The following is an 83,300-nucleotide window of genomic DNA, read 5'->3' as shown; positions in this document are numbered from 1 at the left end:
AGTGAAACGATGCATCGCCGATGGTAGTGTGGGGTTTCCCCATGTGAGAGTAGGTCATCGTCAAGATCAAATTCCGAAACCCCTATCTGCGTACGCAGGTAGGGGTTTTGTTTTTGTCCGCAGAAAAGCCACGGATACTGGATTTCTATGCAATAGCTCGGCGCGTGGCTATCATGCGGGCCTCATTGTGAGGCGAGACCTGCATGCTGACGTTGTTAAAGCTTCTTAAAGATGGCCGGTTCCATTCGGGTCAAGCGTTGGGTGCTGCCCTGGGCGTCAGCCGCAGCGCCGTGTGGAAGCAGCTTCAGCATCTAGAGGCTGAGCTGGGTTTGTCTATTCATAAAGTTCGTGGGCGCGGCTATCAATTGTCCGCACCATTAGCGCTGCTCGATCCTTCCGAGATAAGTGCGCAGGCGCTTTCCTGCGACTGGCCCGTCCAGGTCTATGACTCGATCGACTCCACGAACGCCGAGGCACTGCGTGCCATAGAGCGGGGCCAAGCGGCGCCATTCCTTGTGCTTGCGGAGCGGCAGACGGCCGGGCGCGGGAGACGTGGTCGCAAGTGGGTCAGTCCGTTCGCAGAAAACGTCTATTACAGCCTGGTACTGCGCATTGATGGTGGGATGCGTCAGTTGGAGGGTTTGAGTCTCGTCGTTGGGCTTGCTGTTTTGCAGACGCTGCGTGAGCTCGGTATTGCAGCTGCTGGATTGAAGTGGCCAAACGATGTTCTTGTGGGCCAGAAAAAGATAGCGGGAATATTGCTCGAGTTGGTCGGTGATCCTGCTGATGTGTGCCATGTGGTTCTCGGGGTGGGAATCAATGTGAACATGCAGTCTGCTGACGAGGTGGACCAGCAATGGACATCCATGCGGCTCGAGTCAGGCAAATTGTTTGATCGCAACCAATTGGCCGCCAGGTTGGGGGAGATGCTGCAGCGATACCTGGAGCGTCATCAGGCGGGCGGCTTTTTGGCCATCCAGTCCGAGTGGGAGCAGAATCACCTGTGGCAGGGGCGAAGCGTGTCGTTGATTGCCGGTGTCAATCAAATTGATGGTGAGGTGCTTGGTATTGATGGTCAGGGTGCCTTGCGCCTGAAGGTGGATGGTGTGGAGAAAGTCTTCAGTGGTGGTGAATTGAGCCTGAGGTTGCGTGATGATTCTTGAGCTCGATTGTGGGAATAGTTTCATCAAGTGGCGCGTGCTTGCCGTAAATGCCGGGCGGGTGCTTGGTGAGGGGGTTGTCGACTCCAATCTCGCATTGCTTGAGGGGGTGGGGGCACTCAAGGGGCTTGCCCTCACGTTTTGCCGGCTGGTGAGCGTCAGGACTGCGGAAGAGACCGGTGCGCTGACATCTTTGCTGAGGGAAACCTATGATGTGCCGGTTGTGTGCGCAACGCCTGCGCGCGAAATGTCAGGCGTGCGCAATGGGTACGAGGAGTTTGAGCGCCTGGGTCTGGATCGGTGGCTTGCAATGCTTGGGGGCTTTCATCTCGCTTCAGGTGCGTGCCTGGTTCTCGACTTCGGTACGGCCGTGACTGCTGACTTTATCGCAGCGGATGGAGAGCACCTGGGTGGTTTCATCTGTCCGGGTATGCCGTTGATGCGCAACCAGCTGCGCACCCACACTCGCAAGATTCGTTATGGGGACCTGGCGGCTGAGCAAGCCCTGGAGAGTCTTGTTCCGGGTCGCGCGACTGTTGAGGCTGTAGAGCGTGGTTGTTTGTTGATGTTGCGCGGCTTCGTGCTGACTCAGCTCGAGTTGGCGAGCAGCTACTGGGGTGAGGACTTTGTCGTATTCCTCACTGGGGGGGATGCAAACCTGGTTTCCGAGGTCGTGCCTCAGGCCAGGGTGGTTCCGGACTTGGTGTTTGTCGGATTGGCCATGGCCTGTCCCTTGTCCTGAGGTTTTTATGCGTTGGTTGTTTCTGCTGCTGCTTGTCCTCAATGGTTTCTACTACATCTGGCATCAACAAGAGGCCCCGCTGCGCGCAAAGGATGTCACGCCTTTGAGTTTGTATCGCGGGTCTCAGCAGGATATCCGTCTGTTGAGTGAGGCGGGGGAGGCGGCCAAGGACAAGGGCAAGGCAGCCCAGCCGGATTCCGGCTGTCTTTATCTGGGCGGTTTTACCCGTCAGGACGTGGCCCAGGGGCTTGAGCGCAGATTGGCTGGTATGGATGTGAAGTTTCAGGCGTTGCCCCGGGGTGGCTCCGAAACTGCTGGTTATTGGCTACGTGTGGCCCCGGAAAGCCGGCGCTGGCTGGACGATCTTCAGCTGATAAACCTTTCTAAAGAATTCAATGAGTTAAAACATAAAATAATGCCGTGCGAGGGGGTTGCACCCATCGAATAGTTTGCATAGAATGGCGCCCGCTCCACAGCGAACACCGGAAACGGTTGGCGGTGTGAAGCGAGGTCAACGCAGCTAAGCTCAGGTTTTTAATGAGAAAAATGCTTGACAGAAGGCTGGCATGATGTAGAATGCCGGCTCGCTTAGGAGGGGTTCCCGAGCGGCCAAAGGGATCAGACTGTAAATCTGACGTCTACGACTTCGAAGGTTCGAATCCTTCCCCCTCCACCATTTTTAGCGAGAGCTGTAAGCCTCGCGGGTATAGTTTAGTGGTAGAACCTCAGCCTTCCAAGCTGATGATGCGGGTTCGATTCCCGCTACCCGCTCCAAGTTTACAGGTTTTGCACAGTGTTACGCTCTTGTAGCTCAGTTGGTAGAGCACACCCTTGGTAAGGGTGAGGTCAGCGGTTCAAATCCGCTCAAGAGCTCCATATAACAAGGCAGATATGAAAATATCTGCCTTTGTTTTAAGTGGTTCAGGTTGCCTTTGGTGGTTCGCGGTGATGGTGGTTGTATCGTCGGTGCGGATGTCGTAACCAGGGATCCAGAGTAAATTGTTGTAAAGTCTCCTTCAGGCCGGCATAATGGTCGGCCTGATTTTGTTTTAGGTCAGTAGCTCAATTGGCAGAGCGACGGTCTCCAAAACCGTAGGTTGGGGGTTCGATTCCCTCCTGACCTGCCAGATTCACTTGGTGTGTCTGGCTTTCTTTTCACAGGATCTTCATAGATGACTCCTAAAGCTGAAGCTCAAGGCTCTCGCTTCGATCTCCTCAAGTGGCTGGTAGTAGTCGCTCTGGTGATTGTTGGCGTTGTTGGAAATCAGTATTTCTCTGCTTCGCCGATCCTGTACCGTGTACTCGCATTGCTCGCCATTGCTGCTGTAGCTGCCTTTGTAGGCCTGCAGACTGCGAAGGGCAAGTCTTTCTTTGTACTGGTTAAGGAAGCTCGCACCGAGATTCGTAAAGTCGTGTGGCCAACTCGCCAAGAAACCACGCAGACCACCCTGATTGTGGTGGCTGTTGTTCTGGTTATGGCGTTGCTGTTGTGGGGGCTTGATTCCCTGCTCGGCTGGCTTGTTTCCTTGATCGTCGGCTAAGGGTGTCCCGTGGCTAAGCGTTGGTATGTTGTGCATGCTTACTCCGGTTACGAGAAGCATGTAATGCGCTCGCTGATCGAGCGCGTAAAGCTGGCCGGTATGGAAGATGGCTTCGGCGAGATTCTGGTTCCCACTGAAGAAGTGGTTGAAATGCGCAATGGCCAGAAGCGCAAAAGCGAACGCAAATTCTTCCCAGGCTACGTGCTGGTGCAGATGGATATGAATGAGGGTACCTGGCACTTGGTCAAGGATACTCCTCGGGTGATGGGTTTTATCGGCGGTACCGCCGACAAGCCTGCGCCGATCACCGACAAAGAGGCAGAAGCGATTCTGCGCCGCGTTGCTGATGGTAGCGACAAGCCGAAGCCGAAGACGTTGTTCGAGCCGGGTGAGTCGGTACGAGTCAACGATGGTCCGTTCGCGGACTTTACCGGTGTTGTTGAAGAAGTTAACTACGAAAAGAGCCGGATCCAGGTCGCAGTGCTCATTTTCGGTCGCTCTACTCCGGTGGAGCTCGAGTTCAGTCAGGTCGAAAAGGTCTAACTGAGCAAAAATCCCAACCCCGCAGCCGTAGGCTGTGGGGTTTTGTCGTCACTGGGATAAACGCGCAAGTAACCGGGGAGCCTCTCGAGGCGTTCGAACCCGTAATTGGAGTGCCTCATGGCCAAGAAGATTACCGCTTACATCAAGCTGCAAGTGAAGGCCGCTCAGGCTAACCCAAGCCCACCTGTTGGTCCTGCTCTGGGTCAGCACGGCGTGAACATCATGGAATTCTGCAAGGCTTTCAACGCCCGTACTCAGGGTCTTGAGCCAGGTCTGCCGACTCCAGTGATCATCACTGTCTACAGCGACCGTAGCTTCACTTTCGAAACCAAATCCACCCCTGCTTCGGTTCTGCTGAAGAAGGCGGCCGGTCTGACCAGCGGTTCCGCTCGTCCGAACACCGTTAAGGTTGGCACCGTGACTCGTGCTCAGCTGGAAGAAATCGCGAAAACCAAAAACGCGGATCTGACTGCAGCTGATATGGAAGCAGCCGTGCGTACTATCGCCGGTTCTGCTCGTAGCATGGGCCTTAACGTGGAGGGTGTGTAATGGCTAAGCTGACCAAGCGTCAAAAGGCTATCGCCGGCAAAATCGAAGCAGGCAAGGCCTACAACTTTGTAGACGCCGCTGCTCTGCTGGCCGAGCTGTCGACTGTCAAGTTCAGCGAGTCGTTCGACGTAGCTGTGAACCTGGGTGTTGACCCGCGTAAATCCGACCAGGTCGTTCGTAGCGCTACTGTGCTGCCACACGGCACTGGCAAGACTGTTCGCGTTGCTGTGTTCACCCAGGGTCCAGCTGCTGAAGCCGCTCTGGCTGCCGGCGCTGACCGCGTAGGTATGGATGACCTGGCTGCCGAAATGAAAGGCGGCGACCTGAACTATGACGTAGTGATTGCATCCCCGGATGCAATGCGCGTTGTAGGTCAGTTGGGTCAGATCCTCGGTCCACGTGGCCTGATGCCTAACCCTAAAGTCGGCACCGTAACCCCAGACGTAGCTACCGCGGTTAAAAACGCCAAGGCTGGTCAGGTTCGTTATCGCACCGACAAAAACGGCATCATCCACACTTCCGTTGGCAAGATCGGCTTCGATGCCGTCAAGCTGAAGGAAAACGTTGAAGCCCTGATCGCTGACCTGAAGCGTATCAAGCCAGCTTCCTCGAAAGGTATCTACGTCAAGCGCGTTACCCTGAGCACCACTATGGGCCCAGGTCTGGTCATCGACCAGAGCTCGCTGGACGCGTAAGACAAAAATTGGCGCAGTTGACTGCGCCAATTGAAAGATTGGGGTCCCTGCCTGGCGGGGGCTATCCAAGACCGTAGGCGACGCAAGTCTTAAACCTCAAGCCTACGCAGATGGTGCTCCCGGTTCCTTACCGAATCAGACACCAAAACGACATCCGGTTTCGACCAGATGAAACGGTAACAAGCAGGAGTTAAACCCGTGGCAATTAAACTCGAAGACAAGAAGGCCATCGTCGCTGAAGTCAACGAGGCTGCCAAAGTCGCTCTGTCCGCTGTCGTGGCTGATGCCCGTGGCGTAACAGTAGGCGCGATGACCGGACTCCGTAAAGAGGCTCGTGAAGCTGGCGTTTACGTACGTGTCGTACGTAACACCCTGCTCAAGCGCGCTGTTGCTGACACTGAATTCAGTGTCCTCAACGACGTGTTCACCGGCCCTACCCTGATTGCGTTCTCCAAAGAACATCCAGGCGCTGCTGCCCGGATCTTCAAGGAATTCGCAAAGGGTCAGGACAAGTTCGAGATCAAGGCAGCTGCGTTCGAGGGCAAGTTCCTCGCAGCTAACCAAATCGACGTGCTGGCAACTCTGCCGACCCGTGACGAAGCAATTTCTCAGCTGATGAGCGTGATTCAAGGCGCTACCAGCAAATTGGCTCGTACTCTGGCGGCAATTCGCGACCAGAAAGAAGCTGCTGCAGCCTAAGGCTCGTCAACTTCTCGCGTTTTTTGTTTTTTTCGATGGTCGCGTAGGCCGTCCCCAATATCAGGAATTAGATTCATGTCTATCTCTCAGAACGATATCCTTGAAGCAGTTGGCAACATGTCCGTAATGGAAGTTGTTGAGCTGATCAAAGCTTTCGAAGAAAAATTCGGTGTTACCGCTGCTGCTGCATCGGCTGGTCCAGCTGTTGCTGCTGCCGCTGTTGAAGAGCAAACCGAATTCAACGTCATGCTGACCGAAGCTGGCGAGAAGAAAGTTAACGTGATCAAGGCTGTACGTGAACTGACCGGTCTGGGCTTGAAAGAAGCCAAGGCTGTAGTTGACGGCGCTCCTGCCATGGTTCTGGAAGCTGTTGCCAAAGACGCAGCTGACAAAGCCAAAGCAGCTCTGGAAGAAGCAGGCGCTAAAGTCGAGCTGAAGTAAGCATCGACTTTGCTCCTCCAGCCCGAGCGTTAAGCGACAGGCTGATGGCTGGTGGCTCTTGCCACCGGCCTTTTTCCGTTATTGGCAGCCGACTGGGTCGGTGCCGATAACGTGCTGTAACCACCCGATGCGGTGGCGCAAACCATGGGGTTTGCACGATTTTCTGGCTGCTCCCGTCGGGAGGGGCCAAACAAGCAGGTGACCAAGCTGGGGAACGCTGATGGCTTACTCATATACTGAGAAAAAACGTATCCGCAAGGACTTTAGCAAGTTGCCGGACGTCATGGATGTGCCGTACCTCCTGGCCATCCAGCTGGATTCGTATCGTGAATTCTTGCAAGCGGGAGCGACTAAAGATCAGTTCCGCGACGTGGGCCTGCATGCGGCCTTCAAATCCGTTTTCCCGATCATCAGCTACTCCGGCAATGCTGCGCTGGAGTACGTCGGTTATCGCCTGGGCGAACCGGCATTTGATGTCAAAGAATGCGTATTGCGCGGTGTAACTTACGCCGTACCTTTGCGGGTAAAAGTGCGCCTGATCATTTTCGACAAAGAATCGTCGAACAAAGCGATCAAGGACATCAAAGAGCAAGAAGTCTACATGGGTGAAATCCCCCTGATGACTGAGAACGGTACCTTCGTAATCAACGGTACCGAGCGTGTAATCGTTTCCCAGCTGCACCGTTCCCCGGGCGTGTTCTTCGACCACGACCGTGGCAAGACGCACAGCTCCGGTAAACTGCTGTACTCCGCGCGCATCATTCCTTACCGCGGTTCGTGGCTGGACTTCGAGTTCGACCCGAAAGACTGCGTATTCGTGCGTATCGACCGTCGTCGCAAGCTGCCTGCCTCGGTACTGCTGCGCGCACTGGGCTATACCACTGAAGAAGTGCTGGACGCGTTCTATACCACCAACGTATTCCACGTGAAGGGCGAGACCCTGAGCCTGGAGCTGGTGCCTCAGCGCCTGCGCGGTGAAATCGCTGTCCTCGATATTCAGGATGACAAAGGCAAGGTTATTGTCGAGCAAGGTCGCCGTATCACCGCTCGCCACATCAACCAGCTGGAAAAAGCCGGGATCAAAGAGCTGGATGTGCCGCTGGACTACGTCCTGGGTCGCACAACCGCCAAGGTCATCGTGCATCCGGCAACCGGCGAAATCCTGGCAGAGTGCAACACCGAGCTGAACACCGAGATCCTGGCGAAAATCGCCAAGGCCGGCGTTGTTCGCATCGAAACTCTGTACACCAACGATATCGACTGCGGTCCGTTCGTCTCCGACACCTTGAAGATCGACTCCACCAGCAACCAACTGGAAGCGCTGGTCGAGATCTATCGCATGATGCGTCCTGGCGAGCCGCCAACCAAAGACGCAGCCGAGACCCTGTTCAACAACCTGTTCTTCAGCCCTGAGCGCTATGACCTGTCTGCGGTCGGCCGGATGAAGTTCAACCGTCGTATCGGTCGTACCGAGATCGAAGGTTCGGGCGTGCTGTGCAAGGAAGACATCGTCGCGGTACTGAAGACCCTGGTCGACATCCGTAACGGTAAAGGCATCGTCGATGACATCGACCACCTGGGTAACCGTCGTGTTCGCTGCGTAGGCGAAATGGCCGAGAACCAGTTCCGCGTTGGCCTGGTACGTGTTGAGCGTGCGGTCAAAGAGCGTCTGTCGATGGCTGAAAGCGAAGGCCTGATGCCGCAAGACCTGATCAACGCCAAGCCAGTGGCTGCGGCGGTGAAAGAGTTCTTCGGTTCCAGCCAGCTGTCCCAGTTCATGGACCAGAACAACCCGCTGTCCGAGATCACCCACAAGCGTCGTGTCTCTGCACTCGGCCCTGGCGGTCTGACTCGTGAGCGTGCCGGATTTGAAGTTCGTGACGTACACCCGACTCACTACGGTCGCGTATGCCCGATCGAAACACCGGAAGGTCCGAACATTGGTCTGATCAACTCCCTGGCCGCCTATGCGCGCACCAACCAGTACGGCTTCCTCGAGAGCCCGTACCGTGTGGTGAAAGACGCTCTGGTCACCGACGAGATCGTGTTCCTGTCTGCCATCGAAGAAGCCGATCACGTGATCGCTCAGGCTTCGGCCACGATGAACGACAAGAAAGTCCTGATCGACGAGCTGGTAGCTGTTCGTCACTTGAACGAGTTCACCGTCAAGGCGCCGGAAGACGTCACCTTGATGGACGTATCGCCGAAGCAGGTAGTTTCGGTTGCTGCGTCGCTGATTCCGTTCCTCGAGCACGACGACGCCAACCGTGCGTTGATGGGTTCGAACATGCAGCGTCAAGCTGTACCAACCCTGCGCGCTGACAAGCCGCTGGTAGGTACCGGCATGGAGCGTAACGTAGCCCGTGACTCCGGCGTTTGCGTCGTGGCTCGTCGTGGCGGCGTGATCGACTCCGTCGACGCCAGCCGTATCGTGGTTCGTGTTGCCGATGACGAAGTTGAAACCGGTGAAGCCGGTGTCGACATCTACAACCTGACCAAATACACCCGCTCCAACCAGAACACCTGCATCAACCAGCGTCCGCTGGTGCGTAAGGGTGATCGGGTTCAGCGTAGCGACATCATGGCCGACGGTCCGTCCACCGACATGGGTGAACTGGCACTGGGTCAGAACATGCGCATCGCCTTCATGGCATGGAACGGCTTCAACTTCGAAGACTCCATCTGCCTGTCGGAGCGCGTTGTTCAAGAAGACCGTTTCACCACGATCCACATCCAGGAACTGACCTGTGTGGCCCGTGACACCAAGCTTGGCCCAGAGGAAATCACTGCGGACATCCCGAACGTGGGTGAAGCTGCACTGAACAAGCTGGACGAAGCCGGTATCGTTTACGTAGGTGCTGAAGTTGGCGCAGGCGACATCCTGGTCGGTAAGGTCACTCCGAAAGGCGAGACTCAACTGACTCCGGAAGAAAAACTGCTGCGTGCGATCTTCGGTGAAAAAGCCAGCGACGTTAAAGACACCTCCCTGCGCGTACCTACCGGTACCAAAGGTACTGTCATCGACGTACAGGTCTTCACCCGCGACGGCGTTGAGCGTGATGCTCGTGCCCTGTCGATCGAGAAGTCCCAGCTGGACGAGATCCGCAAGGATCTGAACGAAGAGTTCCGCATCGTTGAAGGTGCTACTTTCGAACGTCTGCGCTCCGCTCTGGTCGGCCACAAAGCCGAAGGCGGCGCCGGTCTGAAGAAAGGTCAGGACATCACCGACGAAGTACTCGACGGTCTTGAGCACGGCCAGTGGTTCAAACTGCGCATGGCTGAAGATGCTCTGAACGAGCAGCTCGAGAAGGCCCAGGCCTACATCGTTGATCGTCGCCGCCTGCTGGACGACAAGTTCGAAGACAAGAAGCGCAAACTGCAGCAGGGCGATGACCTGGCTCCGGGCGTGCTGAAAATCGTCAAGGTTTACCTGGCAATCCGTCGTCGCATCCAGCCGGGCGACAAGATGGCCGGTCGTCACGGTAACAAAGGTGTGGTCTCCGTGATCATGCCGGTTGAAGACATGCCGCACGATGCCAATGGCACCCCGGTCGACGTCGTCCTCAACCCGTTGGGCGTACCTTCGCGTATGAACGTCGGTCAGATCCTTGAAACCCACCTGGGCCTCGCGGCCAAAGGTCTGGGCGAGAAGATCAACCGCATGGTTGAAGAGCAGCGCAAGGTTGCCGAGCTGCGTAAGTTCCTGCACGAGATCTACAACGAGATCGGCGGTCGTCAGGAAAGCCTCGATGACTTCTCCGACCAGGAAATCCTGGATCTGGCTCAAAACCTGCGTGGCGGCGTTCCAATGGCCACTCCAGTGTTCGACGGCGCCAAGGAAAGCGAAATCAAGGCCATGCTGAAACTGGCAGACCTGCCAGAAAGCGGCCAGATGCAGCTGACCGACGGCCGTACCGGCAACAAGTTCGAGCGCCCGGTTACCGTTGGCTACATGTACATGCTGAAGCTGAACCACTTGGTAGACGACAAGATGCACGCTCGTTCTACCGGTTCGTACAGCCTGGTTACCCAGCAGCCGCTGGGTGGTAAGGCGCAGTTCGGTGGTCAGCGTTTCGGGGAGATGGAGGTCTGGGCACTGGAAGCATACGGTGCTGCTTACACTCTGCAAGAAATGCTCACAGTGAAGTCGGACGATGTGAACGGCCGGACCAAGATGTACAAAAACATCGTGGACGGCGATCACCGTATGGAGCCGGGCATGCCCGAGTCCTTCAACGTGTTGATCAAGGAAATTCGTTCCCTCGGCATCGATATCGATCTGGAAACCGAATAACACGTGACGCGAATCGAGAGCGGGGCAGGATTGCCCGCTCTCTGCTCCGCCAGGAGGAAAGGCCTTGAAAGACCTACTGAATTTGCTGAAAAACCAGGGTCAAGTCGAAGAGTTCGACGCCATCCGTATCGGATTGGCATCGCCTGAGATGATCCGTTCGTGGTCGTTCGGTGAAGTTAAAAAGCCGGAAACCATCAACTACCGTACGTTCAAACCTGAGCGTGACGGCCTGTTTTGCGCCAAGATCTTTGGCCCGGTAAAGGATTACGAGTGCCTGTGCGGTAAGTACAAGCGCTTGAAGCACCGTGGCGTAATCTGCGAGAAGTGCGGCGTTGAAGTCGCGCTGGCAAAAGTTCGTCGTGAGCGCATGGCGCACATCGAACTGGCCTCGCCGGTTGCTCACATCTGGTTCCTGAAATCGCTGCCGTCCCGTATCGGCTTGCTGATGGACATGACCCTGCGTGATATCGAGCGCGTTCTCTACTTCGAGAGCTACGTCGTTATCGATCCAGGCATGACCACCCTTGAGAAAGGTCAGCTGCTGAACGATGAGCAGTACTTCGAAGCGCTGGAAGAGTTCGGCGACGATTTCGATGCCCGCATGGGTGCCGAAGCTGTCCGCGAACTGCTGCACGCTATCGACCTGGAGCACGAGATTGGCCGTCTGCGTGAAGAGATTCCGCAAACCAACTCCGAAACCAAGATCAAGAAGCTGTCCAAGCGTCTGAAGTTGATGGAAGCCTTCCAGGGTTCCGGCAACCTGCCAGAGTGGATGGTGCTGACCGTTCTGCCGGTTCTGCCGCCAGATCTGCGTCCACTGGTCCCGCTGGATGGCGGTCGCTTCGCGACTTCCGACCTCAACGATCTGTATCGTCGAGTGATCAACCGTAACAACCGTTTGAAGCGCCTGCTGGATCTGTCCGCTCCGGACATCATCGTGCGCAACGAAAAGCGTATGTTGCAGGAAGCCGTCGACGCACTGCTCGACAACGGTCGTCGCGGCCGCGCTATCACCGGTTCGAACAAGCGTCCTCTGAAATCCCTGGCTGACATGATCAAGGGTAAGCAGGGTCGTTTCCGTCAGAACTTGCTCGGTAAGCGTGTTGACTACTCCGGCCGTTCGGTAATTACCGTAGGTCCGACCCTGCGTCTGCACCAGTGCGGTCTGCCGAAGAAGATGGCTCTCGAGCTGTTCAAGCCGTTCATTTTCGGCAAGCTGGAAATGCGTGGTCTCGCGACCACCATCAAGGCTGCCAAGAAGATGGTCGAGCGCGAACTGCCAGAGGTTTGGGATGTTCTCGCTGAAGTGATTCGCGAACACCCGGTTCTTCTCAACCGTGCACCGACCCTTCACCGTCTGGGTATCCAGGCGTTTGAACCGGTTCTGATCGAAGGCAAGGCTATCCAGCTGCACCCTCTGGTCTGCGCCGCGTACAACGCCGACTTCGACGGCGACCAAATGGCCGTGCACGTACCGCTGACGCTGGAAGCCCAGCTGGAAGCGCGTGCGTTGATGATGTCGACCAACAACATTCTGTCGCCAGCCAACGGTGAGCCAATCATCGTTCCGTCGCAGGACGTTGTATTGGGTCTGTACTACATGACGCGTGAAGCGATCAACGCCAAGGGCGAAGGTCGTGTGTTCGCGGATCTGCAGGAAGTTGACCGTGTGTTCCGTGCCGGCGAAGCCGCACTGCACGCCAAGGTTAAAGTCCGGATCAACGAAACCGTCAACGACCGTGATGGCGGCAGCGTGACCAACACCCGTATCGTCGACACCACTGTCGGCCGTGCGCTGTTGTTCCAGGTTGTGCCAAAAGGTCTGTCGTACGACGTCGTCAACCTGCCGATGAAGAAAAAGGCGATCTCCAAGCTGATCAACCAGTGCTATCGCGTGGTTGGTCTGAAAGAGACCGTGATCTTCGCTGACCAGTTGATGTACACCGGTTTTGCCTATTCGACCATTTCCGGCGTTTCCATCGGTGTTAACGACTTCGTTATCCCGGATGAAAAAGCCCGCATCATCGGTGCAGCCACCGACGAAGTGAAAGAGATCGAAAGTCAGTACGCCTCCGGCCTGGTAACCCAGGGCGAGAAGTACAACAAAGTGATCGACCTTTGGTCCAAGGCGAACGACGAAGTCTCCAAGGCGATGATGGCCAACCTCTCGAAAGAGAAAGTCATCGACCGTCATGGCGTCGAAGTCGACCAGGAATCTTTCAACTCGATGTACATGATGGCCGACTCGGGTGCGCGGGGTTCCGCAGCACAGATTCGTCAGCTGGCCGGTATGCGTGGCCTGATGGCCAAGCCGGACGGTTCCATCATTGAAACGCCGATTACTGCGAACTTCCGTGAAGGTTTGAGCGTACTCCAGTACTTCATCTCCACTCACGGTGCTCGTAAAGGTCTGGCGGATACCGCGTTGAAAACCGCTAACTCCGGTTACCTGACTCGTCGTCTGGTAGACGTGGCGCAGGATCTGGTTGTAACCGAGATCGATTGCGGCACCGAACACGGTCTGCTGATGACGCCGCACATTGAAGGCGGTGACGTTGTAGAGCCGTTGGGTGAGCGCGTATTGGGTCGTGTTATCGCCCGTGACGTATTCAAGCCAGGTACCGAGGACGTCATCGTTCCTGCCGGCACCCTGGTAGACGAGAAGTGGGTCGAGTTCATCGAGCTGAACAGCATCGACGAAGTGATCGTGCGTTCGCCGATCAGCTGCGAAACCCGCTACGGCATTTGCGCCAAGTGCTACGGCCGTGATCTGGCTCGTGGTCACCAGGTGAACATCGGTGAAGCGGTCGGCGTTATCGCTGCCCAGTCCATCGGTGAGCCGGGTACCCAGCTGACGATGCGTACGTTCCACATCGGTGGTGCGGCAAGCCGGACCTCCGCAGCCGACAGCGTTCAGGTGAAGAATGGCGGTACCGTCCGTCTGCACAACCTGAAACACGTTGAACGAGTGGATGGTCACCTGGTTGCTGTGTCCCGTTCCGGTGAGCTGGCCATCGCTGATGACTTCGGTCGTGAGCGTGAGCGTTACAAGCTGCCGTACGGTGCTGTGATTTCGGTTAAAGAAGGTGACAAGGTCGACGCTGGCGCAATCGTGGCCAAGTGGGATCCGCACACTCACCCGATCGTTACCGAAATGAAAGGTACCGTGACCTACGTGGGCATGGAAGAAGGCATCACGATCAAACGTCAGACTGACGAATTGACCGGTATGACCAACATTGAAGTACTCGACGCCAAAGATCGTCCAGCTGCCGGTAAGGATATCCGTCCTGCCGTGAAGATGGTCGACGACAACGGCAAGGATCTGTTGCTGCCAGGCACTGACGTTATCGCTCAGTACTTCCTGCCAGCCAACGCCCTGGTCGGTGTAGCGGACGGTGCGAAGATCGCGATCGGTGATGTTATCGCTCGTATCCCGCAAGAAACTTCGAAGACCCGTGACATCACCGGTGGTCTGCCGCGTGTTGCCGACCTGTTCGAAGCCCGTCGTCCGAAAGAAGCGTCGATTCTGGCTGAAGTCAGCGGCACCATCGCGTTCGGTAAAGAGACCAAAGGCAAGCGCCGTCTGGTCATTACCCCGAACGACGGTAGCGATCCGTACGAAGAGCTGATTCCGAAGTGGCGTCACCTGAACGTGTTCGAAGGCGAACAGGTAAACCGCGGCGAAGTTATCTCCGACGGTCCGAGCGATCCACACGACATCCTGCGTCTGCTGGGTGTGAGTGCGCTGGCCAAGTACATTGTTAACGAGATCCAGGACGTTTACCGTCTGCAAGGCGTGAAGATCAACGACAAGCACATCGAGACCATCCTGCGTCAGATGCTGCGTAAAGTTGAAATCGCAGAATCCGGCGATTCCAGTTTCATCAAGGGCGACCAGATGGAATTGACTCACGTTCTGGTAGAGAACGAGCGTTTGAGCAACGAAGACAAATTTGTCTCCAAGTTCACTCGCGTTCTGCTGGGTATCACCAAGGCGTCGTTGTCCACCGAATCGTTCATCTCGGCGGCTTCCTTCCAGGAAACCACTCGCGTACTGACCGAAGCGGCGGTAACCGGCAAGCGCGATTACCTGCGCGGCCTGAAAGAAAACGTTGTCGTGGGTCGTCTGATCCCGGCGGGTACCGGTCTGGCTTATCACAGCGAGCGTAAGCGTCGCCGTGATGCAGACAAACCGTTGCGCGTAAGCGCCAGTGAAGTGGAAGCTGCACTGACCGAAGCGCTGAACTTGAGCGGTAACTGAGTTCTGCGGTAAATGAATGTGAGGCCCTGGTCGCTCCGTTCATCGAATCGAGACAAATTGTCGAGATTGGATGAGCGGGGAGGGCGGGGCCTTGCCTTGACTGGGGGCAAGATCCTCTTTAGACTCTTGTACCCCTAAATTTGGCGGGAATTCGTTCCTGCCATTTTGCTTTTCTTGCAAGACAATAGCGTCGCAAGACAACAGTGGAGCTAGTAGATGGCAACTATCAACCAGCTGGTACGTCAGCCGCGTAAGCGTATCGTCGAGAAATCCGACGTGCCTGCGCTGCAGAACTGCCCGCAACGCCGTGGCGTGTGCACCCGTGTGTACACCACCACGCCGAAAAAACCTAACTCGGCACTGCGTAAAGTATGCCGTGTGCGTCTGACCAACGGTTTCGAGGTTTCCTCGTACATCGGTGGTGAAGGCCACAACCTGCAAGAGCACAGCGTGGTACTGATCCGCGGCGGTCGTGTAAAAGACTTGCCAGGTGTTCGTTATCACACCGTTCGCGGTTCGTTGGATACTTCCGGTGTTAAAGGTCGTAACCAGGGTCGTTCGAAGTACGGTACCAAGCGTCCGAAGTAATCGGCCGTTTTGCAGTTTTTAATTTTATTGAGTCGATAAGAGTAAGGTCGGGCACGTATCCACAGGATCTGTCCCGGGCTAACCTGAAGACCGTTTGAGGGCTTATCAATGCCAAGACGTCGCGTAGCAGCCAAGCGTGAGATTCTGGACGATCCGAAATACGGAAGCCAAATCCTCGCCAAATTCATGAACCACGTAATGGAAAGCGGCAAGAAAGCCGTTGCCGAGCGTATCGTTTATGGTGCCCTGGATACCGTGAAGGCTCGTAAGGCCGGCACCGATCCCCTGGAACTCTTCGAAAAAGCACTCGACGCCATCGCTCCGCTGGTCGAAGTGAAGTCGCGCCGCGTTGGTGGTGCTACTTACCAGGTTCCGGTCGAGGTTCGTCCTTCCCGTCGTAACGCTCTGGCAATGCGCTGGCTGGTAGACTTCGCCCGTAAGCGTGGCGAGAAGTCCATGGCTCTGCGTTTGGCTGGCGAACTGTTGGACGCCGCCGAAGGTAAAGGTGCTGCAGTTAAGAAGCGTGAAGACGTGCACCGTATGGCTGAAGCCAACAAGGCTTTCTCGCACTACCGCTTCTAATTCTAGCGTCACTCATTTTGCGAGGGCTTTATGGCTCGTACTACACCGATTAATCGCTACCGTAACATCGGTATCGTTGCTCACGTGGATGCTGGTAAAACCACCACCACCGAGCGCGTCCTTTTTTACACTGGCAAAAGCCACAAGATGGGCGAAGTGCATGACGGCGCTGCGACCACTGACTGGATGGTTCAGGAGCAGGAGCGTGGTATTACCATTACTTCTGCTGCCATTACCGCCTTCTGGCAGGGTTCCGCCAAGCAGCACAAGGACCAGTACCGCTTCAACGTCATCGATACCCCGGGTCACGTAGACTTCACTATTGAGGTTGAGCGTTCCCTGCGTGTACTCGACGGCGCGGTCGTTGTGTTCTGCGGCACTTCCGGCGTTGAGCCTCAGTCCGAAACCGTATGGCGTCAAGCCAACAAGTACGGCGTTCCACGTATCGTTTACGTGAACAAGATGGACCGTGCCGGTGCGAACTTCCTGCGTGTGATCGCTCAGATCAAGCAGCGTCTGGGTCACACTCCGGTGCCGATCCAGTTGGCTATCGGTTCCGAAGACAACTTCCAGGGTCAGATCGATCTGATGACCATGGAAGCGGTTTACTGGAACGACGCTGACAAGGGCATGACTCCACGTCGCGAAGCCATCCCTGCTGAGCTGCAGGAACTGGCTGAAGAGTGGCGCAACAACATGGTAGAGGCTGCGGCCGAAGCCAGCGAAGAGCTGATGAACAAGTACCTCGAGGGTGAAGAACTCTCCATCGAGGAAATCAAGGCCGCTCTGCGTCAGCGTACTATCGCTGGTGAGATCGTTCTGGCTGTTTGCGGTTCTTCCTTCAAGAACAAGGGTGTTCCCCTGGTTCTCGACGCCGTTATCGACTACCTGCCGGCTCCGACCGACATTCCTGCCATCAAGGGTACCGACCCGGATGACGAGGAAAAGCAAATGGAGCGTCATGCAGACGACAACGAGCCGTTCTCGGCTCTGGCGTTCAAGATCGCTACCGACCCATTCGTGGGTACCTTGACCTTCGTTCGCGTTTACTCGGGCGTGTTGGCCTCCGGCGACGGCGTGATCAACTCGGTCAAAGGCAAGAAAGAGCGCGTGGGTCGTATGGTGCAAATGCACGCAAACGCCCGTGAAGAGATCAAGGAAGTACGCGCTGGTGACATCGCGGCCCTGATCGGCATGAAGGACGTCACCACTGGTGAAACCTTGTGCAACGCTGACAAGCCAATCATCCTGGTTCGCATGGACTTCCCGGAGCCGGTTATTTCGGTTGCCGTAGAGCCTAAGACCAAGGATGACCAGGAAAAAATGGGTATCGCTCTGGGCAAACTTGCTCAGGAAGACCCGTCTTTCCGCGTCAAGACTGATGAAGAGACTGGTCAAACGATCATCTCCGGCATGGGCGAGCTGCACCTGGACATCCTGGTTGACCGGATGCGCCGTGAGTTCAACGTCGAAGCCAACATCGGTAAGCCTCAGGTTTCGTATCGTGAGCGCATCACGAAGAACTGCGAAATCGAAGGCAAGTTCGTTCGTCAGTCCGGCGGTCGTGGCCAGTTCGGTCATTGCTGGATTCGCTTTGCTCCTGCTGACGAAGGTCAGGAAGGTCTGCAATTCCTGAACGAAGTAGTGGGTGGTGTGGTTCCTAAGGAATACATCCCGGCTATCCAGAAGGGTATCGAAGAGCAGATGAAGAACGGCGTTGTTGCCGGCTATCCGCTGATCGGCCTGAAGGCTACCGTGTTTGATGGTTCTTACCACGACGTCGACTCGAACGAGATGGCGTTTAAGGTGGCTGCTTCCATGGCGACCAAGCAACTGGCCCAGAAGGGCGGCGGTGAGTTGCTTGAACCGATCATGGCGGTAGAGGTTGTTACGCCTGAAGACTATATGGGTGACGTGATGGGCGATCTTAACCGTCGTCGCGGCATGATCTTGGGTATGGAAGACACGGTCTCCGGCAAAGTAATTCGTGCCGAAGTTCCGCTGGGCGAGATGTTCGGTTATGCGACCGACGTTCGTTCCATGTCCCAGGGTCGCGCAAGCTACTCTATGGAATTCAAAAAATACAATACGGCTCCGTCGCACATCGTCGAAACCGTTACCAAAAAACAAGGCTGATTCAGTCCTTTAGGCAAGGAGTTAATTGTCGTGGCTAAAGAAAAATTTGATCGTTCCCTACCGCACGTCAACGTTGGCACCATCGGTCACGTTGACCACGGTAAAACCACTCTGACCGCAGCTCTGACTCGCGTCTGCTCCGAAGTTTTCGGTTCGGCCGTAGTTGAATTCGATAAGATCGATAGCGCGCCAGAAGAAAAAGCTCGCGGTATCACCATCAACACCGCGCACGTCGAGTACAACTCGAACATTCGTCACTACGCTCACGTTGACTGCCCAGGTCACGCTGACTACGTGAAGAACATGATCACTGGTGCTGCCCAGATGGACGGCGCGATCCTGGTTTGCTCGGCCGCTGATGGTCCGATGCCACAAACCCGTGAGCACATCCTGCTGTCCCGTCAGGTAGGCGTTCCGTACATCGTGGTCTTCCTGAACAAGGCTGACCTGGTAGACGACGCTGAGCTGCTGGAACTGGTTGAGATGGAAGTTCGCGACCTGCTGTCCACCTACGACTTCCCAGGCGACGACACTCCGATCATCATCGGTTCGGCTCGTATGGCGCTGGAAGGCAAAGACGATAACGAAATGGGCACCAGCGCTGTTCGCAAGCTGGTTGAAACTCTGGATACCTACATCCCAGAGCCAGAGCGTGCTATCGACAAGCCATTCCTGATGCCAATCGAAGACGTATTCTCGATCTCCGGTCGCGGTACTGTTGTGACTGGTCGTATCGAGCGCGGTATCGTTCGCGTTCAAGATGCACTGGAAATCGTTGGTCTGCGTGACACCACCACCACCACCTGCACCGGTGTTGAAATGTTCCGCAAACTGCTCGACGAAGGTCGTGCTGGCGAGAACTGCGGCGTTCTGCTGCGTGGTACCAAGCGTGACGACGTTGAGCGTGGCCAGGTTCTGGTTAAGCCAGGTTCGGTTAAGCCGCACACCAAGTTCACCGCAGAAGTTTACGTTCTGAGCAAGGAAGAAGGCGGCCGTCACACTCCGTTCTTCAAAGGCTACCGTCCACAGTTCTACTTCCGTACTACTGACGTGACTGGTAACTGCGAGCTGCCAGAAGGCGTTGAAATGGTAATGCCAGGTGACAACATTCAGATGACTGTTACCCTGATCAAAACCATCGCGATGGAAGACGGTCTGCGTTTCGCTATCCGTGAAGGCGGTCGTACCGTCGGCGCTGGCGTCGTAGCCAAAATCATCGAGTAAGCATCTCTTTTGAGATAGCTTCGATGCTTTGAAAAAGCCCCCGCTCAGCGGGGGCTTTTTTATTGGGTTGACACCTATCTGGGGCGTCTATAGAATTGCGCCTCCTTTTAACGGGCGTATTGCGCCCGGTGGGAATAGCAGCCGGAGTCTGAAATCCAATGCAAAATCAGCAAATCCGTATCAGGTTGAAGGCTTTCGACCATCGCCTGATCGACCAATCCACCCAGGAAATCGTGGAAACCGCGAAACGTACTGGTGCTCAAGTGCGTGGTCCAATTCCACTGCCTACCCGTAAAGAGCGGTTCACCGTTCTGGTCTCCCCGCACGTCAACAAAGACGCGCGTGACCAGTACGAGATCCGTACTCATAAGCGCGTTCTGGACATCGTCCAGCCAACGGATAAAACCGTTGATGCTCTTATGAAGCTTGATCTTGCGGCCGGTGTGGAAGTGCAGATCAGCCTCGGCTAAGACTCGGTCTTAGTCGTGTAACGCTCTGAAATGGGCGGCCATAGCGGGTGAAAGCCCCGTACACTCATGAGGTTTACAACATGACTATTGGTGTAGTCGGTCGTAAAGCGGGTATGACCCGTATTTTCACCGAAGAAGGTGTCTCCATTCCGGTCACGGTCATTGAGATCGAGCCGAATCGCGTCACCCAGTTCAAAACTGAAGAAACCGATGGCTATCGTGCAGTGCAAGTCACTGTCGGCGAGCGTCGCGCTTCGCGTGTAACAGCAGCTCAGGCTGGCCACTTCGCTAAAGCGAACGTTGCCGCTGGTCGTACCGTAATGGAATTCCGCCTTGAAGAAGGCGAGTACCAGGCCGGCGATCTGATCAACGCTGAAATCTTCGCCGCTGGTCAACTGGTTGATGTAACCGGTCAGTCCAAGGGTAAAGGCTTCCAGGGTACGATCAAGCGTTGGAATTTCCGCGGGCAAGATAACACCCACGGTAACTCCGTATCCCACCGCGTTCCAGGCTCTATCGGCCAGTGCCAGACTCCTGGTCGTGTATTCAAGGGCAAAAAAATGTCCGGTCATATGGGCGCTGAGCGCGTGACCGTGCAGTCCCTCGAAGTAGTGCGCGTGGACGCTGAACGCAATCTGTTGTTGGTCAAGGGCGCTGTTCCTGGCGCTACTGGCGGCAACTTGGTTGTACGTCCAGCAGCCAAGGCTCGCGGTTAAGGGGAAGCTGACATGCAATTAAATGTAAATGACGCTCAAGCGATCGAAGTTTCCGAACTGACATTTGGCGGCGAGTTCAACGAGACGCTGGTTCACCAAGCAGTCGTGGCCTACATGGCTGGCGGCCGTCAAGGTAGCAAGCAGCAAAAGACCCGTTCCGACGTTCGTGGTGGCGGTAAGCGCCCATGGCGTCAGAAAGGTACTGGCCGTGCTCGTGCCGGTACTATCCGTAGCCCAATCTGGCGTGGCGGTGGTACCACTTTCGCAGCTCGTCCACAGGATCACTCCCAGAAGCTGAACAAGAAGATGTATCGCGCAGCAATGCGTTCCATCCTTGCTGAGCTGGTGCGTACTGATCGTCTGGTCGTGGTTCAGGATTTCGCCGTTGAAACGCCGAAAACCAAAGACCTGCTGGGCAAACTGAACAACATGAGCCTGACCGACGTTCTGATCGTGTCGGACGCTGTTGATCAGAACCTGTACCTGGCTGCTCGTAACCTGCCACACGTAGATGTACGTGACGTGCAAGGTTCCGATCCAGTTAGTCTGATCGCATACGACAAGGTGTTGATCACCGTGTCGGCCGTGAAGAAATTCGAGGAGCTGCTGGGATGAACCAGGAACGCGTATTTAAAGTTCTGCTTGGCCCGCACGTTTCCGAGAAGGCTACGGTTCTGGCAGACAAGAAAGGCCAGTTCGTTTTCAAGGTTGCTACTGACGCAACCAAGCTGGAAATCAAGAAGGCCGTCGAAAGCCTGTTCAGCGTGAAAGTAGAGCGTGTTACTACCCTGAACGTTCTGGGTAAGAGCAAGCGCACTGCTCGCGGTCTGGGCAAGCGTAATGACTGGAAGAAGGCAGTTATCTCCCTTCAGCCAGGCCAAGATCTCGATTTCAGCAGCAGTGCTGAGTAAGGAAGGGGTGCATCATGGCAATCGTTAAATGCAAACCGACTTCCCCTGGCCGCCGTTTTGTGGTCAAGGTGGTCAACCAGGAGCTGCATAAAGGCGCTCCTCACGCACCGCTGCTCGAGAAGAAATCGAAGACTGGTGGTCGTAACAACAATGGCCGTATTACCACTCGTCACATCGGTGGTGGTCATAAGCAGCATTACCGTATGGTCGATTTCCGTCGCAACGACAAAGATGGCATCGTCGCCACTGTCGAGCGTATCGAATACGATCCAAACCGTACTGCTCACATCGCACTGCTCTGCTACGCAGACGGCGAGCGCCGCTACATCATCGCCCCTAAAGGCGTGAGTGCTGGCGACACGCTGATCGCAGGTGCCCTGGCTCCAATCAAGCCAGGCAACGCTCTGCAACTGCGCAACATTCCAGTCGGTTCTACCGTACACGGCATCGAACTGAAGCCAGGTAAAGGCGCACAGATCGCTCGTTCCGCTGGTGCTTCGGCTCAGCTGATCGCTCGTGAAGGCGTGTACGTTACCCTGCGTCTGCGTTCCGGTGAAATGCGTAAAGTCCTGGCTGAATGCCGTGCGACCCTGGGCGAAGTCTCGAACTCCGAGCACAGCCTGCGTTCGCTGGGTAAAGCTGGTGCCAAGCGCTGGCGTGGCGTTCGCCCAACCGTTCGTGGTGTTGCCATGAACCCGGTTGACCACCCACATGGTGGTGGTGAAGGTCGTACCTCTGGTGGTCGTCATCCGGTATCGCCATGGGGCTTCCCGACTAAGGGCGCGAAGACTCGTGGTAATAAGCGTACCGACAAAATGATCGTCCGTCGTCGCAAGTAAATAGAGGGATACGACAGTGCCACGTTCTCTGAAAAAAGGTCCTTTTATCGATCTTCACCTACTGAAGAAGATCGAAGTGGCGGCGGAAAAGAACGATCGCAAACCAGTGAAAACCTGGTCGCGTCGTTCGATGATCCTGCCACAAATGGTCGGTCTGACCATCGCAGTACACAACGGTCGTCAGCACGTCCCAGTTCTCGTGAACGAAGACATGGTCGGCCACAAACTGGGCGAGTTCGCCGGTACCCGCACTTATCGCGGGCACGTGGCAGACAAGAAAGCCAAGCGTTAAGGGGTTAGGAAATGGAAGTAGCCGCTAAGTTGTCGGGCGCTCGAATCTCCGCCCAGAAAGCCCGCTTGGTCGCCGACCAGATCCGCGGGAAGAAGGTGGGCGAAGCGCTCAACCTGTTGGCTTTCAGCAGTAAGAAAGCCGCCGAGATCATGAAGAAAGTGCTGGAGTCGGCCGTAGCCAACGCCGAGCATAACGAAGGCGCAGACGTTGATGACCTGAAGGTCAGCACTGTTTTCGTCAACGAAGGGCGTTCGCTGAAGCGCATCATGCCACGTGCCAAAGGCCGTGCTGATCGCATCGTCAAGCGGTCTTGCCATATCACTGTCAAGGTTGCTGACAAGTAACGGAGTCGAAGAGATGGGTCAGAAAGTACATCCCATTGGCATTCGCCTGGGAATCGTCAAGGAGCACACCTCCGTCTGGTACGCAGACGGTCGGACTTATGCGGACTATTTGCTCGCAGATCTGAATGTGCGTGAGTACCTCCAAGACAAACTAAAAAGCGCGTCCGTAAGCCGTATCGATATCCATCGTCCGGCCCAAACTGCACGCATCACCATCCACACCGCTCGTCCAGGTATCGTTATCGGGAAGAAAGGTGAAGATGTTGAGAAACTGCGTCAGGACCTGACCAAGCAAATGGGTGTGCCTGTGCACATCAATATCGAAGAGATCCGCAAGCCGGAGCTCGACGGTATGCTGGTTGCGCAGAGCGTAGCTCAGCAGCTGGAGCGTCGCGTAATGTTCCGTCGTGCCATGAAGCGCGCCGTACAGAACGCCATGCGCATTGGTGCCAAAGGCATCAAAATCCAAGTGAGCGGTCGTCTCGGCGGTGCTGAAATCGCACGTACTGAATGGTATCGCGAAGGTCGTGTGCCATTGCACACCCTGCGTGCCGACATCGACTATGCCAACTACGAAGCTCACACCACTTACGGTGTGATCGGTGTAAAGGTTTGGATCTTCAAAGGCGAAGTAATTGGTGGTCGCCAAGAAGAACTGAAACCACAAGCACCAGCGCCTCGTAAAAAAGCTGCTAAGTAAGGGGTACGCCAAATGTTGCAACCAAAGCGTACGAAGTTCCGCAAGCAAATGACTGGTCACAACCGTGGCCTGGCATTGCGCGGTAGCAAAGTCAGCTTCGGCGAGTTCGCGCTGAAGTCTGTTGCTCGTGGTCGTCTCACCGCTCGTCAGATCGAGTCAGCGCGTCGTGCTCTGACCCGTCACGTAAAACGTGGCGGCAAGATCTGGATCCGTGTATTCCCGGACAAGCCGATCTCCAAAAAACCTCTCGAGGTTCGGATGGGTAAAGGTAAGGGTAACGTGGAATACTGGGTAGCCCAGATTCAGCCAGGCAAAGTCCTGTATGAAATCGAGGGTGTTTCTGAAGAGCTGGCGCGTGAGGCTTTCGCCCTGGCTGCTGCAAAGCTGCCGCTCGCCACCTCCTTTGTTAAACGGACGGTGATGTGATGAAAGCGAATGAACTTCGTGAAAAATCCGCACAGCAGCTGAACGAGCAACTGCTCGGCCTGCTGCGCGACCAGTTCAATCTGCGTATGCAGAAAGCAACTGGCCAGTTGGGGCAGTCTCATCTGCTCTCGCAAGTTAAGCGTGACATCGCTCGCGTGAAGACTGTGCTCAACCAGCAGGCAGGTAAGTGATCATGGCTGAAGCCGAAAAGACTGTCCGTACGCTGACTGGCCGTGTTGTCAGCGACAAGATGGACAAAACCATCACCGTTCTGATCGAGCGTCGCGTTAAGCACCCGATCTACGGTAAATACGTTAAGCGTTCGACTAAGCTGCACGCGCACGACGAAACCAATCAGTGCCACATCGGCGACAAAGTCACTATTCGTGAAACTCGTCCTTTGGCCAAGACCAAGTCTTGGGCGCTGGTTGATGTTCTCGAACGCGCTGTGGAAGTCTAAGGACTAGGGGTCGGAGAAATTATATGATTCAGACTCAATCCATGCTCGATGTGGCCGATAACAGCGGCGCTCGCCGCGTTATGTGCATCAAGGTGCTGGGTGGCTCCCATCGTCGTTACGCTGGTATCGGTGACATCATCAAAGTTACCGTCAAGGAAGCAATTCCTCGCGGTAAAGTGAAAAAAGGCCAAGTGATGACTGCTGTTGTAGTCCGCACTCGTCACGGCGTACGTCGTGCTGATGGCTCCATTATCCGCTTTGATGGCAACGCTGCTGTTCTGTTGAACAACAAGCAAGAGCCGATCGGCACCCGTATCTTTGGGCCAGTGACCCGTGAACTTCGTACTGAGAAGTTCATGAAGATCGTCTCGCTCGCCCCAGAAGTGCTGTAAGGAGATCCGACATGCAAAAGATTCGTCGTGACGACGAGATCATCGTGATCGCCGGCAAAGACAAAGGTAAGCGCGGTAAGGTGCTTAAGGTTCTCGCTAACAACCGTTTGGTTATTGGTGGTCTGAACCTGGTCAAGCGTCATACCAAGCCTAACCCGATGTCGGGCGTGCAGGGCGGTATCGTCGAAAAAGAAGCTCCACTGGATGCTTCTAACGTCGCCATTTTCAACGGCGAAACCAACAAGGCTGACCGCGTTGGTTTCAAAGTAGAAGACGGCAAGAAAATTCGTGTCTTCAAGTCGACCCAAAAAGCGGTTGATGCTTGAACACTGCTAGGTAGATGAGACCATGGCACGACTAAAAGAGATTTACCGGAAGGAAATTGCTCCGAAACTTAAGGAAGAACTTAAGCTTTCGAACGTGATGGAAGTTCCGCGCGTTACCAAAATCACCCTGAACATGGGTCTTGGCGAAGCGATCGGCGACAAAAAAGTCATCGAGCACGCTGTTGCCGACCTGGAAAAGATCACCGGCCAGAAAGTCGTTGTGACCTACGCTCGCAAATCCATCGCTGGCTTTAAAGTCCGTGAAGGTTGGCCGATCGGCGTCAAAGTGACCCTGCGCCGTGAGCGTATGTACGAGTTCCTGGATCGTCTGCTGTCGATCTCCCTGCCTCGGGTTCGCGACTTCCGCGGCCTGAATGCCAAGTCCTTCGATGGTCGTGGCAACTACAGCATGGGCGTGAAAGAGCAGATCATCTTCCCGGAAATTGACTACGACAAGATCGATGCTCTCCGCGGTCTGGACATCACCCTGACCACCACTGCCAAGAACGATGATGAAGGCCGCGCTCTGCTGCGTGCATTCAAATTCCCGTTCCGCAACTGATTGGAGTAGGACCATGGCCAAGATGAGCATGAAAAACCGCGAGCTGAAGCGTCAGCTCACGGTTGCCAAGTACGCCAAGAAGCGTGCAGCACTGAAAGCTATCATCGTTGATCTGAACGCAAGTCCAGAAGCGCGTTGGGAAGCTACAGTTGCTCTGCAGAAGCAGCCACGTGACGCAAGCGCTTCGCGCATGCGTAACCGCTGCCGCCTGACCGGTCGTCCACACGGCGTTTACCGCAAGTTCGGCCTCGGCCGTAACAAACTGCGTGAAGCGGCAATGCGTGGTGACGTACCAGGTCTGGTTAAAGCCAGCTGGTAAGTACTGTCAAAGTCTCGGCGTCCAGGTTCGCAAGATCCTGACCGCCGGTGGCCTTGAATCTGGATCAAGCCCCTTTTGGGGCTTGATTCATTTCTGGGGTGTGTCTAGAATACCCGGCTCGCCTGAGCCCGTGTTTTTCATGCCCGGAGATTCTCGGCGACACGTAATAGCCGCAAGGCTAATTTTTTTGTATTAGGAGCGTCTAGCCCATGAGTATGCAGGACCCGTTAGCGGACATGCTAACTCGTATCCGTAATGCCCAGATGGCTGAAAAGTCCGTCGTAAGCATGCCATCTTCCACGTTGAAGGTAGCTGTTGCCAAAGTCCTGAAGGACGAAGGTTACATTGCGGGTTATCAGATCAGCAGCGAAATCAAACCTCTGCTGTCCATCGAGCTGAAGTACTTCGAAGGCCGTCCGGTTATCGAAGAAGTGAAGCGCGTTAGCCGTCCAGGCCTGCGTCAGTACAAGTCCGTCGATGATCTGCCAAAAGTTCGTGGCGGTCTCGGTGTGTCTATCGTCTCCACCAACAAGGGTGTGATGACTGATCGTGCTGCGCGCGCTGCCGGTGTCGGCGGCGAAGTTCTTTGCACTGTGTTCTAAGGGGGGATAAGCATGTCTCGCGTCGCTAAGAACCCCGTTAAGCTGCCAGCCGGTGTCGAAGTAAAATTCGCAGGCCAACAGCTTTCGGTGAAGGGTGCCAAGGGCACTCTCGAACTGAACATCCACTCGTCCGTTGAGATCGTTGAAGAAGCCGGTGAGCTGCGTTTCGCTGCTCGCAATGGCGATCAACAGACTCGCGCGATGGCTGGTACCACTCGTGCGTTGGTAAACAACATGGTCCAGGGCGTAAGCCAAGGCTTCGAGCGCAAGCTCCAGCTGGTCGGTGTTGGTTACAAAGCGCAAGCAAAAGGCACAGTGCTGAACCTGGCTCTTGGCTTCTCGCACCCAGTGGATTACGAACTGCCGGAAGGCATCACCGCTGAGACTCCTAGCCAGACCGATATCCTGATCAAGGGCATCGACAAGCAGCTGGTAGGTCAAGTGGCCGCCGAGATCCGCGACTTCCGTCCACCAGAGCCGTACAAAGGCAAAGGTGTGCGCTACGCGGACGAAGTCGTCCGTCGTAAAGAAGCCAAGAAGAAGTAGGGCATAGCAAATGACCGACAAAAAAGTTACTCGACTGCGTCGCGCTCGCAAAGCACGCCTGAAAATGCACGAACTCGAAGTCGTGCGTCTCTGCGTGTTCCGCTCTTCGCAGCACATCTACGCCCAGGTCATTTCGGCCGACGGCAACAAAGTCCTGGCAAGCGCCTCGACTTTGGATAAAGAACTGCGTGATGGTGCCACCGGCAACATCGACGCGGCCACTAAGGTTGGCCAGCTGGTCGCTACGCGTGCTAAAGCCGCTGGCGTCTCGCAGGTGGCTTTCGACCGCTCTGGCTTCAAGTACCACGGCCGCGTCAAGGCGCTGGCTGATGCTGCTCGTGAAGCTGGGCTGGAGTTCTAAGTTATGTCAAATAACGACCAAAAGCGCGACGAAGGCTACATCGAGAAGCTGGTTCAAGTTAACCGCGTAGCCAAAACCGTTAAAGGCGGCCGTATCTTCACTTTCACCGCGTTGACCGTGGTTGGTGATGGTAAAGGGCGTGTTGGCTTCGGCCGTGGCAAGTCGCGTGAAGTGCCTGCTGCGATCCAGAAGGCAATGGAAGCTGCTCGCCGCAACATGATCCAGGTTGATCTGAACGGCACCACTCTGCAGTACGCAATGAAGTCCGCTCACGGCGCTTCGAAGGTGTACATGCAGCCTGCTTCTGAAGGTACCGGTATCATCGCTGGCGGCGCTATGCGTGCTGTCCTCGAAGTTGCTGGCGTTCAGAACGTTCTGGCCAAGTGCTACGGCTCGACTAACCCGGTAAACGTGGTTCACGCCACTTTCAAGGGTTTGAAAGCAATGCAGTCTCCTGAATCCATTGCCGCCAAGCGTGGCAAAAGCGTCAAGGAGATCTTCTGATCATGGCTACCGTAAAAGTTACGCTGATCAAAAGCATGACCGGCCGCATCCCTAACCACAAACTGTGCGTTAAGGGTCTGGGTCTGCGTCGCATCGGTCACACTGTAGAAGTCCAGGATACTCCCGAGAATCGCGGGATGATCAACAAGGCTTACTACATGCTGCGTGTCGAGGGTTAATCGATGAAACTCAATGATCTGAGTCCAGCGCCGGGTTCCCGTCGCGAAAAGCATCGTCCGGGCCGTGGTATCGGTAGCGGTTTGGGTAAGACTGGTGGCCGTGGTCACAAAGGTCAGACCTCTCGCTCCGGTGGCACCATTGCTCCAGGCTTTGAAGGCGGTCAACAGCCGCTGCATCGTCGCCTGCCGAAGTTCGGTTTCGTTTCCCTGAAAGCCATGGACCGCGCAGAAGTGCGTCTGTCCGAGCTGGCTAAAGTGGAAGGCGACATCGTCACCGTGCAGTCCCTGAAAGATGCCAACGTGATCAACGTCAACGTACAGCGTGTGAAAATCATGCTGTCCGGTGAAGTGACTCGCGCTGTCACTATCGGCAAGGGAATCGGCGCCACCAAAGGTGCGCGTGCGGCTATCGAAGCAGCTGGCGGCAAGTTCGAGGAATAAATGGCTAAGCAAGGTGCTCTCTCTGCGCTCGGCAAAGGCGGTATGTCTGAACTCTGGGCTCGTCTGCGTTTTCTGTTCCTGGCGATTATCGTCTACCGAATAGGCGCACACATCCCGGTTCCAGGTATCAACCCGGACCGACTCGCGGACCTGTTTCGACAGAATGAGGGGACCATTCTTAGCTTGTTCAACATGTTTTCCGGCGGCGCGCTGGAACGGATGAGCATCTTTGCACTGGGGATCATGCCGTACATCTCGGCATCGATCATCATGCAACTGATGACCGCCGTGAGCCCGCAGCTGGAGCAGTTGAAGAAGGAAGGTGAAGCTGGCCGTCGCAAGATCAGCCAGTACACCCGCTACGGCACTGTCGTCCTCGCTCTCGTCCAGGCCATTGGCATGTCCATTGGTCTGGCAGGGCAGGGCGTTGCGTTCACTGGTGACTTTGGCTTCCATTTCGTCGCGGTATCCACGTTTGTGGCTGGTGCGATGTTCATGATGTGGCTGGGTGAGCAGATTACTGAGCGTGGTGTTGGCAACGGTATCTCGATGTTGATTTTTTCGGGTATCGTCGCCGGTCTTCCGAGAGCGATCGGGCAGTCTTTCGAGTCTGCGCGTCAGGGTGATATCAACATCTTTGCCCTGGTTGCCATCGGTTTGCTGGCAGTAGCGATTATCGGTTTCGTGGTGTTCATTGAGCGTGGTCAGCGTCGTATCGCTGTTCACTACGCCAAGCGTCAGCAGGGCCGCAAGGTCTTTGCCGCGCAGACTAGCCACTTGCCGCTGAAGGTGAACATGGCCGGTGTTATTCCGGCTATTTTCGCGAGCAGCATTTTGCTGTTCCCGGCTTCGTTGGGTGCCTGGTTCGGTCAGTCTGAAGGTATGGGCTGGTTGCAGGACATCTCGCAGTCGATCGCTCCTGGTCAGCCGTTGAATATTCTGCTGTTTAGTGCAGGGATTATTTTCTTCTGCTTCTTCTATACGGCGTTGATGTTCAATCCGAAAGACGTAGCGGAAAACCTGAAGAAGTCCGGTGCCTTTATTCCGGGCATCCGTCCAGGTGAGCAGTCTGCGCGCTACATTGATGGCGTACTGACTCGCTTGACCATGTTCGGTGCTCTTTACATGACGGCCGTGTGCTTGTTGCCCCAGTTCCTGGTGGTTGCAGCCAACGTACCGTTCTACCTTGGCGGGACCTCGTTGCTGATCGTGGTCGTGGTTGTGATGGACTTCATGTCCCAAGTACAATCGCACCTCGTTTCGCACCAGTACGAATCCCTGATGAAGAAAGCCAACCTGAAGGGTTACGGCAGCGGCATGCTGCGCTGACCCATAAGGTTCGAGGAGTTGGTGATGAAAGTTCGTGCATCGGTGAAAAAGCTGTGCCGTAACTGCAAGATTATTCGCCGCGAAGGTGTTGTTCGAGTAATTTGCAGCGCGGAACCGCGTCACAAACAGCGCCAAGGCTGAGTGTGATTGTGCTTCAAGCCCGGCAGCTAGTGCGCTGCCGGGTTGATTATTTGTTATTACAGCGATATTATCTCGCGCCCTATTTCTTGGCTTCCGGGGCGTAGGTAGCTGTCAATTGGAGTCCCACTGAATGGCCCGTATTGCAGGCGTTAACATTCCAGATAACAAGCATACTGTTATCTCGCTGACCTACATCTATGGTGTTGGTCGCACTACTGCACAGAAAATTTGTGCAGAGACTGGGGTAAACCCAGCGGCAAAGATCAAGGATCTGAGCGACGAGCAAATTGAACAGCTGCGTGGCGAAGTGGCGAAGTTCACCACTGAAGGTGACCTGCGTCGCGAAATCAACATGAAAATCAAGCGCTTGATGGACCTCGGTTGCTATCGCGGTCTGCGTCATCGTCGTGGTCTGCCAGTACGCGGTCAGCGTACCAAGACCAACGCGCGTACCCGTAAAGGTCCGCGTAAGCCGATCCGCAAGTAATCGCCCCAGCGAATCGACAGGAATTTAATCATGGCAAAACCTGCTGCTCGTCCTCGTAAAAAAGTTAAAAAGACAGTGGTTGATGGCATCGCCCACATCCATGCATCTTTTAACAACACCATCGTGACCATTACCGACCGTCAAGGTAACGCTCTTTCCTGGGCTACCTCCGGTGGTTCGGGTTTCCGCGGTTCCCGCAAGTCCACCCCGTTCGCTGCTCAGGTAGCTGCTGAACGTGCTGGTCAAGCTGCGCTGGAATACGGCCTGAAAAACCTCGACGTCAACGTCAAAGGTCCAGGTCCAGGTCGTGAATCCGCAGTCCGCGCTTTGAACGGCTGTGGCTACAAGATCGCCAGCATCACCGACGTGACGCCAATCCCGCACAACGGGTGCCGTCCGCCGAAGAAGCGCCGCGTGTAATCCAGGAGATTGTAAAGAATGGCTCGTTACATTGGTCCAAAATGCAAACTCGCTCGTCGCGAAGGCACCGATCTCTTCCTGAAGAGCGGCGTGCGCGCGATCGAATCGAAGTGCAACATTGAAGCAGCACCTGGTATCCACGGCCAACGCCGCGGTCGCCAGTCCGACTACGGCACCCAACTGCGTGAAAAGCAGAAGGTCCGTCGTATCTACGGCGTTCTCGAGCGTCAATTCAGCGGCTACTACAAAGAAGCTGCTGGCAAGAAAGGTGCAACCGGTGAGAACCTGCTGCAACTGCTCGAATGCCGTCTGGACAACGTTGTATACCGTATGGGCTTTGGTTCGACTCGTGCCGAATCCCGTCAGCTGGTATCGCACAAGTCGATCAGCGTAAACGGTCAGACCGTTAACGTTCCGTCCTACCAGGTTCGTGCTGGTGACGTGGTTGCAGTTCGCGAGAAAGCAAAAAACCAACTTCGCATTGTCCAAGCTCTCGATCTGTGTGCCCAACGTGGCCGCGTAGAATGGGTAGAAGTAGACACTGAGAAGAAGTCGGGCGTTTTCAAGAACGTTCCAGCTCGCAGTGATCTGTCCGCCGACATCAACGAAAGCCTGATTGTCGAGCTCTACTCCAAGTAAGGGCTAGAAAATAGGTGCATCCATGCAGATTTCGGTAAATGAGTTCCTGACACCCCGCCACATTGATGTGCAGGTTGTCAGTCCAACCCGCGCCAAGATCACTCTCGAGCCTCTCGAGCGTGGCTTTGGCCACACCCTGGGCAACGCGCTGCGCCGCATCCTGTTGTCCTCAATGCCCGGCTGTGCAGTAGTCGAGGCCGAGATTGACGGTGTGCTCCACGAGTACAGCGCCATCGAAGGTGTACAGGAAGACGTAATTGAAATCCTGTTGAACCTTAAAGGTCTGGCTATCAAGCTGCACGGCCGTGACGAAGTTACGCTGACCTTGTCGAAGAAGGGTTCGGGGGTGGTTACCGCTGCCGATATTCAGCTGGATCATGATGTCGAGATCGTTAACCCCGATCACGTAATCGCTAACCTGGCGTCTAACGGCGCCCTGAACATGAAGCTCGTAGTAGCTCGTGGTCGTGGTTATGAACCGGCAGACTCGCGTCAGAGCGATGAAGACGAAAGCCGCAGCATCGGTCGCTTGCAGCTTGACTCTTCGTTCAGCCCGGTTCGCCGTATCGCATACGTGGTGGAAAACGCCCGTGTCGAGCAGCGTACTAACCTGGACAAGCTGGTTATTGATCTGGAAACCAACGGTACTCTGGATCCTGAAGAGGCAATTCGCCGCGCTGCAACCATCCTGCAACAGCAGTTGGCTGCGTTCGTCGACCTCAAGGGTGACAGTGAGCCAGTGGTTGTCGAGCAGGAAGACGAGATCGATCCGATCCTGCTTCGCCCGGTTGACGATCTGGAACTGACTGTACGTTCGGCTAACTGCCTTAAGGCGGAAAACATTTACTACATCGGTGACCTGATTCAGCGTACCGAAGTGGAACTGTTGAAGACTCCGAACCTGGGCAAGAAATCCTTGACTGAAATCAAGGACGTTCTGGCCTCCCGCGGTCTGTCCCTCGGCATGCGCCTCGACAACTGGCCGCCTGCAAGTCTTAAGAAGGACGACAAGGCGACTGCCTGATCGTCGTAATCACCGAACGTAGTGTTTGGTAAGGAATGAACCATGCGTCATCGTAAAAGTGGTCGTCACCTGAGCCGCACCAGCTCGCACCGCAAGGCCATGTTCCAAAACATGGCGGTGTCGCTGTTCGAGCACGAGCTGATCAAAACTACTCTGCCAAAAGCCAAAGAACTGCGCCGCGTTGCCGAGCCGCTGATCACTCTGGCCAAGACAGACAGCGTTGCTAACCGTCGTCTGGCTTTCGACCGTACTCGTTCGAAAGCTATCGTTGGTAAGCTCTTCAACGACCTGGGCAAGCGTTACGCTACCCGTGAGGGTGGCTACCTGCGCATCCTCAAGTGCGGTTTCCGCGCTGGCGACAACGCGCCTATGGCGTACGTCGAGTTGGTTGATCGTGCTACTGCTGGCGAAGCTGTATCCGCCGAGTAAGACGTCAGTCTGAAACAAGGAACCGGGCCTAGTGCCCGGTTTTTTGTGCTCGTGAGAAAAGCGCCGTTTGTACAAGCGTCTCCTTCGTCTGTGTCGTCATGATGTGACGGGGATGGTCATTAGTATTTCTCTATCGATGTCTGCAAGTTAATGAATTTGTAGCTGTCATAGTGATGATCAATACTCCCTCTCAGCCGATTAGCCGGCAGTTCAAGACCGACAGAGAAAGGAAGATCGCATGAGCCAGAACACAACGCTTACTACCGCCAGCGGCGCTCCTGTTGCCGATAATCAGAATTCCCGTTCCGCCGGCCCCCGTGGCCCGCTGCTGCTCGACGACTTTCACCTGATCGAGAAGCTTGCCCACTTCAACCGTGAAAACATCCCTGAGCGCCGTGTGCATGCCAAAGGCTCGGGTGCTTACGGTACGTTCACCGTGACGCGCGATATCACTCAATACACCAGTGCCAGGCTGTTTGATGCAGTCGGCAAACAAACTCCTACCTTCCTGCGGTTTTCCACCGTGGGTGGTGAACGTGGTTCGGCCGATACCGAACGTGATCCGCGCGGGTTTGCCTTGAAGTTTTACACCGAGGAAGGCAACTGGGACATCGTCGGTAACAACACCCCCGTGTTCTTCATTCGCGATCCACTGAAGTTTCCAGACTTTATCCACACCCAGAAGCGCTTGCCGCAAAGCAACCTGAAGAGTGCCCAGGCGATGTGGGACTTCTGGTCGCATTCGCCCGAGGCGCTGCACCAGGTCACCATCCTGTTCTCCGACCGGGGTATTCCTGACGGGTATCGTCACATGCACGGCTTTGGCAGCCACACTTACAGCCTTATCAACGCTCAAGGTGAGCGTCACTGGGTGAAGTGGCACTACAAGACCAAACAGGGGATCAAGAACCTGGCTCCGGCCGAGGCTGCGCGCCTGGCGGGTACTGATCCGGATTACGCCCAGCGTGACCTGTTCAATGCCATCGAGCAGGGTGATTTCCCGAAATGGCGCGTGTGCATCCAGGTCATGAGCGAGGCTCAGGCGGCGGCGCACTACGAGAATCCGTTTGATGTCACCAAGACCTGGTCGCAGAAAGAATTTCCACTGATTGAAGTCGGAGAACTGGAGCTCAATCGCAATCCGCAGAACTACTTCGCGGAAGTTGAGCAAGCGGCGTTCGGTCCTAGCAATATGGTTCCAGGGGTTGGTCTCTCGCCGGATCGCATGCTGCAAGGTCGGGTGTTCGCCTACGCGGATGCTCACCGCTACCGCGTCGGTACCAACCACCAGCAACTGCCGGTGAACGCGCCTCGCAGCCCGGTCAATACGTACCAGCGCGATGGTTCGATGGCCTTTGGAAGCAACGGTGGCGCTGCGCCGAACTACGAGCCAAACAGCTACGTCGAGTCGCCAAAGCAGGCGCCTCGTTACGCTGAGCCCGCGTTGGCGCTCAGTGGTGCCGCCGATCGTTACGATCACCGTGAAGATACTGATTACTACAGTCACGCCGGCGCGTTGTTCCGCTTGATGTCTGAAGAGCAGAAATCACTGCTGGTCAGCAATATCGCCGGTGCGATGGCGGGTGTGTCGAGTGATGTGGTTGACCGCCAGTTGCAGCATTTCTACAAGGCTGACCCGGCGTATGGAGAAGCAATCGCAAAGCTGCTCAACGTACAGCTTAACGAAGTCTAAATGAGAAGCAGAACCGCCCTTGTTTGGGCGGTTTTTGCGTTATTTCAGCCGGTTTTCTCAGAATATCTTCGCTTTTATTGCGTCTTGCGAGTGACGATACGGGCATGTTGGTTCAAACTACAAACTTTCAAGCAGGGAGATGTAGGGCGATGCTAGGCCACCCAGATGTGATCGATTACCTCAACACGTTGCTGACCGGCGAACTGGCCGCGCGTGATCAATATTTCGTCCACTCGCGGATGTATGAGGACTGGGGTTTCACCAAGCTCTACGAACGAATCAACCACGAGATGGAAGAAGAGGCAGGGCACGCCGATGCCCTGATGCGCCGGATTCTGATGCTTGAAGGTACTCCGCGCATGCGTCCGGACGATCTCGATGTCGGCACCACGGTGACTTCGATGCTCGAAGCCGATTTGCGCCTGGAATACAAGGTCCGTGCCGCGCTGTGCAAAGGCATCAAGCTCTGCGAGCAGCACAAGGACTATGTCAGCCGCGAAATGCTGCGGGTTCAATTGCATGACACCGAAGAAGATCACACTTACTGGCTCGAAAAGCAGTTGGGTCTGATCAAGTTGATTGGGCTTGAGAACTACCTGCAGTCCCACGCCTGATTCGGCGGATACAAAAAAGCCCCTGTCACTGATGAAGTGACAGGGGCTTTTTCATGGCGGCCGGTTAAGCCCGGTCACGCTCCAGCAGCGGCTTGAGGTAATAACCGGTATGGGATTGCGTCATCTCTGACACTTCCTCCGGCGTACCCACGGCAATGATCTGCCCGCCCTTGGAACCGCCCTCCGGTCCCAGGTCCACCAGCCAGTCAGCGGTCTTGATCACGTCCAGGTTGTGCTCGATCACCACCACGGTGTTGCCGTGGTCGCGCAGGCGATGCAACACGTCCAGCAGTTGCTGGATGTCCGCGAAGTGCAGCCCGGTGGTCGGTTCATCGAGGATGTACAGGGTCTTGCCGGTATCGCGTTTGGACAGCTCGCGGGAGAGTTTCACCCGCTGGGCTTCACCACCGGAGAGCGTGGTCGCTGATTGCCCCAGCTTGATGTACGACAGGCCGACGTCCATCAAGGTTTGCAGCTTGCGCGCAAGGGCCGGTACGGCATCGAAGAACTCCCGCGCTTCCTCGATGGTCATCTCGAGGGTTTCGTGGATGCTCTTGCCCTTGTACTTGATCTCCAGGGTTTCGCGGTTGTAGCGCTTGCTCTTGCACACGTCGCACGGCACGTAGATGTCCGGCAGGAAGTGCATCTCCACCTTGATCAGGCCGTCGCCCTGGCAGGCCTCGCAACGCCCGCCCTTGACGTTGAAGGAGAAGCGCCCCGGCCCGTAGCCACGGGAGCGGGATTCCGGCACGCCAGCGAACAATTCGCGGATCGGTGTAAAAAGCCCGGTGTAGGTCGCCGGGTTGGAGCGCGGTGTGCGACCGATCGGGCTCTGGTCGATGTCGACGACCTTGTCCAGGTGTTCAAGGCCCTTGATGCTGTCGTGGACGGCCGCTTCAAGGGTAGTGGCGCCATTCAGCGCTGTAGCGCTCAAAGGGAGCAGCGTGTTGTTGATCAGCGTCGACTTGCCTGAGCCGGATACACCGGTCACACAGGTCAGCAGGCCAATCGGAATTTCCAGGTCGACATTGCGCAGGTTGTTGCCGCGCGCCCCCTTGAGCGACAGCGTCAGCTTCTTGTTGCGCGGGGTGCGTTTGGCCGGGACTTCGATCTTCACCCGGCCCGACAGGTATTTGCCCGTCAGCGAGTCCGGATGCGCCATGACCTCGGCCGGTGTGCCTTCGGCGACGATATGCCCGCCGTGCACGCCAGCGCCCGGGCCGATGTCCACCACGTAGTCGGCCAGGCGAATCGCGTCTTCGTCGTGCTCGACCACGATCACCGTGTTACCGATATCGCGCAGATGCTTGAGGGTGCCCAGCAGCCGGTCGTTATCGCGCTGATGCAGGCCGATGGAGGGTTCGTCGAGGATGTACAGAACGCCCACCAGGCCGGCGCCAATCTGACTGGCCAGACGGATACGCTGGGCCTCGCCACCGGACAAGGTGTCCGCACTGCGATCCAGCGACAGATAATCGAGGCCGACGTTGACCAGGAACTGCAGGCGCTCGCGGATTTCCTTGAGGATCTTGTCGGCAATTTCGCCACGGCGACCGGTGAGCTTGAGCCCGCCAAAATAATCGGACGCATCACCGATCGGCAGGTTGGTCACCGCCGGCAGGGTTTTCTCGCCGACCCATACGTGCCGCGCCTCACGCCGCAGACGGGTGCCGCGGCAGTCCGGGCAGGATTGGGTGCTGAGGAACTTGGCCAGCTCTTCACGTACCGACGCCGATTCGGTCTCGCGGTAGCGTCGCTCCAGGTTCGGCACGATGCCTTCGAACGGATGCGAGCGTTTGACGATATCCCCACGGTCGTTCAGGTATTTGAAATCGACGTTTTGCGAACCGCTGCCGTGCAGGATGAATTTCTGCTGATCGGCAGGGAGTTCGTTGAACGGAACCTCAAGACTGAATTTGTAGTGGGAAGCCAACGAGCCGAGCATCTGGAAGTAATAGACGTTACGCCGATCCCAGCCACGAATCGCCCCTTCGGCCAGGGTCAGTTCGCCATTGACCAGGCGCTTGATGTCGAAGAACTGCTTGACGCCCAGACCATCACAGGTCGGGCAAGCGCCGGCCGGGTTGTTGAAGGAGAACAGCTTGGGTTCCAGTTCGCTGATCGCGTGGCCGCAGATCGGGCAGGCGAAGCGTGCGGAGAAGATCATCTCTTCACCCGGTTCGTCATCCATCGGTGCCACCAGGGCGATGCCGTCCGCGAGTTTCAGCGCGGTCTCGAAGGATTCGGCCAGGCGTTGTTGCAGGTCGGCGCGAACCTTGAAACGGTCGACCACGACATCGATGGTGTGTTTTTTCTGCTTGTCGAGCTTGGGCGCTTCGTCCAGCTCATAGAGCTTGCCGTTGATTCGGGCGCGGACGAAACCCTGTGCGCGAAGTTCTTCGAAAACCGACAGGTGCTCGCCCTTGCGCTCGCGGATAACCGGCGCCAACAGCATCAGCTTGCTGCCCTCCGGTTCGGCGAGGACCAGGTCGACCATCTGGCTGACGGTCTGCGCTTCCAGCGGGATGTCGTGATCCGGGCAACGCGGAATGCCCACGCGTGCATAAAGCAGGCGCAGGTAATCGTAGATTTCGGTGATGGTGCCGACCGTCGAGCGCGGGTTGTGCGAGGTCGACTTCTGCTCGATGGAAATCGCCGGCGACAGCCCTTCGATGGTGTCGACATCGGGCTTTTCCATCATCGACAGGAACTGTCGGGCATAGGCCGACAGCGATTCGACGTAGCGGCGCTGACCTTCGGCGTACAGGGTGTCGAAAGCCAGGGACGACTTGCCGGAGCCGGACAGGCCGGTGATGACGATCAGCTTGTCCCGTGGCAGGGTCAGGTCGATGTTCTTCAGGTTGTGGGTTCGAGCCCCACGAATCAGGATCTTGTCCAAGGTGGCCTCGCTCGGCGGGCGTCGAAAACGTAGGAGTATACGGCCAAATACTGGATGGATGCACACTATCAAACGAGAGGGTTACTGTCTTACATGAAGACTGTGTCAGCAATGCGCGTCAAAGCGTCGCGATATACCCTGCCAATCGATGGGACTGGTAGAATCGCGGCCGGTTCACATGAGGTTTTTCCATGCACGATCCCCACAGCGAGCGCATGAGTGGCGGCGAGACCCGCGCAGCAAGCGGTCTGGCCCTGGTGTTCGCCTTCCGTATGCTTGGCATGTTCATGGTGTTGCCGGTACTGGCGACCTATGGGATGGATCTGGCCGGGGCCACGCCGGCCCTGATCGGTCTGGCGATTGGCGCTTATGGCCTGACCCAGGCCATTTTCCAGATTCCGTTCGGTTTCATTTCCGACCGTATCGGTCGACGCCCGGTGATTTACCTGGGGCTGATCGTCTTTGCCCTCGGCAGTCTGCTGGCGGCCAATGCCGATTCGATCTGGGGCGTGATCGCCGGGCGGATCCTGCAGGGCGCCGGGGCGATTTCCGCAGCGGTCATGGCCTTGCTGTCCGACCTGACCCGCGAGCAGCACCGGACCAAGGCCATGGCCATGATCGGCATGACCATTGGCCTGTCGTTTGCCGTGGCCATGGTGGTCGGCCCGCTGTTGACCCGCGCCTTCGGGTTGTCCGGGCTGTTCCTTGCCACCGGTGGCATGGCGCTGTTCGGCATTGTGATCGTGATGTTCATGGTGCCGCGCTCCACCCACCCGTTGCAGCATCGAGAATCCGGTGTCGCGCGCCAGGCGCTGATCCCGACGCTCAAGCATCCGGACCTGCTGCGTCTGGACCTGGGCATTTTTGTGTTGCACGCGATGTTGATGTCCAGCTTCGTCGCCTTGCCGCTGGCGCTGGTCGAGAAGGCCGGGCTGCCCAAGGAGCAGCACTGGTGGGTGTATCTGACCGCGCTGCTGATTTCTTTCTTCGCCATGATCCCGTTCATTATCTACGGCGAAAAGAAACGCAAAATGAAACGAGTTTTATTGGGCGCAGTGCTGACGCTGATGCTCACTGAGCTATTCTTCTGGCAGTTCGGCGACAGCTTGCGGGCTCTGGTGATCGGTACGGTGGTGTTCTTCACCGCGTTCAATCTGCTGGAAGCTTCGTTGCCATCGCTGATCAGCAAGGTTTCACCGGCCGGCGGCAAGGGCACGGCGATGGGGGTTTATTCCACCAGCCAGTTCCTCGGGTCGGCATTGGGCGGCATTCTTGGCGGCTGGCTGTTCCAGCATGGCGGTCTGTCGGTTGTGTTCCTCGGATGCGCCGGTCTGGCTGCCCTCTGGCTGGCCTTTGCTGTTACCATGCGTGAACCTCCCTACGTCACAAGCCTGCGCTTGCCGTTGTCGCCCGAGGCGATCCGCGAAGCGGGTCTGGTCGAGCGCCTGAAGGCGGTCGTAGGGGTAACAGATGCAGTCATCGTCGCAGATGAGGCGGCGATTTACATCAAACTGGACACCGAACTATTGGATCGCACCACCCTTGAGCGCCTGGTGAACAACCCGGCCGGGGCAGCGTGCGTAGCCTAGGAGAACGTTATGGCCCGTGGGGTTAACAAAGTCATATTGGTCGGCACTTGCGGCCAGGATCCCGAAGTTCGCTACTTGCCTAACGGTAACGCCGTGACCAACCTGAGTCTGGCGACCAGCGAACAGTGGACCGACAAGCAAACCGGTCAGAAAGTCGAAAAGACCGAATGGCACCGTGTGTCGATGTTCGGCAAGGTTGCGGAAATCGCCGGCGAATACCTGCGTAAAGGTTCGCAGGTGTACATCGAAGGCAAGCTGCAGACCCGCGAGTGGGAAAAAGACGGTATCAAGCGTTACACCACCGAAATCGTGGTTGACATGCAAGGCACCATGCAACTGCTGGGCGGCCGTCCACAGGGCGACCAGCAGGCTCAGGGCGGCGGTAACAACTACCAGCAATCCGCTCCGCGCCAGCAGGCTCCGCGTCCTGCGCCGCAACAGCAGCCACAGCGTCCGGCCCCTCAACAGGCTGCGCCGCAACCGGCTCCGGATTTCGACAGCTTTGATGACGATATTCCGTTCTAAAGCAGCTGTAAGCCCCGCGTTACAAGCGGCAAGCTGAAAAACAAAACCCGCACTTCGGTCTGAAGTGCGGGTTTTTTTATTCGTGGTAGAACGCCGTTGCTTCAGGCCGCGAGGTAGTCGTTGGTCGACACCACGCTGGCATACGCAAACGCCAGGGCCGCCATGAACGCCGCATGAACCTGAGCCGCCGGAACCGTCACGCCATTGAACTCCAGGTCGAGGGTGGCGCAGGCGTCGTGGATCACGGTCACCTTGTAACCGAAGTCCGCCGCCGCACGGGTGATGCCGTCCACACACATGTGGCTCATGCTGCCCACGACCACCAGCTCCTTGATGTCTTGCTCGTCGAGGATCGACCTCAGATCGGTTTCGCGGAACGAGTTGACGAAGTGTTTGAGCACCACCGGTTCGTCGGCGCGGTTGAGCACTTTCGGGTGCAGCTTCGCGCCTTCGGAGTTCGGGGTGAAAAACGGTGCCTCTTCGGAGGTGAATTCGTGGCGGATATGCACCACCGGATCACCGGCGTCGCGGAAGGCCTTGATCAGGCGGGCGGCGTTGTCGGCGGCGGCGTCGGCACCAACCAACGGCCACTTGCCTTGGGGGAAGTAGTCGTTCTGGATATCGACTACGATGAGCGCTTGCTTGGCCATGACTGTTTCCTCGAAGTGTGTGTTGGGTGTGGAATGCAGTATTGGCGCTGGCAGGCGGCCAGGGGATTGGCCGCACCGACAATAAGAGGGGGAAAACTGACAATGGACGCAGAAAGGGCAATCGCCGAACTCGGTGTGCTGATCTATCCCGGCGCGCAGATGGCGGCGGTGCATGGCTTGACGGATTTGTTCGGGGTGGCCAACCGGATCGCCGCCGAGCATCAGACTGCGCAGTTGCCGCTGCTGCGGGTCAGCCATTGGCAGGTCGAGGGCGATCAGCCGCCGGTGCGGGTCTTCGACAGCCATCCCGGCCCGGAGCGCGCCTTGGTGGCCGTGTTGATTCCGCCGTCGATTGGCGGTTTTTCCGAGGGCCAGGCGCCACTGGGATTGATCCGCTGGTTGCGCGAGCAACATGCCAGCGGCGCGACACTGGGCGGGGTTTGCGTGGGCTCTATCCTGTTGGCTGAAAGCGGTCTGCTCGACGGTCGCAGCGCCACCACCCATTGGACCTCGGCCAAAGCTTTCGCCGAACGTTATCCGGCGATCAGGCTCAAGGCCGATACGCCGATTGTCGATGACGGCGACCTGATTACCACTGCCGGGCTGATGGCTTGGTCCGAACTGGGTTTGCGCCTGGTCAACCGGCTGCTGGGACCAAGTATTGCCACCAATACCGCGCGTTTTCTGGTGGTGGAGCACAGCGACAGCGCCAGTGAGTGCGGCAGTAATTTTGCGCCGATCCTCAGTCACGGCGATGCGGCAATCCTCAAGGTGCAACACTGGCTGCAAAGCACCGGGGCGACCGATGTATCGCTGGCTGCGATGGCCGAAAAGGCCGGCCTGGAAGAACGTACCTTCCTGCGACGATTCCGTGCGGCCACAGGGCTCAAGCCCACTGAATACTGCCAGCATCTGCGAGTCGGCAAGGCCCGGGAAATGCTCGAATTCACCAACGGCACCATCGACCATATTGCCTGGACCGTGGGTTATCAGGACCCCGGGGCGTTTCGTGCGACCTTCAAGAAAATCACCGGGCTGGCGCCGAGTGATTATCGGACGCGGTTCGGGGTGACGCCGGGGGTCTCGGCACGATAGGCCCATTACAACAAATCCCCCTGTGGGAGCGGGCTTGCTCCGGGCGGCGTTCCGACGAAGGCGTCAGAACATCCAGCATTAATGTGACTGATACACCCCTTTCGCGAGCAAGCCCGCTCCCACATTGGTTCTGTGTCGGTCTTGAGTCGTGCAAAATACCGGAATATCAAAGGGCGTCGTGCAGAATAAAACAGGCCTCATGCCATCACTTACTGCGCAACAGGCTGATTTGAAAACCCTTTCCCCTCAGGGCGCCTTGGCCTGATCCCTGCACCCCTTCAGCTACATTCATCAAGCGTCGATTGAAGGGGGATGCATGACCCCAACAAACCGCAAGAAACTGGTGGTCGCCCATTCGGTGATCGCCGATGCGCCACTGCACGAAGTCGAGACCAACCGTGCGCTGGCCCGCTGGCTGGCGCAGATACTGGGGCTCAAGTACGGCGGCAGTTACGACCCGCAACGGCACGACGGGCGGGACCTCTATCTGTTGCCGACCCAGACCCTGGTGGGCGCTGCGGCTGCCCGGCGACTGGGGGTCAAGGGGCCGGAGGATTTGTGGGGCGGTTATGTCGACCACGACTTCATCTGCACCAAAGCCATCAGTCATGGACTGCTCAACCAGCATGCCCATGCGCCGCAAGGCTGGGCACCCTTGTTTTCCGAGCGGGTGCACAGCGTGGTGCTCGACGGTGTCAGCGTGTTCTCCCTGGCGGATGCGCGCCCGGCGGCGGAGCATTTGTTGCGCTCCGGGCCGATCCGCCTGAAGCCGATTCATGCCTGTGCCGGGCGCGGTCAGGAGGTGATCAAAAGCCTCGACGAGTTCGATCAAGTGCTTGCCAGGCCAGAGGCCGAGGCCATGTTCAGCGAAGGCGTGGTGCTCGAGCAGGACCTGGACCAGGTGATCACCCACAGCGTCGGCCAGAGTTTTATCGGCGACAGGGTGCTCAGTTACTGCGGTGACCAATACCTGACTGAAGACGCACAGGGCGACTCGGTGTATGGCGGTTCCGATCTGCTGGTGGTGTCCGGTGACTACGACCAATTGCTGGAACTGGAACTGCCACAAGACGTGCGCCTGGCGATCCGTCAGGCACAAGTGTTCGACAACGCGGCGGATGAAGCCTACCCCGGCTTTTATGCCTCGCGGCGCAATTACGACATCGCCCAGGGCCTGGACAGCAACGGCCAGCCGCGCAGTGGCGTGTTGGAACAGTCCTGGCGCATGGGTGGTGCCAGCAGCGCCGAAGTCGCGGCCTTGCAGAGTTTCGTCAACGATCCGGGGATGTGCGCGATTCGTGTGTCTTCGGTGGAAACCTACATCGATCAGCCACTGCCGGCAGACGCCATCGAGGTGTTCCGCGGACCGGCGCAGACCAGTGACTTTCTCCTCAAGTACGTGACGGTTGAATCCTATGACGGCTAGAAGCGAATCCATTCAGATCGACATCGACCACGAACAGATGAGCGGGACTTTTCTGAGCCCCAAATCGAAAGTCCCCGGCGTGCTCTTCGTGCACGGCTGGGGCGGCAGCCAGGAGCGGGACTTGGAGCGCGCCAAGGGCATCGCCGGGTTGGGCTGTGTCTGCCTGACCTTCGACCTGCGTGGACACACCGGCGGCACCGGCATTCCATTGTCCCGAGTGACCCGCGAAGACAACCTGCGAGACCTGCTGGCAGCCTATGACCGCTTGCTCGCGCACCCGGCCCTTGATACGTCGGCGATTGCCGTGGTTGGCACCAGTTACGGGGGGTATCTGGCCTCGATCCTGACCTCGCTCAGGCCGGTGCGCTGGCTGGCTCTGCGGGTGCCGGCGCTGTATCGCGACGAGCAATGGCACACGCCGAAACGCGATCTGGACAAGCTGGATCTGCATGATTACCGAAGCACCCTGGTGAGTGCCGACAGCAACCGCGCCTTGTATGCCTGTTCGCAATTTACCGGGGACGTCCTGCTGGTGCAGTCCGAGACTGACGACTACGTGCCCCACGCGACGATCATGAGCTACCGGGCGGCCTGCCAGCAGACGCACTCACTGACCCACCGCATCATCGACGGCGCCGATCACGCCTTGAGCGACCCGATTTCCCAGCAGGCGTACACCTCGATCCTCGTCGACTGGATTACCGAGATGGTGGTGGGGGAGCGGTTGAGCATTATTCAATCGTCCTGAGATTTGTGGTGATCTTGCGGACGTCATCGCGGGCAAGCCCGCTCCCACAGGATTTTGGGATGTTCAACAAATGTGGCTACCCCGGATCTTTGTGGGAGCGGGCTTGCCCGCGATGGCGGAACACCAGACACCACGGATCACTTGGATGTCTTGGCAATCCGCAACGCCTTGGCCTTGGCTTCCACCAGCAGGTACATCACCAGGGCAATCAGTAGCGGTAGAATGAAATAAATCGCCCGATAGGCCAGCAGTCCCGCCACCAGGCTACCCCGCGAAACCTCGTGTTGCAGCAGCGCCACGAATACCGCCTCGAGCACGCCGAGGCCGGCCGGGATGTGCGTGATGACCCCGGCGATGGCGCTGATCAACAGCACGCCGAGTACCAGTGGATAGTCCAGTTTGCTCGGTAGCAAGGTGAAAATCACCGCTGCCATCAACGACCAGTTCAGGGCTCCGACTGCCAGTTGCAGCACCGCCATGCGCAGTGACGGCAGGTCAATCTCAATGCCGCGAATCGCCCACTCCCGGCGTTTGGCAAACCGGCACGCTGCCAGGTACCCGGCGCTCAGCAGCAGTAACAAAACCCCCACGCTTTGCAGCGCACCACTGCTGAGTCTCCAGCCCGGCGGCATGCGCACCAGGCCGCTGCTGAACACGGCGCCGGCAATGACCATGTAACCGAACCAGTTGGTCGCCAGGCTCAGGCCAAGGATCTTCGCGATGTTGCTCTTGCTGACCCCGAGCCGTGAATACAGCCGGTAACGCATGGCGATGCCGCCGACCCAGGCACTCAGGTTCAGGTTGAAGGCGTAGCTGATGATCCCCACGGGCAGGATCTGCTTCCACGTCAGGTTCTGGCGGATGTAGGAGCGGCCGATCAGGTCGAAGCAGGCGTACACCAGAAAACTCACCAGGGTCAGTCCCGAGGCGATGATCAGCGTGCGCACCTTGAAATCGGCCAGGTTGTCGAACACTTCGTTCCATTCGATGCGCTGGGCGAGCATCGTGAACAGCACGATCAGCATCAGGAAAAACAGCATTGTCAGCGGTCGTTTCCAGCGCCTCCAGTGCGACTTGCCAGCGCTACTGGCGTGAGTTGCCGTGTGGGGTTCAGCGCGGTTCATGGTCAGCGCTCCCGGTCGGAGGGGGGACGGGTTTCAGACGAGGTTTATGCGCCGGCAACCAACCGGCCCACGCCGGGAAATGCCGCAGGAAGTGAAACACCAGAAAACCGACGGTCACGTGCCAGACACGCCCGCGTGGCGCGATGTCGGAAGACATGACCTTGCAGTGGTTATCGCTGAGGTCTTCCAGGCGATCGAACAGAAGTCGATTGAAGCCACGGTCGCGGATCAGCACGTTGGCCTCCAGATTCATCGACAGGCTCAACGGGTCAAGGTTGCTGGAGCCGACGGTGCTCCAATCTTCGTCCACCAGCGCGACCTTGCCGTGCAGCGGGCGGTCGCAATATTCGTAGATCTTCACCCCGGACTTGAGCAGGTAGTCATAGGTCATGCGCGCGGCGAGCCTGGCCACCAGCATGTCTGGCTGGCCCTGCAGGATCAGTCGCACATCCACGCCCCGACGGGCCGCGTTGCGGATCTCGCGCAGCAGGCGGAAACCGGGAAAGAAGTAGGCGTTGGCGATCACCACCCGCCGTTGTGCCTGGCGCAGCACCTGGCGGTAAACCTCTTCGATGTCGGACGGGTGTTCACCGTTATCGCGGTACACCAGCCGCACCTGGCCGTCGTGATCGCTCAAGGCCAGTTCCGAACGCCGCATCCGGCGTCGTTGCCACCAGTATCTGGCCCGCACCGGGCGACCGCATTGCAGCAGGGCGAAGTGATGGATGTCGGCCACCGCCGGGCCTTGCACCTCCACGGAATAGTCCTGTTTGGCCTCAGGGCCGAAGTCGGCCAGATGATCGGCGGAAAAATTGATCCCGCCGATGAAGGCGATGCTGCCGTCCACCACCACTATCTTGCGGTGCAGACGGCGGAACCAGTTGGTGCGGATGCCCAGGCGTTTCGGTGCCGGGTCGAACATTTGCAGGTGCACGCCGGCGGCGGTCAGGGCGGTGAGGAACCCGGCACTCAGTTCGCCGCAGCCAAACCCGTCGAGACTGACGGTGGTGCGCACGCCGCGCTGAGCGGCTTCGATCAGAATCTGTTGCAGCTCATTGCCAACCTTGTCCTCGAACAGAATGAAAGTTTCCAGCAGGATTTCACTTTGCGCCCGACGCAGGGCTGCAAATACCCGGGGAAAAAACGCTTCGCCGTTTTCCAGCAACTCGACGCGATTGCTGCCTTGCCAGCCGTATTCGACATCGACCGCTGCCGGTTCGTGGATCGGCGGGGCGGGGATGTCTTGCAATGTGGTTTTTTCCATCGGCTGGCTGCTCATAGCTCGATCTCCACCGACAGCGGGGCGTGGTCGGAAAGGTGCGACCAGGGCCGGGTGGTCAGCACTTGCGGATGGCTGGCCTTGAGGTTGCGCACGTAGATGCGGTCCAGGCGCAATGTCGGCAGGCGCGCGGGGAAACTGCGCGCCGGTTTGCCATGGTGCGCGGCGAAGACTTCATGCAAACCGCTTGGCTTGAGCAAGGCATCGGCGCGCTGGCGCCAGTCGTTGAAGTCCCCGGCGACGATCACCGGGGCGTCACCCGGCAGGGCGTCCAGGCGCTGGGCGAGCAATTTCAGTTGCGCCGTGCGGTGACTTTCGCGCAGCCCCAGGTGCACGCAAATGGCATGCACTTCCCGGCCGTCGTCGGGCAGGCGCAACACACAATGCAGGAGCCCGCGGTTCTCGTGGCCACCGATGGACACGTCGAGGTTGTCGTGGCGGATGATCTGGAATTTCGACAACAGCGCATTGCCGTGATCGCCCGCCGGGTACACCGCATTGCGTCCATAGGCGAACTGCGGCCACAGGGTGTCGGCGAGGAACTCGTATTGCGGCATCGCCGGCCAGTTGGTGTAGCGCTTGGGGTGCTGTTCGTGGGTGCCGTGGACTTCCTGCAAAAACACCACATCGGCAGATACACTGCGCACCGCTTCACGCAGTTCCGGCAAGATGAAACGCCGGTTGAACGCGGTGAAACCTTTATGGGTGTTGACCGTCAGCACCTTGAAACGACAAGTGACGGACGAACCCTGTACCCGCATGTCGGTTGCATTTGAGTGTGCGGGAACATCGGTGTGATTCGCTGTCATGTCGCCTCCCGCCTGACGGCCCCTGTTTTTGGATGACTCCGGGGCGGCGGCGAAAGTTTCGATGGGGCTACGGACGGTACACAGTCTTGAACTCACATCCATCCAATGTGGGGCTTGCTCGCGAAAGGGCTGTATCAGTCACATTAGTGCTGGATGTGCCGACGCCTTCGCGAGCAAGCTCGCTCCTACAGGGTTTATCAGTGGCCGGTGATAATGCGGGCAGAACCGTCGGCCGCTTCGGCGAACACCGGGCCGAGGCGATCAAGACGTCCACTCCACGCGGTCAATGCCAGCGCCAGCAACACCACCAGGCCGCCGATCCATGCAGTGTGAATCAAGCCCATGTGGGCGACGATCAGGCCACCGCCCCACGCGCCGCCGGCAATGCCGAGGTTGAACGCCGCGATGTTCAGGCCGGATGCCACGTCCACGGCCTGCGGGGTGTGATGTTCGGCCTGTCGCACCACGTACACCTGCAATCCCGGTACGTTGCCGAAGGCCACGGCGCCCCAGACCAGCACGGTGGCCAGCGCGAGCCAGGGATTGCCGGCGGTGAAGGTCAGTACGAACAACACGGCGGCGAGCAGGGCAAAAATGATTTTCAGGGCGTTGATCGGGCCGCGTTTGTCCGCCAGCTTGCCGCCCCAGATGTTGCCGACGGCCACGGAGATGCCGTAGACCAGCAACACCAGGCTGACGGTGCTGGCGCTGAAACCGGAGAGGTCCTGAAGTATCGGTGCGAGGAAGGTAAAGGCGATGAACGAGCCGCCGTAGCCGACGGCCGTCATGGCATAGACCAGCAACAGGCGCGGTTGCTTGAGCACCTGCAATTGCTGCAACAACGACGCGGGTTTGCTGTGGGCGATGTTGTTCGGCACGTAGATCAGGCTGCCAACGAAGGCGATGACACCCAATGCCGAAACGGCGAGAAAGGTTTCACGCCAGCCGAAATGCTGGCCGATGAATGTCCCCAGCGGCACGCCGGTGACCAGCGCCACAGTCAGGCCGGTGAACATGATGGCAATCGCGCTGGCGGCTTTTTCCTTCGGCACTAGACTGGTGGCGATGGTCGAGCCGATCGAGAAAAACACCCCGTGGGCCAGGCCGGTGACGATCCGTGCGAGGATCAACGACTCGTAGCTCGGTGCTTGCCACGCCAGCAGATTGCCGAGGGTGAACAGCACCATCAGCGACAACAGCAGCAACTTGCGCGGAACCTTGCCGGTGAGGGCGGTCAGCACCGGGGCGCCGACGGCAACACCAAGGGCATACAGGCTGACCAGCAGGCCGGCGGATGGCAGGCTGACGCCGAGGTCGGCACCGATGGTGGGTAACAGGCCAACGATGACGAACTCGGTCGTCCCGATGGCAAAGGCGCTGAGGGTCAGCGCGAGCAAGGCAATGGGCATGGCTGCAACTCCGGAGGTAGATTCGATGGAGCGCAGTGTCGGGGTTCGGGTTGTGCGGAAAAATACAGGGACGGACATTTGATATTTGCCTTGGGCGCAAAGATCGCGAGCGCGAGTGCTAGTCTGTGCCACAGGCAGGCATCGTCGTTCTGCTATCTGCGGGCAAAAGCCGAACTTGCACGGTATTTCTCGATCAGTTCCTTACAGACACAGGCAAAGGAGCGGGTGCTTTGATCAGGCTCAAGACCGCGATACTGCTGGGGGCGTTGCTGTTTCTGGGCAGCGAGCAACTGGAAGCCGCCGCGATACCGGGGCTGCCGGCCACCGCGACCGCCGCGACGCCGCCGGCACACCCTGAGCCGCTGGTGCAAGGCGGGTTACTGGGGGCCATCAGTTCAAGCATCGACGAGGTCCAGTCCAGGCTTGATCTCAATCAGAACCTGGTCGACGCCTGGCGCTTGCGTGCCGACCGCGCGGCCGATGAAGTGGATCAGTTGGTCAATCAGCCTTCGGCCCGTTCGGCCTGGAGTGTCGCCAGCGATTTCCTGCTGTTGACCTGCGTGTGGACGGCCGTGTTTGCCTGTCTTTGGCTGCTTGGGCGGATGACCGCCAGGCGTCTGTGCGAGCACCGTTTACTGCTCAGTCGCGAACGGGGCCAGGCGTTGCTCGGTTACGTGCTGCCCTACACCTTGCCGGCGGTGGTCAGTCTGCCGTTAACAATCTATGCCAGCCAGTTTTTGCCGATATCGGCCGGTCGGGCGCTGGCGCTGTGTCTGGCTTATGCCGCAAGCGCGGGGATATTTTCCGCGTCATTGGTGATGTCGCTGGTGGTGGTATTCAATGCCGGGCACAAGCGGCGGGCGGTGCAGATCATCCGCGAGAACAGTCCCCGGCCGTTATTCGGTATCGGCTTTCTGGTGGCCTTGAGCGATGCCCTGACCAGTCCGCAGATCGCCCATCAACTGGGCAACAATCTCACCAGCAGCATCGCCGTGTTCACCGGGTTGGCGGCGTCGATTGCCTTCGGCTTGCTGGTGATCCGCCTGCGGCGCCCGGTGGCCCATGTGATCCGCATCCTGCCGCTGGCCCAGCGCCTCGGTCAGCCGGCGTTGCGTGAAACCCTGCGGATATTTTCCGGGCTTTGGTATTGGCCGATTCTGTTGATGGTACTGGTTTCGATCATCAACCTGATCGGCGCCGGGGTGGACAACCAGAGAGTGCTGCGCAGCGCCTTGTTCACTACGGTGTTGCTGATTGCCACGGTGTTTCTCAGCACCACGCTGCACCATCTGTTCAAGGCGCGCAGCGCAGCGGACCTGCGCCGCAGCGGCGCCTACAAGGAGCGTTTTCTCAACTTGTCCCATGCCTTGCTGCGCATCGGCATGGCCATCGTGTTCATCGATATCCTCGGGCGGATCTGGGGCGTGTCGCTGTTCGAATTCGCGGTGAGCAATGCCGTGGGCCGGGCGATCAGTGACTCCCTGAGCCATATCGGCCTGATCCTGCTGGTGACCTGGATGGTCTGGGTGGTGCTCGACACGGCGATTCAGGAAGCCCTGAAACCACCGGCCAACAAGCGCTCGGCGCGCCAGCCGAGTACGCGGGTGAAAACCATCCTGCCGCTGCTGCGCAACGCGATCAAAATCATCCTGGTGGTGATTTGCGCGATCACCACCATGGCCAACCTGGGGATCAACGTCGCGCCGTTCCTGGCCGGTGCCGGGGTCATCGGCCTGGCAATCGGTTTCGGCTCCCAGCAACTGGTGCAGGACGTGATTACCGGGCTGTTCATCATCATCGAAGACACCCTGTCCATCGGCGACTGGGTGGTGCTTGATTCCGGGCATGCCGGCACAGTCGAAGGCCTGACCATCCGCACCTTGCGCCTGCGCGACGGCAAGGGCTTCGTGCACTCGGTACCGTTTGGGCAGATCAAGGCCGTGACCAACCAATCGCGGCAATTCGCCTATGCGTTTTTCTCGGTGCAATTCACTTATGACACCGATGTCGACAAGGCCATCGAGCTGATCCGCGAGGTGGGGCATTCCATCAGCAGCGACCCGTTCCTGCGCTACAACCTGCAAGGGCCGCTGGATGTGTTTGGCGTCGACAAAATGGACCTCAACGGCGTGGTGCTGACCGCGCAATTCCGTACGGTGTCCGGGGGCCAGTATGCCGTGAGCCGGGCTTTCAACCAGCGCCTGAAAAAGCTTGTGGATAACTGCCCGTGGGTGCATTTCGCGCAGACTTATCCACAGCAGGCGCTGGTGCCGAGGCATCCGGTCGAGCCACCACTCGAGGCCGGGCATGAGCCGGATCATTCGGCGGTGTTGATGCCGGATAGGCTGCGGTCTCAATAGCAACACTCCTGTAGGAGCTGGCTTGCCAGCGAAGGCGCATGGTCAGGCAACACTGATGTTGAGCCTGACGGCCTCTTCGCTGGCAAGCCAGCTCCTACAGATAACTGTGTTGAATCAGTTTTTTATGTATTTCAGCGCCCATCTGCTGATCCAGTTTCCCCCAGAACTGCTGCTTGCCGGCAATCTCGGCGGCGACCGGCAACCCGTCGCGATACACCAGCCGATTGCTCGCCAGTGCCGGCACCTTCGCACCCGGCAACAGCGTGCCGGCGAGGTTCAGCGGATCGACCCCGCACACCGCGACCAGACTGCCGTCATGAGGCCGACGCCGCACCTCCCGCAACAATGGAATCGCCTCGGGCAAGGCGAATTGCTCACCCGCCAGGCCGCTGACAAAGCGTCCGCCACGAATCTCGCCGCGTGCCTCCAGACGATGGAACGTACGCAGCAGTTCGCGCCAGCTTGGCAGCCAGTCCGCCTCTCGTTCCAGCAAGCGCCAGAACACCACGCCGTAGCGGCGTAGCAAGGTCATGGCGATGTGTTCCAGCGTTTCGGCCAGTGCGGGCGAGGGACGCTGGTTTTCCGCCACCGGCGCGGCAGGCGCGCGTCGCAGCAAGGCCCAGCGCCCGGCATCGTCCATGCCTCCGATGAATGCTCCGCGTCCACGCCGACTGTTGCGTGGCTGGCGCTTGCTGGCCGGGGTGATCAGTGCACGCAACCCGGCGAAGCTGTCGGCGTTCACCAGCCCGGCGCCCACCAGTTCCTGCAGGGCGATTTCCAGTTCCGAACGCAGCAGATGGGCCTCATGGATCAGCTCATCGAAAAACAGCGCGCCATGCTGGCTGAGGGCGGCGTGGACCTTTTGCGTTTTCGGCGACAGTTCGCTGACCGGCGTCTGTTCGGCCAGGCCGCTCCAGAGGCCGACCCGGTTGCGCGGCAGCAAGACAATCGGCGTGCTGCGCAGCGCGGTGCTGGCGCTTTTGTTGTGCGCAGTCAGGCGCGTCCACACCAGCCTGCCGCTGCGGCACAACTCATCCAGCCAGGACGCCGAGTAGTTCTTGATTCGCGCCGGCAGTATGTCGCTGTCCCAGGCTGAAGCGGCGGCGGGGTAGCCTTCGAATTGCGCGACGACGGCTGGCAATACCGCCGCGCCCTGGCCCTGGCTTGCAGTCGACACATGCTGCCAGTCGAACAGGAATCGCATGAAATCCTGCAACGCCACCGGCTCGATTTCCCGACGCAGGCGCTTGACCGTATAGCGGTGAATCCGCGCCAGCAAATGCCGCTCGCACCATTCTTCCCGGGTAGTGCCCGGGGTGAAGCGACCGCGCAGCACGTAGCCTTCACGTTCCAGTTGCGCCAGGGCTTGATTGACCTGCGCGGCGGGCAAGCCGAGTGGTTCGGCAATGGCATTGAGTGGGAGCGGTCCGAAGGCGCTGAGCCTTGCGCGGATCAGTTCGAGTACGGCTTCCTCGGCTGCCCAGGCTTCATCGAAGTCCGGCAGCGCTTGCAGGGGCGGCGTCCATTCGGCGTGTGGATAAATCGCCCGCAAGCAGGTCAGGCGCTCCAGCGCCAGCCACAGCGATTGCCCGGCGTTGATCTGCATACGGCTGGCGCGTCCGCTGTCGGCCAGGCTACCGAGCCAGTCGAGCCACAGCGGATTGGCGCTGGCCTCGGCATCGCTGATGCACGCCAGGCTCATCAAGGCTTCGTGCATTTCATCGACACCGGAGGGCGCCGGCCAGGCTTCGTCGCGTACGGCGGCAATCGCTTCGGCGTCCAGCGCGCCGAGGTCGTCGGTGGATTGCGGGTCGCTCCAGCGGCGATTGAGCACCGCCTGGGTGCGGCGCTCCTCCAGCGGCGCATCGTCGAGAAAGGTATAGGGCCGGGCGCTGAGAATCTCTGCCGCCAGCGGTGAGGGTGCCGGCAAGTCGCGGCTGATCAGGCGAATGTCGCCGCGTTCCATGCGCCGCAACAAGGCCAGCCAGCCTTCACTGTCCATGGCATCGTGCAGGCAGTCATCGAGGGTTTGCTCTACCAGCGGATGGTCGGGAATCTCCCGTTCGCCGGCGAGGTTTTCCACGCAGGCGATCTGATCGGGAAACACACTGGCGATCAGGTCTTCGCTTTTCATCCGCTGGATCTGCGGCGGGACTTTGCGCCCGCCGCTGTAGCGCGGCAGCGCCAGGGCCACCCCGGCATTCCAGCGCCAGCGCACGCCGAACAGCGGCGCGTCGAGCACGGCCTGAATCAGCAGGTGCTCGGCGCTGTTGCTGTGCAGGTAGCGCCAGACATCGTCCAGTTCAAAACTGTGGCTGGTGGACAGCGACAGCACGATGGCGTCTTCGCTGGCGGCGGCCTGTAATTCGAAGTTGAAGGTGCGACAGAAACGCTTGCGCAGGGCCAGGCCCCAGGCGCGGTTGATGCGGCTGCCGAACGGCGTGTGAATGACCAGTTGGGTGCCGCCGGACTCGTCGAAAAAACGCTCCATCAGCAGCGTGTCTTGTGATGGCAGGGCGCCCAGTGTTTGCCGCGCGCGGGCCAGGTAGTCCACCAGTTGCTCGGCGCTGGCGAGGTTCAGGCCCAGGGTGTCGGTCAGCCAGTCGAGCGCGGGCTGCAAGTTGCCAGGCGCGGCACCCAGCAGGTCGTCGAGCTGAGCCTGCAAACGTGCTACCGCCGAGGACAATTCGGCGCTGCGCCCCGGCGCTTCCCCGAGCCAGAACGGAATGGTCGGTGGCTGGCCCTGGGCATCCTCGACCCGCACCTTGCCGGTTTCCACGCGCAGGATGCGATAGGACGTATTGCCCAACTGGAAGACATCTCCGGCGATGCTTTCCACCGCGAAGTCTTCGTTGATGGTGCCGATGTTCAGCCCTTGAGGCTCGAGCAATACGCTGTAGTCGGCGTTGTCCGGAATAGTCCCGCCACTGGTCACCGCCGTCAGTTTTGCGCCCCGGCGACCGCGCAGGGTGCGGCTCACGGCGTCGCGGTGCAGGTAGGCGCTGCGGATGCCCTGACGCCCGTTGTAGCCTTCGGCGAGCATGTGCAGCAGCGCCTGGTAGTGTTTGTCGTCGAGTCCGGCGTAGGGCGAGGCGCGGCGCAGCATCTCCAGCAGCGCTTGTTCCGGCCACTCCTGGCAACTGACCTCGGCGATGATCTGTTGTGCCAGCACGTCCAGCGGCGCTTGCGGGATCAACAAGGTATCGAGTTCGCCCCGGCGTACGCAGTCGAGCAGCGCGGCGCACTCGATCAGGTCGTCGCGGGTGGTGGCAAACAACCGGCCCTTGGGCGTACCGCCGACCTGGTGCCCGGAGCGCCCGACCCGTTGCAGAAACCCGGCAATCGAGCGCGGCGAGGCGATCTGGCACACCAGGTCGACGTCGCCGATATCGATCCCCAGTTCCAGCGACGCCGTGGCGATCAGCACTTGCAGGTCGCCGCGCTTGAGTCGCTGCTCGGCGTCCAGGCGAAACTCCTTGGCCAGGCTGCCGTGGTGGGCGGCCACGGCGTCCTTGCCCAGGCGTTCGCTCAGGTGACGGCTCAGGCGCTCGGCCAGGCGCCGGGTGTTGACGAAAATCAGCGTGGTCCGGTGTTCCCGGGCGAGGGCGGCGAGGCGGTCGTAGACCCGTTCCCAGACATCGTTGGCCATCACTGCCGACAGCGGCACGGGCGGTACTTCGATGTCCAGGTCGCGGGGGCGGGCGTGGCCGATGTCGACGATCTCGCACGGACGGTCGCGACCGACGAGGAAGCGCGAGACGGCTTCGATCGGTTTTTGCGTGGCCGACAGACCGATGCGCAGAAGTGGTTGTGCGCACAATGCCTGCAGGCGTTCAAGGCTCAGCGTCAGATGGCTGCCGCGTTTGTTGGCAGCCATGGCGTGGATTTCGTCGATGATCACCGTTTGTGTCGTGCCGAGCATCTGCCGACCGGAATCGGAACCGAGCAACACGTACAGGGACTCCGGCGTGGTCACCAGAATGTGCGGTGCCGTCTTGCGCATCGCCGAGCGATCTTTTTGTGGTGTGTCGCCGGTGCGCACGGCCGTGGTGATCTGCAATTCGGGCAGGCCCATCACGCGCAATTGCTCGGTAATACCGGCCAGCGGGTTTTGCAGGTTGATCTGGATGTCGTTGGACAGCGCCTTGAGCGGCGAGACGTAGACCACCAGCGTTGCGTCGGGCAAGCCTTCGGGGCTTTCCAGGCCGCGATGCACCAGGTCGTCGATGACGGCAAGAAAGGCGGTGAGGGTCTTGCCGGAGCCGGTGGGCGCGGCGATCAGGGTCGAGCGCTGCTGGCGGATCAACGGCCACGCCCGGGCCTGGGCGGCGGTGACCGCTGCGAACGTGTGGCTGAACCAGGCGCTGACGGCGGGGTGAAAGCCGCTCAGGGCACTGTCTGCGGGGATGGGCAGGTTCATGCAGCAAGTTATGCGGGTGGGGGCGCAAGATGCAAGTACCACTCGGGGATCTCTAGCGGCCTTCAGGGCCTCTTCGCGGGCAAGCCCGCTCCCACAGGGTTCGGCGTACACAAATCCATTGTGGGAGCGGGCTTGCCCGCGAAGGGGCCAGAGGCAGCACCACAAATCCCGCGGATCTACACTTTACGGATGACGGTTGCGCACTAAACCCGCAAAATGCAACGATTCCGGCAATTACCAACGACATCGCCTGGGCGCGATGTCGATAAAGCCATTGTTTCAATCAGACTGGGCCTGCTGACTCTATGCGAATGCGCCTTATGTTACTGGGCGGCGGAAATGCCCTTGGGCAGGCGCTGATTCGCCTCGGTGCGGAGGAAGACATCGGTTTCCTCGCCCCCCGCCCGCCGCAAGACGGCTGGGATGCCGCGAGCCTGACACAACTGCTCGACGACACCCGTCCCGATGCATTGATCAACCTTGCCTACTACTTCGACTGGTTTCAGGCAGAGGCGGTGAGCGAACAGCGCCTGGCCGGCCAGGAGCGTGCGATCGAGCGTCTGGCGGAGCTGTGCCAGCACCACAACATCGTTCTGCTGCAACCTTCCAGCTATCGCGTGTTCGACGGCTCCCGCGCCACAGCCTACAGCGAAAAAGACGAACCCGTGCCATTGGGCCTGCGGGGCCAGGCGTTGTGGCGGATCGAACAAAGCGTTCGCGCCACCTGCCCGCAACACGTACTGCTGCGTTTCGGCTGGCTGCTGGACGACAGCCCGGACGGCACCCTTGGCCGCTTCCTCGCCCGTGCCGAACAACCCGAAGAACTGCTGATGGCCGACGACCGGCGCGGCAATCCGACGCCGGTAGACGATGCCGCCCGCGTGATCATTTCAGTGCTAAAACAACTCGATTGCGCTGCGCCGCTGTGGGGCACCTACCACTACGCCGGGCATGAGGCGACCACGCCGCTGGCGCTGGGGCAGGCGATTCTGACCGAAGCCCGCAGCCTGCATCCGCTGGCCATCGAAGCCCCGACCGCCCAGGCCCACGCCGCGCGTCCGGATGCTGCCGAAGAGCCGCAGCACGCGGTGCTGGCCTGCAAGAAAATACTGCACACCTTCGGGATCAAGCCGCGCGCCTGGCGTGCGGCGCTTCCCGCTCTACTGGACAGGTTCTATCGCCATGGCTGACGGCCCCATTTTGATCACCGGTGGTGCCGGATTCATTGGTTCACACCTGACTGACGCCCTGCTTGCCAAGGGCCATGGGGTGCGGATTCTCGATGACCTGTCCACCGGCAAGCGCAGCAATCTGCCGCTGGACAATCCCAAGGTCGAACTGATCGTCGGCGACGTGGCCGATGCGGCTTTGGTTGCCCAGGCGATGGCCGGTTGCAGCGCCGTGGCGCATATGGCTGCCGTGGCTTCGGTGCAGGCCTCGGTGGACGATCCGGTGAAAACGCACCAGAGCAACTTCATCGGTACGCTGAACGTCTGCGAAGCCATGCGCCAGGCCGGGGTCAAGCGCGTGCTGTTTGCCTCCAGCGCGGCGGTGTACGGCAACAATGGCGAGGGCGAGTCGATCGACGAAGACACGCCCAAGTCGCCGCTGACGCCCTATGCGGCGGACAAACTGGCCAGCGAGCACTACTTCGATTTCTACCGCCGCCAACATGCGCTGGAGCCGGTGATTTTCCGCTTCTTCAACATCTTCGGCCCGCGCCAGGATCCGTCCTCGCCGTACTCCGGGGTGATCAGCATTTTCAGCGAGCGTGCGCAAAAGGGCCTGCCGATCACCGTGTTCGGCGATGGCGAGCAAACCCGGGACTTTGTCTACGTCGAAGACCTGGTCGACCTGCTGGTGCAGGCCATCGAGAAGCCTCGGGTCGAAGTCGGTGCGGTCAACGTTGGCTGGAACCAGGCAACGACCCTCAAGCAAATGCTCGAAGCGCTCGAAGCTGTAGTCGGCAAGCTGCCACCGGTGAGCTACGGCCCGGCGCGCTCCGGTGACATTCGCCACTCCCGGGCGAACAACCGGCGTCTGTTGGAGCGCTTCACGACCTCGGAGCAGACCCCGATGCGTGTGGGGCTGGCGCGGTTGCTGGGGCGATAGATCGCTTCCATGCGGACATGAAAAAGGCGCCTTTTTACAGGCGCCTTTTTCACGGCCGGAATTTACCTTGATGCGGATGGATTCCCTGTGGCGAGGGGGGCTTCCCCCGTTCGACTACATAGCAGTCGCCGTCAGTTTCAAGTCTGCTCACCAGCAAGCCTCATTCACCACCACGTGAACGTTCTTTAGAACTTGTAACCCAGACCCACCATGTAGATGAACGGGTCTACATCGACGTCCACCCGTGCCCGGGTACCTGGGGCAATCGAGTTGTTCTCGACGGTGGCGCGGGTATCGATGTCGATGTAGCGCACCTGGGCGTTGATCATGATGTTGTCGGTCAGCATGTAGTCAGCACCGACTTGCCACGCCAGGCCCCAGGAGTTTTCCGCCTTGAAGTTGCTGAAACCGGCGGACTGCGCTTGGCTGCCAACGTGTTCGTCGTAGATGTAGGTGTAGTTAATGCCGCCACCGACGTACGGCTGGAAGGCCGACTTGGGATCCAGCGGGTAGTACACCAGGCTCAAGGTCGGCGGCAGGTGCTTGAGGGTGCCGAGTTTGCCGTTGGCTGCGCTCAGAGCCGTGCCCTTGAGTTTCACATCATGCTCGAACGGTGTGGCCGCCAGCAGCTCGATACCCAGGTGGTTGGTGAGCATGTAGGCGAAGTTCAAGCCCAGTTGCGTGTCGCTGCTCATGGTCGCCTTGCCACCCAGGTCGGCACCAGCGAGCGGGCCTTGATCGACCTTGACGCTGGAACTGTCGGCCTCCGGGTTGACGGTGATTGCACCGGCGCGAATGAGAATGTCGCCGGCCTCGTGGGCATGGGCGAGCGGGGCTGCGAGCGCGAGGGCAAGCAGCGAAGCGCTGAGCATGGACTTGTTCATGGGGGCTCCAGAGGACGTTAAAAATTTTGATGTCCAATGGTAAGCCGGCTAACTATTCGGTCTTTTGATGCAGCTCAAGGAAAGTGGGAAGGGGTTGGATTTTGTGGTGTTTTTGCTGGCCTCATCGCGGGCAAGCCCGCTCCCACAAGGAATTGCGCAATGCTGAAGATCTGTGTTTCAGCACCTGACCCTGTGGGAGCGGGCTTGCTCCGGGCGGCGATCCGACGATGGCGATTGTATTGGTGACAGGGAAACTCCGGGTTCACTCCGGCAGTTCATACAGATAAATCTTGTCCGCCTCCATCTGATATCCGGCATCCGCCAGCTCACTGGTGGATGCCTTGACCTGCAACGCGCCTTCGATCCAGTACGGCTGATACAGCTCGTCGAGCTTCACGCCGACTTCACTTTTGACGTGCACGATCTGGTTCGACGGTGGTGGTGGTACGTGGATGCAGGCGCCAAAGTACGGCACCAGCAGGAACTCCGTGGTCCGTCCTTCCTCGCTGACTTCCAGCGGCACGATGTAGCCCGGCAGGCGAATGTTCTGGCCATCGAGGGCCTTGACCACCGGTGCGTTGGGCAGCTCCTGTCTGGCCGCCGGTGCGGACTCGGCCGCCAGGGCATTGCTCATCTGTGACAGGTCGTGCAGCGGCGTCATGTTCGGCACTTCTTTCGGCGCATCCGGCGGGATCATCTCCGACCAGGTCAGGTCTCGCGGCTGGGCTGCCCACAAGGGCAGGGCGACCAGCATCAACAGCGCAAGTACAGCGCGGGGCATTTTCAATGTCCTCATAAACGGATCGACAGGCCATCGGCCAGGGATTGGCGATAGGCGCGCCAGGCTGGCACGCAGCCCATCAGCAGCGCGGCGATGAGGATGCCACCGAGCAGCGTCCATTCATACTCGCTTGGCCAGGACAGCGGCAGGAACAGGCCGTAGTTGGCTTGCACATAACCTTGGGCCGCCGCGATGCACACATACAGCAACGCCAATCCGGCGATCACGCCCGACAGTGCCAAGGCAAAGGCTTCGAGCACCAGTAAGGTCGCGATATGCCAAGGTCGCGCACCCACCGAACGCAGGATCGCCATCTCCCGGCGGCGTTCGTTGAGGCTGGTGAGAATGGCTGTCAGCATGCCGATCAATCCGGTCAGCACCACAAACAGCGAGACCACGAACAAGGCTTTTTCCGCGGTGCCCATCAGGCTCCACAGCTCCTGCAACGCCACGCCCGGCAGGATCGCCAGCATCGGCTCACCGCGGAACTCGTTGATTTCCCGTTGCAGGGCAAAGGTCGAAATCTTGTTGTTCAGACCGAGCATGAACGCGGTGATCGCTTGCGGCGTGAGGTCCATGTTGCGCGCCTGATCGGCCGTGATGCGACCCTCGCCCCGGGCCGGTACGCCATTGTGCCAGTCGATGTGAATCGCCTCTATGCCGCCAAGGCTGATGTGCAGCGTGCGGTCCACCGGGGTGCCGGTGCGCTTGAGAATACCGACCACGGTGAACGGCTTGTCGTCGTGCTTGACCAGGCTGATCGCCGCCACGCCGTGGGCCAGCACCAGTTTGTCGCCGAGTTTGTAGTGCAGCGCATCGGCCACTTCGGCGCCGAGCACCACTTCGAACGGGTCGGTCGCAAACGCCCGGCCATCGGCCAGTTCCAGGTGTTGCTGGCGTCCGTACTGGTAATGCTCGAAGTAGGCTTCGGTGGTGCCCATCACCCGGTAGCCGCGATGGGAGTCGCCGAGGGACATCGGGATGGCCCACTTCACTTTCGGGTTGTTGGCGAAGTGTTCGAAGCTGTCCCAGCGGATGTTGTTGGTGGCGTTGCCGATGCGGAACACCGAGTACAACAACAAGTTCACTGAGCCGGAGCGGGCGCCGACGATCAGGTCGGTGCCGCTGATGGTGCTGGCGAAACTGGCCTTGGCTTCGGTGCGCACGCGCTCCACCGCCAGCAGCAGGCACACCGACAGGGCGATGGCGAACGCCGTGAGGATCGCGGTGAAGCGGCGGTTAGCCAGGCTGGCCATGGCTAGACGAAACAAATACATCTCAGACCTCGGACGGGGTGGCGGCGCGATTGAGTTCGGCCAGCGACAGGTTGTGATCGAACAACGGCGCAAGGCTCTGGTCGTGGCTGACGAACAACAGACTCGCCCCGGCTTCGCGGCATTCGGCGAACAGCAGGCGAATGAAGTTCTCGCGGGCGTCGTAATCGAGGGCCGAGGTCGGCTCGTCGGCGATCACCAGTTCCGGCTGACCGATCAGCGCGCGGGCGGCGGCGACCCGTTGCTGCTGGCCGATGGACAACGAGTCGGCGCGGCGACCGAGGATGTTTTCATCCTTCAGGCCCAGGTGGGCGAGCAGCGTCGCGGCCGCTTTGTCGACGCTGCCGTGGCGTTGTTTCGCCCGTTCGGCGCGCAGTTTCGAGAAGTGGCAGGGCAGTTCGACGTTTTCACGCACCGACAGAAACGGCAGCAGGTTGAATTGCTGAAAGATGTAGCCGGTGTGATCGACGCGGAAGTGGTCGCGGGCACCGGCCGAGAGTTGCGTCAGCTCCTGGCCGAGCAGGCGGATACTGCCGCGATCAGGTTTTTGCACACCGCCGAGCAAGCCGAGCAGGGTGGTCTTGCCGCTGCCGCTGGGGCCTTTGAGGAACAGGGTTTCGCCGCGCTCCAGGCGAAACGCCGGAATGTCCAGCAGTGGCGGGTGACCGGGCCAACTGAAGCCCAGGTCGGACAGTTCGATGAGTGCTTGGGTCATTTAGCCGATTTCATGGGTGTTGAATAACCTGTAGGAGCCGGCTTGCCGGCGATGAACGATGACGCGATTTTATGCAGGGACCGCGGCGTGCCTATCGCCGGCAAGCCGGCTCCTACAAAGGCTGGTGAATTCAGAATTTGAGGGCAGCAGCCTTGTCCGTCACTTCAACGCCTTGCTGCCCGCTCGGGCCGATCAGTTGTACCTGAATTTTCCGGGTGGCCGGGAAGCTGGTGAAAATATTCGCCAGGTCCAGCGACTTCAGTGCCGCCGGTGTGGCGCAAGTGAACTGATAGCGAGCTTGGATTTCGCTGTGATCATGGTGATGTTCGTGGCCGTCTTCGTCCTTGGCGTCTTCATCGTGATCATCGTCGGCATCGGGTTTGTCGCCGAACAACGGGCTTTCCAGTTCCTGGTTTTCCACCACGCAACCAGCGGCTTTTGGCAGGTTGAACAGGGCCAGCGGTTGCTCCAGTCGGGCGCGGGCGACGGCGACCTTGGCCTTGTCTGCGTCGCTGGTGGCGACGTGCTCGAAACCCACCAGGTTCATGGCCGGGCTTTCCAGATCCAGCTCCAGGGTCTGCCCGTCCAGCGCCGCGTTCAGACGTCCCACGCCATGTTCGTGGGCGCCCAGGCTGCCATGCTCATGATCGTGTTCGGCGGCGGCATGGGCGACGGCCAATGGCAGCATGGCAAACGGCAGGGCAAGAAGCAGACGACGCATGACGAGTCTCCGAAAAGTAAAATGAAGAATATGTTATGTAATCTTATAACGTAAGTGCGGGGAGTTTGACTGTCCGCTTGGCGTTGCACAAGTCCCATGGGAGCATGCAGGCAAGAAATGTGCGGGAGCAGACCTATGTTGCGAATTCGCGGAAGCATCGGCGACTGGCCGGTGGATTTGACCCTGGAGATGGACGACGCAGATTGGGCGCGACTAGGGGCGCAGTTGCAGGTGGAAAAATCCGCAGTCAGCGCGCCAGCGGCGAAACCGCTGAATCAGGATGATGCGCTGTGGCAGATCGCCCGGGATTTGTTGCGCAAGGCCGGGCAGCTCAGCGGGCCGGATCTGCTCGATCAACTCGAAGGCCTGACCGGCAGCGCGGCGGCGGGCAAGCGCCTGTTGGTGCGGTTGCGCCACAGTCCGGACGTGAAGGTGGAAAGCGGCACCGATACGCCGATTTACCGCTGGTTGTAGGAGCCGGCTTGCCGGCGAAGGGGGCCTTGAGCATTGTGCTGTCTTTGAGACCGCCTTCGCTGGCAAGCCAGCTCCTACAAGCTCGTGATTAGTAGAGCGCAGCAAACAACTTGCGGCGGTACGTGCTGACCAGCGGGTGGTCATTGCCCAGCAACTCGAACACCTGCAGCAAGGTCTTGTGCGGCAAGCCTTCGCTGTAGCTGCGGTTGCGGATGAACAGCTTGAGTAACGCATCCAGCGCGGCGTCGTACTGCTGACGGGCCAGTTGCTGGATGGCCAGTTGATAGACCGCTTCATCGTCCTGGGGATTTTTCGCCAGTCGGGCCTTCAGGTCGGCGGCATCCGGCAAGTCCCTGGCCAGGCCGAGAAACTTGATCTGTGCCTTGGCGCCGGCCAGCGCGGCCTTGTGCTCGTCGCTCTTGACGGCATCCAGCACGGTTTGCGCTTCGCCCAGTTCACCACGCTCGGTCAGGCAGCGGGCGTACAGGATCAACGCCTTGGCGTTGGTGTTGTCTTCACCCAGCAGCACTTTGAGCAGGGCTTCGGCATCGGCAAAGCGGCTGTCATCGAACAGCGCCTGGGCCTGTTCGAACGGATCGGCGGCGGCCGGTGGCGGCATCTGCACATGGGGTTCGAGCAGGGCACGCACAGCGGATTCCGGCTGAGCGCCGGCAAAGCCGTCGACAGGCTGGCCGTCCTTGAACAGCACCACGGTCGGCAGGCTGCGGATGCCGAAGCGGGCGACGATGTCTTGCTCGATGTCACAGTTGACCTTGGCCAGCAGCAGCTCACCCTGATAGCTCTCGGCAATGCTCTGCAACATCGGCATCAGCACTTTGCAGGGCGCGCACCATTCGGCCCAGAAATCCACCAGCACCGGCTTGTGGAAGGAGTTCTCGATCACCGACTGGTCGAAATCGGCAGTCGTGGCGTCGAAGATGTACGGCGTTTCCTGACTCATGGGCAATCTCGTAAAAGCGTGAATGGAGCAACTATACGGTCAGGCGCGGGCGGCGTGATAGAGGCTCACATGCCGAAACTCGTGGGGCTCGGCCAGATCCGGCAGGGTCATGGCTTCGAGCATTTCGATGCGCCGGTACAACGGATGGCGAAAGTCCCGTACTCGGGAATCCGCCACCAGTGCCTCTCGGCCGCGGCTGAGGAACTGGTCGAGCAACGGCAGGTTGGCCCGGTCGTACAGCACGTCCGCCACCAGAATCAGGTCGAAGCGATCAGCCTCGGCGAAAAAGTCCGTCGAGTAATCGAGCTGTACGTCATTGAGTTCGGCATTGGCCCGGCACGCGGCAATCGCCAGCGGGTCGAGGTCGCAGGCCAGCACTTCCAGGGCGCCGGCCTTGGCAGCGGCAATCCCCGCTACCCCGGAACCGGCACCGAAATCGAGTACCCGCTTGCCTTCGACCCAATGCGGGTTGTCGGCCAGATAGCGGGCCACGGCCAGGCCGCTGGCCCAGCAGAAACTCCAGTACGGTGGCTCATGCAGGATGCGCCGGGTTTCTTCCGGGCTGAAGGCGCGGTCCATGTTGTCGCCGTCGATCAGCCACAGTTGCAAATCGGTTTCCGGCAACGGGCAGGCCACCAGTTGTGCGTCGCCGAGCAGTTCAGCCAGGGCCCGTTGCAGGTCGAGCGGCGTACTCATGGAGCTTTGACGAATTGCAGTTGGCCCAGGGCCTGGGTGGTCGGCTGGGTAATCAGCTGTGACGGCAGGTGCAGGATCAACTGGCCCGACTGACTGGCGCGGCCTCGCAGTTCCACACGGGCACCGACTGGAAAGGCATCCGGGTTGAAGCGCAGGTGAAACGGCAACACCTGGTTGTTGCCGATCAGGCTGGAGCTGGCGAGCAATTGTTGCGGGCGGTCTTTTTCGTCGATGACCAGCAATGCCAGTTCGACTTCGGCACCTGCCGGCACGCCTTGCAGGGTGCCGCTCAGTTCACGCTGATAGGCGGGCAAGGGGCCGAGCTCAGCCGCCTCCCTGGCCTTCTTCTGCGCCTGTTGCGGCGCCGGGCCTGGCGTTGGCGGCTGGGGCTTGGGCGCATCGCTGCCGCAAGCCACCAGCAGGCTGAAAACACTGAGCAAAACGAGCGGACGTAACGACATCGGTGGCTCCATAAAGCTGAATTCCAGGGATCTAGTGATCATTGCGTCTGTATACCGCAAACCCTATGGCTTGTCTTGCCACAGGGATGCGCTACCATGGCCCTCCCTTTTTTTGTTGCCTGCCACCATGCACTGTCCCTTCTGCGGTGCCAACGACACCAAGGTCATCGACTCGCGTCTGGTCGCCGAGGGCGAACAGGTGCGCCGCCGGCGTGAATGCCTGGCCTGCGGCGAGCGTTTCACAACGTTCGAGACCGCTGAACTGGTGTTGCCGCGCCTGATCAAAACCGACGGCAGTCGCCAGCCGTTCGACGAAGAAAAACTCCGCGCCGGCATGCAGCGCGCGCTGGAAAAGCGCCCGGTGAGCGTCGAGCGCCTCGAATCGTCGCTGGTGCACATCAAACACAAACTGCGCGCCACCGGTGAACGAGAGGTCAAATCCCTCGTGGTCGGCGAACTGGTGATGGCCGAGCTGCAGAAGCTCGACGAAGTCGCCTACATCCGCTTCGCTTCGGTATATCGCCGCTTCCAGGACCTCAACGAGTTCCGCGAAGAGATCGATCGCCTGGCCCGTGAACCGGTGAAAGAATGACCACGCCCGCAGAACTTGCCATCCTCGATGCTCATTTCATGGCCCGTGCGCTGGAACTGGCGCGCAAAGGGCACTACACGACACACCCCAATCCGCGGGTTGGTTGCGTGATCGTGCAGGACGGACAGATTGTCGGCGAAGGCTGGCATGTTCGCGCCGGCGAGCCTCACGCTGAAGTCCACGCCTTGCGCGCGGCCGGTGAGCAGGCTCGCGGCGCTACCGCTTATGTGACGCTCGAGCCGTGCAGCCACCACGGCCGCACGCCGCCCTGTGCCGATGCACTGGTGAATGCCGGAGTGGCCCGCGTGGTCGCGGCGATGCAGGACCCGAACCCGGAAGTCGCCGGTCGCGGTTTGCAACGCCTGGCTCAGGCTGGCATCGCCACTGAAAGCGGCGTGCTGGAGGGTGAGGCTCGCAAGCTCAATCAGGGCTTCCTCAAGCGCATGGAACACGGCCTGCCGTTCGTGCGGGTCAAGTTGGCCATGAGCCTGGACGGGCGCACGGCGATGGAAAGCGGCGAAAGCCAGTGGATCACAGGTACAGCCGCACGCTCGGCGGTGCAACGCCTGCGCGCCCAGGCCAGTGTGGTGCTGACCGGCGCCGACACGGTGCTGGCGGACAACGCGCGCTTGACCGTGCGGGCCGATGAGTTGGGGCTGGATGCCGAGCAAACGGCCCTGGCCATGAGCCGCCCGCCGCTGCGCGTGCTGGTCGACGGCCGCCTGCGGGTGCCGCTGGATGCACCGTTCTTCAAGGCGGGTCCGGCCCTGGTCGCCACTTGTGTCGCGGTGGAAGAACAGTACGCCAATGGCCCGGAATGCCTGATCGTGCCCGGCTATGATGGCCAGGTCGATCTGCGTCAGCTGCTGGTCGAGCTCGCTGCCCGTGGGGTCAATGAAGTGTTGGTCGAGGCGGGTCCGCGTCTGGCGGGTGCGTTTGCCCAGCTCGGACTGGTGGACGAGTTCCAGATTTTTATCGCCGGCAAGTTTTTGGGCTCTTCGGCGCGGCCTCTGCTGGACTGGCCGCTTGCGCAAATGAAGGAAGCGCCGGAACTCAAAATCACCGAAATTCGTGCGGTTGGCGATGACTGGCGAGTCATCGCCATTCCATTGCCAACAGCAAGCGTATAATTTCCGGCCATCGCGCAAGCTTTGGCTTTGTTCTCGAGGAAAACCTCATGTTTACCGGCATCATCGAATCCATCGGCAGCATTCGTGCATTGACCCCAAAGGGCGGTGATGTGCGGGTACACGTCGAAACCGGCAAGCTCGACCTGAGCGACGTCAAACTGGGCGACAGCATCGCGGTCAACGGCGTGTGCCTGACCGCTGTCGAGTTGCCCGGCAACGGCTTTGCGGCAGATGTCAGCCGCGAAACCCTCGACTGCACCGCCATGAACGACCTGAAAAGCGGCAGCCCGGTCAATCTGGAAAAAGCCCTGACCCCGACCACTCGCCTCGGCGGGCACCTGGTCAGCGGTCACGTCGATGGCGTGGGCGAAGTGGTTGCCCGTACTGAAAACGCGCGCGCCGTGGAATTTCGCATTCGCGCGCCGAAGGACCTGGCCAAGTACATCGCGCATAAAGGCTCGATCACCGTCGATGGCACCAGCCTGACCGTGAACGCAGTCGATGGCGCCGAGTTCCTGTTGACCATCATTCCGCATACCCTGAGCGAAACCATCATGGCGTCGTACCAGCCAGGACGCCGGGTGAACCTGGAAGTGGACTTGCTGGCTCGCTACCTGGAGCGCCTGTTGCTGGGCGACAAGGCCGCAGAGCCGACTGCCGGCAGTACCATCACCGAAAGCTTTCTGGCCGCCAACGGCTACCTCAAATCCTGAGCTCTAATTTCGAAAGAAGGGGGGTGCCTTGTGGCGCTCAATAGCATCGAAGAACTGGTTGAAGACATCCGCCAAGGCAAGATGGTCATCCTCATGGATGACGAAGACCGCGAGAACGAAGGCGACCTGATCATGGCCGCCGAGTGCTGCAAGCCCGAGCACATCAACTTCATGGCCAAGCACGCCCGTGGCCTGATCTGCATGCCGATGAGCCGCGAGCGTTGCGAACTGCTCAAGCTGCCGTTGATGGCGCCGCGCAACGGTTCCGGTTTCGGTACCAAGTTCACCGTCTCCATCGAAGCGGCCACCGGTGTGACCACCGGTATCTCCGCCGCCGACCGCGCACGTACCGTGCAAGCGGCTGCCGCCCGTGATGCCAAGGCTGAAGATATCGTCAGCCCGGGCCACATCTTCCCGCTGATGGCCCAGGCCGGCGGCACCCTGGCTCGCGCTGGCCACACCGAAGCGGCGTGCGACCTGGCGCGCATGGCCGGTTTCGAACCGAGCGGCGTGATCTGCGAAGTGATGAACGACGATGGCACCATGTCCCGCCGCGCCGAGCTGGAAGCTTTTGCAGCCGAACACAACATCAAGATCGGCACCATCGCCGACCTGATTCACTACCGGATGATCCACGAACGTACCGTTCAGCGGATTGCCGAGCAGCCACTGGACAGCGAACTGGGCCAATTCAACCTGGTGACCTATCGTGATTCGGTGGAAGGCGACGTGCACATGGCACTGACCCTGGGCAACGTGTGTGCCGAAGAACCGACCCTGGTTCGCGTGCACAACATGGACCCGCTGCGTGACCTGCTGATGGTCAAGCAACCGGGCCGCTGGAGCCTGCGCGCCGCCATGGCCACGGTTGCCGAGGCCGGCAGCGGCGTGGTGCTGTTGCTCGGTCACCCGCTCGATGGCGACGTGTTGCTGGCGCACATCCGCGAAACCGCCGACCACCTGGCGGTGAAAAAGCCGACCACCTACAGCACCGTGGGCGCCGGTTCGCAGATCCTGCGCGACCTTGGCGTACGCAAAATGCGCCTGATGTCGGCACCGATGAAATTTAATGCGATATCCGGTTTCGATCTGGAAGTTGTAGAATACGTGCCCTCCGAATAATGACCGGTCGTTTCCGGCCCTGAGTTCGCGGCAAATAAATCACCGAGGGGCGCGTACGAGACGCGTCCCGGCTCTTTAAGAGATCTAACGAATGACCCTGAAGACCATCGAAGGTACCTTCATCGCCCCTAAAGGCCGCTACGCTCTGGTAGTGGGCCGTTTCAACAGCTTCGTCGTTGAAAGCCTGGTCAGCGGTGCAGTTGATGCCCTGGTTCGCCACGGCGTGAGCGAAAGCGACATCACCATCATCCGCGCACCTGGCGCCTTCGAAATCCCGCTGGTTGCGCAGAAAGTCGCTCAAAAGGGCGAGTTCGCGGCAATCATCGCCTTGGGCGCAGTCATTCGTGGCGGCACTCCGCACTTCGAATACGTGGCTGGCGAATGCACCAAGGGCCTGGCCCAAGTGTCCATGGAGTTCGGCGTACCGGTTGCATTCGGCGTGCTGACCGTTGACTCCATCGAGCAAGCCATCGAGCGTTCCGGCACCAAGGCCGGCAACAAAGGTGCTGAAGCTGCCCTGTCCGCTCTGGAAATGGTCAGCCTGCTGGCGCAGTTGGAGGCCAAGTGATTAGCGACGATAGCGATCGTTTCAACCCGCGCGATCCAAAGCCTGCGGATGCCGGCAAGCCATCGAAAAGCGCCAAGCGCCGCGAAGCCCGTCAGCTCGCGACTCAGGCGCTGTACCAATGGCACATGGCCAAGCAGTCGCTGAACGAGATCGAAGCGCAGTTCCGGGTCGATAACGATTTCAGCGATGTCGACGGCGCCTACTTCCGCGAAATCCTGCACGGGGTTCCGCAGTTCAAGACCGAAATCGACACCGCACTCAAGCCTTGCCTGGACTTGACCATCGAAGAGCTGGACCCGGTTGAACTGGCGGTTCTGCGCCTGTCCACCTGGGAACTGCTCAAGCGCGTCGACGTGCCCTACCGCGTTGTGATCAACGAAGGTATCGAACTGGCCAAGGTCTTCGGTTCCACCGACGGCCACAAGTTCGTCAACGGTGTGCTCGACAAGCTGGCCCCGCGTCTGCGTGAAGCTGAAGTTAAGGCGTTCAAGCGCTAACTTGCGCTTGAATTGCTGCCTATGGGCGAGTTTGAGCTGATCCGCAATTTCTTCGCCGCCGCGCCTTGTGCGCAGGGCGGTGAAGGCGTTGCCCTCGGGATTGGCGATGACTGCGCCTTGCTGGCTGTCCCTCCCGGGGAGCAGTTGGCGATTTCCACCGACACCCTCGTGGCCGGCGTGCATTTCGCCGATCCCTGCGATCCGTTTCTGCTCGGTCAGCGCTCGCTGGCTGTGGCCGTCAGCGACCTGGCCGCCATGGGCGCCACCCCCGTTGCCTTTACCCTTGCCCTGACCTTGCCGACGGTGACCGCCGATTGGCTGCAAGCCTATGCCCGTGGTTTGAACCAGATGGCGCAAAGCTGTGGCGTGGCGCTGGTGGGTGGCGACACGACCCGTGGGCCGCTGAGCCTGACCATGACCGTGTTCGGACGTGTGCCGGCCGGTCTGGCGCTGACCCGCAGCGGTGCGCAACCGGGCGATCTGCTGTGTGTGGGCGGCGACCTGGGCAATGCCGCCGGGGCCTTGCCATTGGTGCTCGGCCAGCGCACGGCCGAAGCGAGCATTGCCGAGCCGTTGCTGGCGCATTACTGGTCGCCGCAACCGCAGCTCGGCTTGGGTCAGGCGTTGCGCGGCAAGGCCACTTCGGCAATGGACATCTCCGACGGTCTACTCGCTGATTGCGGGCATATCGCGCTGGCCTCGAAGGTCGGTATCGAAGTCGAACGGGATCGTTTGCCGCTGTCGCAGAGCCTGGTCGATTTTCTCGGTCAATCGGACGCACGGGTTGCGGCCCTGAGCGGCGGCGACGATTACGTCCTGGTCTTCACCTTGCCGTCCGTCGAGTTACCGCTATTGCTGGCCGACGGCTGGCCGATTCATGTAATTGGGCAGGTGATGACGGGGCAGGGCGTGACGCTGCTGGACGCCGATGGCAAAGACATCACCCCGCAAACCCGGGGTTATCAACATTTTCGGGAGTCACCTTGACAGATCACCCCAAGCAGGTCCCGGCGGAAAACGTACCGCCGTCGGTCTGGCGTAATCCATGGCACTTCCTGGCGTTCGGCTTCGGCTCGGGCACCTTGCCAAAGGCGCCCGGCACTTGGGGCTCGTTAGTTGCGCTGCCCTTTATCCCGTTGTGGCAGATGCTGCCCGACTGGGGTTACTGGCTGATGCTGGGCATCACCATGCTGTTCGGCTTCTGGCTGTGCGGCAAAGTGGCCGACGATTTGCGGGTGCACGACCATGAAGGCATCGTCTGGGACGAAATGGTCGGGATGTGGATCACCCTGTGGCTGGTGCCGGAAGGTTGGCAGTGGTTGCTGGCGGGCTTCTTGATGTTCCGCTTCTTCGACATCCTCAAGCCGTGGCCGATTCGCTGGATTGACCGGCATGTACATGGCGGCGTTGGCATCATGCTCGATGATGTCCTGGCCGGAGTGTTCGCCTGGTTGGCGATGCAGGGACTGGTGTGGTTTTTCGCCTGACCGGGGATTTCCATGCGTTAATCAGGACAGCGGTTAATCGGGGGTAGCAGGGATGGCTCTACGCGGGTTGATGTTGATGGCGTTCGCGATGTTTTGCTCTTTTGCCCAGGCGGGAGGAGGGGGGGCTACGCCGCCGTCGGTGATTCATCTGGCCAGCGAAGACTGGGAGGACTACACCGCCGCTGACGGCCATGGACTGGGCTGGGACGTGCTACGGCAAGTGTTCGAGCCGGCGGGCGTCAAGGTCGACATCCGCACCGAGCCCTACGTGCGTTCGCTGGGCCTGGCCAAACGTGGCGAAGTCGATGCCTGCGTAGGCTCCTATCGTGATGAATCCGAGGATGTGCTCTATCCCCATTGGAATTTCGACATCGATCACATCTATGCCTTGGGCCTGGCCAGCGGTCCGGTACCTACCCTGGAAACCCTGGGCAATTATCGACTGGCCTGGGTCCGCGGTTACGATTACCAGCATTATTTGCCCAATGTGCGCCACTTCGACGAAGTGATGCGGCGTACCGGCATCGAGTCGATGCTGACCCACAATCGCGCTGACTTCTATATCGACGCCCTGACCGAAGTCGATGATGTCATCAGTCGCGCCAAGGACCCGTCCCAGCTGCGGCGCACCCATATCGCAGAGTTGCCACTGTACCTGTGTTTCGCCAAGACCCCGAAGGCGCGCACGTTAATGGCCCTGTTCGACCAGCGCATGGAGCAACTGGTGAAAAGTGGCGAACTGAAACCGATCTTCGAGCGTTGGAAACAGCCTTATCCGTTTGATTCGAATTGAAGGGGTGAAAAAGAACCCCTGATATCAAACTTTTTGATAGTTATCGCCGATAATTCAGCCTAAGCGTCGTTCGGAACCTGCTGTTACAATGCCGGCTCTGCGAATCTTCAGACTTTTAGATCAGGAGCACACCGGTGCCTGTCGTTTTTGTCGCCGCTTCCAAGCTGCCAACGCCTTTTGCGCAATTCACCATGCACGGCTTTCTCGATGAAGCCTCCGGCCGCGAGCACGTTGTGCTGAGCCTGGGTGATTTCGCCGACGGTGCCCCGGTACTCGGCCGGTTGCACTCCGAATGCCTGACGGGCGATGCCCTGTTCAGCCAGCGTTGCGACTGCGGCTCGCAACTGGAAGCTGCCTTGCAGGCGATTGCCCGCGAAGGTCGTGGCGTGTTGCTGTACTTGCGCCAGGAAGGCCGTGGCATTGGCCTGCTGAACAAGATCCGCGCCTACGAACTGCAGGACGGTGGCGCCGATACCGTCGAAGCCAACGAGCGTCTGGGCTTTGCCGCCGACCAGCGTGACTATGCCATGTGCCTGCCGATGCTGGAGCACCTGGGCGTGAAGTCATTGCGCCTGATGACCAACAACCCGCGCAAGGTCAAAGCCTTGACCGACATGGGCATCGTGGTTGCCGAGCGCGTGCCGCTGCACACCGGCCACAACCCGCATAACCGACTCTACCTGGCGACCAAGGCCAGCAAGCTCGACCACATGATGGGCAACGAGCATCAGGGCGAGGTAGACCGGGCGTGACCCGCGGTCAGGTCCGGCGGCGACTGTCCGTCAGCTGGTGGCAGTACCTGGCGCTGGCCTTGTTGCCGCTGTTGGTGATCAACGCGGTGTTCGGCCAGAGCGACGCCATCCTGCCGGTGCTGGCGATGCCGTTGTTCATCGCTGGAGTCGCCTCGATGTTTGTCAGCCTGAAGTTCTTCGGCGCCCACAAACACGCACTGATTGCCACTCAGAAAGCCCTTGATACCCCTGAAGAGCCTGGCGCCTGGATCAACCTGGCGGCCAAGCGGCGCACGGCATTCCTCGCCGCCGGACTGCCGGCCTGGATTGGGGCCCTGGCGGTATTCGTCGGTCTTGAGGCGGTGCCGCTGATGCTGCTGGCGCTGTCGACCGCGGTGCTGTTCTATCTCTACCGAATTCCGCGTCAACTCGGTTGATGCGCGCGGTCTGGCTGGCGGTTTTGCTGCTGGCCGCAAGCCGCTCGGCCATTGCGCTCGAGCGGGTTGTCAGCCTGGCACCGTCGCTCTCTGAAATCGTCGTTGAACTGGATTCTGCCGACCTTCTGGTTGGTGTGCTGGACGCCGGTGAACGACCTGCCGAACTGAAGAACCTGCCCTCCGTTGGCCGCTATGGCCAGTTGGACGTGGAACGCTTGCTCAGCCTGAACCCCGATCTGTTGCTGCTATGGCCCGGTAGCGTCGGCCCGGCCCAGCGCGACCAGCTCAAGCGCCTGAATATTCCCACCTACGTCGCCGAACCCCACAGCCTGGACCAGCTCACCGCGCAGATCGAAGCCATTGCCGCTCAGCTCGGCCGGCCTGAACGCGGAATTTCATTGGCCAGCGATTTGCGCCAACGACTGGGAGAGCTGCGTCAGCGTTATCGCCGAGATAAGCCGTTACGCGTGTTCTATCAGGTCTGGGATAGACCGCTGTATACGGTTGGCGGCGAGCAGATCATCAGTGATGCGCTGGAGGTCTGCGGTGCCCAAAACGTGTTTGCCGACCTGAAACTGCCGGCACCGCAAGTCAGCGTGGAAGCTGTGTTGCAGCGTAATCCCGAGGTGATCCTGGCCGGCGAACAGGCGCAGCTTGATGCGTGGAAAGCCTGGCCACAGGTGGCGGCGGTGGCGAACGGACAATTGCGCCTGGTGACGGACAAGGGGTTGGAGCGGCCGAGCGGGCAGATGATCGAGGCAACCGCAAAACTGTGTCAGTTGATCGCGCCCGACCGCTGATACCGAGTTGTCTGCTTCGCGAGCAAGCCCGCTCCCACAGGATCGCGCTAACCCTGTAGGAGCGGGCTTGCCCGCGAAGAGGCCGGTCCAGGCGCCATAAATTTTGGATCAGATCTCCGGTGTCCACGTCACCCCGAACATCCACGCCCGGCCTTCCTCGCGATACCCGTACTGGCTGCCCTGGTAGCTGTACAACGCCCGGCTGTAACCCTTGTCCAGCAAGTTATCGACCTTCAGCTCCAGCCTGATTGCACGATTGAGTTCCCAACTGCTGCGCAGTCCCAACAAGGCATAGCCGCCGAGCGGCTGTTGATTGTTCAGGTCGTCATAGCTGCTGCTGACCGCCTGCCAACTGGCGCCGAGGCCCAGGCGATCGAACTGGCGGTCCAGATCCCAGCTCAAAGTGCGCCGCGCACGACGGGCCAGGGTGTGGCCCGTGTCGCGGTCGCGCGGGTCGATGATCGCCACGCCGAGATTGCTCTGCCAGTCGAACAGTTCCTGCTTCAGCGCGGCTTCGAAGCCGTTGATTCGCGCCGAGGCAACGTTCTCGGGGCGCGAGTTGCTGCCGAAGATGATCGCGTCTTCAAGATCGGTGCGATACAGCGACGTCTCCAGGCGACTGCTCTCGGTCAATTGGCTGCGCCACTGCAGTTCATAGCTTTTCGAGGTTTCAGGCTTCAGGTCCGGGTTGCTGAAGTCGGGGTAGTACAGATCGTTGAACGTCGGCGCGCGGAAGCCTTCGCTGTAGGTCAGCAGCATTTCGTTGTCCGGGTTCAGCGGCAGAGTGAAGGTGCCGCTCCAGGTATTCTGGCTGCCGAACTGCTGGTTATCGTCGTGACGCAGGCCCAGCTCCGTGGAGAAACTGTCCGCCTGAAAGCGATGCTGGATAAACGCAGCGCGGTTCCAGCGGCTGTCTTCGTCGTACGCCGTGCTGCTGTTGATCCGGTCTTCATACCAGTCGCCGCCGAGCATCAGGCTGTTGCGCTCGTTGATCGCCAGGTCGTTCTGCCAGGTCAGCGAGTCGCGGTAGGTGTTGAACACTGTGCGTTCATCGCTGAGCTTGTCGAGGGTCTTCTCGCGGTTTTCACTGTGGCCGACATCTACGCGGGTTTTCCAGAGGTCGTTGATCCGTGCATCGACATAGCTGCTGACGCTGCTCACATCGAACTCGCTGTAGGGCTGTTGCTGGACAGACTCGAACGTATTCATGTCGAAGCGCCCGAACGGATTGTCGAACTCGCTCTTGCCACGGTTATCCAGCACGTTGGCGCCAATCTCGATGTCATCGCCGAGCGCGTGGCTTACGCTCAGGCTCAGCGACTTGTTGCGATATTCGTCATGGTCGCCATCGCTGGGGAATGACTGGTGGGTGCGATTGATCCCGGCGGTTTCGTCGAGGCTGGCGCCGAGGTTGAAGCGGGTTCGCTCATCACCGCCGGACAGGCCAAGGCTGCGCTCCCACGTCTGGTTGCTGCCGAAACCCGTATGCAGTCGAGGCAGCAGGCCCTGCTCGCTACCACGGCGGGTGAAGATCTGGACCACCCCGCCAATCGCATCGCTGCCATAAATCACCGAGCGCGAGCCGCGCAGCACTTCCACGCGCTCGACCTGCTCGATGTTGATGTGTTGCAGGTTGCTGTCGCCGGAGGTCGAGCTACCGATGCGCTGACCGTCCACCAACACCAGGCTTTGGGCCGACTGGGTACCACGGATGTAGACCCCCGGAAGACTGCCGCGCCCGCCGGTTTGCGAGACTTGCACGCCCGGCACCCGACGCAACAGATCCGTGACGCTATCGGGCTGCAGGCGATCAATGTCTTCGCGGGTGAATACGGTATTGGCGGCGCTGCTGTCGTTGCGTGCTTCGACCTGGCGGTTGGCGCTGATCAATACGTCGGGCAGCTTCAGGGCCTGGTCGCGTTCGAAGGTGTCGGCCAGCAGTTGGCCGGCCGGCAGCAAGGTCAGCGTCAGGGCCAAGCGAGAGAAACTCATGGGCAATTCTTGTACGTGAAGAACAACACGGTCCTGTAGGAGCTGGCTTGCCAGCGAAGCTTCTGGCGCCCATGAGGGCGCCTTCGCCGGCAAGCCGGCTCCTACAGGGGATGGGGTTTAGCGGTTGAGCAGTTGCAGGCGCTCGCGGATCGAAGCCTCGATCCCGGCTTCATCGAGCCCGCACTCGGCCAGCATTTGCGCAGGCTTGGCGTGTTCGACGTAGATGTCCGGCAAGCCCAGGTGCAGCATCGACTTGAGGATGTTTTCGCGGGCGAGGAATTCGCCGACCGCGCCACCGGCACCGCCCATGATGGCGTTTTCTTCGACAGTCACCAGCAGATCGTGGCTTGCCGCGATTTCACGCACCAGTTCTTCATCCAATGGTTTGACGAAACGCATGTCGACCACGGTGGCATCCAGCGTCTCGGCAACTTTCAGCGCCTCGGCCAGTTGCACGCCGAACACCAGCAGGGCGACTTTGCTGCCCTGGCGGCGAACTACGCCTTTGCCGATCTCGATCGGCTCGAGGTCTTTCTCGATGGTTGCGTTCGGGCCATTACCGCGTGGATAACGCACGGCCGCCGGGCCTTCATACAGGTGACCGGTGGTGAGCATTTTACGCAGCTCGTTTTCATCGCTCGGGGTCATCACCAGCATGCCGGGGATGCAGCGCAGGTACGAAAGATCGAAACTGCCGGCGTGGGTCGGACCGTCTTCGCCCACCAGGCCTGCACGGTCGATGGCGAACAGTACGTCGAGGTTCTGCACGGCAACGTCATGTACCAACTGGTCGTAGCCGCGCTGCAGGAAAGTCGAATAAATCGCTACCACGGGTTTGGCGCCTTCGCAGGCCATGCCGGCCGCGAGGGTGACGGCGTGCTGTTCGGCAATGGCCACGTCGAAGTAACGCAGGGGGAAGCGTTCGCTGAACGCGACCAGGTCCGAGCCTTCCTTCATCGCCGGGGTAATCCCGACCAGACGCGGGTCGGCAGCCGCCATGTCGCACAACCATTCGCCGAACACACCGGAGTATTTCGGCCCGCTGGCCTTTTTCGGCGCGGCCGCCGGGGCGTCCAGTGGTTCGAGTTTGGTGATGGCGTGGTAACCGATCGGGTCGACTTCCGCCGGGGCGAAGCCTTTGCCTTTCTTGGTGACCACGTGCAGGAACTGCGGACCTTTCAGGTCGCGCATGTTGCGCAGGGTGGCGATCAGGGTCGGCAGGTCGTGGCCATCGATCGGGCCGATGTAGTTCCAGCCCAGTTCTTCGAACAGGGTGCCGGGAACCAGCATGCCCTTGGCATATTCTTCGGTGCGACGGGCGATTTCCCAGGCCCCGGGCAGGCGCGACAGTACTTTTTTACTGCCTTCGCGCATGCTCGCGTAGGTGCGGCTGGAAAGGATCTTCGCCAGATAGTTCGACAAGCCACCGACGTTGTGCGAGATCGACATGTCGTTGTCGTTGAGGATCACCAGCATGTTGGCGTCCACTTCCGGCGCATGGTTCAGCGCCTCGAACGCCATGCCGGCGGTCAACGCACCGTCGCCGATCACCGCGATGGCCTTGCGATCACTGTTCTGCAGGCGGGCGGCAATCGCCATGCCCAGCGCGGCACTGATCGACGTGCTGGAGTGGCCGACGCCAAAGGTGTCGTACTCGCTCTCGGAGCGGCGCGGGAACGCCGCGACGCCGTCCTTCTGGCGCAGGGTGCCCATGCGTTCGCGGCGACCGGTGAGGATCTTGTGCGGATAAGCCTGATGACCCACGTCCCACACCAGCCGGTCGTCCGGGGTGTCGAACACGTAATGCAGCGCGATGGTCAGCTCGATGACGCCCAGGCCTGCACCGAAATGCCCACCGGTCTGGCCGACCGTGTAGAGCAATTCCAGGCGCAACTCATCGGCCAGGGTTTCCAGCTCGGCTTCGCCTAACCGGCGCAGGCCGTCCGGCGTGTTCGCGCGGTCGAGCAGGGGCGTGGTCGGGCGCTTGCGGGGAATCTCATGAAACGTCGTGGGCATCAGGCGAATCGTTATAGGTATAAAAGATGCGGCAGTTTACCTGATGCATCGTCCCCTGCCCACGCGTTGGTCTTTTTTGGCTGATTCGCCGTCAGCTGCGGCGATCGACGATATACCGGGCCAGATCACGCAGCGGCTCGGCCGCCGCGTCAAACGGTCGCAGCGCGTGCAGGGCCTGGTCGCGCAGCTCCAGGGCATAGGCCTTGGCGGCGTCGAGGCCGAGCAGGGCCGGATAGGTCGGTTTGTCCCGGGCAATGTCGGCGCCCTGGCGTTTGCCAAGGGTTTCGGTATCGCTTTCGACGTCGAGAATGTCGTCCTGCACCTGAAATGCCAGGCCGATAGCCTGTGCATAAGCCTGCAGGGACTTGAGTTCGTCTTTTTCGGCACGGCCGCTGGCCAGGGCGCCGAGCTTGACGCTGACCTCGATCAACGCGCCGGTCTTGTGCCGGTGCATGTACTCGAGGGCTTTCTGATCAAGCTTCAGACCGACCGAGCCGAGGTCGATGGCCTGACCGCCGACCATGCCCGCCGGGCCTGCCGCCAGTGCCAGGGCGCTGACCATTTGCAGGCGGATTTCCGCATCCGACGCGCTCAGGCGTGGGTCGAGCAGGGCGCTGAAGGCCAGGCTCTGCAAGCCGTCGCCGGCGAGGATCGCGCAGGCTTCATCGAATTTCTTGTGGGTGGTTGGCTGGCCGCGGCGCAGATCGTCATCGTCCATCGCCGGCAAATCGTCGTGCACCAGCGAGTAAGCGTGGATCAGCTCCACCGCACAGGCCGCACCGTTGGCTTGCTCGGCCTTGCCGCCCAACGCTTCGCACGCGGCGTAGGCCAGCAGTGGCCGCACGCGTTTGCCGCCATTCATCACGCTGTAGCGCATGGCTTCGTACAGCCGTGCCAGCTCGGGGCTCGGTGCGGTGAACAGGGTTTCCAGCGCTGCGTTGACGCGGGCCTGGCTGGTGGCCGAGTACGCTGCAATCATTCTGGCTGATCCGCGTCAAAGGGTTCCTCGGCCAACTCGCCATCACGCTCGAGCAGCACCTGAACCTTTTGTTCGGCCTGGGCCAGCGCCGCCTGGCAATCGCGGGTCAGGCCAATGCCTTGCTCGAAAGCGGCCAGCGAGTCCTCCAGCGACAATTCGCCATTCTCCAGACGCTCCACCAGCGTTTGCAGGTCGGCGAGGGACTGTTCGAAATCCAGTGCAGCTTTTTTGCGGGCCATGGCGGCGATTTCCGGTTGACGTTAAACCGGCGCGACACTAGCAGATAGGGGGTTTATGGGCAAATGAGCGGGGGATTCGGTGCTACCTATTCCTGTAGGAGCGAGCTTGCTCGCGATGGTCGTGAACGATAACGCGCGAAACCAGATGCTCAACGGCGCCCTTGGGTTTTTCGCGAGCAAGCTCGCTCCTACAGGGTGGCAGATGCATTTCGGCTCATCGTCCACCCAGTGCCGTGATTCCTCCCGCAAATCCAGATGCGCCCGATTGTTAAAAAACATCTGCACGTCTAACCTTCGCGTCATATTCGACTCGCCATTCACGGGTCTTTCAGACGAAACGCAGTATCCGCATCTGTAATGCGCCCAGGATCAGGCGCAAGGTTTCGTCATGCATGGCAGGAGGCGTCACATGCGCTCATTTCTTTTGCTGCTGATCGGGTTGGCTACCGCGCCCGTGATTCTGGCCGCGCCGAGTGCCGAGCTATCGGAACCGGTGGGCGGCTGGCGTTACAACGGTCTGCTGGACCGTGGCGAGAACCCGCAAGTCGCCTATCCCACGCCGCCGATTGACCGGGGCGTGCAGCGCAATCGCACGATGATCGAAGGCCGACTCAAGGCCATCGGCACTCAGCGCGGGCCGCACACGTTGGCGGTCAACGGCAATCCGCTGAATCTTTATACCGACGATCAAGGGCGTTTTGCCCGGCCCTATGCGTTTGGTGCCGGCTCCAACAGCGTTGAAGTCCGCAGCGCCGAAGGCCAGTCCCTCAAGCGCGTCCAGTTCTACGAAGCCAACAACCTGCGCACGCCGGCAAAGATTCGCGTGGTGCTGGGCTGGGACGATCCGAAGGCCGAACTCGACCTGCACATCGTCACGCCCGATGGCCAGCATGCGTTCTGGGCACACCCGGCCTTGACCAATGGCGGTGGGCTCGACCCTGACGGCGTCGATGGCCCGGGGCCGGAAATGTTCACCATGACCGCACCGCTGCATGGCACTTATCTGGTTTACGTGAACTATTGGGGCAACTTCGGCAGCGGCGGCTATAACTTCGATGAGACCAGCAACCAGAACGAGGTGATTACCTCGCAGATCAACCTGGTGCTCAACGAAAACACCGTCGATGAAAAGCGCGAGACGTTCATCGTGCCCCTGCGCGCAATCGGCGACCTGCTGCTGGTCAAGACTTTCAACTACTAAGCATCCCCGCTCCACGGATGAACATCGGGTTTTGTGAACATGAGTGATAGCACTGTTACCCCAGCCGCTGGCGCCCCCGCGGCCAAATCTTCTGTGCATTGGCCGACGCTGCTGATCGGGTTATGCCTGGTCGTTGTCGTGGCCGCTGGGATCGGGTGGTTCATGCACAAGCCCAAGGCCCCGGCGCCTGCGTTGGCCAGTGACAAACTGGGTATGAGTCGCCCTGATGGCCTGCTGGAAACCCATTCCTTGAGCCAATTGCCCAAAGACCTGCTGGCAGTGCCGTTCCTCAAGGAAACCCTGACCGAAGATTTCGTCTTCTATTACGAAACCCACGCCGATCGCCTGGGGTTGATCGGCAGCCTGCGGCGGATCATCTACGAACACGACCTGAAACTGCAGGACACCTTGGTCGAGCAACTGTTCGATCAGCCTGCCGACGTGGCGTTGTGGCGCGGGGCGGATGGGCGGCTCAAGGATTTCCTGCTGGTGATGGATCGCGGCGGGCTGGCCAAGGTGCTGGAGCCGCTGGCCAAAGTGGCGCTGGACGACTCGCAACTGAGCAAACTCGCTGACCTGAAGGTCGGCACCGACGACGTGGCGCTCTATCAACTCAACTACAACGCGAGCAAGGCGTTACTGTTTGCTTCCCACGGCGACAAACTGGTGGTGCTGTCCAATCCGCTGAAACTCTACGATCCGCAAAGCGGTGCAACGCAGGAACCGGGCAGCGTGTCGACCATGGCCATTGCTGCGCTGCTCAATGGCGAAAAACTGTTTCCCGAAGCCTTCGGCCTGCCGCCTCGTGAGCCGCAAGTGAAACAGCGCCTGTCGGTGAATGCCAGTGTGTTGGCCATGGGTTACCAGCGTTTTATCCCGAACTTCGCCGGCCTGCGCTTCGACATGGACGACAAGGGCTGGCACAGCTTTCTGGCCATGGATGAACTGGAGAATCAGCCGGACTTCGATTTCAAACCGATCTGGCAAGCCATGCCCATGGGGGCCAGCGCTTGCGTGGCGTTGCCACTGGCGGCCGAACAACAGAAACCGCTGCTGGTGAAACTCGGCGCCGAGGAGAAGGTGGCCCAGGCGCTGACAGAACACATGGCCGGTGCGGCGGGCCTGTGCTGGTATGCCGATTCACGGTTGTACACACCATTGCTGGTGGCCAGCCTCAACGATGACGGCAGCGGCAAACTCGATGGGGATTTGGGCGGCCTGTTCGGCTCAATGGTCGGTGCCTACGAGAACAACGTCGAAGACGGTGCCTTCCCGGTGGTTGAAAAACAGGCAGGCCAGAGCCACCAGTGGCAACGCCAGGTCAGCTCCAGTTTCGGTCCTTATGCGGCAAAGGAGGCGTCAGACCCCGACGCCATCACCGGCAAGGCGTTCATGAAAGTGAGCCTCGCGCGCCACGGTTCAACGTTGCTGTTTTCCCTCGACGACAAGCTGGTGGACAAGGCCCTCGGCACCCTCGACAAACGCTTCCCGCCGATGGCCGACGTGGTTCCCAAAGACCTGCTGATGCCGGTCTATTTCGGCCCGGATTCCATGGCGCAACTGATGCAGCAGGAAACCCTCGACAGCCTGCCCCAGGACATGGAGCCGGTGTTCTACAACGCCGCGCAAACCTGGCTGATCCCGAAACTGCGTAAGCTCGGCGGCTACGGAAAATACGCCCTGACCTTGCCCGAAGGCAGCGAGCCCGATGGCCACTGGCAGTGGCTGCCGCTGGAGTGGAAAGCCCTGTGACGGCATTGATCCGCAGTCTCGGCCTGCTGGCGTTATTGCTGAGCGCGGGCGCCCGAGCCGTCGAGACACCACCGCTCGACCCACAGCAATCCCAGGTATTCCGCGCCTGGTTCGTGCGTATTGCCCAGGAGCAACTGAGCCAGGGCCCGAGCCCGCGCTGGTATCAGCAAGACTGTGCCGGGCTGGTGCGCTTCGCGGCTAACGAAGCACTGAAAGTGCATGACGACAAATGGCTGCGCAGCAACGGCCTGTCCAATCGCTACCTGCCGCCGGAGCTGCAATTGAGCGATGCCCAGCGCGGTCTCGCCCAGCAATGGCAGCAGGGCGGTGGCAAGGTCGGGCCGTACGTCAATGCGATCAAGTTGATCCAGTTCAACAGCCATCTGGTCAGCCGCGATGTGGCTCAGGCACGCCCTGGCGACCTGATGTTTTTCGATCAGGGCGACGACCAGCACCTGATGATCTGGATGGGCCGCTACATCGCCTATCACACCGGCACCAGCACACCCACCGACAACGGCATGCGTTCGGCAAGCCTGCAGCAACTCATGACATGGAAGGACACCCGATGGATACCCGACGCAGCCAACCCCAACTTCATCGGCGTCTATCGACTGAATTTTCTCTCCCAATGACCGGAGCCCGCATGCTGCGCCTGTGCTCGAAATTGCCGTTGCTGCTAGTCCTGTTTTTGTCCGTGTCGGCAGTCCGCGCGGACGACTCTGTTGCGCCCAGCGGTTACACACCGGTGGCCGGCGAGAGTTTTTTCCTGCTGGCCGACAGCAGTTTTGCCAGTGATGAACAGGCGATGGTGCGCCTCGAAGCGCCGGGCCGCGACTATCGCCGGTTTCGCATGGAACCCTACGGCGGCGCCGACATTCGGGTGTATCGCATCGACAAACCGCTGGATTTCCTCAAGCGCCAGAAGAACCTGCATCGGGTGGTCAGCGATGGCCAGTTCAAGGGTGAGGGGCTGTCCAACACCCTCGCTTACCTGTGGGACAACTGGTATCGCAAATCCCGTCGGGTGATGCAGCGAGCGTTTTCCTACGAGTCGCGTAAACAAGTCACCGAGGAAGTGCCGGAACTGAAGATGGGCAATGCGATGGCCGCGCCAACGCCCTACGATGCACAGCCGCAATTCGCGCTGATACCGGGTTTGCCGGTGGTCAGCCAGTTCCGTTATCCGCTGTGGCAGGCCAAGCCGATCCAGCC

At 59.4% G+C, this 83,300-nt stretch carries 88 protein-coding genes, 4 tRNA genes and 1 pseudogene; 74 read left to right on the top strand and 19 right to left on the bottom strand.

All coding sequences use genetic code 11. From position 1 onward, the window contains the following. Positions 1-203 precede the first annotated feature (203 nt). From birA to bfr, 49 genes are all read left to right on the top strand, one after another. Complete coding sequence (gene birA, locus PMI31_RS11660) at positions 204-1,163, top strand: bifunctional biotin--[acetyl-CoA-carboxylase] ligase/biotin operon repressor BirA (RefSeq protein ID WP_008018204.1); 960 nt, start codon at positions 204-206, stop codon at positions 1,161-1,163. Beyond that, positions 1,153-1,902, top strand: a complete 750-nt coding sequence (locus PMI31_RS11655) for a pantothenate kinase (protein WP_008018203.1) — start codon at positions 1,153-1,155, stop codon at positions 1,900-1,902. Before birA ends, PMI31_RS11655 begins: the two co-directional genes overlap by 11 nt. A gap of 7 nt (positions 1,903-1,909) precedes the next feature. After that, positions 1,910-2,350, top strand: coding sequence for a hypothetical protein (locus PMI31_RS11650; RefSeq protein ID WP_008018202.1), 441 nt, complete (start codon positions 1,910-1,912; stop codon positions 2,348-2,350). A 143-nt stretch (positions 2,351-2,493) separates the two neighbouring features. Further along, a tRNA-Tyr gene (locus tag PMI31_RS11645) sits at positions 2,494-2,578 on the top strand. Positions 2,579-2,602: 24 nt separating this feature from the next. Beyond that, positions 2,603-2,676: transfer RNA gene (locus PMI31_RS11640), tRNA-Gly, on the top strand. Between the two features lie 26 nt (positions 2,677-2,702). Then, positions 2,703-2,778, top strand: a tRNA-Thr gene (locus PMI31_RS11635). A gap of 175 nt (positions 2,779-2,953) precedes the next feature. After that, positions 2,954-3,029 (top strand) — tRNA-Trp (locus tag PMI31_RS11630). A gap of 45 nt (positions 3,030-3,074) precedes the next feature. Beyond that, positions 3,075-3,443: a preprotein translocase subunit SecE gene (gene secE, locus PMI31_RS11625; protein ID WP_008018201.1), complete on the top strand. Its 369-nt coding sequence runs from the start codon at positions 3,075-3,077 to the stop codon at positions 3,441-3,443. 9 nt (positions 3,444-3,452) lie between these two features. Continuing rightward, positions 3,453-3,986 (top strand): transcription termination/antitermination protein NusG, encoded by a 534-nt coding sequence (nusG, locus tag PMI31_RS11620; RefSeq protein WP_007984405.1) that lies wholly within the window; start codon positions 3,453-3,455, stop codon positions 3,984-3,986. Between the two features lie 117 nt (positions 3,987-4,103). Next, complete coding sequence (gene rplK / locus PMI31_RS11615; RefSeq protein WP_007933726.1) at positions 4,104-4,535, top strand: 50S ribosomal protein L11; 432 nt, start codon at positions 4,104-4,106, stop codon at positions 4,533-4,535. Further along, positions 4,535-5,230, top strand: a complete 696-nt coding sequence (gene rplA / locus PMI31_RS11610; RefSeq protein ID WP_003186095.1) for a 50S ribosomal protein L1 — start codon at positions 4,535-4,537, stop codon at positions 5,228-5,230. The genes rplK and rplA overlap by 1 nt, the downstream gene beginning before the upstream one ends. A gap of 198 nt (positions 5,231-5,428) precedes the next feature. After that, positions 5,429-5,929 (top strand): 50S ribosomal protein L10, encoded by a 501-nt coding sequence (gene rplJ, locus PMI31_RS11605; RefSeq protein WP_007970413.1) that lies wholly within the window; start codon positions 5,429-5,431, stop codon positions 5,927-5,929. A 75-nt stretch (positions 5,930-6,004) separates the two neighbouring features. Next, positions 6,005-6,370: a 50S ribosomal protein L7/L12 gene (gene rplL / locus PMI31_RS11600; protein ID WP_008018200.1), complete on the top strand. Its 366-nt coding sequence runs from the start codon at positions 6,005-6,007 to the stop codon at positions 6,368-6,370. A gap of 220 nt (positions 6,371-6,590) precedes the next feature. After that, positions 6,591-10,664, top strand: a complete 4,074-nt coding sequence (gene rpoB, locus PMI31_RS11595) for a DNA-directed RNA polymerase subunit beta (RefSeq protein ID WP_008018199.1) — start codon at positions 6,591-6,593, stop codon at positions 10,662-10,664. 64 nt (positions 10,665-10,728) lie between these two features. Then, on the top strand, positions 10,729-14,928 hold the full coding sequence (rpoC, locus tag PMI31_RS11590) for a DNA-directed RNA polymerase subunit beta' (protein ID WP_008018198.1): 4,200 nt from the start codon (positions 10,729-10,731) through the stop codon (positions 14,926-14,928). A 216-nt stretch (positions 14,929-15,144) separates the two neighbouring features. Next, positions 15,145-15,516 carry a 30S ribosomal protein S12 gene (gene rpsL, locus PMI31_RS11585; protein ID WP_003186084.1) on the top strand — a complete coding sequence of 124 codons (372 nt, stop codon included), beginning with the start codon at positions 15,145-15,147 and terminating at the stop codon, positions 15,514-15,516. Positions 15,517-15,624: 108 nt separating this feature from the next. After that, a complete protein-coding gene (gene rpsG, locus PMI31_RS11580) occupies positions 15,625-16,098 on the top strand; it encodes a 30S ribosomal protein S7 (RefSeq protein ID WP_007970418.1) in 474 nt (157 codons plus the stop codon). 30 nt (positions 16,099-16,128) lie between these two features. Beyond that, the gene (gene fusA, locus PMI31_RS11575) at positions 16,129-18,234 is read left to right on the top strand and encodes an elongation factor G (RefSeq protein ID WP_008018196.1); all 2,106 of its coding nucleotides are present in this window, start codon (positions 16,129-16,131) and stop codon (positions 18,232-18,234) included. A 30-nt stretch (positions 18,235-18,264) separates the two neighbouring features. Then, positions 18,265-19,458, top strand: coding sequence for an elongation factor Tu (gene tuf / locus PMI31_RS11570; protein WP_008018195.1), 1,194 nt, complete (start codon positions 18,265-18,267; stop codon positions 19,456-19,458). Between the two features lie 158 nt (positions 19,459-19,616). Continuing rightward, positions 19,617-19,928, top strand: coding sequence for a 30S ribosomal protein S10 (rpsJ, locus tag PMI31_RS11565; RefSeq protein ID WP_003186070.1), 312 nt, complete (start codon positions 19,617-19,619; stop codon positions 19,926-19,928). 80 nt (positions 19,929-20,008) lie between these two features. Then, positions 20,009-20,644, top strand: coding sequence for a 50S ribosomal protein L3 (gene rplC / locus PMI31_RS11560; protein WP_007955641.1), 636 nt, complete (start codon positions 20,009-20,011; stop codon positions 20,642-20,644). 12 nt (positions 20,645-20,656) lie between these two features. Continuing rightward, positions 20,657-21,259, top strand: a complete 603-nt coding sequence (gene rplD / locus PMI31_RS11555; protein ID WP_003228735.1) for a 50S ribosomal protein L4 — start codon at positions 20,657-20,659, stop codon at positions 21,257-21,259. Further along, positions 21,256-21,555, top strand: a complete 300-nt coding sequence (rplW, locus tag PMI31_RS11550) for a 50S ribosomal protein L23 (protein WP_002555488.1) — start codon at positions 21,256-21,258, stop codon at positions 21,553-21,555. The genes rplD and rplW overlap by 4 nt, the downstream gene beginning before the upstream one ends. A 14-nt stretch (positions 21,556-21,569) precedes the next feature. Further along, a complete protein-coding gene (rplB, locus tag PMI31_RS11545) occupies positions 21,570-22,394 on the top strand; it encodes a 50S ribosomal protein L2 (protein ID WP_008018194.1) in 825 nt (274 codons plus the stop codon). Positions 22,395-22,410: 16 nt separating this feature from the next. Next, entirely contained in the window at positions 22,411-22,686 is a 276-nt protein-coding gene (gene rpsS, locus PMI31_RS11540; RefSeq protein ID WP_002555486.1) for a 30S ribosomal protein S19, read from the top strand. A gap of 11 nt (positions 22,687-22,697) precedes the next feature. Continuing rightward, positions 22,698-23,030, top strand: coding sequence for a 50S ribosomal protein L22 (gene rplV, locus PMI31_RS11535; protein ID WP_003103908.1), 333 nt, complete (start codon positions 22,698-22,700; stop codon positions 23,028-23,030). Positions 23,031-23,043: 13 nt separating this feature from the next. Further along, positions 23,044-23,730: a 30S ribosomal protein S3 gene (rpsC, locus tag PMI31_RS11530; protein ID WP_007970424.1), complete on the top strand. Its 687-nt coding sequence runs from the start codon at positions 23,044-23,046 to the stop codon at positions 23,728-23,730. 12 nt (positions 23,731-23,742) lie between these two features. Then, complete coding sequence (gene rplP / locus PMI31_RS11525; protein WP_003228729.1) at positions 23,743-24,156, top strand: 50S ribosomal protein L16; 414 nt, start codon at positions 23,743-23,745, stop codon at positions 24,154-24,156. Then, on the top strand, positions 24,156-24,347 hold the full coding sequence (rpmC, locus tag PMI31_RS11520) for a 50S ribosomal protein L29 (RefSeq protein WP_002555481.1): 192 nt from the start codon (positions 24,156-24,158) through the stop codon (positions 24,345-24,347). The genes rplP and rpmC overlap by 1 nt, the downstream gene beginning before the upstream one ends. A 2-nt stretch (positions 24,348-24,349) precedes the next feature. Further along, on the top strand, positions 24,350-24,616 hold the full coding sequence (rpsQ, locus tag PMI31_RS11515) for a 30S ribosomal protein S17 (protein WP_003176419.1): 267 nt from the start codon (positions 24,350-24,352) through the stop codon (positions 24,614-24,616). 23 nt (positions 24,617-24,639) lie between these two features. Then, entirely contained in the window at positions 24,640-25,008 is a 369-nt protein-coding gene (rplN, locus tag PMI31_RS11510) for a 50S ribosomal protein L14 (protein WP_002555479.1), read from the top strand. Between the two features lie 11 nt (positions 25,009-25,019). Then, positions 25,020-25,334 (top strand): 50S ribosomal protein L24, encoded by a 315-nt coding sequence (gene rplX / locus PMI31_RS11505; RefSeq protein ID WP_003176416.1) that lies wholly within the window; start codon positions 25,020-25,022, stop codon positions 25,332-25,334. Between the two features lie 22 nt (positions 25,335-25,356). Beyond that, positions 25,357-25,896 carry a 50S ribosomal protein L5 gene (gene rplE, locus PMI31_RS11500; RefSeq protein WP_003210069.1) on the top strand — a complete coding sequence of 180 codons (540 nt, stop codon included), beginning with the start codon at positions 25,357-25,359 and terminating at the stop codon, positions 25,894-25,896. 13 nt (positions 25,897-25,909) lie between these two features. Next, positions 25,910-26,215 carry a 30S ribosomal protein S14 gene (rpsN, locus tag PMI31_RS11495; protein WP_003176414.1) on the top strand — a complete coding sequence of 102 codons (306 nt, stop codon included), beginning with the start codon at positions 25,910-25,912 and terminating at the stop codon, positions 26,213-26,215. A 209-nt stretch (positions 26,216-26,424) separates the two neighbouring features. Continuing rightward, positions 26,425-26,817 (top strand): 30S ribosomal protein S8, encoded by a 393-nt coding sequence (gene rpsH / locus PMI31_RS11490; protein ID WP_003186040.1) that lies wholly within the window; start codon positions 26,425-26,427, stop codon positions 26,815-26,817. A gap of 12 nt (positions 26,818-26,829) precedes the next feature. After that, on the top strand, positions 26,830-27,363 hold the full coding sequence (gene rplF / locus PMI31_RS11485; protein ID WP_003176412.1) for a 50S ribosomal protein L6: 534 nt from the start codon (positions 26,830-26,832) through the stop codon (positions 27,361-27,363). Positions 27,364-27,373: 10 nt separating this feature from the next. Next, complete coding sequence (rplR, locus tag PMI31_RS11480) at positions 27,374-27,724, top strand: 50S ribosomal protein L18 (RefSeq protein ID WP_003186037.1); 351 nt, start codon at positions 27,374-27,376, stop codon at positions 27,722-27,724. Positions 27,725-27,727: 3 nt separating this feature from the next. Further along, positions 27,728-28,228: a 30S ribosomal protein S5 gene (gene rpsE / locus PMI31_RS11475; RefSeq protein ID WP_003186035.1), complete on the top strand. Its 501-nt coding sequence runs from the start codon at positions 27,728-27,730 to the stop codon at positions 28,226-28,228. Between the two features lie 2 nt (positions 28,229-28,230). Beyond that, a complete protein-coding gene (gene rpmD / locus PMI31_RS11470; protein WP_003176408.1) occupies positions 28,231-28,407 on the top strand; it encodes a 50S ribosomal protein L30 in 177 nt (58 codons plus the stop codon). 3 nt (positions 28,408-28,410) lie between these two features. Beyond that, positions 28,411-28,848: a 50S ribosomal protein L15 gene (gene rplO / locus PMI31_RS11465; RefSeq protein ID WP_003228720.1), complete on the top strand. Its 438-nt coding sequence runs from the start codon at positions 28,411-28,413 to the stop codon at positions 28,846-28,848. After that, entirely contained in the window at positions 28,849-30,177 is a 1,329-nt protein-coding gene (gene secY, locus PMI31_RS11460) for a preprotein translocase subunit SecY (protein WP_003228718.1), read from the top strand. A 24-nt stretch (positions 30,178-30,201) separates the two neighbouring features. After that, on the top strand, positions 30,202-30,318 hold the full coding sequence (gene rpmJ, locus PMI31_RS30525) for a 50S ribosomal protein L36 (RefSeq protein ID WP_002555468.1): 117 nt from the start codon (positions 30,202-30,204) through the stop codon (positions 30,316-30,318). 130 nt (positions 30,319-30,448) lie between these two features. Then, positions 30,449-30,805 carry a 30S ribosomal protein S13 gene (gene rpsM, locus PMI31_RS11455; protein ID WP_009045849.1) on the top strand — a complete coding sequence of 119 codons (357 nt, stop codon included), beginning with the start codon at positions 30,449-30,451 and terminating at the stop codon, positions 30,803-30,805. A 30-nt stretch (positions 30,806-30,835) separates the two neighbouring features. Continuing rightward, entirely contained in the window at positions 30,836-31,225 is a 390-nt protein-coding gene (gene rpsK, locus PMI31_RS11450; protein ID WP_002555466.1) for a 30S ribosomal protein S11, read from the top strand. 18 nt (positions 31,226-31,243) lie between these two features. Continuing rightward, on the top strand, positions 31,244-31,864 hold the full coding sequence (rpsD, locus tag PMI31_RS11445; RefSeq protein ID WP_003176404.1) for a 30S ribosomal protein S4: 621 nt from the start codon (positions 31,244-31,246) through the stop codon (positions 31,862-31,864). 22 nt (positions 31,865-31,886) lie between these two features. Continuing rightward, positions 31,887-32,888, top strand: coding sequence for a DNA-directed RNA polymerase subunit alpha (locus PMI31_RS11440; RefSeq protein ID WP_007970428.1), 1,002 nt, complete (start codon positions 31,887-31,889; stop codon positions 32,886-32,888). A gap of 42 nt (positions 32,889-32,930) precedes the next feature. Continuing rightward, a complete protein-coding gene (rplQ, locus tag PMI31_RS11435; RefSeq protein ID WP_007970429.1) occupies positions 32,931-33,317 on the top strand; it encodes a 50S ribosomal protein L17 in 387 nt (128 codons plus the stop codon). 238 nt (positions 33,318-33,555) lie between these two features. After that, positions 33,556-35,010: a catalase gene (locus tag PMI31_RS11430; protein WP_008018193.1), complete on the top strand. Its 1,455-nt coding sequence runs from the start codon at positions 33,556-33,558 to the stop codon at positions 35,008-35,010. 149 nt (positions 35,011-35,159) lie between these two features. Continuing rightward, positions 35,160-35,624, top strand: coding sequence for a bacterioferritin (bfr, locus tag PMI31_RS11425; RefSeq protein ID WP_008018192.1), 465 nt, complete (start codon positions 35,160-35,162; stop codon positions 35,622-35,624). Between the two features lie 64 nt (positions 35,625-35,688). On the opposite strand, the gene uvrA is transcribed toward bfr, so the two are convergent. Then, positions 35,689-38,523 carry an excinuclease ABC subunit UvrA gene (gene uvrA, locus PMI31_RS11420; RefSeq protein WP_008018190.1) on the bottom strand — a complete coding sequence of 945 codons (2,835 nt, stop codon included), beginning with the start codon at positions 38,521-38,523 and terminating at the stop codon, positions 35,689-35,691. 191 nt (positions 38,524-38,714) lie between these two features. On the opposite strand from uvrA, the gene PMI31_RS11415 reads away from it, so the two are divergent. Next, positions 38,715-40,112, top strand: a complete 1,398-nt coding sequence (locus PMI31_RS11415; protein ID WP_008018189.1) for an MFS transporter — start codon at positions 38,715-38,717, stop codon at positions 40,110-40,112. Between the two features lie 9 nt (positions 40,113-40,121). Then, positions 40,122-40,637 (top strand): single-stranded DNA-binding protein, encoded by a 516-nt coding sequence (locus PMI31_RS11410; RefSeq protein WP_008018187.1) that lies wholly within the window; start codon positions 40,122-40,124, stop codon positions 40,635-40,637. Between the two features lie 101 nt (positions 40,638-40,738). Here the strand turns inward: PMI31_RS11410 and PMI31_RS11405 are convergent, their stop codons facing one another. Beyond that, complete coding sequence (locus PMI31_RS11405) at positions 40,739-41,287, bottom strand: cysteine hydrolase family protein (protein WP_008018186.1); 549 nt, start codon at positions 41,285-41,287, stop codon at positions 40,739-40,741. Positions 41,288-41,389: 102 nt separating this feature from the next. Here PMI31_RS11405 and PMI31_RS11400 point away from each other — a divergent pair, with 102 nt between their 5' ends. The 3 genes from PMI31_RS11400 to PMI31_RS11390 all read left to right on the top strand — a co-directional run bounded on the left by PMI31_RS11400 (position 41,390) and on the right by PMI31_RS11390 (position 44,556). Beyond that, positions 41,390-42,382, top strand: a complete 993-nt coding sequence (locus PMI31_RS11400) for a GlxA family transcriptional regulator (protein ID WP_008018185.1) — start codon at positions 41,390-41,392, stop codon at positions 42,380-42,382. Between the two features lie 316 nt (positions 42,383-42,698). Next, positions 42,699-43,808, top strand: a complete 1,110-nt coding sequence (locus PMI31_RS11395; RefSeq protein WP_008018184.1) for a DUF3182 family protein — start codon at positions 42,699-42,701, stop codon at positions 43,806-43,808. After that, positions 43,798-44,556, top strand: a complete 759-nt coding sequence (locus PMI31_RS11390; RefSeq protein WP_008018183.1) for an alpha/beta hydrolase family protein — start codon at positions 43,798-43,800, stop codon at positions 44,554-44,556. Before PMI31_RS11395 ends, PMI31_RS11390 begins: the two co-directional genes overlap by 11 nt. Positions 44,557-44,693: 137 nt before the next feature. Here the strand turns inward: PMI31_RS11390 and PMI31_RS11385 are convergent, their stop codons facing one another. The 4 genes from PMI31_RS11385 to PMI31_RS11370 all read right to left on the bottom strand — a co-directional run bounded on the left by PMI31_RS11385 (position 44,694) and on the right by PMI31_RS11370 (position 49,177). Then, positions 44,694-45,680: a lysylphosphatidylglycerol synthase domain-containing protein gene (locus tag PMI31_RS11385; protein ID WP_008018182.1), complete on the bottom strand. Its 987-nt coding sequence runs from the start codon at positions 45,678-45,680 to the stop codon at positions 44,694-44,696. Beyond that, entirely contained in the window at positions 45,667-46,959 is a 1,293-nt protein-coding gene (clsB, locus tag PMI31_RS11380) for a cardiolipin synthase ClsB (protein ID WP_008018181.1), read from the bottom strand. The genes PMI31_RS11385 and clsB overlap by 14 nt, the downstream gene beginning before the upstream one ends. Beyond that, the gene (locus PMI31_RS11375) at positions 46,956-47,720 is read right to left on the bottom strand and encodes an endonuclease/exonuclease/phosphatase family protein (RefSeq protein ID WP_043302351.1); all 765 of its coding nucleotides are present in this window, start codon (positions 47,718-47,720) and stop codon (positions 46,956-46,958) included. Before PMI31_RS11375 ends, clsB begins: the two co-directional genes overlap by 4 nt. A gap of 245 nt (positions 47,721-47,965) precedes the next feature. Further along, positions 47,966-49,177, bottom strand: coding sequence for an MFS transporter (locus PMI31_RS11370; RefSeq protein WP_008018179.1), 1,212 nt, complete (start codon positions 49,175-49,177; stop codon positions 47,966-47,968). A gap of 230 nt (positions 49,178-49,407) precedes the next feature. Between PMI31_RS11370 and PMI31_RS11365 the strand changes: the two genes are divergently transcribed. After that, positions 49,408-51,537, top strand: a complete 2,130-nt coding sequence (locus tag PMI31_RS11365; RefSeq protein ID WP_008018177.1) for a mechanosensitive ion channel family protein — start codon at positions 49,408-49,410, stop codon at positions 51,535-51,537. Between the two features lie 94 nt (positions 51,538-51,631). On the opposite strand, the gene PMI31_RS11360 is transcribed toward PMI31_RS11365, so the two are convergent. Then, positions 51,632-55,957, bottom strand: a complete 4,326-nt coding sequence (locus tag PMI31_RS11360; protein ID WP_008018176.1) for a DNA glycosylase AlkZ-like family protein — start codon at positions 55,955-55,957, stop codon at positions 51,632-51,634. Between the two features lie 305 nt (positions 55,958-56,262). Here PMI31_RS11360 and PMI31_RS11355 point away from each other — a divergent pair, with 305 nt between their 5' ends. Further along, positions 56,263-57,147 carry a sugar nucleotide-binding protein gene (locus PMI31_RS11355; protein ID WP_008018175.1) on the top strand — a complete coding sequence of 295 codons (885 nt, stop codon included), beginning with the start codon at positions 56,263-56,265 and terminating at the stop codon, positions 57,145-57,147. Continuing rightward, complete coding sequence (locus PMI31_RS11350; protein WP_008018174.1) at positions 57,140-58,069, top strand: NAD-dependent epimerase/dehydratase family protein; 930 nt, start codon at positions 57,140-57,142, stop codon at positions 58,067-58,069. The genes PMI31_RS11355 and PMI31_RS11350 overlap by 8 nt, the downstream gene beginning before the upstream one ends. Before the next feature lie 185 nt (positions 58,070-58,254). Here PMI31_RS11350 and PMI31_RS11345 read toward each other — a convergent pair whose 3' ends face one another. From PMI31_RS11345 to PMI31_RS11325, 5 genes are all read right to left on the bottom strand, one after another. After that, positions 58,255-58,953: an OmpW/AlkL family protein gene (locus PMI31_RS11345; RefSeq protein ID WP_008018172.1), complete on the bottom strand. Its 699-nt coding sequence runs from the start codon at positions 58,951-58,953 to the stop codon at positions 58,255-58,257. A 262-nt stretch (positions 58,954-59,215) separates the two neighbouring features. Further along, a complete protein-coding gene (locus PMI31_RS11340) occupies positions 59,216-59,734 on the bottom strand; it encodes a DUF3299 domain-containing protein (RefSeq protein ID WP_008018170.1) in 519 nt (172 codons plus the stop codon). Between the two features lie 11 nt (positions 59,735-59,745). Further along, positions 59,746-61,011 (bottom strand): ABC transporter permease, encoded by a 1,266-nt coding sequence (locus PMI31_RS11335; protein ID WP_008018169.1) that lies wholly within the window; start codon positions 61,009-61,011, stop codon positions 59,746-59,748. Position 61,012: 1 nt separating this feature from the next. After that, complete coding sequence (locus tag PMI31_RS11330; protein ID WP_008018167.1) at positions 61,013-61,723, bottom strand: ABC transporter ATP-binding protein; 711 nt, start codon at positions 61,721-61,723, stop codon at positions 61,013-61,015. A gap of 130 nt (positions 61,724-61,853) precedes the next feature. Beyond that, the gene (locus PMI31_RS11325) at positions 61,854-62,444 is read right to left on the bottom strand and encodes a DUF2796 domain-containing protein (RefSeq protein ID WP_008018165.1); all 591 of its coding nucleotides are present in this window, start codon (positions 62,442-62,444) and stop codon (positions 61,854-61,856) included. 135 nt (positions 62,445-62,579) lie between these two features. Between PMI31_RS11325 and PMI31_RS11320 the strand changes: the two genes are divergently transcribed. Beyond that, positions 62,580-62,918 (top strand): hypothetical protein, encoded by a 339-nt coding sequence (locus PMI31_RS11320; RefSeq protein ID WP_008018164.1) that lies wholly within the window; start codon positions 62,580-62,582, stop codon positions 62,916-62,918. An 88-nt stretch (positions 62,919-63,006) separates the two neighbouring features. Here the strand turns inward: PMI31_RS11320 and trxA are convergent, their stop codons facing one another. The 3 genes from trxA to PMI31_RS11305 are packed head-to-tail and all read right to left on the bottom strand — an operon-like array spanning position 63,007 to position 65,036. Beyond that, positions 63,007-63,879 carry a thioredoxin gene (gene trxA / locus PMI31_RS11315; protein ID WP_008018162.1) on the bottom strand — a complete coding sequence of 291 codons (873 nt, stop codon included), beginning with the start codon at positions 63,877-63,879 and terminating at the stop codon, positions 63,007-63,009. 39 nt (positions 63,880-63,918) lie between these two features. Next, positions 63,919-64,575 carry a class I SAM-dependent methyltransferase gene (locus PMI31_RS11310; protein WP_008018161.1) on the bottom strand — a complete coding sequence of 219 codons (657 nt, stop codon included), beginning with the start codon at positions 64,573-64,575 and terminating at the stop codon, positions 63,919-63,921. Next, on the bottom strand, positions 64,572-65,036 hold the full coding sequence (locus PMI31_RS11305; RefSeq protein WP_008018160.1) for a YbaY family lipoprotein: 465 nt from the start codon (positions 65,034-65,036) through the stop codon (positions 64,572-64,574). The genes PMI31_RS11310 and PMI31_RS11305 overlap by 4 nt, the downstream gene beginning before the upstream one ends. A 127-nt stretch (positions 65,037-65,163) precedes the next feature. Here PMI31_RS11305 and nrdR point away from each other — a divergent pair, with 127 nt between their 5' ends. The 12 genes from nrdR to PMI31_RS11245 all read left to right on the top strand — a co-directional run bounded on the left by nrdR (position 65,164) and on the right by PMI31_RS11245 (position 73,906). Further along, on the top strand, positions 65,164-65,628 hold the full coding sequence (gene nrdR / locus PMI31_RS11300; RefSeq protein ID WP_003228656.1) for a transcriptional regulator NrdR: 465 nt from the start codon (positions 65,164-65,166) through the stop codon (positions 65,626-65,628). Next, complete coding sequence (gene ribD, locus PMI31_RS11295) at positions 65,625-66,758, top strand: bifunctional diaminohydroxyphosphoribosylaminopyrimidine deaminase/5-amino-6-(5-phosphoribosylamino)uracil reductase RibD (protein WP_008018159.1); 1,134 nt, start codon at positions 65,625-65,627, stop codon at positions 66,756-66,758. The genes nrdR and ribD overlap by 4 nt, the downstream gene beginning before the upstream one ends. 47 nt (positions 66,759-66,805) lie before the next feature. Further along, positions 66,806-67,471, top strand: coding sequence for a riboflavin synthase (locus PMI31_RS11290; RefSeq protein ID WP_008018158.1), 666 nt, complete (start codon positions 66,806-66,808; stop codon positions 67,469-67,471). A 30-nt stretch (positions 67,472-67,501) separates the two neighbouring features. Then, entirely contained in the window at positions 67,502-68,593 is a 1,092-nt protein-coding gene (ribBA, locus tag PMI31_RS11285) for a bifunctional 3,4-dihydroxy-2-butanone-4-phosphate synthase/GTP cyclohydrolase II (RefSeq protein ID WP_008018157.1), read from the top strand. Between the two features lie 91 nt (positions 68,594-68,684). Continuing rightward, positions 68,685-69,161 (top strand): 6,7-dimethyl-8-ribityllumazine synthase, encoded by a 477-nt coding sequence (gene ribH / locus PMI31_RS11280; protein WP_003228649.1) that lies wholly within the window; start codon positions 68,685-68,687, stop codon positions 69,159-69,161. Beyond that, positions 69,158-69,658, top strand: a complete 501-nt coding sequence (gene nusB / locus PMI31_RS11275) for a transcription antitermination factor NusB (RefSeq protein WP_007970164.1) — start codon at positions 69,158-69,160, stop codon at positions 69,656-69,658. The genes ribH and nusB overlap by 4 nt, the downstream gene beginning before the upstream one ends. A gap of 21 nt (positions 69,659-69,679) precedes the next feature. Then, positions 69,680-70,645 carry a thiamine-phosphate kinase gene (gene thiL, locus PMI31_RS11270; RefSeq protein WP_008018155.1) on the top strand — a complete coding sequence of 322 codons (966 nt, stop codon included), beginning with the start codon at positions 69,680-69,682 and terminating at the stop codon, positions 70,643-70,645. Then, positions 70,642-71,145, top strand: coding sequence for a phosphatidylglycerophosphatase A family protein (locus PMI31_RS11265; RefSeq protein WP_008018154.1), 504 nt, complete (start codon positions 70,642-70,644; stop codon positions 71,143-71,145). The genes thiL and PMI31_RS11265 overlap by 4 nt, the downstream gene beginning before the upstream one ends. Positions 71,146-71,197: 52 nt before the next feature. Then, a complete protein-coding gene (locus PMI31_RS11260) occupies positions 71,198-71,938 on the top strand; it encodes a substrate-binding periplasmic protein (protein WP_008018153.1) in 741 nt (246 codons plus the stop codon). A gap of 134 nt (positions 71,939-72,072) precedes the next feature. Next, entirely contained in the window at positions 72,073-72,690 is a 618-nt protein-coding gene (gene ribA / locus PMI31_RS11255) for a GTP cyclohydrolase II (protein ID WP_008018152.1), read from the top strand. Further along, positions 72,687-73,106: a hypothetical protein gene (locus PMI31_RS11250; RefSeq protein WP_008018151.1), complete on the top strand. Its 420-nt coding sequence runs from the start codon at positions 72,687-72,689 to the stop codon at positions 73,104-73,106. The genes ribA and PMI31_RS11250 overlap by 4 nt, the downstream gene beginning before the upstream one ends. Next, on the top strand, positions 73,106-73,906 hold the full coding sequence (locus tag PMI31_RS11245; protein WP_008018150.1) for a cobalamin-binding protein: 801 nt from the start codon (positions 73,106-73,108) through the stop codon (positions 73,904-73,906). The genes PMI31_RS11250 and PMI31_RS11245 overlap by 1 nt, the downstream gene beginning before the upstream one ends. A 108-nt stretch (positions 73,907-74,014) precedes the next feature. Here the strand turns inward: PMI31_RS11245 and PMI31_RS11240 are convergent, their stop codons facing one another. The 4 genes from PMI31_RS11240 to PMI31_RS11225 form a co-directional block, all read right to left on the bottom strand. Next, the gene (locus tag PMI31_RS11240) at positions 74,015-75,898 is read right to left on the bottom strand and encodes a TonB-dependent receptor domain-containing protein (RefSeq protein ID WP_043302349.1); all 1,884 of its coding nucleotides are present in this window, start codon (positions 75,896-75,898) and stop codon (positions 74,015-74,017) included. Positions 75,899-76,015: 117 nt separating this feature from the next. Then, positions 76,016-77,914 (bottom strand): 1-deoxy-D-xylulose-5-phosphate synthase, encoded by a 1,899-nt coding sequence (dxs, locus tag PMI31_RS11235; RefSeq protein ID WP_008018148.1) that lies wholly within the window; start codon positions 77,912-77,914, stop codon positions 76,016-76,018. Positions 77,915-78,005: 91 nt separating this feature from the next. Further along, the gene (ispA, locus tag PMI31_RS11230) at positions 78,006-78,893 is read right to left on the bottom strand and encodes a (2E,6E)-farnesyl diphosphate synthase (protein WP_008018147.1); all 888 of its coding nucleotides are present in this window, start codon (positions 78,891-78,893) and stop codon (positions 78,006-78,008) included. Further along, the gene (locus PMI31_RS11225; protein ID WP_007970180.1) at positions 78,890-79,132 is read right to left on the bottom strand and encodes an exodeoxyribonuclease VII small subunit; all 243 of its coding nucleotides are present in this window, start codon (positions 79,130-79,132) and stop codon (positions 78,890-78,892) included. Before PMI31_RS11225 ends, ispA begins: the two co-directional genes overlap by 4 nt. 409 nt (positions 79,133-79,541) lie before the next feature. On the opposite strand from PMI31_RS11225, the gene PMI31_RS11220 reads away from it, so the two are divergent. From PMI31_RS11220 to PMI31_RS11205, 4 genes and pseudogenes are all read left to right on the top strand, one after another. Then, positions 79,542-80,333, top strand: coding sequence for a YfaP family protein (locus PMI31_RS11220; RefSeq protein ID WP_008018146.1), 792 nt, complete (start codon positions 79,542-79,544; stop codon positions 80,331-80,333). A gap of 39 nt (positions 80,334-80,372) precedes the next feature. Continuing rightward, positions 80,373-82,085: a DUF2138 domain-containing protein gene (locus PMI31_RS11215; RefSeq protein ID WP_008018144.1), complete on the top strand. Its 1,713-nt coding sequence runs from the start codon at positions 80,373-80,375 to the stop codon at positions 82,083-82,085. Continuing rightward, complete coding sequence (locus tag PMI31_RS11210) at positions 82,082-82,720, top strand: DUF1175 domain-containing protein (RefSeq protein ID WP_008018143.1); 639 nt, start codon at positions 82,082-82,084, stop codon at positions 82,718-82,720. The genes PMI31_RS11215 and PMI31_RS11210 overlap by 4 nt, the downstream gene beginning before the upstream one ends. A gap of 11 nt (positions 82,721-82,731) precedes the next feature. Continuing rightward, positions 82,732-83,300: pseudogene (locus tag PMI31_RS11205) on the top strand (alpha-2-macroglobulin family protein); the annotation flags it as partial.

The sequence above is a fragment of the Pseudomonas sp. GM55 genome, assembly GCF_000282395.1.
GTDB lineage: Bacteria > Pseudomonadota > Gammaproteobacteria > Pseudomonadales > Pseudomonadaceae > Aquipseudomonas > Aquipseudomonas fluorescens_CC.
The sequence above is the reverse complement of the archived record's forward strand: the minus strand, read 5'-3'. Positions and strand labels throughout refer to the sequence as shown.

Coding starts and splice junctions, on each gene's coding strand:
- birA (WP_008018204.1), top strand. CDS start 204: ATGCTGACGTTGTTAAAGCTTCTTAAAGATGGCCGGTTCCATTCGGGT.
- PMI31_RS11655 (WP_008018203.1), top strand. CDS start 1,153: ATGATTCTTGAGCTCGATTGTGGGAATAGTTTCATCAAGTGGCGCGTG.
- PMI31_RS11650 (WP_008018202.1), top strand. CDS start 1,910: ATGCGTTGGTTGTTTCTGCTGCTGCTTGTCCTCAATGGTTTCTACTAC.
- secE (WP_008018201.1), top strand. CDS start 3,075: ATGACTCCTAAAGCTGAAGCTCAAGGCTCTCGCTTCGATCTCCTCAAG.
- rplK (WP_007933726.1), top strand. CDS start 4,104: ATGGCCAAGAAGATTACCGCTTACATCAAGCTGCAAGTGAAGGCCGCT.
- rplA (WP_003186095.1), top strand. CDS start 4,535: ATGGCTAAGCTGACCAAGCGTCAAAAGGCTATCGCCGGCAAAATCGAA.
- rplL (WP_008018200.1), top strand. CDS start 6,005: ATGTCTATCTCTCAGAACGATATCCTTGAAGCAGTTGGCAACATGTCC.
- rpoB (WP_008018199.1), top strand. CDS start 6,591: ATGGCTTACTCATATACTGAGAAAAAACGTATCCGCAAGGACTTTAGC.
- rpsL (WP_003186084.1), top strand. CDS start 15,145: ATGGCAACTATCAACCAGCTGGTACGTCAGCCGCGTAAGCGTATCGTC.
- rpsG (WP_007970418.1), top strand. CDS start 15,625: ATGCCAAGACGTCGCGTAGCAGCCAAGCGTGAGATTCTGGACGATCCG.
- fusA (WP_008018196.1), top strand. CDS start 16,129: ATGGCTCGTACTACACCGATTAATCGCTACCGTAACATCGGTATCGTT.
- rpsJ (WP_003186070.1), top strand. CDS start 19,617: ATGCAAAATCAGCAAATCCGTATCAGGTTGAAGGCTTTCGACCATCGC.
- rplC (WP_007955641.1), top strand. CDS start 20,009: ATGACTATTGGTGTAGTCGGTCGTAAAGCGGGTATGACCCGTATTTTC.
- rplD (WP_003228735.1), top strand. CDS start 20,657: ATGCAATTAAATGTAAATGACGCTCAAGCGATCGAAGTTTCCGAACTG.
- rplW (WP_002555488.1), top strand. CDS start 21,256: ATGAACCAGGAACGCGTATTTAAAGTTCTGCTTGGCCCGCACGTTTCC.
- rplB (WP_008018194.1), top strand. CDS start 21,570: ATGGCAATCGTTAAATGCAAACCGACTTCCCCTGGCCGCCGTTTTGTG.
- rplV (WP_003103908.1), top strand. CDS start 22,698: ATGGAAGTAGCCGCTAAGTTGTCGGGCGCTCGAATCTCCGCCCAGAAA.
- rpsC (WP_007970424.1), top strand. CDS start 23,044: ATGGGTCAGAAAGTACATCCCATTGGCATTCGCCTGGGAATCGTCAAG.
- rplP (WP_003228729.1), top strand. CDS start 23,743: ATGTTGCAACCAAAGCGTACGAAGTTCCGCAAGCAAATGACTGGTCAC.
- rpmC (WP_002555481.1), top strand. CDS start 24,156: ATGAAAGCGAATGAACTTCGTGAAAAATCCGCACAGCAGCTGAACGAG.
- rpsQ (WP_003176419.1), top strand. CDS start 24,350: ATGGCTGAAGCCGAAAAGACTGTCCGTACGCTGACTGGCCGTGTTGTC.
- rplN (WP_002555479.1), top strand. CDS start 24,640: ATGATTCAGACTCAATCCATGCTCGATGTGGCCGATAACAGCGGCGCT.
- rplX (WP_003176416.1), top strand. CDS start 25,020: ATGCAAAAGATTCGTCGTGACGACGAGATCATCGTGATCGCCGGCAAA.
- rplE (WP_003210069.1), top strand. CDS start 25,357: ATGGCACGACTAAAAGAGATTTACCGGAAGGAAATTGCTCCGAAACTT.
- rpsN (WP_003176414.1), top strand. CDS start 25,910: ATGGCCAAGATGAGCATGAAAAACCGCGAGCTGAAGCGTCAGCTCACG.
- rpsH (WP_003186040.1), top strand. CDS start 26,425: ATGAGTATGCAGGACCCGTTAGCGGACATGCTAACTCGTATCCGTAAT.
- rplF (WP_003176412.1), top strand. CDS start 26,830: ATGTCTCGCGTCGCTAAGAACCCCGTTAAGCTGCCAGCCGGTGTCGAA.
- rplR (WP_003186037.1), top strand. CDS start 27,374: ATGACCGACAAAAAAGTTACTCGACTGCGTCGCGCTCGCAAAGCACGC.
- rpsE (WP_003186035.1), top strand. CDS start 27,728: ATGTCAAATAACGACCAAAAGCGCGACGAAGGCTACATCGAGAAGCTG.
- rpmD (WP_003176408.1), top strand. CDS start 28,231: ATGGCTACCGTAAAAGTTACGCTGATCAAAAGCATGACCGGCCGCATC.
- rplO (WP_003228720.1), top strand. CDS start 28,411: ATGAAACTCAATGATCTGAGTCCAGCGCCGGGTTCCCGTCGCGAAAAG.
- secY (WP_003228718.1), top strand. CDS start 28,849: ATGGCTAAGCAAGGTGCTCTCTCTGCGCTCGGCAAAGGCGGTATGTCT.
- rpmJ (WP_002555468.1), top strand. CDS start 30,202: ATGAAAGTTCGTGCATCGGTGAAAAAGCTGTGCCGTAACTGCAAGATT.
- rpsM (WP_009045849.1), top strand. CDS start 30,449: ATGGCCCGTATTGCAGGCGTTAACATTCCAGATAACAAGCATACTGTT.
- rpsK (WP_002555466.1), top strand. CDS start 30,836: ATGGCAAAACCTGCTGCTCGTCCTCGTAAAAAAGTTAAAAAGACAGTG.
- rpsD (WP_003176404.1), top strand. CDS start 31,244: ATGGCTCGTTACATTGGTCCAAAATGCAAACTCGCTCGTCGCGAAGGC.
- PMI31_RS11440 (WP_007970428.1), top strand. CDS start 31,887: ATGCAGATTTCGGTAAATGAGTTCCTGACACCCCGCCACATTGATGTG.
- rplQ (WP_007970429.1), top strand. CDS start 32,931: ATGCGTCATCGTAAAAGTGGTCGTCACCTGAGCCGCACCAGCTCGCAC.
- PMI31_RS11430 (WP_008018193.1), top strand. CDS start 33,556: ATGAGCCAGAACACAACGCTTACTACCGCCAGCGGCGCTCCTGTTGCC.
- bfr (WP_008018192.1), top strand. CDS start 35,160: ATGCTAGGCCACCCAGATGTGATCGATTACCTCAACACGTTGCTGACC.
- PMI31_RS11415 (WP_008018189.1), top strand. CDS start 38,715: ATGCACGATCCCCACAGCGAGCGCATGAGTGGCGGCGAGACCCGCGCA.
- PMI31_RS11410 (WP_008018187.1), top strand. CDS start 40,122: ATGGCCCGTGGGGTTAACAAAGTCATATTGGTCGGCACTTGCGGCCAG.
- PMI31_RS11405 (WP_008018186.1), bottom strand. CDS start 41,287: ATGGCCAAGCAAGCGCTCATCGTAGTCGATATCCAGAACGACTACTTC.
- PMI31_RS11400 (WP_008018185.1), top strand. CDS start 41,390: ATGGACGCAGAAAGGGCAATCGCCGAACTCGGTGTGCTGATCTATCCC.
- PMI31_RS11395 (WP_008018184.1), top strand. CDS start 42,699: ATGACCCCAACAAACCGCAAGAAACTGGTGGTCGCCCATTCGGTGATC.
- PMI31_RS11390 (WP_008018183.1), top strand. CDS start 43,798: ATGACGGCTAGAAGCGAATCCATTCAGATCGACATCGACCACGAACAG.
- PMI31_RS11385 (WP_008018182.1), bottom strand. CDS start 45,680: ATGAACCGCGCTGAACCCCACACGGCAACTCACGCCAGTAGCGCTGGC.
- clsB (WP_008018181.1), bottom strand. CDS start 46,959: ATGAGCAGCCAGCCGATGGAAAAAACCACATTGCAAGACATCCCCGCC.
- PMI31_RS11375 (WP_043302351.1), bottom strand. CDS start 47,720: ATGCGGGTACAGGGTTCGTCCGTCACTTGTCGTTTCAAGGTGCTGACG.
- PMI31_RS11370 (WP_008018179.1), bottom strand. CDS start 49,177: ATGCCCATTGCCTTGCTCGCGCTGACCCTCAGCGCCTTTGCCATCGGG.
- PMI31_RS11360 (WP_008018176.1), bottom strand. CDS start 55,957: ATGAACCTGCCCATCCCCGCAGACAGTGCCCTGAGCGGCTTTCACCCC.
- PMI31_RS11355 (WP_008018175.1), top strand. CDS start 56,263: ATGCGAATGCGCCTTATGTTACTGGGCGGCGGAAATGCCCTTGGGCAG.
- PMI31_RS11350 (WP_008018174.1), top strand. CDS start 57,140: ATGGCTGACGGCCCCATTTTGATCACCGGTGGTGCCGGATTCATTGGT.
- PMI31_RS11345 (WP_008018172.1), bottom strand. CDS start 58,953: ATGAACAAGTCCATGCTCAGCGCTTCGCTGCTTGCCCTCGCGCTCGCA.
- PMI31_RS11340 (WP_008018170.1), bottom strand. CDS start 59,734: ATGCCCCGCGCTGTACTTGCGCTGTTGATGCTGGTCGCCCTGCCCTTG.
- PMI31_RS11335 (WP_008018169.1), bottom strand. CDS start 61,011: ATGTATTTGTTTCGTCTAGCCATGGCCAGCCTGGCTAACCGCCGCTTC.
- PMI31_RS11330 (WP_008018167.1), bottom strand. CDS start 61,723: ATGACCCAAGCACTCATCGAACTGTCCGACCTGGGCTTCAGTTGGCCC.
- PMI31_RS11325 (WP_008018165.1), bottom strand. CDS start 62,444: ATGCGTCGTCTGCTTCTTGCCCTGCCGTTTGCCATGCTGCCATTGGCC.
- PMI31_RS11320 (WP_008018164.1), top strand. CDS start 62,580: ATGTTGCGAATTCGCGGAAGCATCGGCGACTGGCCGGTGGATTTGACC.
- trxA (WP_008018162.1), bottom strand. CDS start 63,879: ATGAGTCAGGAAACGCCGTACATCTTCGACGCCACGACTGCCGATTTC.
- PMI31_RS11310 (WP_008018161.1), bottom strand. CDS start 64,575: ATGAGTACGCCGCTCGACCTGCAACGGGCCCTGGCTGAACTGCTCGGC.
- PMI31_RS11305 (WP_008018160.1), bottom strand. CDS start 65,036: ATGTCGTTACGTCCGCTCGTTTTGCTCAGTGTTTTCAGCCTGCTGGTG.
- nrdR (WP_003228656.1), top strand. CDS start 65,164: ATGCACTGTCCCTTCTGCGGTGCCAACGACACCAAGGTCATCGACTCG.
- ribD (WP_008018159.1), top strand. CDS start 65,625: ATGACCACGCCCGCAGAACTTGCCATCCTCGATGCTCATTTCATGGCC.
- PMI31_RS11290 (WP_008018158.1), top strand. CDS start 66,806: ATGTTTACCGGCATCATCGAATCCATCGGCAGCATTCGTGCATTGACC.
- ribH (WP_003228649.1), top strand. CDS start 68,685: ATGACCCTGAAGACCATCGAAGGTACCTTCATCGCCCCTAAAGGCCGC.
- thiL (WP_008018155.1), top strand. CDS start 69,680: ATGGGCGAGTTTGAGCTGATCCGCAATTTCTTCGCCGCCGCGCCTTGT.
- PMI31_RS11260 (WP_008018153.1), top strand. CDS start 71,198: ATGGCTCTACGCGGGTTGATGTTGATGGCGTTCGCGATGTTTTGCTCT.
- PMI31_RS11245 (WP_008018150.1), top strand. CDS start 73,106: ATGCGCGCGGTCTGGCTGGCGGTTTTGCTGCTGGCCGCAAGCCGCTCG.
- PMI31_RS11240 (WP_043302349.1), bottom strand. CDS start 75,898: ATGAGTTTCTCTCGCTTGGCCCTGACGCTGACCTTGCTGCCGGCCGGC.
- dxs (WP_008018148.1), bottom strand. CDS start 77,914: ATGCCCACGACGTTTCATGAGATTCCCCGCAAGCGCCCGACCACGCCC.
- ispA (WP_008018147.1), bottom strand. CDS start 78,893: ATGATTGCAGCGTACTCGGCCACCAGCCAGGCCCGCGTCAACGCAGCG.
- PMI31_RS11225 (WP_007970180.1), bottom strand. CDS start 79,132: ATGGCCCGCAAAAAAGCTGCACTGGATTTCGAACAGTCCCTCGCCGAC.
- PMI31_RS11220 (WP_008018146.1), top strand. CDS start 79,542: ATGCGCTCATTTCTTTTGCTGCTGATCGGGTTGGCTACCGCGCCCGTG.
- PMI31_RS11215 (WP_008018144.1), top strand. CDS start 80,373: ATGAGTGATAGCACTGTTACCCCAGCCGCTGGCGCCCCCGCGGCCAAA.